Consider the following 115343-nt stretch of genomic DNA (forward strand, 5'->3'; position numbering starts at 1 on the left):
AAGATAGTTCGCTGGAAACGGCGCGTGAAAATAGGTAGTCGCCGACTTGAACAGAAAGCTCTGAGAGAAATCTCAGGGCTTTTTTGTTGCGTTTTGGGGCAGAAAATAGTATCATAAAGAAAAAACTTATACTTTCTACAGATTTTCCTGCTACACTGAACGTATAGAGAAAGGAGATTCCGTATGGATAAACTGACGAAAAAAGGGCTGGACGGTACCCAGCTCAAGACCATTGCACTGGTGCTGATGGTGCTGGACCACATTCATTATTTCTTCGAGTTCACCGGCTGCATCCCGACGGTGTTCAGTATGCTGGGGCGGCTCAGTGCGCCGCTGTTTCTGTTCTGCACGGTGGAGGGCTTTGCCCACACCCATGACCGCAAGAGGTATTTTATCCGCATCTGGGCCATTTGCACTGCCATGGCGGCCCTGGAATTCTTTATGATCTACGCCAAAGCCTTCCGGCGCGGGGATGGCTTCTACCCGCTGAACGCGATTTTTCAGGATCTGATGCTGCTGTGCATCGTCTGGCAGGGCATCGACTGGCTGCGGGAGAAAAAGCTTGCAAAAGGCATTGCTGCCATTGCCGCCGTTTTGTGCTGGCCGTATGTGGTGGTAGTATTTCTGCTGCTCTTCCCCGGGGTACAGGAGATGCCCATTGCTTCAACGATCGTGGCCTTTGTCATTACAAGCCCGCTGCCCATGTGGACAACCATCACGGACGGCGGCTGGAGCTTTTTGCTGGGAGGTGTGCTGCTGTATGCCCTGCGGGGGCATCGCCGCGTACAGCTGACGGCATGGGCCGTGCTCATTTTCCTATGTGATTTTGTGCTGACCTTTGGGATGGCTTGCCGACAGGATGGCTTTGTCTGGACGCAGATGTTCACCGACTACTACGAGTGGTTCGGGGTGGCGGCGGTGCTGCTGATGCTGCTGTACAACGGGCAGCGCGGCAGCGGGCACAAGCAGTGGTTCTATTGGTTCTACCCAGCCCATGTGTATCTGCTTTACGGCGCTTCCTGCCTGCTTTATAACGTGTTGAGGTGATCTTGTGGCAAATATTCTGACGCTGGATGACAATCTGGAGCTCTGCAAGCTGATCCGCACCGCCTTGGAGCGGGACGGACACCGGGTAGAAACGCGGCAGGCAGGCGGGGAACTGACCGAGGCGCTTTGCCGCTGGGCAGACTGCATCCTGCTGGACGTGATGATGCCCGGAGAGGATGGCTTTGCGGTGTGCCGTCGCATCCGCAGCCTGACCGAAGTGCCCATCCTCTTTCTGAGTGCCCGCACCGACGAGGCGGCTGTGCTGGAAGGCTTGGGCATCGGGGCAGACGACTTTTTGTCCAAGCCCTTCCGGGTGGCAGAGCTGCGGGCGCGGGTAGCGGCACATCTTCGGCGGCAGAGCCGCACCCCGGCGCACCGGATGGTGCGCAGCGGCGTAGCCTTTGACCTGACCGCCCGGAGCGCGGCAGTGGAGGGCACAGTGCTGCCGCTGACCCGCTCGGAGTATGCCATCTGCGAGTATCTGGCGCTGCACGCCGGGCAGACCTTTACCAAGGAGCAAATTTACGAAGCGGTTTTTGGCATTGACGGCACGGCGGACGACACTGCCGTGACACAGCACATCAAAAATATCCGGGCAAAGCTGCGGGCGGCGGGCGTGCCGGAGCCGGAAAAGCTGCTCAATACCGTATGGGGCGTGGGGTACCGATGGAAAAGCGAAGACTGACCTCTCTGCGCAGCGTGCTGCTGCAATATCTGGTGCGCACGGCGCTGGCCTGCCTGCTGGTCGCGGTGGGGTGGCTGCTGGTGCTGCTGCTGTGGATCCAGAACAGCGGATTGTTCCTGCCCGCGAATCAGGCCGCGCAGGCCTGCCAGAAGGCCGCACAGGACGTTTTGCCAGGCATGACCGCCGAAACCTTTGACGAAACGCAGCTGGACTCCTTGTGCCGGTACGCCCTGTTTGCCGCGCCGGACAGCAGCGAGGTGCTGGCCACCAACATGGATGCCGGGCACTTGCAGCGGGCAATGGAGAACCAGCAGGGGAAAACCCGCTGGCATTTTGGCTACACACAGTATTATATGACGTCGAAATTGCAGGACGGAACGGTTTGCCTGCTGCAATTTGACTATGCCGTGCCCTACGCCGACCCTGCGCTGCGGGGCGTGCTGCCGGATATGCAGACCGTGCACTGCATTCTGGGCATTCTGCTGCTGATAGGGGCAGTGGTGTGGAGCACCCACAGGACAGGGCGCTTCCTGACCCGGGAGACCGAAAAGCTGACCGCCGCCGCGCAGGCGGTGGCACGGAAGGAACTGGACAGCGCGGTGTTTTCCGGCGCGAAGGTGCGGGAGTACGAGAGCGCTTTGCAGGCATTGCAGACCATGGGCGATGAATTGACCGGCAGCCTGCAGAAGCAGTGGGACATGGAGCAGCGGCAGCGGGAGCAGATCATTCAGCTGTCCCACAAGCTGAAAACGCCGCTGACCATCATCGAGGGCAACGCGGAGCTGCTGGCGGAGGATGACCTGACTGAGGAACAGCGGGCGCAGGTGGAAGCGATTCTGCAGGGTGCAGAGCAGACCCGCACCTATCTGGGAAAGATCCGTGCCGAGGTGCAGACACCACTGAAATACAAAACGAAAAAGAATGACAAAACATGCCGAATCGTAGAAAACTGAACGGCAAACGGCAGCCCCGCCCGGAGAATGTTCCGGGCGGGGCTGCTTCGGGATTGCACGATGAGGCAGAATCTGGTATGATGGAAAAAAGCGGAAGAACCGCACGAAAAGGACGTCCCAAATCGTATTCCGAGTGAGGTGAGGAAGATGAAACTGCTTTTTAGACAGCGTGCATTCAGCTGGTTTGACAGCTACGACATCTACGACGAAAACGAAAACACCGTGTATGTGGTCAAGGGGCAGCTGTCCTGGGGGCACTGCCTGAAGATCTACGACCCGGAAGAACAGCAGGAGCTGGGCACCGTCAAGGAAGAGATCCTGACCTGGCTGCCCAAGTTTGAGCTGTACGAGGGCGAGACCTGCATCGGTACCCTGAAAAAGGAGCTGACCTTCTTCAAGCCGAAGTACAACATCGACTTCAACGGCTGGCATGTGGAGGGCGATGTATTCGAGTGGGACTATACCATCACCGGCCCGGACGGCGGCACGGTGGCTGCCGTGTCCAAGGAACCGTTCCACTGGATGGACACCTACGTTCTGGACATCACCGACCCGAAGGATGCGCTTTATGTGCTGATGTTCGTGTTGGCCATCGACGCGGAAAAGTGCTCGCGGAACTGACCCGGATCAACGAAAAAAAGAGGAACGACAGCTGTCGTTCCTCTTTTTGTATAGCAGATTCTTTACTGGTTGTCGGCCACCATCATCTTGCTGGCCTTGTAGATGTCGCCGCAGCCGAGGGTGATGACCAGATCGCCCTCCCGGGCGTTCTGCTTGACCCACTCGGCGGCCTCCTCCAGACTGTTCACCAGAACAGAGCCGGGGATCTGAGCGGCCAGTTTTGCACTGGTAATGGTGGGATCGTTGGGCTCACGGCTGCCCATGATCGGGGTCAGCACGGTGATATCGGGGATCTTGAGCACATCCACAAAGTCGTTGAACAGCATCTTGGTGCGGCTGTATGTAAACGGCTGGTGGACGGCGATCAGACGCTTGTAGCCCATCTCCTTGGCAGTGGTCAGGGTAGCGCGCAGCTCGGTGGGATGATGTGCATAATCGTCCACGACCAAAGCGCCGTTACACTCGCCGTAAACCTCAAAGCGGCGGCCGGCACCCTTGAAGTTCAGGGCGGCATCGGCGCACTGCTCCACGGTCAGACCGACGAAGCGGCAGACGGCACACATGGCAAGCGCATTGTAAATGTTGTGGTAGCCGGGCACAGCCAGACGGATATGGCCGGTGACCTTGTTCCACTCCTTCAGGTCGAACTCAAAGAAGCCAGGCTTGTATTCGTTCACGTTCAATGCCTGATAATCGCCGTCGTTCTGGATGCCAAAGGTGCGCACGCGGCGGTCCAGCGTGTACATGACATCCATGGTGTTCTTGTCGTCCGCATTGGCAAAGATCATGAACTTGGTCATCAGGGCAAAGCGCTTGAAGGCAAACTTCAGTTCGCCCATGCTGCCGTAGTAATCCAGATGGTCATTGTCGATGTTCAGCACAACGGACAGGTACGGGGTCAGTTTCAGGAAGGTCTCGGCAAATTCACAGGACTCAATTACGATATCGTCGCCCTTGCCAGCCTTGCCGTAGCCATTGATCAGCGGAAGCTTGCCGCCGATGACGGCAGACGGGTCGCGGCCTGCCAACTCCAGCGCAGTGGTGATCATGGAAGTGGTGGTGGTTTTTCCGTGAGTGCCGGAGACGCAGATGCTCTGTTTGTACAGGCGGCTCACGTAACCCAGCAGAACGCTGCGCTCGATGGTGGGGATGCCGTAGGAGGCAGCGGCATTCAGCTCCACGTTATCTTTGGAAATGGCGGCAGAGTAGACCACCATGTCGGTGCCGATCACATTATCGGCGCTGTGACCCAGGCTGACCTTGACACCCATCTCACGCTCGTAGCGGATGATGCTGCCATCCAGCACATCGCTGCCGGAGATCTCGTAGCCTTTTGCGGCAAGGATCTGGATGAGCGGATACATGCCGCTGCCGCCGCAGCCGATGAAGTGGATCTTTTTTACATTGTCCAGCAGGTGCTGGTTGTAATCGGTGTACATGAACATATAAGGCAACCTCCAAATAAATAACGGCCGCAGAGCAGACCGATTCAATCCATTCTATTAGGATACATCTTATTATATAATTTTTGGCGGACAAAATAAACAGGTAAACCCGAATTTTCGGAAAGAACCATAAATCCAATTCGGAATTTGTGATAAGTGTACAAGAAAACCGAAACCGGGAACTTCTTCATAAAAGATTTACATTTGCCTTTACAAAATACTTAACAACTTTGAATCATCTGTGGTAAAATAGAAAAGGACAATTTTTTAAGGGATCGTCGGTGCGACCGACAGAGGATGCAGAACGGTTTTATAAAAGGAGAAATAATGTGAGAATCAAGATCACAGCGGACAGCACCTGCGACCTGTCCGAAGAGCTTTTGGCACAGTGGGACATTGCCCTGATGCCCATGCACATTCTGATGGGTGAGGATAGCTATCTGGACGGCGTAACGATCCACCCGGCAGATGTGTTTGCCTATGTGAATGCGGGCGGCAAAATGCCCAAATCCGCCGCCGCAAATCTGGTGGAATATACCGAATTTTTTGAGCCGTTTGCCAAAGAGTGCGATGCGGTGATCCATATTTCGGTCAGCAGCAAGCTTTCGTCCTGCTTCCAGAATGCGAAGCTGGCGGCAGGCGAATTCGAGAATGTCTATGTGGTGGACAGCCAGAATATCTGTACCGGGCAGGGCTATCTGGTGCTGAAAGCGGCCAAGTGGGCTGCAGATGGCCTGCCTCCCCGCAACATTACGATGCGGCTGCAGAGCCTTGCCAAACGGGTAGAGCTGAGCTTTGTACTGGACAGGCTGGACTTTATGGCCAAGAGCGGCCGCTGCTCCGGTGTGCTGGCCTTCGGGGCAAACTTGCTGGGCATCAAGCCCGCACTGGAAGTGATCGACGGCGAGCTGAAGGTAGTCAAAAAATACCGCGGCAGCCTGCCCATCTGCGTGGGCAAGTACATCACCGACCGTCTGGTGGAACGCGACGACATCGAGGATAGCCTTGTGTTCATCTCCTCCTGCCAGCCGAAGCCCGGCTGCATGGATGCAGTGAAGGCGGGGCTGAAGAAATACGGCAGTTTCAAGGAATGCCACGAGACAGACATCGGCACCACCATCGGCGGCTATTCCGGCCCGGGTACCATTGGCATCGTGTTTGCACGGAAGGAAAAATAAAAAAGTGGCTGTTGCACATGCGACAGCCACTTTTTCTCACTGGGAGCGGCGTTTTAAAATTTCATCCAGAATGGCATCGGCCACATCGGCCTTGCTCATCAGCGGCAGCTCACGGGTGCCGTCCGGGGTAATGAGGGTGACTACATTGGTGTCCACACCAAAACCGGCACCGGCCACTTTCAGGTTGTTGGCAACCACCATGTCCAGATTCTTTTTGGTCAGCTTTGCGGAGGAGTTTTCCACAAGATCGCGGGTCTCCATGGAAAAACCGCACAGGAACTGGTGGGTCTTTTTGGGGCCGATGGTGCCCAGAATATCCGGCGTGCGTTCCAGAGGGATGGACATGTCGCCGTCCTTTTTTTTGATCTTGTCGTTTGCCACGGCAGCGGGGCGGTAGTCGGCCACGGCAGCGGCCATAATGAGCACATCCGTAGCCTCAAAGCGGCTGGTGACGGCTTCGTACATCTGCTGAGCAGTGGTCACGGGCACATCGGTGGTAAACTTGACCGGCTGCAGGGCAGTCTCGCCGTGGATAAGGGTGACATCCGCGCCGCGCATGGCGGCGGCACGGGCAAGGGCATAGCCCATCTTGCCGGTGGAATGGTTGGTGAGGTAGCGCACCGGGTCCAGCGGCTCCTGCGTGGGGCCGGCGGTGACGGCAATGCGCAGACCGGCAAGATCTTTGGGCCGGGCAATGGCATGCAGGATATACTCGATCAGCACATCTTCCTTAGGCAGACGGCCGCTGCCAACATCCTTGCAGGCCAGCACGCCGCTCTCGGAGGGGATCACCGTGAAGCCGTAGCGTTCCAGCGTGGCGATATTATCCTGCGTGATGGGGTTTTCCAGCATTCCGGTATTCATGGCCGGAGAAACGAGCTTGGGGCACTTTGCAGCCAACACTGTGGTGGTGAGCATATCATCGGCGATGCCGTGGGCCATCTTGGCGATGACGTTGGCAGTGGCCGGGGCGACAAGGATCACATCGGCTTTTTTTGCCAGCGAGATGTGGGTGACTTCAAACTTGAAATCCCGGTCAAAGGTATCCACCATGCACTTGTGGCCGGTAAGCGTTTCAAATGTAACAGGGGTGATGAACTGGGTCGCATTTTTGGTCATGATGACCTCCACATCGGCTCCCAGCTTGCGCAGTGCGCTGGCCACGTTGGCCATTTTATAGGCGGCAATGCCGCCGCTTACGCCCAGAAGGACGCATTTTCCGTTCAGATCCATTGGTAAAACCTCCTGCAAAAACGTACTGTTTCCACATATTTTCCTTTAGTATAATGCAAAAGTTCCGCCAGCACAACAAAATCTTTGTACAGGCTTGTAACTGGGAACAAAATGCGGTAAAATACAGCTTGACAAAGAATAGACAGACTGCGGTGATGGGCAGGCCATCGGGGAGCTTTCTCCGCCGTCCTGCCGGATACTGCCGCGTTATAAAGGGAAAACAGAATTATGATCTTAGCCATTGATATAGGCAACACCACCGTCGCCCTTGGGGGCATTCGGGACGGACGTGTATGCTTTGTGGCGCGCATGGACACGGTGCGCACCCGCACGGCTGCAGAATATCGTGTCGAAATGGATAAAATTTTTGCGCACCGCCGCCATCCTGAGCGCCCCATGCGCTTTGAGGGCGCTGTGCTCACCAGCGTGGTGCCCCAGATCACGGGGGCGCTGGCGGAGTGCGCCCGTCATTACACCGGCAGGAAGCCGGTCATCGTCTCGCCGGAGATCCGAACCGGACTGACCATGGGCGTGGATGAACCCCACGCTGTGGGCAAGGATCGCCTTGTGGATGCGGCTTATGCGGCGGCAAATTTTCCGCTGCCGGTGGTCACGGTGGACCTTGGAACTGCCACGACCTTTAATGTGGTGGACGAGAACCGCGTGTTCCGGGGCGGTGTCATCTGCCCGGGGCTTTCCACCGGGTTGCGGGCACTGGGCGACCGCTGTGCCCAGCTGCCGCAGGTGCATCTTGGCTCGCCCAAAAGTGCCATTGGCACCAACACCGAAAAATGCATGCTGTCCGGCTCCGTGATGGGCACGGCTGTGCTCATTGACGGCATGGTGCAGCGCATTGAGGAAGAGCTTGGCCGTCCGGCCACTCTGGTGGTAACAGGAGGGCTGGCAAAGTATGTGACACCGCTGTGCCGCCACCCGCTGACCTACGACCCGGAGCTGCTGATGAAGGGACTTGCCCTTTTGTACCAGCTCAATGCGTCCCAGCCGCAGCACCACAGTGCGGGCGGCGGCAGGCACTATGGCCGACAGAACCAGCACGGCCATGCAAAACAGCGCACCTACCCCAAAAAGCGCACCCGCCGCGAGCCGGAAGCGCTGGTAGGCTGACCAACGACAGGATGGGGAGAAAAATCAGATGAAATTAGGCATTCTTGGCACGGGCAAGATCGTGCGGGAATTTTTGCCATGGCTTGCAGAGCACACGCCTTTTACGGTGCAGGCCATCTGCAGCACCGAGCGCAGCGCCGAGCTGGCTCAGAGCCTTTGCGGCCAGTACGGCGTGCCGCAGCACACCACCAATTTTCTGGAACTGCTGCAGTGGGTGGATGTGGTGTACATTGCAGTGCCGAACCTGCAGCATGTGCGCTATGCCCGCGTGGCGCTGGAAGCAGGCAAACATGTTATTGTGGAAAAGCCGCTGGCACCCACGGCGGCCCAGACGGAAGAACTGGTAAATCTGGCACGGCACAAAAAGGTGTTCCTGTTTGAAGCCATCACCACCCAGTACCTTGAAAACTACGCAAAGATCCGGGAGCTGCTGCCCCGCATTGGCACCGTGAAGCTGGTACAGTGCAATTTCAGCCAGTATTCCAGCCGGTACGATGCCTTCTGTGCAGGCGATGTACAGCCTGCCTTTGACCCGGCCTGTGCCGGCGGTGCCCTGATGGATCTTGGCGTATATAATGTAAGCTACATCGTGGGCCTGTTCGGGGAGCCGAATCAGGCCAAATATACCGCCAACATGGAGCGCGGCATCGACACCAGCGGCATCCTGACCATGGATTACAGCGGCTTCAAGGCCGTGAGCATCGCCGCCAAGGACTGCGCGGCCCCGGCCCGGTACATCATTCAGGGCACGAAGGGCTATATCCTGCAGAAGTCCACCGCCAACTGCTGCGGCGGCATCACCTTCCACCCTAACGAGGGCAAGGAAGAGCACTATAACCTGAATGGCGGCAGGCCCCGGCAGGCGGCAGAGTTTGAAGCCTTTGCCCGTGCGCTGGAGAGCGGAGATCAGGAGCTGTGCGGCCGGATGCAGGATACCACCATCGCGGTGAGCCGTGTGCTCACGGTGGCCCGCCGCAATGCGGGCATCCGCTTCCCGTGCGACCACTGACCCCCAAAACAGCCATTTCCATTGGAACACGCCCTGACAAAACGCGCTCCAAATTATTTGAATATTTACTTTAAAACCCGCATAGAGCGGGCAGGTTTGCGCCGTATCCGACGTATAGGGCGGAACGGCAGCAGGAGGAAAACTGAATATGAAAAATACGAAAACTCTTACCCGTGTGGCGCTGCTGGTTGCCATTGAGCTGGTCATGAAGATGGTGGGTCTGGGCAGTGTGCCTGTGGGCCCGCTGTACATGAGCTTCCTGACCCTTCCCATTGCAGTGGGTGCCATCACCATGGGCCCCGCTGTGGGCGCATTGCTGGGCGGTGTGTTCGGCGCAGTGAGCTTCTACGATGCCATCACCGGTGCTTCCGCTATGACGGGTGCGCTGTTTCAGGTAAGCCCTGTGAACACCTTTATCCTGTGCGTGGGTATGCGCGTGCTGATGGGCCTGTGCTGCGGCCTGATCTTCAGCAGCCTGAAGCGCTTTGACAAGCCCGGCACCTGGAGCTACATCGTCAGCGCCATGAGCGCCCCGTTCCTGAACACGGTGTTCTTCATGGGCTGGATCGTGCTGGCCTTCTACGGCTGTGACTACGTGCAGAACCTCGTGTCCGTCAAGGGTGCTGCGAACCCCTTCATGTTCGTGGTGCTGCTGGTCGGCGTGCAGGGCGTGGCCGAGTTCCTTGTCTCCGGCATTCTGGGCGGCATCGTAGCCCGTGCTGTGGCAAAGTTCGTAAAATAAAAGATGTGCCGGATGTCAGGGCGGCGCATTCTATAATCGTGATAAAAAACTCCTCCGGCGAAAGCTGGAGGAGTTTTTTCACAACAAATATTTCTCCTGCATAGGATGGCCCACGAGCAGGCAAAGGGGGATGCGGCATGGAAGCGAAAAAGCTGTTTGCGGTGGTGGGCACCGATGCCCGGCAGGCGGCGGCAGGCCGGGTGCTGGAACGGGCAGGTTATGCGGTGGGCGGAGCCGAGCAGGTTGCACTGGCAGATTATATCCTGCTGCCTCTGCCGCTGGATGCGGCCCGCACCCCGCTGGCAGAGCTGCTGCGGGCCGCAAAGCCCGGTGCGGTGGCACTGGGCGGCAGGCTCTCAGTTCAGGCAAAGACCATCGCACAGGAAGCTGGCGTGGAGCTGGTGGATTACTTTGCCCGACCGGAGCTGACGGTGTACAATGCCATCCCTACGGCGGAGGGCTGCATTGGCATCCTGCTGGCCGAGCGCACCCGTACCCTGTGGGGCACAAACCTTCTGCTGCTGGGCTTTGGCCCGGTGGGGCAGGCGCTGGGGGCGCGGCTGGCGGCACTGGGGGCAAATGTGACTGTCTGTGCCCGGCGCGCCGAACAGCGTGCGCTGGCCGAGAGCCTTGGTCTGCGGGGTGCAGAGCTTGCCCGGCTGGCCGCGCTGGCTCCGGCCTTTGATACGGTGGTGAACACCATCCCGGCCCCGGTGCTGACCGAGCCGGTGCTGACGGCTCTGCGGCCCGGCAGCCTGATCGTAGATCTGGCATCAAAGCCCGGCGGCACCGACTTTGCGACGGCGCAGCGGCTGGGCTGCAAGGCCATCCATGCGCTCAGCCTGCCCGCCGCCTGTGCGCCGGACACGGCCGGGGAAGCGGTGGCGCGCACCGTGCTGACCATTTTGCGGGAGCGGGAGGAACACACATGAGAACGCAGAAAAAAGGACGCATTGCATTTGCGGTGTGCGGCAGCTTCTGCACACTGGAAGCGGCGCTTGCGGCAGCGCAGCAGCTGACAGAACAGGGCTGGGAGCTGCTGCCCATCATGAGCTTTGCCGCAAAGCAGGATACCCGCTTTGGCACCGGGCAGTTCTGGCAGGAACGGCTGGAAGCCCTTACCGGCCATGCAGTGCTGGACACGTTGCAGGCCGTGGAGCCGCTTGGCCCTAAAAAGCTGGTCAGTGCACTGGTGATCGCGCCCTGCACCGGGGCCACGCTGGCAAGGCTGGCGGCGGGGCTTTCCGATACGCCGGTGACGCTGGCGGCAAAAAGCCTTTTGCGGGTGGGGTGCCCGGTGGTGGTGGGCATTTCCACCAACGATGGGCTGGGAGCGTCGGGGGAGAACATCGCTCGACTTTTCCAACGCAAGCATTACTATTTTGTGCCCTACGGGCAGGATGACCCCACCCACAAGCCCAACAGCCTGAAGGCGGACTTTGCCCATCTGCCCGCTGCACTGGACGCTGCGCTGGCCGGGCGGCAGCTGCAGCCCGTTCTGCTGCAAAACAACGTCTGAATGGCTTTTCAGCCGGGGTAAAGTGTGGTATACTATTATCTGATGCTTTGCCGGTGCAGTACGACGGGCAGAAAAACGCTCAATGGAGAAAAACCAGATGAAAAAACTGACAGCGGCGCTGTGCGTTGTGCTGCTTATGATCTGCGTGTTCGTGCCGGGGGCAGCGGCGGCTGGCCCTGCCCTTGGTGCCACCCGCGCTTACTGCATCATCGATGCAGACACCGGCCTTGTGCTGGCACAGCAGAATATGAACGAAGAGCTGCACCCGGCATCCATCACCAAGGTGATGACGCTGGGCCTTGCCTGCGAAAAGGCGCAGGGGAACTGGGATGATATAAAGCTCACCGTGACCCACGAGGATGTTTACTCGCTGGCGGGCACCGATTCCAGTCACATTGCCCTGCGCGAGGGCGAAGAAGTCCCCCTGACGGATGCGCTGTATGCCACCCAGATGGCCAGCGCCAACGACGGCGCGAACCTGTTGGCCGAATATGTGGGAGAGGGCACCATCGCGGACGGCGTGGAGAAGATGAACGCAAAGGTGAAGGAACTGGGCCTTGCGCACACCCACTTTGCAAACCCTCACGGCATCAGCGACGAGGACCACTACACCAGCTGCTACGATATGGCGCAGATCCTGCGCTGGGCACTGGAGCAGCCGGGCTTTGAGCAGGTGTTCACCCGCAATGAGATGTACACCATGGACCCCACCAACATCCAGCCCGTGACCCGCTACTTTTCCCAGCAGGACAAAATGCGCATTGGCTCCAGCCGGTACTACATCTCGTCCATTCTGGGTTCCAAGCTCGGTTATACCAACACGGCCCGCTACAGCTACGCCTGTCTGGCGGAGCAGAACGGCGTCCGGCTCATCTGCGTGACCATGCAGAGTGAGCTGAGCACCGATAAATACAACGATATGCGCACCCTGCTGGATTATGCGTTCAGCACCTTTACCGGCTACACCGACCTGCCCGCGCAGGGCATCACAGCACCGCTGAGCGTGGTGGGCGGCGGCGGGAGCCTTGGCACCGTGACCGTCTCCGACCCCGGCGTGCGGCTGCTGCTGGCCAACGGCCTGACTGCCGACGATGTGGAGGTGACGCTGGAACTGCCGGAAAGCTATGTCCTTGGCTCCGACCCGGAGGTGTACGCTGTGTACACCGTCCACGGCGGCGAAAAGCAGGAGAGCACCAGCGTGCGTGTGGATGCGGAAATTTCCGGCCTGCCTGAACTGCTGGAGAACAGCACCGGTCAGGAGCTGGAAGCGGCCAAGGCGGTAAAGCCCCAAAGCCATGCATTCTGGCTGCTGGGCATCTCGCTGGGGTCCACCGCAGCGGCAGCGCTGGTAACCTTTCTGGTGGTGCGGTTCATCACTTGGCGGAAGAAACGCCGCAGAACGCGCACGGAACAGGGACAGACCCGCCGCGGCAAATAAGCGCAAAAGCCTGCGTCGAACAGACTTTTCCAGATAAAACAAACATGCTTCACAAAAAGAGAGGTACAAAATATGGGCAAGTTTACGTTTACTCAGACCGAGATCCCCGGTGTTGTGGTCATTGAGCCGCAGGTGTTCGGCGACGACCGCGGTTATTTTATGGAGACCTATCAGAAGGATCAGTTTGCCGAAGCCGGCATCGATAAGGAATTCGTGCAGGACAACCAGAGCCGCTCCACCCGCGGCGTGCTGCGCGGCCTGCACTTCCAGAAGGAGCACACGCAGGGCAAGCTGGTGCGCGTGACCAAGGGCGAGGTGTTCGATGTGGCCGTGGACTGCCGCCCGCATAGCGCCACCTTCGGTAAGTGGGTGGGCGTGACCCTTTCCGAGGAGAACAAGAAGATGTTCTACATCCCGGAGGGCTTTGCACACGGTTTTCTGGTGCTGAGCGATGTGGCAGAGTTCTGCTACAAGTGCACCGATGTGTACGATCCCACCAGCGAGGGCGGCATCCCCTACGATGACCCCACCGTGAACGTGCAGTGGCCGGACTGCGGCTGCGAGCACAAGACCAGCGCAAAGGACAAGCTGCACGAGCCCTTTGCTGCACAGAAGTTTGAATATTTTGAAAAGTGGTGATCGCCTGTGGCAAAATTCAAAGCAATGTGGAACGGCTTCTGGTGCTACCGCTATCTGCTGTGGAACCTCGTCAGCCGTGACTTCAAGCTCAAATACCGCCGCAGCGTGCTGGGCGTGGTGTGGAGCGTTCTGAACCCGCTGCTCATGTGCCTTGTGTACTGGGCCGTGTTCAGCAGTCTGATGGACATGCGCGGCAGCGGCATCGACAACTTTGCCGTGTTCCTGATGTGCGGCCAGCTGCTGTTCAACTTCTTCAACGAGGCCACCTCCACCGGCATGAGCAGTGTGCTGGGCGCTGCGCCCCTGCTCAAAAAGGTGTATATCCCCAAGTATATCTTCCCGCTGGAAAAGTGCTGCTTTGCCATGGTGAACTGCGTGTTCAGCTTTGTGGCGCTGCTGCTGGTCATGATCTTCACCGGTGCACCCTTCCACCTGACCCTCATCGAGGCGGTCTACCCGCTGGTGACGCTGTTCTTCTTCAGTCTGGGCGTGGGCCTGCTTCTGGCAGCGGCTACCGTGTTCTTCCGGGATATCATGCACATCTGGAGCGTGTTCATCACTGCATTGCTGTATTTTTCCGCCATCTTCTACGACCCCACCCAGATGACCTTTTCCATTGGCGGGTTCAACATGCAGCAGATCATCAAGCTGAACCCCATGTACTGGTACATCACAGGCTTCCGCCGTACCGTGATGTGGGGCATCCCGCTGGATTTCAACATGTTCGCGGTGTGCGGCTGCTGCGCCGTGCTCTCCATGCTGGTGGGCGTGTGGGTATTCCGCAAAACGCAGGACCGCTTTGTGCTGCATATTTAAGGAGGAAGAACAATGGAACCGATCATCAAAGTGGACAATGTTTCCATGTGCTTCAACCTCTCCAAGGAAAAGCATGAGAGTCTGAAAGAGTATTTTCTGGCCATGGTGCAGGGCCGCCTGCAGTACGATGAATTTTACGCCCTGAAGGACGTGAGTCTGGACATCATGCCCGGTGATTTCTACGGCCTTGTGGGTCTGAACGGCTCGGGCAAGTCCACCCTGCTCAAGACCATTGCGGGCGTGTACAAGCCCAGCAAGGGCAAGGTGACGGTCCGCGGCTCCATCGCCCCACTCATCGAGCTGGGCGCGGGCTTTGATATGGACCTGACTGCCCGCGAGAACATCTATCTGAACGGCACGGTGCTGGGCTTCTCGCCCAAGTATCTGGACGAAAAGTTTGACGAGATCGTGGAGTTCAGCGAGCTGCAGAACTTTCTGGATGTGCCGCTCAAGAACTACTCCTCCGGCATGGTGGCCCGCATCGGCTTTGCCATTGCCACCATCACCAAGCCCGATATCCTCATTGCGGACGAGGTGCTTTCGGTGGGCGATTTCCTGTTCCAGCAGAAGTGCGAAAAGCGGATGCAGGAGCTGATGGCGGGCGGCACCACGGTCATTCTGGTGTCTCACTCCATTGAGCAGATCGAGCGCATGTGCAGCAAGGTGGCATGGCTGAGCCACGGTCACCTGAAAATGAATGGCGATACGGCAACGGTCTGCGCGGCCTACAAGGCAACGCAGCGCGGCGAGGCCTGATATGAATGTACGACTGAAACGTGCCAGAGAACTGGCAGGCTATGCGGTGCAACTGACGAAGGACGAGGGCCTGCCCACCATGCTCAAACGGGGCGCGGGCTTTGTCAGGCGCCGCTGCTTTGGCAAGCGTGCCCGCTATCTGCCCGCCAAAAAGGTGCTGGAAGCCCAGCGGGCCGAAATGGCCGGCAAAACGGCGGCAGACTGCGGCCTGCCCACCATCAGCATCCTGACCCCGCTGTATAATACACCGGAAAAATACCTGCGGGAATTTCTGGATTCCTTTGTGAACCAGACGGCCCCCAACGGCCAGCTCTGCCTTGCGGATGCTTCCGATGCAGAACATGCCGATGTGAAGCGCATCGTGGAGGAATATCAGACAAAGAATCAACGCATCGTATACAAAAAGATCGAAAACAAAGGCATTGCGGCCAACACCAATGCTGCGGCAGAGCTTGCCACAGGGGAATATCTGGCCCTTGCCGACCACGATGATATCCTTGCGCCCCACGCCCTGTACACCATGGGCAAAGCCATTCTGCAGCTGCGGGCGCAGGGCGAGCCGGACGGCTTCCTCTACAGCGATGAAGCACTCTTTTCCAAGAGCATCCAGCGGCCCATGGTGGCCCACTTCAAGCCGGATTACGCCCCGGACTACCTGCTGTGCTGCAACTACATCTGTCACTTGGCGGTGTTCCAAAAGGCGCTGTGGGATGAGATCGGCGGGGAGCGGCCGGAGTGCGACGGCAGTCAGGACCACGATTTGTTCCTGCGCCTTGTGGAAAAGACCGGCGGTGCGGCCCATGTACCGCAGGTGCTGTACTACTGGCGGGTGCACACAGGCTCCACCTCTGGCGGCACCGATGCCAAGCCCTATGTGGCGGCAGCAGCCAAAAAGGCGCTGGCCGACCATCTGGCCCGCACCGGACGCACCGGCACCGTGGAGGATGGCCTGTTCCCCAGTACCTACCGGGTGAAGTGGGATATCGTGGGCGATCCGAAGGTGAGCATCCTCATCCCCAATAAGGACCACACCGGGGACTTGGAAAAGTGCCTGCACAGCATCTGGACCAAAACCAGCTGGGAGAACTTTGAGGTTATCGTCATCGAGAACAACTCCACCGACCCGGCGACCTTCACCTATTATAAGGAAGCCCGGCAGCGCTACGACGGCCTGCAGGTGGTCAACTACCCGCAGAAGGGCTTCAACTTCTCCGGCATCAACAACTTTGGCCGGCAGTACGCCAGCGGGGATTACCTGCTGCTGCTGAACAACGACGTGGAGGTGCGCAATGCGGATTGGCTCACGGAGCTTTTGCGGCAGTGTGCTCACCCCGGCGGCGCGGCCATCTGCGGCGCGGAGCTTTTTTACCCGGACGAGACGTTGCAGCATGCAGGCGTTGTGACCGGCCTTGGCGGCTACGCGGGCCACAGCCACAAATACCGCAAGGCGGGCGGCAGCGGCTACATGTTCCGCTCTGCAACGGTGCAGGACTTTTCCGCCGTCACCGGTGCCTGCCTGCTGGTAAAGACCAGCGTGTGGGACGAAGTGGGCGGTCTGGACGAAGCCTTTGCGGTGGCCTTCAACGATGTGGATTTCTGCCTGCGGGTGCGGGATGCAGGCTGCCGCATTGCGTGGACGCCCTACGCCCGGCTGACCCATTACGAGAGCAAGAGCCGCGGCGGCGACGAAAAAGACCCGGTGAAGGCCCGGCGCTTTGCCGCCGAGCAGCAGCGGCTGTATGCCGTGCACGGCAAGGCGAACATTCTGCACGACCCCTACTACAACCCCAACCTGACCATGGACCGGGAGGATTTTTCCGAAAGCAATGATCTGCGCGGGCTGAAAGAGGGACGTATCACGGTGCAGTGGAGGAAATAACAGCATGAACATCAAGGGCCATTTTGAGACCATCACCCGGCACAAGCTGCTGGTGATGAAATATTGCTTTGCCTGCGGGCTCTATGAGCAGGGCCTTGCCCACGACCTGAGCAAGTACAGCCCTACCGAGTTCATTCCGGGCTGCATCTATTATCAGGGTGACCACAGCCCCAACGAAGCGGAACGTCTGGCGCGGGGCTATTCCTCCGCGTGGCTGCACCACAAGGGCCGCAACAAGCACCATCTGGAATACTGGATCGACTACAGCACCCGGAAGGTGGGCCTTGCCGGCATGAAGATGCCCCTGCGCTATGTGTGCGAAATGGTGTGCGACCGCGTGGCCGCAAGCCAGATCTATCTGGGCGACAAGTACACCGATGCTTCCCCGTGGGAATACTACGAGCGCAGCAAGACCCACTACCTGCTCCACCCGGAGACCCGTGCCCTGCTGGAAGAGCTGCTGAAAATGGTGCGCGACCTTGGGCATGACCGCACCTTTGAGCACATGAAATACCTGCTGGGCTGCGAAAAAGATTACTAAAAGGAATATTTTGCCTGAAAACACCGCTGAGGGAGACCCGGCGGTGCTTTTTGTATGTCATAAAACAACACATCCCCCAGCCCGTGCGGCGCTGCCGTTCAGGCTGGGGGATGCTTTTTGTGCAAGACGGGTGTTACTGCTCGTTCTCGTAGATCTGGATATAACGGGGTGCGTTCTTATCCTGAATGAACAGCAGCGCGGCGGTCAGGGCCACCGCCAGAGCAGTGAGGACGGCGAGCAGTGCTTTGAGAACCTTCATCGTTTCAAGCCTCCTTGGTAAGTCTGGCGCGGAGCGGGGGACGTTCCGCAGTTTTTGCTTGCCCTTAGTATAGCATAATCCGCATGCAAAGGCAAACACCGGATGCAGGAAGAAAAATACGGTGGTTAGTTGTATATAACCACGAAAAAATGAAAAGAAAGTTCAGGAAAACACATCATTTTTGTGCCATTGTCGTTGACTTCCCACGCCAAAATGATACAATAAACATGTTAAGCAGCTGCTGTCCCTGTACCAGTGCGCCTGCATGGGCGTGGGGGCGGCAATTCAAGCAGAATGGGGGATTTGAATTCCATGTTGAACAAGCTGAAACGTGCGGCGCTTGGCGCGCATACGCCGCATGACAAGGCAACTGCTGCAAGCAAACCGATCCCGATGCCTCTGCCCGCGCAGGTACGCATCCTCATGAGCCAGCATATCGGCGCTCCCGCCAAAGCTCTGGTCAAAAAGGGCGACGAGGTGTTCGTTGGCACAAAGATCGGCGAGGCTGGCGGCTTCGTCTCTGCAAACATCCACTCCAGTGTCTCCGGCACGGTTGCCGCAGTGGAGCCCTTCCGTCTGTCCAATGGCCGCATGTGCGACTCTGTCGTCATCAAGACCGATGGCAAACAGACCGTGGACCCGGCTGTCAAGGCACCGGAAGTGACCGATAAGGCCAGCTTCCTCAAGGCTGTGCGTGAGTGCGGTCTGGTCGGTCTGGGCGGCGCAGGCTTCCCGACCGACGTAAAGCTGCAGCCCAAGCAGCAGGTGGATACCCTGCTGATCAACGCTTCCGAGTGTGAAGTGTGGCTGACCAGCGATACGCAGGAGATGCTGAACTGCAGCGATGATATCATCCGCGGCATCAAGGCCGTGCTGCAGTACACCGGCATCCCGAAGTGCGTCATCGGCATTGAGAACAACAAGCCCGAGTGCATCGACTTGCTGTGCAAAAAGACCAATGGCGACAGCACCATCGAGGTCAAGCCCCTGCCCAGTGTCTACGGCACCGGCGCAGAGCTGATCCTTATTGAAAAGTGTCTGGGCCGCGAAGTGCCCCACGGCGGTCTGCCCGCAGATGCCGGCGCTATCGTCATGAACGTGACCAGCGTCTCCACCCTTGGCAAGTATCTGGCTACCGGTATGCCGGTGGTCGAGCGCACCATCACCGTGGACGGCGATGCCTGCGCAAAGCCCCAGAACATCGTTGTCCCCGTGGGCACTGCCTATCAGGACATCATTGATTTTGCGGGTGTCAAGGGCGAGCTGGGCAAAGTGGTTGCCGGCGGTGCCATGATGGGCCCCGCTGTGGAGAACCTGAGCTACCCCACCACCAAGACCACCTCCGGCCTGATCTTCCTGAGCAAGGCCGCTGCAGAGCCTGCACCGGTGAATCCCTGCATCCGCTGCGGCCGCTGCGTGGAGTACTGCCCCATGGGTCTGGAGCCTGTGGAGGTCAATCAGGCATACGCTGCACGCGATGTGCAGGAGCTGGGCAAGCTGCATGCAGACTACTGCTTCAACTGCGGCAGCTGCTCGTTCGTCTGCCCGGCAAAGCGCCCTGTTACCCAGATGATGAGTCTGGCAAAGGCGTTCTACCTTGGTGAAATCAAAAAAGGAGGCAATAAGTAATGGATACGAAGCTTATTGTTTCGGCTTCCCCGCATGTGCGCAGCGAAGAGACCACCCAGAGCCTGATGGCCAACGTGATCGTCGCCCTGTGCCCCTGCGTGGTGGCCTCTGCCATCATTTTTGGTATGCGTGCACTGCTGGTAACAGCCGTGTCCGTGGTGGCCTGTGTGGCTTTTGAGTGGCTGTACTGCAAGCTGCTCAAGAAGCCCAACCCCATCAGCGACCTGTCCGCCGTCGTCACCGGCATCATTCTGGCCATGAACGTGCCCGTGGGCATGCCCATCGGCCAGCTCATCATCGGTGATCTGGTGGCCATCGTCATCGTCAAGCAGCTGTTCGGCGGCATCGGCATGAACTTTGCCAACCCCGCTCTGGTGGGCCGTATCGTGCTGTTCATCAGCTTTGCCGGTTCCATGAACAAGTGGGTGTTCCCGGATGCAGCGGTGGATCAGCTGTCCAGCGCTACCCCGCTGGCTGTGGCCGATAAGTCCAAGCTGAGCCTGCTGGATCTGTTCATGGGCATCCACGGCGGTGTGCTGGGCGAGACCTGCGCACTGGCCATCGTGCTGGGCCTGATTTATCTGGTGGCCACCAAGACCATCAGCATCGCCATCCCGGCTTCTTACGTCGGCAGCATGTTCGTGTTCTACCTCATTGCTACCCACAGCGTGCACGAGGCTCTGGTTGCCGTGCTGAGCGGCGGCCTGCTGTTCGGTGCCGTGTTCATGGCTACCGACTACGTTACCAGCCCCTTCACCCTGAAGGGCAAGCTGGTGTACGGCGTGGCACTGGGCATCGTCACCTTTGCCATCCGTTACTGGGGCAGCTACACCGAGGGCGTGTCCTTCGCACTGCTGTTCATGAACCTGTGGGTCCCCTACATCAACGATCTGACCCGTCAGACCCCGTATGGCTACATTAAGCCTGCAAAGAAAGCAAAGGAGGGTGCTGGCAAATGAGTAAGTCTTCCAACTGGGAGAGCACCATCAAGCCCATTGTTGTGCTGAGCGTTATCTCCCTGATCGCCAGCCTGCTGCTGGCACTGGTGAACGGTATGACCGCCCCGGTCATTGCCGAGAACACCAAGCGCACCACTCTGGCCGCTTATGTCGGCGTGCTGCCCTCCGTTTCGGATGCCAGCGAGCTGGAAGAAGTGACCGATTACACCACCGCCGGCATCACCGGCGTGGTCAAAGCTCCGGACGGCAGCACTGCCATCAAGGCCGAGGAAAAGGGCTTTGACGGCGGCATCCTGACCGTCATCATGGGCTTTGATGCCAATGGTGCCGAGACCGGCATGTGGGTAGACGCTTCCACCCAGACCAAGGGCATCGGCTCCAACGTGAGCAGTGACGACTTCCTGGCGCAGTTCGACGGCATGGACGGCACCCAGAACATTGTGATGAATCAGGATTACGACGCCTACAGCGGCGCAACCATCTCCTCCACCGCACTGTTTGCTGCCATCAATGACTGTGTCAACTGCTACAACGAGCTGGCGTAAAGGAGGTTGGTAAGAAATGGCACAAGAAAATAAGTCCAAGGTAAGCATCCTTACCAACGGCATTATCAAAGAAAACCCCGTTCTGCGTCTGGTTCTGGGTACCTGCTCCATTCTGGCAGTTACCACTGCAGTTTCCAGCGCTCTGGGCATGGGTGCCGCCTTCACCTTCGTGCTGGTGTGCTCCAATATCATGATCTCCCTGCTGCGCAAGGTGATCCCCGGCAAGGTGCATCTGCCCTGCTACATCGTCATTATCGCAAGCTTCGTGACCATCGTTCAGATGTTCATGCAGGCTTACATGGAAAGCCTGTACAACGCTCTGGGCGTGTTCCTGCCCCTGATCGTTGTCAACTGTATCATTCTGGGCCGTGCCGAGATGTTCGCCTGCAAGAACAGCATCGTGGACTCCGCACTGGACGGCGTGGGCATGGGCGTTGGCTACACCCTCACCGCTACCCTGATGGCATCCATCCGTGAGATCTTGGGCAGCGGCACATGGCTGGGCTTCCAGGTGATCCCGGAAAGCGTTGCCAAGGTCTCCATCATGACGCAGGCTCCCGGCGCATTCTTCTGCTTTGGCCTGTTGATGGCCGGCTGTGTGTGGCTGGAAGGCAAGCTGGATGCCCGCATCGAGCGCAAGAGCTGCTGCGACCTTGATAACCTGAAGAAGGAGGCAGAATAAGATGTTAGTAAAACTCGCTGCGATCTTCTTCAGCATGATCCTGGTCAACAACTACGTGCTGGTGAAGTTCTACGGTATCTGCCCGTTCCTGGGCGTTTCCAAAAAGCTGGATTCTGCGGTTGGTATGTCCGGCGCCGTCATCTTCGTCATGTTCATGGCAACGGCCGTTACCTTCCCCATCCAGATCTTCATTCTGGACCCGGCTGGTCTGAGCTACCTGCAGACCATCGTGTTCATTCTGGTCATTGCTGTTCTGGTGCAGTTCATCGAGATCTTCCTCAAGAAGTACGTGGTTGCACTGTATAACTCTCTGGGCGTTTATCTGCCCCTGATCACCACCAACTGCTGTGTTCTGGCTGTCACCATTCTGGTCGTGGGCGACTACGGCGCAGATGTGGCTGCTATGGGCTTCGGTGTTGCTTACATTGAGGCTCTGGTGTGTGCCATCGGCGCAGGCTGCGGCTTCATGCTGGCCATGGTCATGTTCAGCGGCGTGCGCAAGCGCGTGGAAGCCTGCGATCCCCCGGCACCCTTCAAGGGCCTGCCCATCACCCTGATCGCAGCAGCAATCACCAGCCTGTCCTTCATGGGCTTCGGCGGCATCGTCGAAAACCTGTTCAATGTCACGCTGTAAGGGAGGAACAGGATTATGAATATTGTATCTGCTGTTATCCTGTGTACCATCGTGGGCGCAGTCGGCGCGATCGTTCTGGTCGCAGCGTCCAAGTTCATGGCGGTGGAGGAAGACCCCCGCATTGAAGAAGTTACCAACTGCCTTGCCGGTGCAAACTGCGGCGGCTGCGGCTACGCAGGCTGTGCGGACTACGCAAAGGCTGTGGTCATGGACGGCGTGCCCTGCGACAAGTGCGCACCCGGCGGCCCCAAGGCTGCCGCTGCCATTGCCAAGATCATGGGCGGCACGGCCAGCGCTGTGGAAAAGAAGGCGGTTGTCCAGTGCCAGGGCAATTCCGAGCACTGCAAGCCTGCTTATGATTACAAGGGCATCCAGACCTGTGCAGCCGCTGCTGCACTGTACGGCGGCCCCAAGACCTGCTCCTTTGCCTGCGTTGGTCTGGGCGACTGCACCAAGGTGTGTAAGTTCGATGCCATCCACATTGTGGACGGTGTTGCCAAGGTGGACAAGGACAAGTGCACCGGCTGCGGTGCCTGCGCAAACATCTGCCCCAAGCAGGTCATCATGATCGACGTGGGCGGCCCGCGCAAGCCGGTGGTCATGTGCTCCAACAAGGACAAGGGTCCTGTGGCCATGAAGGCCTGCACCACCTCCTGCATTGCCTGCGGTATGTGCGAGCGCACCTGTAAGTTTGACGCTATCCACGTGGTGGATGGCGTGGCCCGCATCGACTATGACAAGTGCAAGGGCTGCGGCATGTGTGCCCAGAAGTGCCCCAAGCACATCATCCTCTTCCCGCTGAAGGATGACCCCAATCCCCCGAAGCCCGTGGTGAAGCCCGCCGCTCCCGCTACTGCCCCCGCAGCAAAGCCGGAAGCCAAGGCTGAGGCAAAGCCCGAGACCAAGGCAGAGTAAACTGTAAACCAAAGCCCGCCGTGCAGCGATGCCCGGCGGGCTTTTTGCATAGAAAATGATTGGGAATGCCCTCCGCGTTGCTCTGGGCATAATTCAAGGAAATATTCTTCTGAATTTCGGTAGAACGGAACGCCTGCGGGCGTTCCGTTCTACCATTTTCACAAGAAAGGTCGCAGAGATGAGATGCATTTTCCCGTCACAGCTCCTCTCGTGAAAAAGCGTTTGGAGCGCTCCGCAGAGCTTGTCGGGGCAACGCCCCTCCATCTGCTTACGCAGACCGCTCTGCCGCTTGAAAGCCCCACTGGGGCTTTCATTGCTGTGCAAATGCGGTCGCTCCAAACGCGAAATTAAAAATGATTTTTCCGCTGAAGATGCCCAGAGCGCAAGCGGAGGGCATTTTAAATCGTCCATGCCCCGGCGGGCTTTTTGCAACTTTTTGTAAGAAAATCCGGTTGCAATGATGCGGAATTATGGTTAAATAGAAGGAGGATATTTTCACAGAAAGAGGACGATTATGGAACAACAGTCTGCACGCCTGCGGAATACAGGCTTTCTTACTTTCTTCTTCAGTGGCATCTGTGCCATCAGTGCGGGCGTGGTGGTCAGCCTGCTGCAGGAGCGCTACGGCTTTGCCTACGGCATGACCGGCACTCTGCTCTCACTTATGAGTGTGGGTAATCTGCTGGCAGGCCTGCTCATTGGTATGCTGCCCAGTGTACTGGGCATGAAGCCCAGTGTGCTGCTGCTCACCATCGGCTATGCGGTGGGCTACGGCATCATGGGCCTGACGGGTGCCGTGGCGGTGCTGGCGCTGGCGTTTTTTCTGGTGGGCATTGCCAAGGGCAGCGTCATGAACACCTGCACCATTCTGGTCAGCGATAACTCGGCCAACCGCACCCGCGGCATGAACCTGATGCACAGCTGCTACGCCTGCGGTGCGCTGCTGTGCCCCTTCCTCATTGCGGCAGCGGCGAAGGTGAGCACTGAGCTGGCGGTGTTCCTGCTGGCGGCACTGGGACTTGTACTGTGGCTGGTATATGCCTTTACCCCGCTGGGCGGCGGCAAGGCCAAGAATGCCAAGGAAAAGCAGGCCATTGACTGGAGCTTTCTGCGTTCGGCACGGTTCTGGATGCTGACCGGCCTTTTGTTCTTCCAGAACGCTGCAGAGCAGAGCGTCAACGGCTGGATGGTCACTTACTTCAAGGGCAGCGGCATCATTGCGGGTACACTGGCGGCTTACACCGTCACGGTCATGTGGGGTGCCACGCTGGTGGCCCGTCTGCTGATCGCATTCGTGTTCCCGTTCAAGAGCCCGCGCAAGGCCATGGTGGGCATGAGCGTGCTGTGTACGATCTTTTATGTGCTGCTGGTCATGGCCCACACGCAGGCCATGGCCATCGTGCTGCTGTTTGCGTTTGCGTTCTCCATGGCGGGCCTGAACCCCACCGCTGTGGCCAGCGCGGGCCGCATGACCAGCGTGACCAGCATGGGCATCATGCTGCCGGTGGCATCCAGCGGTGCCATCCTCATGCCGTGGATCATTGGCATCGTAGCCGAAAAGGCCGGCCTTGCCGCCGGTATGGCTTCCAACATCGTGCCCTGCGTGGGGCTGATTATTTTCACCCTGCTGGTAGCTAGATTGCCGGAGGAATAAACCCTCTCAGGCGCTATCGCGCCAGCTCCCCCGAAGGGGGAGCTTTATGCGCTAAAACCGTTTGGTATTCTCTTTTCAGTAAAGAAAATAACCGTTGGAAAGTAGAAAAAGCTCCCCTCTCGGGGGAGCTGGCATTGCGTAGCAATGACTGAGAGGGTTATTTCTCAATGCCACGTGCTTTCGCGCTGAACTCGCACCCGCAGTAATCCTGCCGGTACAGGCCGTATTCCTCCGAAAGCTGCAGGCTGCGCAGATAGCCGTTGTGCTTTTTGAAGTCCGAAGGCAGATGCTTTACGCCGAACTCGGCTTCCAGCTCCTGCCCGATGGCATTGATGCGCTTGGCATCTTTATGCGGGCTGATGGACAGTGTGGTGGTGAACCAGTCGAAGCCGTTCTCACTGGCGTATTGCGCCGCCCGGCGCATCCGCAGCCGGTAGCAGATCGTACACCGGCTGCCCCGCTCCGGCTCGTTTTCAAGGCCGGTGACAGCAGAGTAGAACTCCTGCGGGTCGTAGTGGTCCTCCACCACGGTCACGCCCAGAGGATGGGCTGCTACCACGAACTTCTTCAGTTCCTCGCCGCGGCGGTAGTATTCATCTGCAGGCCATGTGTTGGGGTTATAGTAAAGCACTGTGATCTCAAAATACTGGCACAGCTGTTCCAGCACAGCGCTGGAGCAGGGGCCGCAGCAGGCGTGCAGCAAAAGGCGCGGCCGGGTGCCGTCCAGCGTTTTGAGCACGGCATCCATCTGCTGTGCAAAATTCAATTGAGTTGCCATTTTTATCATCCTTTGCTATACTGATTGAGAAAATTCCTTAAAAAGCTCGCCCTTTCGGGGGAGCTGGCATTGCACAGCAATGACTGAGAGGGTTTGCTTTCTTATTATAACATATTCCGCTTGAAAATACAGGAGGCACCATGACACAGGAAAAGATCGCCCGCATCAACGAGCTGGCAAAAAAGAGCAAGACCACTGGCCTGACCGAGGCCGAAAAGGCAGAGCAGCAGGCCCTGCGCCGCGAATACATCGACGACATGAAGGCCAGCCTGCGCGCACAGCTGGCCAACACCTCCATTCAGGAGCCGGACGGCACTATCCACAAGGTGATCCGCCGTGCCGACCTTGAGAACCCCCGCAGCTGAACGCACAATTTTGCGCACACTTTTTTGGAGGAAAACGCAGCCAAAAGCTGTGTTTTCCTCTTTTTTTGCACGGCGATCTGTGCTATACTATACTTGCATTGGTATGTGCTTTGTGTATGCCTGCTGATGTGTTTTCCCAAGGTGGCGTATCCCGGGCAAGGTGCACGGAAAAGGCTGTCTTTTGAAAAAATGATAAAGAGGTCATTTATTATGCTTACTGCAATTACGGGTATCAACTGGGGCGATGAAGGCAAGGGCCGCATGGTCGACCTCATCAGCCAGGAGTATGACATCGTTGCACGTTATCAGGGCGGCAACAACGCCGGTCACACGGTTAAGAACGAGCGCGGCAAGTTCGTGCTGAATCTGCTGCCCTCCGGCATCCTGCGTCCGAACGTGGTCTGCGTTATGGGCAACGGCATGGTCATCGACCCGCATCATCTGGACGGCGAGATCAACAAGCTGCGGGAGCAGGGTGTTGAGATCAGCCCGGCAAACCTGAAGATCTCCGACCGTGCAACCATCACCATGCCCTACCATGTGGAGCAGGACGGTCTGGAAGAAGCACGTCTGTCCAAAACCGGCGCACAGTTCGGCTCCACCAAGCGCGGCATTGCCTACGCTTACGGCGACAAGTACATGAAGAAGACCCTGCGCATGGGCGACCTGCTGCATCTGGACGACGCTGTGAAGAAGCGCCTCGTCACCATGGTGGATTCCAAGAATCTGGTCATGGAGGGCAGCTACAACGCCGCTCCCATCAGCGTGGATGAGATGTGGGCATGGCTCGAAAAGTATGCCGCCATCTTCAAGGATTACATCTGCGATGTGGGCCAGTATCTGGCCGATGCAGACGCTGCAGGCAAGAAGGTCCTGTTCGAGGCTCAGCTGGGCGCTCTGCGCGACATCGATTTCGGCATTTACCCCTATACCACCTCTTCCAACGTCATCGGTGCTTACGCCCCCATCGGCGCAGGCATCCCGGGCCACAAGCTGCACAACTCCATCGGCGTGATGAAGGCTTACTCCTCCTGCGTGGGTGACGGCCCCTTCACTGCCGAGCTGGCTATGACCGAAGAGGAAAAGCACGACCTGCGTGAGGCTGGCCACGAGTACGGTGCAGCCACCGGCCGTCCCCGCCGCGTTGGCCCCATCGATCTGGTGGCAAGCCGCTACGGCGTGTTCTGCCAGGGCTGCGATGAAGTTGCTCTGACCCTGCTGGACGTGCTGGACTACATGGAAAAGATCCCCATGGTCACTGCCTACAAGCTGACCGATGGCAGCACCACCACCCGCTTCCCCATGGGCGAAGCTCTGGACACCGCACAGCCCGTGGTGGAGTACCTGCCCGGCTGGCACTGTGATATCACCGCAGCCCGCAAGTGGGAAGACCTGCCCAAGGAAGCACGCGATTACGTGGAATATCTGGAAAAGGCTGTCGGCTGCAAGATCACCTACATCTCTGTGGGTGCCGAGCGTGAGGCTTATATCCACCACGTATGATCCCCTGCAAAGCTCCTGAATGATTCAGAAAAGGAAGCGTCACAGATGTTTGATATCATTACCGACAGCGCATGCGACCTGACGCTGGACACTGCCAAACAGCTCCAAATCGAGGTCGTGCCCTTCTATGTCTCGCTGGACGGCGAGCACTACCGCAAAGAAGGCAAGGAAATCGCCGTGCGGGACTTCTACCAGTTCATGGTGGACAACCCTTCGGCCTACCCCAAAACCAGCCTTGCTTCCATTGAGGACTTTGAGCAGGCATTCCGTGCCCATGCTGCTGCTGGCCGGGATGTGCTGTGTCTGGTGTTCACCAGCAAGATGAGCGGCTGTGTGGGCAGCGCCCGCAATGCCCGGGATCTGGTGCTGGAAGATTTCCCCGATGCCCGCATTGAGGTCATTGACAGCGCGGCGGCTACCGTTACCGAGTCCACCATGGTGGAAAACGCCGTGGCCATGCGGGACGCAGGCTGCACGCTGGACGAGACCGTGACATGGCTGGAAGCAGAGAAAGCTACCAACCAGATCTTCTTCACGGTAGGCAATCTGGACTATCTCATCAAGGGCGGCCGCATTGGCAAGGTGACGGGCCGTGCAGCCAACATGTTGGGCATCAAGCCGATGATCCTGTTCAAGGATGGCGAGATCTTCTCCGGCGGTGTGGCACGCGGCCGACAGAAGAGCTTTGAAAAAGCGCTGGAACAGCTGATGAACTATCTGGATGCCCACGGCGGCACCCCGGACGACTACCGTATCACCGTAGGCTACGGCTACGACGAAGAGGAAGGCAAGCGCCTGTGGATGCAGACCCGCGCGGCCCTGCGTGCAAAGTACCCCGGCGCTCAGTGCGAAGTGGGCCTGCTGCAGATCGGCTGCACCATTGCCGTGCACACCGGCCCCTATGCGCTGGGCATGGGCGTGATGCGCCGCTGGAAAAAGCAGGGCTGAGATCACATTATATGAATTTTTGAACTCCAGAAAATCTATGGATTTTTTGGGGTTCTTTTTTTAGAGCAATGCTTCCCATACAGAGCGTATTCGAGTGGAACAGATTTCTTGACTTTTATGCAATTCTTCTCCACCGGATAAGTTCTCTTTTGCGTGCCAAAAGAGAACCAGAAAGGACGGCGGTGCCCGCAGGGCATGAAAGCCCCAGTGGGGCTTTTAAGCCGCAGCCCGGTTTGCAAAGCAAATGCCGCGTGTTCAGCGCGGCAAGGTCTCCGCTACTTTCGAGGCGCGGGAGGCGGCGGGTTGCGGCTCCCTGCGTCTGCTTCGTGCCTTGCGCGGCACTCGCATCCTGCAGGCCGCTGCCCCAACAGCTCCTCCCTGTTTCGGCCGCCGGCCGCGGTCGTCGCCGTTGCAAACTAAGGGCTGCTCGCCCTTAATAATCCCAAAGCAGATGGGCTCCATACAAAAAATCCAAGTCGCTGCGCTAGAGGATTTTTTGTGTTGCGCCGATTTTAAGTCGCTTACGCGACGAACGGTATGGCAAGGCTGCGTGTTTTTTCTAGCAAAAACTGTGATTTGCAAACTTTTTATGAACCCTATTGACAAAGTGGGAAAACAGGAGTATAGTTTTAGCAGTCGAACAGATAGAGTGCTAAAACAAGTAAAACCAGTTCGGCAGGAGGTGCTTGAAACCGTGAAACAACTGAAGAATAGCCGCTGCTTCCCGTTCGGCAGCATCTCTGCACCGAACTTTTAGCAGATGACTATCGCGTCCGCTAAAATGAACCTTCCGGTATGAATGGAGGCTTGACTTTATGAATACCAATCAATATACACAGAAAACGCTGGAGGCTCTGCAGGCAGCGCAGCAGCTGGCTGTGGAGTACCAGCACAATCAATTGGAACCTGAACATCTGCTGCACGCCCTCGCTTCGCAGGAACAGGGCCTGATCCCGCAGCTGCTGCAGAAGCTGAATGTTGATCCCGGCAGCTTTTCTGCCGCCGTGGCCGAAAAGCTTTCGGCTCTGCCCCGGGTCTCCGGCTCCGGCCGTGACCCCGACAAGGTCTATATCTCGCAGGCTGCCGATAAGGTGCTCAGCGCCGCCGCCCGAGAAGCCAAGGCCATGAAGGACGACTATATCAGCGTGGAGCATGTGTTCCTGGGTCTGCTGGACGAGCAGACCCAGAACACCACCGAGTTGTTCCGTGCGTTCAGCATCACGAAAGATAAGTTCCTGCAGCAGCTCACAGCAGTGCGCGGCAACCAGCGCGTCACCAACGACAATCCCGAGGAGACCTACAACGCCCTGCAGAAGTATGGTCAGGATCTGGTAGACCTTGCCCGCAAGCAGAAGTTGGACCCCGTCATCGGCCGTGATCAGGAGATCCGCAACGTGATCCGCATCCTGTCCCGTAAGACCAAGAACAACCCCTGCCTGATCGGTGAACCCGGCGTTGGCAAAACCGCCATTGCAGAGGGCCTTGCACAGCGGATCGTGCGCGGCGATGTGCCCGAAAACCTGAAGGACCGCATCGTGTTCAGTCTGGACATGGGCGCTCTGGTGGCCGGTGCAAAATACCGCGGCGAGTTCGAGGAGCGCTTGAAGAGCGTGCTGAACGAGGTGAAGAAGAGCGAGGGCAAGATCATCCTCTTCATCGATGAGCTGCACACCATCGTGGGTGCCGGCAAGACCGATGGTGCCATGGACGCAGGCAACCTGCTCAAGCCCATGCTGGCCCGGGGCGAGCTGCACTGCATCGGTGCCACCACGCTGGACGAGTACCGCCAGTATATCGAGAAAGACCCCGCTCTGGAGCGCCGCTTCCAGCCGGTACAGGTGGATGAGCCCACCGTGGAGGACACGATCTCCATCCTGCGCGGCCTGAAGGAACGCTACGAGGTGTTCCACGGCGTGAAGATCAACGACAGCGCCCTGATCGCCGCTGCCACCCTTTCCGACCGCTATATCACGGATCGTTTCCTGCCGGATAAGGCCATCGACCTTGTGGATGAAGCCTGCGCCATGATCAAGACCGAGATGGACAGCATGCCCAGCGAGATGGACGATCTGGCCCACCGCATCACCCAGCTGCAGATCGAGCAGGTGAGCCTGAAAAAGGAGACCGATGCCCTGAGCCAGAGCCGCCTGAAGGATCTGGAAAAGGAGCTGGCCGAGCTGCAGGACAAGTTCCGCAGCATGAAGGCAAAGTGGGAGAACGAGAAGAACGCCATCGGCAAGGTGCAATCCCTGCGTGAGCAGATCGAGCAGACCAATGCCGACATTGAAAAGGCTCAGCGCGAGTACGACCTGAACAAGGCTGCTGAGCTGAAATACGGCAAGCTGCCCCAGCTGCAGAAACAGCTGGAAGAGGAAGAGAAGATCGCCGCCGCCAAGAAGGAGGACAGCCTGCTGCGTGACCGAGTGACCGATGAGGAGATCGCCCGCATCGTGGCCCGCTGGACCGGCATCCCGGTGGAGAAACTGGTGGAGGGTGAGCGCGAGAAGCTGCTGCATCTGGACGATGTGCTGCACCAGCGGGTCATCGGTCAGGACGAGGCTGTGACCAAGGTGAGCGAGGCCATCCTGCGCAGCCGCGCCGGTATCGCCAACCCCAACCGCCCTATCGGCAGCTTCCTGTTCCTCGGCCCCACCGGCGTTGGCAAGACTGAGCTGGCCAAGGCACTGGCACAGGCCCTGTTTGACGACGAGCGCAACATGGTGCGAATCGATATGACCGAGTATATGGAGAAGTTCAGCGTCAGCCGTCTGATCGGCGCGCCTCCGGGATACGTCGGTTACGAAGAGGGCGGCCAGCTGACCGAGGCTGTGCGCCGCAAGCCCTACAGCGTGGTGCTGTTCGATGAGGTGGAAAAAGCCCACCCCGATGTGTTCAACATCCTGCTGCAGGTGCTGGACGATGGCCGCATCACCGACAGTCAGGGCCGCACCGTGGACTTCAAGAACACGGTCATCATCCTCACCTCCAATCTGGGCAGCGACATCATCCTGAACGATCTGGAGCAGCGCCGTGCCAACGGCTCCAACGAGCTGAGCGAGGAAGCAAAGCACCAGATCGACCAGCTGCTGAAGAGCAAGTTCCGCCCCGAATTTCTGAACCGTCTGGATGAGATCGTCTACTACAAGAGCCTGACCAAGGACGAGATGCGCAGGATCGTGGATCTGCAGTTGCAGGATCTGCGCAAGCGCATGGACGAGGGCAAGCACCTCAAGCTGGAGGTCACCACCGCCGCCAAGGACTTCATCATCGATTCTGCCTACGACAGTGTCTATGGTGCACGTCCCATCAAGCGGTTCATCCAGAGCCGTGTGGAGACCCTGATCGCCAAGGCCATCATTCAGGGCAGCTATACCGAGGGCAACACCCTGACGGTGGACTGTGAGAATGGCGCTTTGACCCTGCGATAATGTAAATTTTACCTGTTCAGTACGGACTTTGCGGCAAGAAAGCTTGCACCACCGTACAGAATATGGTATGATTACAAATAACATTGATGTGCTTTTCATCGCGGAACAGCAACGATGGGGAGCACATTTTTGTATACGGAAAGAACTCCTTCCGTCATCGCGCGGCAAGGCTCCCTCTTTGAGGGAGCTGGTTGCGAAGCAGACTGAGGGAGTCTGTTCTTTAATAAAAACAGAAAGTTGAGTGTGATTTCCCTTTTTATGGACGATGGCAGTATTACGCTTTTGGCGGCACTGATCATTCTGGTGGCATTTTCCGCCTTTTTCTCCGCCTCTGAGACCGCATTTTCTTCCCTGAACCAGATCCGCCTGAAAAGCCGCGCCGAGGACGGCGATTCGGCAGCAGCCCGCGTGCTGGCTATGTCGGAAAAGTACGACAAGCTGCTCTCCACCATCCTCATCGGCAACAATATCGTCAACATTGCCGCAGCATCCATTGGCACAGTGCTGTTCACCCGCCTGCTGGACCCGGAGCGGGGCGCGACGGTGTCCACCTTCGTGCTGACCATTGTGGTTCTGATCTTTGGCGAGGTGACCCCCAAGAGCCTTGCAAAGGAGATGCCGGAGACGGTTGCCACGGCGGTTTCGCCCTTTTTGAACCTGCTCATGATCCTGTTCACCCCGCTGACCTGGCTGTTCAGCCAGTGGAAGCGCCTGCTGGGGCATTTCATCCGCAGCACCGAGGAGGACACCATCACTGAGGGTGAGCTGATGACCATGGTCAGCGAGGCCGAGAACGACGGCGAGCTGACCGACCGGGAAAGCCAGCTCATCCGCAGCGCCATTGAGTTTGACGATGTGGAGGTGGAGGAGATCCTCACACCCCGCGTGGATGTGATCGCGGTGGAGGACGATCTCTCGCTGGATGAGGTGGCCGATACCTTTGCGGAATCGGGATATTCCCGTCTGCCCGTTTACCACGGCACCATTGATAACATCATCGGTGTGGTACATGAAAAGGACTTTTACCTTGGCCGTCTGCGCAAGGATACCACGCTGGAAGACCTTGTGAAGCCCACCCTTTATACCACTGGCTCCACCCAGATCTCCCAGCTGCTGCGCACCCTGCGTGAGCAGCACCATCACATGGCGGTGGTGGTGGACGAGTACGGCGGTACCGAGGGCATCATCACGCTGGAAGACATTCTGGAAGAGCTGGTGGGCGAGATCTGGGACGAGCACGACGAAGCGACCGAGGACTTCCGCAGGCAGTCGGATGGCAGCTGGATCGTGCTGGGCAGTGCCGGTGTGGACGACCTGTATGAGAGGCTGGGCCTGCCGGAGGATGAGGACATCGATTCCAATACGGTGAACGGTCTGGTGCAGGAAAAAACCTGCCATCTGCCCAAGGTGGGCGACCGGTTCACGCTGGGCGAGTACGACGGTGTCGTTACCCGCACGGCCAAGCGCCGCGTGACCGAGGTGCGCCTGACCCCGGCGGAAAAGCCGGAACCGAAGAAGGAAGAAGACGAAAAGCCGCACTTCAACCGGCTGACCAATAAGTAAATCTAAGGGAGGATGCCGTTTTCCAATACGGCTCTATCCTGTGAAAAAGCAAACTCCGGCAGACCGCAGTCTGCCGGAGTTTGCTTTGTAAAAATAATTGTTCCGCTGAATATGGCTAGAGCGAAGCGGAAGCCATTAAATGGTTTTGCTTTCCGCCTGCAGATAGGTATACAATGCTCCCACCTGATTGGCTTCACTGCTGAAATGGCAGGGCACGATCTCGCAGCGGGGCAGACCGATCATGTAAGGTGATTCCCCACGGGAAGCAAACAGCCCGGCATATACCCGGCGCAGATCGTCCAGCAGCAGCGGCTGCTTGCTGATGCCGCCGCCGATGGCTACCTTTTCCACATCCAGCAATACGGTCAGGTTGTAGATCTGCACGGCCACCATCTTGCAGAACCGTTCCAGCACTTCCAGCGCTTCCGGCTCGGCGGCATTGGCGGCATCAAAAAAGAGTTTACCGTTCATGGGGGCATCGGCGGGCAGGCCTTTGCGGGCACGATACCACTTGAGCAGGTATTTGGTGCTGCACTGGCAGGCCATGGTTTTTTCGGTATTCTCCCACTCGTCGGCGTTGGTGTTCACAAAGCTGTACTCTCCGGCGGTAAAGTGCACGCCGCGCACCAGCTGGCCATTGGCAATGATGCCGCCGCCCACGCCGGTGCCGATAATAAACACTGCCGCATTGCAGCAGCCCTGCAAGGCACCGGCCCGCAGCTCTGCAATGGCTGCAGCCTTGCCGTCGTTTTCCAGCGTGACACGGCAGCCGCATCTTTCGCGCACCAGCTGCCCCACCTGCGTGCCGGTGTTGTACAGAAGTGCCCCGCCGTTGGAGACATAGCCGGTGTTGGCATCCACAAAGCCGGGCAGCGCCATGGCGATACCGTCCACTTCATCCTTATGCGGTGCATACAGAGCGTATATTGTGTCGAGAAAATGCTCCTGCGTATCCTGCGGCGTGGGCACGGAACCGGCATCGAAACGGTTCATCTGCTCGTCCATGACCGAATATTTGATCTCGGTGCCTCCTACGTCAAAAACCATGACCTTCATTGCTGTTCCCTCCGCAAAGCTGATCTTCTTCCTTATTATGGCAAATGCGTGCAAAAAAGTAAAGCCATCCGCAACATGCCGCGAATAGCTTTACTTTAATTTAGAGCTTGCTCAGCTGCGGGCCCTGTGCGGTATCCTTGACCGCCCAGCCCAGTTCGGTCAGCTGTGCACGGATGGCATCGGCAGTGGCCCAGTCCTTGGCCTTCTTGGCGGCGGCACGCTTCTCTACCAGCTCGGTCACCTCGGCGGGCACCTCGTCCTTCTTGCGGTTGTACAGCAGGCCCAGTACGCCGGTGATCTCGTCGAACGCAGCGGCGGCGGTCTGCAGGGCATCCTTGGAGGAAACAGCCGACAGCGTGTTGATCTCCTTGACCAGATCGAACACGGCAGCCAGTGCATCCGGGGTGTTCAGGTCATCGTCCATGGCAGTGCAGAACTTGGTGCGGGCCTCGGCAGCCTTTTCCTTCAGAGTCTCGTCGGTGCCAAAGGCATCCTTGGTCAGGGCAAAGTCCAGATTTTCACGGCAGGTGTACAGGCGCTCGAGACTGTTCTTGCAGCTCTCGATGAGGTCCACGGTGTAGTTCAGCGGCATCCGGTAGCCTGCGGTCAGCATGAAATAACGGATGGGTTCGTAGCCGTAGACATCCGCCACGTCCCGCACGGTGAAGAAGTTGTGCAGGCTCTTGGACATCTTCTGATTGTCCACGTTGATGAAGCCGTTGTGCATCCAGTAGCGGGCAAAGGTGCAGCCGTTGGCGCACTCGCTCTGTGCGATCTCATTCTCGTGGTGGGGGAAGATCAGATCCTGACCGCCGCAGTGCAGATCAATGGTCTTGCCCAGATGGGTGCGGCTCATGGCGCTGCACTCGATATGCCAGCCCGGACGGCCCATGCCGTAGGGGCTTTCCCATGCAGGTTCACAGGGCTTTGCGGCCTTCCACACGGCAAAGTCTGCGGGGTCCTCCTTCAGGTCGTCGTCCATCTGGCTGCGCAGCTCACGGTTGCCGCTCTCCAGATCGTCCAGCTTCAGGTGGCTCAGCTTGCCGTACTCGGGGTCGCTCTTCACCCGGAAGTACACATCGCCGTTCTTGGCAACATAAGCGTGGCCGGAGTCGATCAGATCCTTCACGATATCCAGGATCTGCTGGATGTGCTCGGTAGCCCGGGGCTGGACGGTGGGCTTTTTGCAGTTGAGGCCGGCGGCATCCTTGAGGTACTCGGCCTCAAAGCGCTGAGCAACCTCCTTCATGGAGGTGCCCTCTTCCTGTCCCTTCTTAATGAGCTTGTCGTCGATATCGGTGATGTTGGAAACATAGAACACCTTGTTGCCACGGTACTCAAGGTAGCGGCGCAGGGTATCGAACACGATCAGCGGGCGGGCGTTGCCGATGTGGATATAGTTATAAACGGTAGGGCCGCAGACATAGATGCGGTATTCACCGGGCACCTGCGGCACGAATTCTTCTTTCTGGCGGGTCAGCGTATTGAAAATCTGCATGGCTGTTTCTCCTTTTTTACTTTTTTCATTATAACGGTGTACAGAAGGGAAGTCAAGAAAAAACGACCGCTCCCGGCGCATTCTGCACACCGGAAACGGTCGTTTTTCAAATCAGGAGCTTAGCCGGGATACCTGCTCACTTCCAGCAGTTCTTCTGCACGCTTCACCTGCTCCGCGGTGGGCGGCACGGCGTCCGGCAGTGGATAAGGGATGCCCAGCTTCTGCCACTTGAACAGGCCCAGCGTGTGGTAGGGCAGTACCTCCACCCGCTGCACCGTTTTCAGGCTGCGGATAAAGTCTGCGGTCCTGCGCAGGCCCTCCTCGTCGTCGGTCAGGCCGGGTACCAGCACATGCCGGATCCACAGCGGGATGCCGAGGTCAGAAATATGCCGCGCCATCGCAAGGATGTTGGCATTGTCTTTGCCGGTGAGCTGCCGGTGGCGTTCCGGGTCGATCTCCTTCAGGTCGAGAATGACCAGACTGGTGGACTTCATCAGCCGGTCGAAACCGGCCAGATAATCCGGGTCATCGGGCCGGAAGGGCTGCCCGGCGGTATCCAGAGCCGTGTGCACGCCTTTGGAGCGGGCCAGCTCGAAGAATGCCGTCAGGAACTCCATCTGGCGCAGCGGTTCACCGCCGCTGACCGTGATGCCGCCCTTCTTGCCCCAGTAGTTGCGGTAGCGGTAGACCCGCTGGAACAGCTTTTCTGCCGTCCATTCCTCGCCGCCCTCCGCAGCCCACGTTTCCGGGTTGTGGCAGTATTTGCACCGCAGGGCACACCCCTGCAAAAACACCACAAAGCGCACACCGGGGCCGTCCACAGAGCCGAAGGATTCCAGCGAGTGGACATAGCCGATGGGGTTACAGGGCTGCATGGCAGGTGCGGGAGATAACGTCCATCTGCTGCTCGCGGGTCAGGTCGATGAACTTGACAGCGTAGCCGGAGACGCGGATGGTGAAGTTGGCGTACTCCTCCTTCTCGGGGTGCTCCATGGCATCCAGCAGCTTCTCCTTGCCAAAGACGTTCACGTTCAGGTGGTGTGCGCCCTGATCGAAGTAGCCGTCCATGACCTGTACCAGATTCTCCACACGCTCGCCTTCGCTGTGGCCCAGAGCGTCCGGGTTGATGGTCTGGGTGTTGGAGATGCCGTCCAGTGCCCAGTGGTAGGGCAGCTTTGCCACCGAGTTCAGGGAAGCCAGCAGGCCGTTCTGCTCTGCGCCGTAGCTGGGGTTTGCACCGGGAGCAAACGGGGTGAATGCGGCACGGCCATCGGGCAGCGCGCCGGTGTACTTGCCGTACACCACGTTGGAGGTGATGGTCAGGATAGAGGTGGTAGCCTCAGAGTTGCGGTAGGTGTGGCGCTTCTTGATCATCTCCAGGAAGGTGCGCAGCAGCCACACGCCGATCTCGTCGGCGCGGTCATCATCGTTGCCGTACTTGGGGAAGTCGCCCTCGGTTTCAAAGCCGGTGGCAAGGCCGCTCTCGTCACGCACTACCTTCACCTTGGCGTACTTGATGGCGCTCAGGGAGTCGATGACGTGGGAGAAGCCTGCAATGCCGGTGGCAAAGGTGCGGCGCACGTCGGTGTCGATGAGGGCCATCTCGGCTTCCTCGTAGTAGTATTTGTCGTGCATATACTGGATCAGGTTCAGCACATTGACGTACAGGCCAGCCAGCCAGTCCAGCATCTGGACATACTTGGGCAGCACCTCGTCGTAGTTCAGGTACTCGCTGGTGATGGGGGCATAGTTGGGGCCGCACTGCTCGTGGCTCTTCTCGTCCACACCGCCGTTGATGGCGTACAGCAGGCACTTGGCAAGGTTGGCGCGGGCACCGAAGAACTGCATCTCCTTGCCGGTCTGGGTGGCAGACACGCAGCAGCAGATGGAGTAATCATCGCCCCACACGGGCTTCATCACGTCGTCGTTCTCGTACTGGACAGAGCTGGTATCGATGGACACCTTGGCGGCATATTTCTTGAAGCTCTCCGGCAGGGCGGAGGAGTACAGAACGGTCAGGTTCGGCTCCGGTGCGGGGCCCATGTTTTCCAGCGTGTGCAGGAAGCGGTAGCAGTTCTTGGTGACCATGCTGCGGCCATCCATGCCGATGCCGCCCACTTCCAGCGTTGCCCACACGGGGTCGCCGGAGAACAGCTGGTTGTAGCTGGGGATGCGGGCAAACTTGACCATGCGGAACTTCATGACCATGTGGTCGATCAGCTCCTGTGCCTGGGTCTCGGTCAGGGTGCCGTTGTCCAGATCGCGCTGGATATAGATATCCAGGAAGGTGGAGATGCGGCCCACGCTCATGGCAGCGCCGTTCTGGGTCTTGATGGCGGCAAGATACCCGAAATACAGCCACTGGCAGGCCTCCTTAGCGTTCTTTGCAGGCTGAGAGATATCATAGCCGTAGGCCTCGGCCATCTTCTTCATGCCCTTCAGAGCACTGATCTGGCGGGCGATCTCCTCGCGCAGGCGGATCACGTCGTCGGTCATGGTGCCGTCGCCGCAGTTGGCAAAGTCCTCCTGCTTGAACTTGATCAGTGCATCGATGCCGTACAGGGCCACGCGGCGGTAGTCGCCCACGATGCGGCCGCGGCCGTAGGTGTCCGGCAGGCCGGTGATGATGTGGGTGTGGCGGGCCGCCTTCATCTCAGGGGTGTAGGCATCAAACACAGCCTGATTGTGGGTGCGGGTATAATCGGTAAAGATCTTGTGCAGCTCCTCGCTGGGCTGGTAGCCGTAGGTGGTGCAGGCCTGCTCTGCCATCTTGATGCCGCCGTAGGGCATGAAGGCGCGCTTGAGGGGCTTGTCGGTCTGCAGACCCACGATCTGCTCCAGATCCTTCAGGCTTTCGTCGATATAGCCGGGGCCGTAAGCAGTCAGGCTGCTGACCACTTCGGTCTCCATATCCAGCACGCCGCCCTTGGCGCGCTCGGCCTTCTGCAGCTTCTGCAGGGCACCCCACAGCTTGTCGGTAGCCTCGGTGGGGCCGGCCAGAAAGCTTTCGTCGCCGTCATACGGGGTGTAGTTCTTCTGGATGAAGTCGCGCACATTGACTTCTTCTTTCCAGATGCGGCCCTCAAAGCCTTCCCACTGTTCAAAATTGATCATTGGAACCTCCTTGCTCCATTACGCAGTTAGCGCTTTCTAACTAATGAGCCTTTGAAAAACCGCTCTGTATGGCGGCTTTCTGGGGGCAAAACGGTCTTGAACTGCCGATTGCGGCAGCCCCAACTACAAGGTGTAGACAAAAATGAAAACCTGCCCACAAAATCTTGCGTTATTATAATAGCAAGAACCCCTTTAAAAAGCAATAGATAACAAGTGGGTTTTCTTCCAAAGCAAAGGGCTTTCTTTGGGCAGAATGTAGAAAAAGCGCTGAAATCCCGGCGGTGCACCTATTTTGCGAAAAAAATCGAAAAATAAGGGTTGACAAGACTAACCGGCTGTGGTATTCTGTTCTCGCAACGAGGTTAGACGAATCTAACCACGTTGCACCAGAAAAGCAGATGCTTCTGCAAAAGCGTCTGTGAAAAACCGGTTTGTGTAATGTGCACAGACCCCAAGTTTGTCGCGGCGGGGCCGCTCCATCTTGCTTACGCAAGACCGCTTTGTGGCTTAAAAGCCCCACTGGGGCTTTCATTGCTGCGCAAACGCCAATTCCTCCATTCCATTCTCTTTTTTCAAGTGAGCTGTGGTTTTAGTTTGCTCCCACGGCTCGATGCGCGGCATTCGGTGTGATTGGTACCGCACCAAGTGCAAAAGAAAAACAAAAACGGGACATGCAGCTTGACCACCTGCGTGCCCCGATTTTTGTTTTTAACTCCTTCAGTCATGGCTGACACCATGCCAGCTCCCTCAAAGAGGGAGCCCTTGGCAGTGCGAAAAACTTTACAGTTTTGCCAAAGCCTCTCTCATTGAGGGAGGTGGATGCGAGTGCAGCGAGCAGACGGAAGGAGTTTTACTTCACGATCTCCGCCAGCTTTTGATACACTTCCTCCGCGCCGCCTTTGGGCGCTTTGACCTTTACGAACTGGCTGTTCACGATGGCGGTGCCATCGGAGTAGACGGTGAACAGGAGATTATTGTTCTCGGCATCATCGTAGTAGCTCACAGTGACGGAATCCACCGGGTATTCGTGGCTGTAGGAGGAATACTGCTGGTTGAACCGCTTGACACAGGTAAGGCCGGAAAGCACGTTTGCGATCTGCTGATAGGCAGGGTCGTCGGCAGAAAGCAGCTGAACATCCATCTCTGCGGAGCGGGCAAAGTTCTGAATGTGTTCCACCCGGACACTGGCCTGTGTGCTGGCCTTGATCCCGGATGCAAGATCGATCTTTGCGGAAGGAAAGATCAGCACCAGTGCAAGCAGCACTAAAATGACAATGCCGAACCGGGACAGGATGCGCTTATCTTTCATGGCGGGTCAATCCTCCTTTGGCGGCTCCAGATCGGTCAGATGCCGCTGGGCAAAGAAGAAGCCCACGGCGCTGGCGGCGAACACCACATAATAGCTGGCGATGCGGTAGAGCATCATCACGCTCATCACCTCGCCGCGCTCCAGAAAGCTGCCGAACACCAGCAGGAATGCCGTCTCGATGGAGCCCATGCCGGCCACATTGGGCAGGGCGTTGGACAAAAACAGCATCAAGCTGGTGAGCAGCTGCACCTGCAAAAAGCTCAGAGGGGAAAGCCCCATGAACCGGATGCACAGGTAGGGCAGGCAGAACAGCCCGAACAGCTTGACTGCCTGCAATGCCAGAATTTCAGCGCAGCGGGGCTTATCCGCCAGCAGACGGCGGCTCTCCTCGCCCAGAACATCCAGCTGCTGCTGCCAGTCGGCGCGGCGCTGCTGCCATTTTTCCGTTTTGGGCAGCAGACGCATCAGCCAGCGGGCAAGGTTCTGCACCAGCGGCGATACGCACACCAGCACCAGCACCACAATGATGGCCGCCACTACAGCGTATGCCATGGGCAGATAATTCATCACACCGGTGGTGTTGGCGGCAAGCCATCTGTGCTGAAACAGCAGCATCACCGTGGCATACAGCAGCACGGTGGTTTTGTGGAACACGTACTGCAGGGTCATCAGGCCCACGCCCGGGCCAACCGGCAGGCCGCAGCGGTGCAGATACCATGTCTGCACCGGCACTGCACCTGCGCCCAGCGTGACCACATTGCCAAAGGTGCCGCACCACGCGGTATCGATGCCCTGCCAGAGCCTGAAGCCCGGGATGCGGCTGCGCACGATGCCCCACGCCACGCACCCCTCCAGCAGCGGATAGCTGAGGCCGATGGCCAGCACCACCAGCACCTGCCATGCGGACAGCTGCGAAAGCGCTTCGGTGATCTCGGCCCAGTTGTCCTTGAACAGCAGCACGATGATGCCGGTAAGTGCGGCGAGCACCAGCAGCGAGATCACTGTCTTTTTGCGGGAAGGTGCGGCAGAGGCGGGTTGGCTCATAGAGAGAACAGGCTCCTTTCAGGCGGAATGATTTGATAAAAGTATAACACACGCGGCCTGTGTCTTTGTGAACGGAACTGGAATTTTCTTGTGCAATTTTGATGGAATGATAAAAAGGCAAGGGCAGATGTACGCATCGACCCTTGCCTTTATCTTGTTTTTAGTCTGTTGATTCGTTCACCAGCCGTGTCAGGGTGGCAACATAGGCTTCGTTGGAATAATATTTCTCGTACATTTTCCGGCAGTCAGCTTTCATGGCGGCCAGCTGTTCCGGATGCAGGATAGCATACTCCAGCACCTTTGCCAGCTGATCCGGGTCGTCGTCTTTGTACACAAAGCCGTCCACGCCCTCGGTGATCAGCCCGGCGGTGCCGGTGTGCTCCGACACGATGGAGGGCTTGCCGAAGATCAGGCCCTCGGTGACGAAGGTTGGCATGGGATCATCGCGGGAAGCGCATACCACGCAGGTGCACTGATCCATCAGGGATTTGATCTCGGGCCGTTCCAGACGCTTGCGGTAGAAAACGGTGTCCGGGTAGTCCTCCACCAGTGCATCCACGGCGTTCTTCAGGCTCTTGTCCGCCGCCTTACCCACGAACAGGAAAGCAGCCTTCTGGCGCACCTCGGGCTTTAGCAGGCGGATGGCGTTGCAGAAAATATCCTGACCCTTGCGCGGCTCAAAGGAACCTACGGTCACGAACAGCGGCCTGCCGCCGGCATAGCTGATATCGTAGGGCGGGAAGCTTTCCTGCGCATAGTCCGGCAGACCGTAGATCAGCTGTTCAATGCTGAAGTCCGGCCGCACCGAGTGCATGGCGGCAGTGGCGTGGGATCCTACGGCGCACACATGCACGTTGGAGTCCAGTGTTTTGGGAATCTTGTGCGCAATGAATGGGTAGCCTGCAAAGGCATCGTGCAGCCACCACAGCACCGGCACGAAAGAGCCGTTCAGGGTGCTCACGGCGGCAGCCTCTACCACGGTGTTGGCCAGCACAAAATCGGCACTGGTGGCAAGGCCCCACAGCGACGAGTTCATCACGCAGTCGCTGCGGGTCACTACGGCGGCACCGGCATCCAGAAACAGCGGCAGCGAGCCGTCGTCCGCAGGGCCAAGCACCACCACTTCAAAGCCCATGCTGCGCAGCACCGGCACGGCACTTGTCAGCACGATGGGCGCACCGGTCATGGTCAGCTCGTGGCTCAGGATCAAAGCACGCTTTCCGTCTGCAGAGAACACATCGTCGGCACACAGTTCCCGCCGGAAGTGCAGCAAAGACTGCGGGATGCGGTGGCAGTTTTCCGCCATGGCGGTGGCAAGGCGCAGCAGCTCGGTCACGCTGTCCCTGCCGCGCGCAGCGGCGCGCACCCGGTCCAGAAGCTTCCGCGATACCATGGCGCAGCGGCTGCACGGGATGTGCTGGGTGCTCAGATAAAGGGCGGTGGAGCCATCGAAGCCAAAGGCGGCATCACACACCACAAAATCGGCACCGGTGCGCAGGGCGGCGGCAAAATAGGTCAGGGCGGTGGAGGTGCACTCCAGATCTTCGCTGACCAGCAGCACGCCCTCCACCGAGTCGGTCAGGGCGGGGGCCAGCTCCGTCACCAGCCGGAACTTGCGGTGCAGCTGGTTTTCCAGTGCGTGCTCCAGCGCCTGATGACGGCCCGGTGCATACACCAGCAGATAGGTGCTCTGGGTATCGGTATAAACCTGCTTCGTCAGCTGCTTACGCTGCAGGGTGCTGTAACTGCTGTACATGTTAACAACTCCTTTAGCGATCCGATTCAGCCGCGCAGCAGGCGGCGCAAAGCACGCAGCGGTGCGGTAAGCCGCCAGCTGCTGCTCTCGTACAGGTTTTCCAGCGAATCTTCATAGGCAGCACGGCTGTTCTGCAGTTCCGTCAGCTGATTGTTCAGCCGGGTGTTCTCGGCAAGGGCGGCCTGCAGCTGTTCCAGAACATCGTTCTTTTCGGCTTCAGCATGCAGCTTGATGGTATTCAACGCGCTGAGCAGGGCCTTGCCGGGCTGCTCGTGCTGGAAGCGGCCCAGCGGATAGTAATGATAGGTCACGGCAAACTTCATCCCGGCCGCAAAGGGCACGGTGCTGCACACGGTCAGGTTGGGGTCCACATCCAAAAACAGCAGGCAGTCTTCCTGCAGCTGGATGCCGTTCATGGCGCGGCATTCCAGCCGCTCGTCCGAGATGCTCAGGTCAGTCACGCAGCAGGCCAGCTCACCAGGGTCCAGCCGCAGCGCACGGGCATCCGTGGGCAGGGTGAACACCGCAGAGACCTCGTGGGTCAGTTCGTCGTAGGCATCCTCGGCAACGGTCAGGCATTCCCGCGGGGAATAGCCGGAGCCGGAATCGTAGAACAGCTGCGGCAGGGTCAGGGCGGCAGGCTCGTTGTCGCTGCCGTGCCTTGCCAGTGCGGCCTGATAGTTCAGCACCTGTTGTTCCAGCTCCAGACACCGCTGTGCCAGCCGGGATACACCTTCGTCAGAGAGCTTGAGCTGCTGTTCCAAGTCAGCAGCGCGGCTGCGGGCCGCAGCAAGGGTCTCGGGGACATCGTTGTTCATAACCGGATTCTCCTCTTACTTTTATGATGGCTGCACCGCAGCAGCCGGAAAAACATGTCAGTGCCGGGAGGTATAGTGCACGGCGGGCGTTCTGCGCTGTGCAGGGAAAAATCGGATGATGAGTGCGCGGCGTACACGCAGCAGCTCACACACCAGCCAGATAGAGCCCAGAGAGATGGCATATTGCAGCCACATGCCCAGCACCGGCTGCGCAGAGAACTTTGCTACCATCAGATACCACGGAATAGCGATGATCTCCACGGTATGTACGCAGAAAATGTTCAGCGAACGGCGGCCCACCGCTTCCAGAAAGTGCACGATGGGGCCATGGCCGCGGCTGAGCCGCATGAACAGCCGGATGAAAAGCAGGCCTGCAGCACCGTCCAGAAAGATGCTCAGCGGCCCCAGCGACCACTTGGCCAGCGAGATGCAGTCGGTGGTGCGGGTAGCAAGAGCGCCTACGGCAATGAGTGCTGTGGCGGCCAGCAGCCCGGCAAAGACTTTGGGCGGCAGGGGCTCGTCCAGCAGATGCTTCTTTTTGGCAAGGAAGCCGATATAGAGGTAGGGCACTACCACGGCACCCTGGATCAGGCAGAAGGGCAGTTCCCACACAAGGCTCGCGCCCCAGCCCAGCAGGACGCAGCCTGCCACAGCCCATGGAACATAGCGCTCCGGGAAGATGTTCAGGATCACATCCAGCAGCACCCAGCCTACCATCAGCGCCAGCAGATACCACATCGGCCCGCAGGAGAAGAACTCCTGCCCGAAATACTTGGCCGTGTGGGGCAGGCCCAGCAGAAAGCCGCCGGTGACCTTGATAGACTCGCCGATGGTGCCGGGCAGGTACTGGAACGTCTTATAATGAATGATAAAGTGCAGCACGCAGGTGAACAGCGCCGTGTAAGCATAGGGTTTGAGCAGGCTTTTGAGCTGCTGGTGGATGCACTTGTGGATAGAGCGCTTGCGGAAGCCGTAGCCGCTGGCAATAAAAAAGGCGGCCATCAGCGCTTCGCGGTAGATGAACGGGAAAAACGCGGTCAGGGACAGGCCGCTGACCGCCTGCATGGGATAAAGCTCGGCGGTATGCGCAAAAACGATGGTCAGCATACCGGCACCCTTGAGCATGTCGAACATGCCGATGGAGCTGGCGGTGCGGGGCTTGGTTCCTTCCATGGAGGTTCCTTCCTTGCGCGGGACATTCCATCAGAGCCGGACGCCGCACAATGCGTAGATTTTGAATGAAAAAGATAAAATTTTGTATGGATATGAACCCAGTATAATGCTTTTTGCACAGACTGTCAATTTTGAATTGCGGTCCGGCGGGCGGGGACACATTGAAGCCTGTAATAAAAGCATAGCACAGGCAGGGCGGCTTCGCAACGAAAGGCAGAATTTACATCTGGAAACAGCATGATATGCAAGATTTTATTGTCAATGTTTGGAATTAAATGTTGCAAAACTCTTGCATTGACACAGGCCTTATTGTATACTGGGCACAGTTGGAAATGACTGGAAGGATCTGTGTTGGCCTACACAGGAGCGCCGGATCGGATGGTAAAAATGGAGGAAGAAAATGATTACATCGCTGTATCAGTCACTTTGCAATATGGAAACCAACATTGCAGACCGTGTGGCTCTGCGCTGGTATGATGAAGAAAAGCAGGGCGTGGCCGAGGTGCACTACGCACAGTATGCCCAGGATCTGCGCCGGTTCGTGGCGTTCCTGCGTGCAGAGTATGGCGACGTGCGCGGCAAGCGTGTGGCGATCCTGGCCCGCAACAGCTACCAGTATGTCATCTGCATGTACGGCACGGTCATTGCCGGAGCCGTGGCTGTGCCGCTGAACCTTGGCAAGGACTGGGATGCCATCTCCTACGAGCTGGGCCTCACCGAGCCGGTGTGCATCCTGCAGGATGGCGAGTTCGCGGAGCGGGAGCCTGCCCTCGCTGAGACCTACGGCAGCATCCTGAAGCCCATGGATGTCTTTGCGGCCTATGAGCCTGCCGAGGACGTGACCGAGGTGGAGGACCTCTCTGCTCTGGCCTTTATCATGTTCACCTCCGGCACCACCGGCCGCAGCAAGGGCGTTATGCTGAGCCAGAAGAACCTGTTCAGCGCCATGCCGGCCTTTCTGGATCCTTTTGACGATGTGAAGAAGTACACGGGCTGGAACACCGACGAGTTCTCGTCTCTGTCCGCCCTGCCCATGTTCCACATCTCCGCCATGACCAGCCTTGTTTCGTGGAGCATCACCGGCCACTCCATCAACCTGTGCAACAACCTGAAGTATTTCTACCGTGATCTGGGCGCCATGCACAGCGAGGTGATGGCGGTGGTGCCGGTGCTGCTGAAGAGCATCTACAGCGATGTGATGAAGGGCCGCCGCGACCGCCTGAACGGCCTGTGCGTGCTGACCTGCGGCGCTGCCATGTTCGACCCCAAGATTCTGAGTGATATGATGGAGAAGGGCTTCTTTGTGGCCCAGATGTACGGCCTGACCGAGACCTGCGGCGACGGTGCATGGAACTCCTCGCAGGAGGCAAAGTACCTGACCAGCGTGGGCCATGTGGACCTCAGCTGTGAATACAAGCTGGACGACGGCGAGCTGTGCATGCGGGGCGACCCCATCATGCTGGGCTACTACAAGGACCCGGAAGGCACTGCAGAAGTCATCGATGCAGACGGCTGGTTTCATACCGGCGACATTGCCCGGGTGGAAGAGGACGGCTACATGTACCTGACCGGCCGCAAGAAGAACGTGATCATTCTGGACAGCGGCGAGAACGTGAACCCTGAGGAGCTGGAAAAGCTGCTGGTGCCCTGTGCGGACATTCAGGAGTGCATCGTGAAGGAAAAGGACAAAAAGATCTGTGCCCTCATCTACTGTGACCCTGCAAAGCAGGAAACTGTGAAGGAGTTCGTCACTGGGGTCAACCGCGGCCTGCCGCTGTACAAGCGCATGGTGACGGAGTTCAGCGCACAGCCGCTGCCCCGCAACGCCATGGGAAAACTGCTGCGCTGAACACGGGAGGAAACAGAACAATGCGTAAGATCAGAGTGCTGGATAATGTCTACGACCTTATCACCATCAACATGGAAGACCGCTTCAAGGATAATGTGGCCTTCCGCTTCTACGACACTGCAAACGATGCCGTGACCACCATCCTCTATAAGGATTATGTGCAGGATATCCGCAAGGCGGTGAATTACTTCCAGTCCACCATCCCGGAGATCAAGGGCAAAAAGATCTGCCTGCTCACCAAGAACAGCTACGAGTATGCCGTGAACACCTTTGGCGTGGTGGCGGCCGGTGCGGTGCTGGTGCTGCTGAACCAGCGCAAGAGCTGGGATGAGCTGAGCTATGAGCTGGGCCTTGTGGAGCCGGACGCCATCCTGACCGACGGCGATGACTACGGCTTCAACGACCAGCTCAAGGCGGCCTACGGCGATATCCTCCGCCCCATGGACGGCTTCCGCAGCTATGAGCCTGCGCGGCTGACCCGCTGCATCGACCACGAAGCCCTGATGGTTCTGATGTTCACCTCCGGTACCACGGGCCGCAGCAAGGGCGTCATGCTGAGCGAGAAGAATTTCTTCTCGGTGATGCGTGCCCACACCCAGATCGGTGAGCACATGATGGCGTATAAGCACGAACCGGACCTCGTCATGAGCCAGTACACCGTGCTGCCCATGTTCCATCTGGGCGCGTTCATCTGCCTGTTCTCCTGGGCCCATGCAGGCTGGGCGCTGAACGTCAGCAGCGACATCCGCAACTTCTACAAAGAGGTAAAGCGGATGCCCAGTCAGGCCATGGCGGTGGTGCCGGTCATCATGAACTCACTCCACCATGATGTGATGCGCGGCCGCAAGAATCGTCTGGGGGAGCTGTGGGTGCCCATCTGCTCCTCTGCCATGTTCGACCCGCAGGTGATGCTGGATATGGCGGAGCACGGCATGTTCGTGGTGCAGACCTACGGCAGCACCGAGACCTGCGGCGACGGCATCATCAATTACGCACAGGACGCAAAGCACATCGGCGCTGTGGGTCAGGGCAATGATTATCTGGACTACAAGATCGCCGAGGACGGCGAGCTGTGCATGCGCGGCGACAGCATCATGCTGGGCTACTACAAGGACCCGGAGGCCACCGCCGAGGTCATTGACGCGGACGGCTGGTTCCACACTGGCGATCTGGCCCGCAAGGACGAGGACGGCTACTATTTCCTGATCGGCCGCAAGAAGAACCTCATCATTCTGGACAGCGGCGAGAACATCAACCCCGAAGAGCTGGAAGGCATCGTGGGCAAGTGCGAAGTCGTGAAGGAATGTGTTGTAAAAGAAATGGGCAAGAAGATCGGCGTGGTGGTCTATTGCGACGAGGACAAACAGCAGCAGGTGCGGGACTTTATCACCGAGGCAAACCGCACCCTGCCGCTGTACAAGCGCATGAGCGCAGTGGAGTTCAGCACCGAGCCGCTGCCGCGCAACGGTGCAGGCAAGCTGCTGCGCCAGTGATACAGATGCGATCGAATGCCCGGATGCATAAATGGGCCGGCAGACCGGCAGACTGAAAACAGGAGTTCCGACAAAAAACAAAGCTTTGTTGCCGGAACCCTTGCGCACAGGAGAGAATCAGGGTATTATTATGGAAAGGCATAGGAGATTGTGCCTATTATCCGTCACGGAAAGGAAGAAAATTTCTATGGAACGAGCAGAGATCATTTCCCAGATCCTGGCCATCCTGGAGGATGTTGCCGAGGTCTCTCCCGAAGATGTGAATGAGAACAGCGTCCTGATGGACGATCTGGATCTGTCCTCAATGGAGATCCTGACCATTGTGGCAGACCTCGAGGAGACCTTCGGCCTGCGCATCCCTGAAAAGGAGCTGCGCAACTTTGTGACCATAGGGGATCTGGTGGATTATCTGGCGGCAAACGCGGGGTAACAGTTCATGAATGAGTCGCAGCGCTCGACGGAGTACATCTTTCAGGGAACGATGTACTTCTTCCGTCGGGAGAAGATCCTGTGTCGGTACCAGTTTGCGCTGCAGGATACGGTGGAACCCGCTCTTTTGCAGCGCGCACTGGAGGCGGCGCTTTCGGCCGCACCGTACTATCGGGTACAGCTGGTGCAGGAAAAGCGGAGCTTTTTTCTGGAGCCGAACCCGAACCCCTGCCTTGTGTATCAGGGCAGTGCACAGCGCGATATCCCGGAGGAAACGAACGGCTATCTTTTCAGCGTGAGCTGTGAGGGGGACACCATCTATTTTGACTGGTATCATTTCCTCATGGACGGCCACGGGGTGTCGCCCTTCCTCACCCGCATTCTGGAACAGTACTGCAACCTGCGCTATGGCACGGCGTTTGCAAACACGCCCATCGTGTGCAGCCCGGCCTATGACATCGAGGCCATGATGGAAAAATATCCACCCCTCACAGCCACCGAGAGCACGATGCAGAGGGATGTGGTGCAGACATGGGAGGGCAGGATGCGCCGCACCCGGGTGCGGCTGACCAAGCAGAGCCTTGTGGACCGGGCAGTGGAGAACGGCGTCAAGCCCTTTACAGCGCTGGCCGGTCTGCTGAGCCTTGCGCTGCGCAATTATTTGGGCAAAGACGAGATCCAGTATTCCTACTCGGCAGATACCCGCAGGGAAGCGGGCGTGCCGGATGCCCTTTACAACTGCGTGTGCTCCTTCCAGAGCGGCGTGAAGCTGAACGATGACACCCGCCTTGCGGACATCGTGCCGGAAATGGATGCCGAGGTGCTCCGCACCCTGCAGCCGGAGGCAAAGCTGCGCCAGATGACCCAGCAGATGAGCTGGGTATACAAGGTAGACCAGCAGAAAGCGCCCCTGCGCATCAAGCAGAGGGTGTTCCAGATGGGCGAGTACATCAGCGGTGTCCCGGCGGATTTCTGGCTCAGCTATCTGGGCAATCCGCTGCTGCCGGCTACGCCGGAGCTTGAGCAGTACACCAAAGACTTCAACGTCTGGGTCCCGCCGGATGGCGGCTCCATGGGTGTGGAAGCCTCCAGCCTGAATGGCATCATCACCCTGTGCATCGAGAACAAGGCCGAAATGCCCGGCCTTGCCAGGATGATCCGCACCGCCTTTGAAAAAGAGGACATCACGGTGCTGGAAGCCGTGGATCTGGATACATAAGTGCAGAACATAAAAAGCACTCTTTCCGGGCAGGAAAGGGTGCTTTTTTGCGTCTTATTCGGTCCGTGCAGGCCGGGTGGTCACCTCGCCGCAGCGCAGAGCCTCCTGTCGGCCGTTCTCCCGCTGAATGACCAGCCGCCCTTCCTCGTCGATGGCAAGGGCCTTTGCGGCGTAGGTCTCGGTCTCGGCACACACCGTCACCCAGTGGCCGGGCACAAAGCACCGGGCGCGGTACTCATCCAGACAGTCAAACGCCGGGCAGAGGGCCAGCAGCTCCCGGGCAATGGCCCCGGCCAGTGCGGCCCGGCTCACCGGGGCAGGCCCGCCGGGGTACAGGCTCCCGGCCTTGCGGGCCAGCTCCTCCGGCCAGTCGGCAGTGGTGGAGGTAAGGTTCAGCCCGATGCCGACCACCAGCCATTCCAGCTGTCCGCTCTCGAGGTCGGTCCCCGCTTCGGTCAGGATGCCGCAGACCTTTCTGCCCTGATAGTACAGGTCGTTGACCCACTTGACGGCAAGCTCCAGCCCGCAGAGCTTTTTCACGGCACGGCAGACCGCCACCGCTGCGCTGATGGTAGCGGTCTGGGCATTGGCGGCGGGCATTTCCGGGCGCAGCAGCACCGAGCAGTAAACGCCCTTGCCTGCCGGGCTTTCAAATCTCCGGCCCAGCCTGCCGCGTCCGGCGCTCTGGTGGGCGGTGAGCACCAGCGTGCCATGGGGTGCACCATCCAGCGCCAGCAGCTTTGCCGTGCGGTTGGAGCTTTCCAGCGTGTCATATAAATAGATGGGTGCAGGGTAGTCCCCGATGGCTTCGGCGCAGAACGGGTCGCCGCCTGCCAGCCGGTAGCCCCGGCGGGGCGCAGCTTCCAGCGCGTACCCTTGGGCCGTGAGGGCCGCAGCGGCCTTGTGCACGGCAGCGCGGCTCACGCCGAGGGTCTCGGCCAGCTGCTGGCCGGAAACGTAGCTGCCCCCGGCAGCGGAAAGTGCCTGCAAAAGTGCCTGACGGGTACTGACAGCCATGGCCGAATGCCTCCTTTTGTGCTATACTACTTCTATTGTATCATAAAAATAAAAGTTTTTGCAGGATTTTGAACGGCTGTTTCGTATGAATGTGCAGAAGGGCAGCGCAGAGGCTGCACTTCGTCGGACCGGGACGAAACTGAAAGGAGGTGGGCAGGCCGTTGACGACCTTGGAATTCAGCGCGATGGTGCAGAAATACCAGTCGCTCGTGTATACGGTCTGCCACCAGCTGGTGCCGGATGCCGGCGATGCGCAGGACCTGACGCAGGAGACCTTTCTGGCGGCATGGCGGGCCATTGACCGCTGCCCGTCCGGGTTTGAAAAACAGTGGCTGGCACGCATCGCTGCCAACAAGGCAAAGGACTATCTGCGCAGCGCATGGGTGCGCAGGGTGAACATTCCCGGCGACGATGTGCTGGCGCTGGAAGGCGCGCCGCCCGGCACCCAGCCGGAACAGCAGGTGCTGGATGCTCTGGGCGAGGAAGAGCTCACCGCCATGATCCTGGATCTGCGGGAGCCCTACAGAACGCCTTGCCGTCTGGTGCTGCTGGAACAGCACACCATGGCCGAGGCGGCACAGCTGTGCGGCCGCCCGCCCAAGACGGTGGAAGCACAGATCTACCGGGCAAAAAAGATGCTGGCACAGCAGATACTACAGCGTGAAAACGATGGAAAGGAGTGCGTACATGGAACTGTTTGACAAAAACGGCTGCCTGACCGACGAAGGCCTACAGGCCCTGCAGGCAGGCGGGCTGGATGAGCTGGGCCGGCTGGAGACCGCCGAGCATTTATCCTACTGCGATAAATGCATGGACCGCTACACCGCTCTGCTGACGGCAGATGCGCTGGAAACGCCGCCGCACTCCGCGCACAAGGCGGTGATGGCCGCTATCTGGGTGCGGCTGATGCAGAACACATGGGGCCGTGCCGCAGTGGCCGGTGTGGCGGCGGTGCTGGCCTTTACCATGTGGCGCTCCGGCACTATAGACCAGCTGCTGAATTTCCGGCAGGAGCTGCACACATGGACACCGGAGACCAGCCAGAGCCAGACCGAAGAAGCCTTGCAGCTGGGCAAGCCGGTGGAAAATGACCGACCGTCCGCCCAGCCGGAAATACTGGGAAAGCCAATGGACGACGACAAGCCGAAGCAGCAGGCTTCGCTGGCAAAAGCACTCAATGACCTGCTGTTCGGAGCCGGCGGCCCTGCAGCAGAAAAATACAAAAATTCGCCACTTGCAGATCAAACGAAATAAGGAGATCGATTATGATGAAAAACGGAATCCTGACCTTCCTCTTCGCCTTTTGCCCGGGCGCAGGCCAGATGTATCAGGGCTACATGAAGCGCGGCCTTTCGCTCATTACGATGTTCTGCGTGGCCTTTGGTGCGGGCACTCTGCTGGAAGTTTTGTATGTAGCCATGCCCATTGTGTGGATGTACAGCTTCTTTGACACCTTCAATCTCCGGGCGCAGATCGGCGCAGGCACCGCCCCGCAGGACGATTATCTGGTGCACATCAACTGGCACGACCAGCGCATGGAACAGTTCATGCTGGACAGCCACAAGCTGCTAGGCTGGGGCCTGATCGCGCTGGGCGCGCTGGTGGCCTACCAGAACATCCTTATGAACACGCTGGGGGATATCGTGTGGCGCTGGGGCCAGAGCAGCCCTTTCTTCCGTGCACTTTACCTGATGATGGATCAGCTGCCAGAGGTGGTGGTGTGCGTGGCCCTGATCATCTGCGGTGCGTGGCTGGTGCGCGGCCCCAAGGGCAGAAAACAGAAGCCGCAGAACGATGCCGAAGATGCAGATTTTACCGAGTATACTGCACAGGATGCGCAGGCAGAGCCGGAAGCAAAGGGCTTTGCCATGCCCAAGCTCTCGGCTCTGCTGGGCAAGTCCGTGACCCCGGACGATGAGACGGAGGATGCCGACGATGGACGAGATGAGAAATGATGCGCCGCTGACCGGTGAAGCACCGCAGACTGCAAAACCGCAGCCGCTGCGCCGGGTGGGCAGCTTTACGCTGGGCGTATGCCTGATCGCAGCGGGCATCTTCTTTCTGCTTGCCTATTTTGTGCCGGGCGTTGACTGGAAGCTGATGCTCAAGATCGCCCCGGCGGCAGGGCTGATCCTGCTGGGCGGCGAGGTGCTCTTTTTTGCCGCCCGCCCGGGGCGCTGGAAGTACGATTTCTGGTCGGTGCTGATCTGCCTTGTGCTCATGGCCGGGTGCTTTGGCCTTTCGCTGCTGCCGGTGGTGTGGGATGAACTCGGCCCGGAGCGGAATCAGGCAAGCATGAAGCTGGGGCAGGAATATACGACAGAAGCCTATGACAAGATCAAACAAACAGCCCCGGATATCCGTGTGAAGAATATCAGCGGAAACGCCTACCTGTACAGCAGTGAGGCGAAAACGCTGCGGGATGTGAATGCCGGAAACGGCTATCTGAGCCTGACTGTGGAGCTGTTTGGCGGCTATGACAGCGTACAGGCCTTTGCGCAGGACTGCCGCAGCGTGACCGATGCCGTGCAGCAGTGCAGCGCACAGCCGGATGAGCTGCGCATTACATGGTCGCCGGAGAACGACCCGGGCCAGAGTCTTGCCTCCGGCAGCCTGCAGAATGTGGAGCAGTACACGCTGGAACTGGAAGGCATCGCACAGCTGGACTGGACGGCTGACCAGATGGCAAAGCAGACCGAGGTGCAGTATCTGCTGGACGAAGAAAACGAAGAAACGGCAGAGTCCGAAGCTTTTTCCGAGGAAAGCGCGGAGCTGAGTAAGTGAAAAAATGCTTCCGTGCGGCGCACGGAAGCATTTTTTTGTTGAAATCAGCCGAAAACTATGTTATGCTATCTCTGCTGCTGAAAGGCGGCGGGGCACTGCAAACAACGGCAGGCGGTTCGGCCCTCACTTCCGAAAGGAGGTGAGTACATGCCAATTACTTTGACATTCCACTTGTTTGGATTGACATTCACCATTCGCGTGAAAAAGTAAGAACCGCCACCCGGCACGGTGACGGTTCTCAAAAACTGTAAACCTTGAACTGGGGCCAACCGCTTGTCGCAGTGCCCTTTCTATAGACATTATAGCGAATCCCGGCAGAGCTGTCAAGCATCTGCCGGGATTCGTTTTATCGTAAAATTTACAGTTTTTTGCCGGTGAGCAGCTCGTAGGCCTCCAGATACTTGGCAATGGTCTTGTCAATCACGTCCTGCGGCAGGTCGTAGTTGCTGTCGGGGTTGGCCTTGAGCCAGTCGCGCACGAACTGCTTATCGAAGGAAGGCTGGCTGTGGCCCGGCTCGTAGCCTTCCAGCGGCCAGAAGCGGGAGGAATCCGGGGTGAGCATCTCGTCGCCCAGCACCACGTTGCCGTTCTCATCCAGACCAAACTCAAACTTGGTGTCGGCAATGATGATGCCGCGGGAGAGCGCATACTCAGCACACTTCTTGTACAGGGCAATGGTGTAGTCGCGCAGCTTGGTGGCATACTCCTCGCCGTGGCCGGGGAACTGCTTTTCCAGCACCTCGATGCTCTTTTCGTAGGAGATGTTCTCGTCGTGGTCGCCGATCTCGGCCTTGGTGGAGGGAGTGTAGATAGGCTCGGGCAGCTTGTCGGACTCCTTCAGGCCTTCCGGCAGCTGGATGCCGCACACCTTGCCGGTCTTCTGGTAGCTGGCCCAGCCGCTGCCGGTGATGTAGCCGCGCACGATGCACTCAATGGGCAGCATGGTCAGCTTACGGCACATCATGCTGTTGCCGTCGAACTGGGGCTGCTGGAAGAACTCCGGCATATCCTTCACGTCCACGCTCAGCATATGGTTGGGCAGCAGATCGCGGGTGTAATCGAACCAGAACTTGCTCATCTGGGTCAGAACGGTGCCCTTTTTGGTGACCTTGTTTTTCAGGATGACATCAAACGCGGAAATGCGGTCGGTAGCAACCATGATGAGGCTGTCACCGTTATCATAGATCTCACGAACCTTGCCTTCTTTAATGGGCTTGAACTCAGTCATAATCAAACACTCCATTTTCCAATGCCGAAAAAGCGGCGGTGTATCTTACCTGATTATTGTACCATGTCTGCGGACAGTTTGAAAGAAACAGAATGAAAGGAAAATCAGGCCGTTTTTGCATTTTTCTCGTGAAAAATGTACGAAAAATAGAATCAAAATTCGGCGATTTGACGATAAAAGTCGTACTTTCACAACAATGAAGCACCTTTTTGTAAAATGTAGGCATGGACATTCCGGCGATTGTGCGGTATCTTATAATCAACAAATTAAAATAGGGAGGGTTTACATATGGGCAGTTTTCCCAAAGATTTTCTGTGGGGCGGTGCCACCGCTGCCAACCAGTGCGAGGGCGCATGGCAGGCAGGCGGCAAGGGCCTTGCCACCGTGGATGTGACCCCGTTTGGCCCGGACCGCTTCCCGGTGGCGCTGGGTCGGCTGGAAATGCTGGAGTGCGACGACAAGCACTATTATCCCAGCCATGAAGCCATTGACCTGTATCACCATTATAAAGAGGACATCGCCCTCTTTGCCGAGATGGGTTTCAAGTGCTTCCGGCTGTCCATCGCATGGACCCGCATCCTGCCGAACGGCGACGATGCCAAGCCCAATGAAGAGGGCTTGAAGTTCTATGAGGATGTGTTTGATGAGTGCCACAAATACGGCATTGAACCGCTTGTGACCATCTGCCACTTCGATACCCCCATTGCCCTCATAAAAAAGTATGGCGGCTGGAAAGACCGCCGCATGGTGGATGCCTATGTGCACTACTGTGAAGTGCTGTTTGACCGCTACAAGGGGAAGGTGAAATACTGGCTCACCTTCAACGAGATCAACATGCTGCTGCATCTGCCCTTTACCGGCGCGGGGCTAGTGTTCTATCCGGGCGAGAATGTGCAGCAGGTGGAGTATCAGGCGGCACATCATGAACTGGTGGCCAGCGCAAAGGCGGTCAAGCTGGCCCATGAAAAGATGCCCGGTGCCATGGTGGGCTGTATGCTGGCGGCAGGCCAGTATTACCCGCGCACCTGTGCACCGGAGGATATCCGTGCCGCGCAGGAAGCGGACCGCGACAACTACTTCTTTACCGATGTGCAGGCCCGGGGAGCCTACCCGGTGTGGGCAAAAAAGCGGATGGAGAAGGCCGGCATCACCCTACACACCGAGCCGGGCGATGAGCGGGTTCTGAAAGAAGGCACCGTGGATTTTGTCTCCTTCAGCTACTATTCCAGCCGCTGCATCACCACGGATCAGGAAATCCTGGCAGAAGAAAAGGCCGACGGCAATGCGGTGCTGGAAGCTGTGAAGAACCCGTACCTCAAGGCCAGCGAGTGGGGCTGGGCCATCGACCCGGTGGGCCTGCGCGTGACCCTGAACACCATCTACGACCGGTACGAAAAGCCTATGTTCATTGTGGAGAACGGCCTTGGCGCGGTGGATACCGTGGAAGCGGACGGCTCCATCCACGACAGCTACCGCATCGATTATCTGCGCGCCCACATCGAGCAGATGGAAAAGGCCGTCAACGAGGACGGCCTGCCGCTGATGGGCTACACCACATGGGGCCCTATCGACCTTGTGAGCGCATCCACCGGTGAGATGAAAAAGCGCTACGGCTTTATCTATGTGGATAAGGACAACGACGGCAACGGCACACTGGCCCGCAGCCGCAAGGACAGCTTCTACTGGTACAAAAAGGTCATTGCTTCAAACGGCACCGACCTTGCCTGAAATTTGCGAAAAAATAAATTTGTGAGAAAGAATTGGAATTTATGACACCTGAGATCATTGCACACCGCGGCGCGTCCTATCTTGCGCCGGAAAATACCCTTTCTGCGTTCCGCAAGGCGATGGAGATCGGCGCGGACGGCGTGGAAATGGACGTACAGCAGACCAGCGATAAAAAGCTGGTGATCCACCACGATTTTGTCATTGACTGGCACACCGATATGCGTGGCCAGATCTACGACATGACCGAGGGCGAGCTGAAGGCGCTGGACTTTGGCAGCTGGAAGGATGTGAACTATCGGAACGAGAGGATCGCTACCCTGCAGGAGGCACTGGCTCTGTGCAGGGAAATGGAAGGTACCATCGTTCAGCTGGAAATGAAGGCCACCATCGATGACGACCCGGATTTTGTCCCCCGCGTGATCGAGGAGGTGCGTGCAGCAAACATTACCGACCGGCTGGTGGTGATCTCGTTCAACCACGACCTGCTGCGGCAGGCAAAGCAGCTGATGCCGGAGCTGAAGGTGGGCGTGCTGGTCTACGGTGCGTTGGAGACCATGGCGCTGCCCACTAGCACATGGGAAATGCTTGGCCTGCAGAACGGGCTGGAAGAGGATGATTTTCCACAGCTGCCGCCGCTGTCGGTGGAAAATGTGGATGACGAAAACTGCAGCTGGGCCCTGCGCTGGATGGGCAACCAGATCAGTATGCTGCAGGCGAACTTTCCGGGCAAGAGTCTGGTAGAGGTAGCCCAGCGCCTGCTGGAACAGCGGGACCCGGTAAAGTATGTGCAGACGCTGGACTTCAAGCCGGACTGGGTGAGCTGTGAATATCACACCGCTTACCAGCAGCCCAGCATGGTGCAGAAGCTGCATGATCTGGGCATCAAGGCGGCATACTGGACGGTGGACGGGGAACAGGCCGTGAAAGACCTTTGGCCCCTGCAGCCGGATGCCATCGTCACAAACCGCCCGGACCGCGTGCGGGAATGGATCTCTGAACTGGAAATGACAGAATAAAGGGCAGAAGCTGCATCCCTTCGGCGCGGCCTGATTCCCCAAGCAACATCTGAAAAGCAAACAGCGGACAGCCTGCAGGCCGTCCGCTGTTGTGCTATGCAAAAGATGTTATAAAATATATCCGAGGCTCCGCAGCACGAACAGCCAGAAGGTCAGGCTGAATGCGCTGAACAGGGTGGTGGTAACGCACACGCTGCCGGTAAGCACACCTTCGTGGCCCATCTGCTTTGCCATAACGTAGCACGCCGGGGTGGTGATGCTGCCCAGCATCACCAGCAGGGCCACCAGCTTTTCGTCGGTAAAGCCAAAGCGCACAGCCAGCGGCAGGAACAGCGCAGGCAGCACCATCAGCTTGACCACAGTAGCCACAGCGGTAGGCTTGAGGTATCCCAGAGCTTTTTTGCCCTTGAAGCCTGCACCAATGGCAAGCAGGGCCAGAGGGCTGGTCAGACCGGCCACATTGGAAAGGGCCTTATCCAGCATGGCAGGCATGGAAATGTGCAGCATGCTCCACGCAAAACCCGCTGCAATGCCCAGAAGGATGGGGTTCGTCAGGATGCCTTTCACACTCTTTTTGAGCTTTTCAGCCATATTGCCGGTCTGAGCCTGCGCAGTGGGCGCTTCCAGCATCAAAATGACCACTGCCATGATGTTATACAGCGGCACACTGCCAAGGATCATCAGGCTGGACATGCTGGCATCGCCGTAGATGCTCTGCAGAAAAGCCGAGCCGAGGATGGCAGCCGACGAGCGGTAACACACCTGAACGAACTCGCCCACAAGGCCGGTGCCCTTTAAAAACAGCTTTGCCAGCGCCCAGATCACAAGGATGCACGCCAGTGTGACCGCAAAGCAGAACAGCACATACCGGCCATCGAAGGTGGCGCGGACATCGTTTTTGCCAAGGTCGCGGAACAGCTGCACCGGCAGTGCCACATAAAACACGAACTTGTTGGCCCCGGCCACGAACGCATCGCTCAGAAAACCGGTGCGGTGCAGCACATAGCCCAGCAGCATGATAAAGAACAGCGGCATGGTGCTGTTCATGCTGAACAGAATATTTTCCAGCATGGCTCACACCCCGCCGTGGCGGCGCTGCTCTGCCGCCAGCTCCTGCTGCAGGGCAGCTTTGCGGTGGTCCAGCAGCAGGTCTTTGTTGTACTGGAAGTAGCGTTCGCAGCCGTTCTCGGTGAGGAAGGCGTGGGACACCGGGTCCACCGTCAGCTCGGTGACGAACACCACCATCTCCTGGCTTTCGGCAAAGGCCTGTTCCATAAAGTCGAAAGCGGCTTCCAGCGCGGCGCTGGCGGTCTGCTGGGCCTTTTCGCGCTCATCGGCAAGGGACTGGAACTGCCCGCGCAGCAGGTCGAAGGCTTCCTGTGTACCGGCGGCGTTGGCACGGCGCAGTTCGCCCTCCCAGCCGCGCAGCACGGCCAGCACCTGCAGGCGGGTGGTCAGAGCATCTTTGCTCAGCAGCCCGGCGGCACGCTTTTGCTGTGTTTCGGTGTCGTGATCCATGATCTGCTGGTGGAACATTTCTGCCGAGCCGTCCGGGATATCCTCCGGAACGGTGGCAAGGGCTTTTTTGGTCTCCCGCAGAAAGGCATAGCAGCTGTCGGCCACTGCATCTGCCTGACGGGAGGCCGTGAACCGGGTGCCGAGGCCTGCAAGGATCAGGCTGACCAGCGAAAGCCGCTCGTCGAAGGGGGCCTGCAGCAGCCGTGCGAACACGGCGGGCTTTGCCTGTCCGGCCAAGATCTCCTCTACGCCGTAGTCGTCGCGGTACTTATAGTAAAGGTCGAGGTAGGCGGAGAAGTCCTCTGCGATCTTCGGGTGCTGGATGTACTCGCGGATCAGGTCTTCATCAGCCTGCAGACCCAGTGTTTCGTAGGTATCCAGCAGATTGGAAAGATCCTCCCAGCCGCGGGCGGTCACGAACTGGGTGCCGTCCACATCGGCGTTGATCTGGTAGAAGTTCTGCGGGTGCAGCTCCAGATAGCTCAAAATGGCGCTGTGGATGTGGGCAGCGCGGGCATAGTCTTTCCACACGGGCAGGTCTGGCTCAATGTCCATGCGGCGCACGCGGTCCAGCGTAACGATATCAAAGTCGCGCACAGATTTATTGTACTCCGGTGGGTTGCCTGCCGCCACGATCACCCAGCCCGCAGGCACGGCCTGATTGCCAAAGGTCTTGCATTGCAAAAATTGCAGCATGGTGGGGGCCAGCGTTTCGGACACACAGTTGATCTCGTCGATGAACAGAATGCCCTCGGAGAGGCCGGTGGCCTCCATCTTGGCGTAGATGCTGGCAATGATCTCGCTCATGGTGTATTCGGTCACGGAGACATCTTTGCCGCCGTAGTTGCGCTGGCGGATGAAGGGCAGACCCACGGCGCTCTGGCGGGTGTGGTGGGTGATGGTGTAGGCCACCAGCGCCACGCCGCACTCCCGGGCTACCTGCTCCATCACCTGCGTCTTGCCAATGCCCGGAGGCCCCATGAGCAGAATGGGACGCTGCCGGATGGCCGGGATGGCGTATTCGCCCAGAGCATCCTTGGCAAGGTAGGCTTTTACGGTGTGTTCAATTTCTTCTTTGGCTCGTTTGATATTCATAACAAATTCCCTCACGAATTGTTCAGGTCACGGTACAGGTCGTCCTCTTCGGCCAGCGCGTCGGCAAGGGTGCTTTGCGGGCGGGCTGCTGCACCGGTAAATTCCTCTTCATCCAGAACCACCTTCATGGCCCACGGCGGTACATTGGCATCGTCGAACCGCTCCCCCAGAAACAGAAAAGCGGTGTCGTAGGCCGGGCGCTTGGCGGGGTAGGTGCCCATGCCGTCGGTGAAGTACAAAAGGCCCCGCAGGTTCGAGAACTTCTTCTCGGCGCACAGCTGGTTCACGTATTCAAAGGCCGGGCGGAAGTCCGTTCCTCCGCCGCCCCGCAGCTCAAAGTGGTTCATGGCGTGGATCAGCTCGTCCTCATTGTGGATCAGGATATCCTGCCGGATGGCGTTATCGGCCTGGATCAGGTGCAGGTTCATCCGGTGGAAAAAGTTCTCCTGTCCTTTCAGCAGAGTGTAGGTCTCCGCAAGGAACGCCCGCACCAGTTCACCGGAGGTGGAGTAGCTGGTGTCGATGACAAGGGCCAGCTCCTCGATCTTTTTGCTCTCCCGGCTTTCCAGAGGCTCGATGAGGGGCAGGTTTCCGTACACCGAAAGGCCGTAGGTGTAGAAGTTCAGGTCGAACTCGTCCGGGTCCAGCTTTACTTCCTCCCGCAGCACGCAGAACCGGCGCAGAAAATCCCGGTAGCTGCGGCGGCTGCGGTTGGCGGCTTTTACCTGCTGCTTCAGGGCATCGGCACCGTCCCCGGCTTCCTTATCCCGCAGGTCCAGCTCTGTCTGCATCCGCTCCCCGATCTTCTGCCACGTTTTCTGGGGCACGGGAGTGGGCATCTGCTGGGGCTGGTCAGGCGCATCCTTCGGCCACAGACGGTGGTCGTCGGTCACGAACTCCCGCTCCAGCTGGCGCAGCACACCGGGGGTCTGCCGGGTGAGCCACCGATACACCGGCGCGGCTGCCACCACGGTTTCCTCGGCGGTGATCTGCTGGTAGGCGTTCTGGCGCACATAGGTCAGCGGGCGCTTGACGCTGGTGCGGTTCAGGCTGTCGATAACGTTTTCCACTGCGATATCACAGGCAAGGCTCCACAGCTGCGGCTCCCGGCGGCCTTTCAGCCACAAATGTCGGAATACGCAGTGGAATATGGTGTGCAGATACAACCGGTTGAGATATTTGGGGTTGTCCTGATAGAGCCGCAGCAGGTGGCTGGGCTGATAAAACAGGACCTGACCGTCCGTAGCCAGCACCCGGCAGCGCTCGTCCGGGGCGGGGGACAAGGCACTGAGTGCCATATCCAGAAAGCGAAAGTCCAGATACAGCCCGCTGCGCACCACCGCCAGCACCTCGCCGCCCATGCGTGCCTGCCACTCCTCGTGGGTCTCCGGCCGCTGGGACTGGAACGGTTTGCGCGGGTCAAAAAATTTTTCTTTTTGGATCGTTTGGGGCAAAAGTGTCACCTCACTTGGAACCCTCTCAGCTTCGCTGCAAACTCCCCCAGTCATTGCTGCGCGATGCCAGCCCTCTCAGGGATGGGGCCTCTGGCGAAACCGGAAGCTTACCCTTACTGCCAAAGGCTCCCCCTTAGAGGGAGCTGGCGCACGAAGTGCGGCGGAAGGAGTTTTCTGCTGTTTAAAAATCAAAATCGTACCGCTGCTTTTTGGGCTGAGGAACATACTTTTTGTGCTCCGCATCCGCCAGCAGAGCGGCGGCAGCGGCGTTCCCGGCCTTGGCGGCAAGGGCTGAAGCTTCGGCAAAGCCGTCTTTGTCCAGCACATCCAGCGCAATGAGTGCACGCACGGCATCATTGTCCTGCGCCTTCAGCAGGCGGGCCAGCACCCGGTCGGTGTTGGCTGCCAGAAATGCCCGGTAGTGTCCGGCGGCGGCTTCGGTCAGCTGCCACGGATACCGCAGCCGGTCAAAGCAGAGCATTGCCATCACATTGGCATCGTCGGCATCGTGGCCCTGCGGGAAGATCGCGTCGTATTCTGCGGGGAGGAATTTGTTCTCTAAAAAACACTGCCGGTAATGATATCCTTGGCCGGAAAAGGTGTGCAGAAGGATGTGGGCGGGGGTTTCCTCGATATCCTCCCAGTAGGCGGGATACCAGAGCGCCGCCAGCGGCGCGGCGGCACCGGCAGGCCGGAACTCCGCCCGCACCGCTTCGGTGATGTTGTTCACAAGGGCAAACAGGCCGGTAGGTTCTTCAGGGCCTGCCTGCACCCGGATGGTCTCCAGCGCAAAGCAGTTCAAAAACACATCGCTGCCCATGGTCAGGCTGCCCGTGCCCACGGTGAGCAGACGCAGCTTGCGGCAGTTGTAGAATGCGCAGCTGCCGACGACCTGTAAGCTGTCCGGCAGGGTCAGCTCTTCGAGAAAGTTCCCACACACCGGGTGCAGGTCGTCTGCATCCGAACCGGCAGCGGGCGCGTCAAAGTCGAAGTCGTACCGGCGGCAGGTGCCGCCTACCGTCTGCCCAAAGGCCCGAATCAGCCGCGCCGTGCCGTCCGGGGCCGCCTCGTAGCGGCAGGTCTTGTCTGCCGCAGGCAGGCTGCGCGGCTTTTCGGAAAAGCAGTAGTCGCCCAGTTCGGTAACAGCAAAGCTGCCGCCCTCCGGTGCTGGCAGTGCGCCGGGCAGCGCGATACACGGCTCTGTGCCGTACACCCGCACCAGCCGGGCTGTGTCTGCCGAAAGCGGCAGGATATCCAAGGTGAGTGTGCTCTCCGAAACCACGATGCAAAACTCCTCAATTTGATAGAATCATTCAGCTTTCAGTATAAACCAACGGCAAAGCCTTGTAAAGCACAAAAAATTCCGACGTAACATGGTAGAAAAATGAATCAGAAACCTCTTGACTTTTGCATGAAAGTGCGTATAATAAGGGTAGGCAACGCGATAAGGCCGAACGTGTTTACCACGTAAAAAATCGAAGCACCCCGGTAGAACCAGTACCGGGGTGCTTCTTTTCATCAGTGCTTGCTGCCCTTGAAGAACAGGCTGTCAAGCCACTTGCATAAATAGTAGGCTACTACCTCTGCTGTGCAACGGCGACGACCGCCGCCAGCGGCGGAAACAGGGAGGAGCTGTTGGGGCCGCGGCCTGTAGGATGCGAGTGCCGCTCAAGGCACGAAGCAGACGCAGGGAGCCGCAACCCGTACAGGATGGACAGAAGGGCCGCAGAGCCAGTATAACACAAAAAGCGGCAGCGCGCAATTTGATGCACGCTGTCGCTTTTTCATTGAGGAGGTAGAAAAACGCTTAGTTTTCGGCAAGGTTGCCGGTGTACAGCTGGTAATACTTGCCCTTCTTGGCGATCAGCTCGTCGTGGCTGCCGCGCTCGATGATGCGGCCCTGCTCCAGCACCACGATGCAGTCTGCATTGCGGACGGTGGACAGGCGGTGCGCAATGACAAAGCTGGTGCGGCCGTACATCAGGCCGTCCATGCCGCGCTGCACCAGCGCTTCGGTGCGGGTATCGATGGAGGAGGTGGCCTCGTCCAGGATCAGCACCGGGGGATCTGCCACGGCGGCGCGGGCGATGGCCAGCAGCTGGCGCTGGCCCTGCGAGAGGTTGGCACCATCGCCGGTGAGCATGGTGTTGTAGCCTTCCGGCAGGCGCTTGATGAAGCCATCCGCGTTGGCAAGGCGGGCGGCGGCGATGCACTCTTCATCGGTGGCATCCAGCCGGCCGTAGCGGATGTTCTCCATCACCGTGCCGGTGAACAGATGGGTGTCCTGCAGCACGATGCCCAGAGAACGGCGCAGATCGGCCTTTTTGATCTTGTGGATGTTGATGCCGTCGTAGCGGATCTTGCCGTCCTGAATGTCGTAGAACCGGTTGATGAGGTTGGTGATGGTGGTCTTACCGGCACCGGTAGAGCCGACAAAGGCGATCTTCTGGCCCGGACGGCCATACAGGTTGATATCGTGCAGGACGGTTTTTTCCGGCACATAGCCAAAGTCTACATCGGTAAAGGTGATGCTGCCTTCCAGCTTGTGGTAGGTGGTAGTGCCGTCGTGGTGCGGGTGCTTCCATGCCCACAGGCCGGTGCGCTCGTCCGTCTCCACCAGCTGGTCGTTGCGGTCGTACTTTGCGTTGACAAGGGTCACATAGCCCTCGTCGGTCTCGCTCTCTTCGTCCATCATCTTGAAGATACGCTCGGCACCGGCCAGAGCCATGATGATGCTGTTGGCCTGCATGGACACCTGACTGATGGGCATGTTGAAGCCCTTGTTCAGGCTCAGGAAAGCCACCACCGTGCCAAGGGTCGTGCCGCCCATGCCGCTCACGGCCATGGCTGCGCCTGCCAGCGCGCAGACGGCATAGCTGATGTTGCCCAGCTGGGCGTTGACCGGCATCATGATGTTGGCAAAGCTGTTGGCTTTGTTGGCGCTGTCCTTCAGCTGGTCGTTCAGCTGGCGGAAACCGTCCAGCGCCTTCTGTTCGTGGGTGAACACCTTGACGACCTTCTGGCCCTCCATCATCTCTTCGATGTAGCCGTTCAACTTGCCCAGATCCCGCTGCTGCTGGATGAAGTATTTGCCGGACTGCTGGGTGATCTTTTTGGAGAAGAACATCATCAGCGCCACCATCAGCATGGTAACGATCGTCAGCTGCCAGCTGAGCATGCACATGCTGAAGAACACCGAAACAATGGTAATGGCGCTGGACACTAGCTGCGGGATGCTCTGGCTGAGCATCTGGCGCAGGGTATCCACATCGTTGGTGTACACGGACATGATGTCGCCATGGGGATGCTGGTCAAAATACTTGATGGGCAGGCTCTCCATGTGGGTGAACAGCTGGGTGCGCAGGTTGCGCAGGGTGCCCTGCGTCACGTTGACCATAATGCGGGCGTTGCCCCACGCTGCCAGAATGCCAATGACGTAGATAATGCCTACCCGCAGCAGAGCCGCAGCCAGCGGGGCAAAATCCGGATCCTGCTGCTGGGTCATGGGCACGATGTAATCGTCCATCAGGGTCTTTAAGAACAGACTGGCCTGTACGTTTGCCAGCGCGCTGACCACGATGCAGACAAGTACAAGGATGCAATGGGGCAGATAGTGCCGGAATACCTCATCCATGATGCGCTTCAGCAGCTTGCCCGGGTTTTCCACTTTGGGCCGGGGGCCGCCCATGCGGGGGCCGGGGCCGCGAACTTCTTTTGCCTGAGCCATTACTGTTCACCTCCCTGTTTGTCAAAGTCGCCGCTGCCCTGGGTCTGGCTGTTGTAAACTTCCTGATAGATGGCGTTGGTTTTGAGCAGCTCTTCGTGGGTGCCCAGACCATCGATCTTACCGTTATCCAGCACAAGGATGCGGTCGGCGTCCTGCACCGAGGAAATGCGCTGTGCAATGATGATCTTGGTGGTGCCGGGGATCTCCTCCCGGAATGCCTTGCGGATCTTGGCATCGGTAGCGGTATCCACGGCGCTGGTGGAGTCGTCCAAAATCAGCACCTTGGGCTTGCGCAGCAGGGCGCGGGCGATGGTCAGGCGCTGCTTCTGGCCGCCGGACACATTGGAGCCGCCCTGCTCGATCCATGTATTGTATTTGTCCGGGAAGCGCTCGATGAACTCATCGGCGCAGGCAAGCTTTGCCACACGGATGCACTCTTCCTCGCTGGCGTTCTCGTCGCCCCAGCGCAGGTTATCGAGAATGGTGCCACTGAACAGCACGTTCTTCTGCAGCACCATGGACACCTCGCGGCGCAGCACGTCGAGGTTGTAGTCGCGCACATCCACGCCGCCCACGCGCACGGTGCCGCTCTCGGCATCATACAGGCGGGGGATCAGCTGCACAAGGCTGGATTTTGCGCTGCCAGTGCCGCCGATGATACCTAAGGTCTCACCGGGCTTGATGCTGAAGGTGATATCATTCAGCACCGGCTGGCCGCTGCCGTGCTTATACTTGAAGGTGACATGCTCGAACTCGATGCCGCCGTCCTTCACCTGCTGCACCGGCTGCTTTGCGGGGGGCAGGTCGGTGGTCTCGTCCAGCACTTCCACAATACGCTTTGCGGAAGCGGCAGACATGGAGATCATGACAAAGGCCATGCTCAGCATCATCAGGGCCATGAGGATGTTCATGATGTAGCCGAACAGAGCGTTCAGCTGGCCGGTGGTGATGGCACCATGCAGAACGTACTTGGCACCCAGCCAGCTCAGGGCGATGTTGCAGCCGTAAACGGCGGTGAGCATGGCAGGGTTATTGAAGCTCAGGCGGCTCTCAGCGTTCACAAACTGGTCGTACAGGCTCTGGCAGGCTTTGGTGTACTTCTCGTTTTCAAAGCCCTCGCGCACGAAGCTCTTCACTACGCGGATGGCGGAGACGTTTTCCTGCACGGAAGCGTTCAGGGCATCGTAGTTTTTGAACACCCGGTCAAAGATGTGGAAGGTGGGCACCATGATGCCTGCCAGCACCGCCACCAGAAAGACCACAGCCACCACGAAGATCAGTGACAGCGGGCCGCCGATCATCACGGCCATGAACAGGGCGAACACCAGATGCACCGGGGCGCGCACGCACATGCGCTCGATCATCTGGAATGCGTTCTGTACGTTGGTCACGTCGGTGGTCATACGGGTGACAAGGCCTGCGGTGGAGAATTTATCAATGTTGGAAAAAGAATAATGCTGGATGTTCTCATACATGGCATCGCGCAGATTTCCGGCAAAGCCGGTGGATGCCTCGGCGGCGTATTTGCCGGCCAGAACGCCCAGCGCCAGCGCGACCACAGCCACCAGAAAGGTGAGCAGGCCGTACTTGAGGATGGCGTTCATATCGCCCTTTTCAATGCCCTGATCGATGATAAAGGCCATGATGGTGGGCAAAAGCACATCCATCACGGCTTCCAGAGCGGCAAAGAGCGGTGTCAGGACTGCGGCGCGTTTATACTCGCCCAGATGTGACACTAACTTTTTGATCATCTGAGTTACCTCCTGTTGCTTTTTATTTGTTTGGTACAGAACAATTTTATACAAAACATTTTAATTGTCAAGACGTTTCAAAAAATGTTCATAATTACTAATTTAACGAACACTTTTTCGGCAGGTTGCATCACTGCAGTGCATCCCGCAGCTTGTTTAAAAGCCGCAGCAGCTCGGTATTTTCCTCCGCTGTCAGCAGCCCGGCCACATAGTCGTCGGTCTGGTGGAAGCAGAGCATCGTCTTTTCGTGGAAGCAGATGCCCTCTTCGGTGAGCACCAGCTGCTTGAGCCGGGCGTCCTGCGGAACACTGCGCCGCTCGATATAGCCCTTGCGCTCCATCAACTGCAGGATGTTGGTCACGGTGGAGCGGGTGATAGAGAACTCCCGCTCAATGTCCCGCTGGAACACGGGGGTGTCCCGGTGGCGGTAGAGATACCCAATGATCCACCCGTGCATGGGGGTGGCCTGCTCCACGTCATTTTCGCGGGCAAACTGGTTGATCTTGCGGAAGATCAGGTTGTCCACCCGGCGGATCTGCGCCGGGATGACCTGTGGGCCTTCCCAAGGGGGATCGGCGTGATTGCAGCACTCGTTTTTGGTTTCGTCACACATCATGGTTTTGTCCTTCATGGTTGTTTTGGCATTGAACAGTTTCAAATAAAACTGTTTGATAGCATACATATTATACAGCAGTCAAAGTGAATGTCAAGGGGAAGGAAACGATTTTAAATGCCCTCCGCTTTGCTCTGGGCATAAAATAATGAAATATTATTTTTTATATTGCAAACCAGCCAAGCCTGCGGGCTTGGCTGGTTTGCTTTTTCACGGAAGGGGCCGTAGTTGCAAGCGGCATATTTTCCGGTTGCGCGGTCATTTCCGAAGGAAATAAGCGCAACAGATGGAGTTTACCTTTTGGGCCATTACTGTGAAAATGCAACAGCAGACAGCCCGCAGGCTGTCTGCTGTTGCCCTATTATAAAAATATTTTTCCGCTAAATATGCCCAGAGCGAAGCGGAGGGCATTCTAAATTATTATTCCAGATTGTGTTTTTTGCAGAACTGTTTGCTCACCCAGTACATCCCGCCCCACAGCAGAACGGCCAGCACCAGATACAACGGGTTTTTCATGGAACTGACCAGCGACTGCCCAAACACTGCCATCATGGCAATCATCACGCCCTTGCCCAGTAGCATGGTAATGAGATAGCGCTTTTCGTCAAAGTCCGAGATGCCAAAGGCCAGATGCATAAAGGAGCTTGGCGCGAAGGGCAGCAGCGCGAGCATGAACAGCGACGAAGTGTCAAAGCGGTTCACCCACTGCTGAGCCTTTTCCAGCTTGGGCGAGCGGGAGGCAAACTTCCAGAAGAAGCACTTGACCACCCGCCGCCAGAACAGGAACATGATGCTGCCGCCCAGCGCCACACCGGCCCAGCTGTACAGAAAACCCAGAATGCCGCCGTGAGCCGCTACATTCAGCGCCACAATGGCAATGAGCGGAAGCGGCGGAAAAAACGACTCCACCATGGCCAGCATGATGGGGGCAATGGGGCCAAGGTTGCCAAAACTGTCCAGCAGAGTTTCCCAGAACTCCAGCGTTCCCAGCTGGCGCAGACAAAAGTTCATTGTGCACATCCATCCCTTCCGCCTGCGCTTTCCCATCCGCAGGTTCCTCTATCCGTAGTATATCCATATTGTATGACACAAGCATGAACACAAAGCGACATTTTTTTTGCCCTGTGCACAGCTTCCTTGGGATACTACGAAGCTGCCGGTGCTGTTTTACTCCGCAGCCTGCTTTTCTGCGCGGGCCTTCATACGCTCCAGCTGGGCGGTGCGCTGCTTTTCCCACCGGGCAAGAGAAGCATCGTCCGGGATCTGCAGGCAGCGGGCGTAGCTCCAGTGCAGGCCGTCGCGGCGGGCCAGCTTGTAGCGCTGGAACACACCCTTGCCTGCGGCATTGCTGCTGCCGGCGCAGTGGGGGCACTGGCTCAGGGTGTACCAGCTGTTGCTGCCCTTTTTCAGCCACACATCGTCCGGAGTCAGTGGTGCGCCGCACTCCGGGCAGCTCATGATGTAAATTTTGGGGTCGGTGCGCCAGGTGTACTGCTCCACATAGCCGTGGAAGACCTCAAAATCCCGGTAGTCGCCGGGGGCAGGGCACAGGCTGGCCCGCAGGGATTCCTCCTCAGTGGGGTAGGCCGCAAGACCGGCCCGCAGGTCGAGCATCCGGCAGACATCGGCGGTGTACAGCGTGTCGGAAAGGGCATCGTGGAACTGCCGCTCCATGGGCAGCCCTAAGCGGGTGACGACGCTTTCCAGCGTCATGCCCTCGCCCTCTTTGCGGGGATGCTCCCGCAGGAACACCTGCTGCAGGTCGTACCAGACGGTGGGCTTTGATTCGTCGATGTTGCACAGGTACAGGTTCTGCTTGAGCACCGGTACGTCATCCATGCCCCACTCGGCAAATTCGGCATCCGGGCCGCACCACTGCATAAAGCGGCGCAGGCCCTGCACGATGGGCTCACCCTTGTCCAGATCGGCCTGCGTCAGGCCGGTGACTTTAGCAATGTGATGCTGCAGCTTACGGAAGATGCGGGGCCGCAGATGGATGGAAAAGGTGTCCAGCACGTTGGCATCCTCGTCGATCTTCACGGCACCGATCTCCACGATCTCGCCCCGGAAGGTCTGCTGCACGCCATGGTAATTAAAGGTATACGGCTGGTAGCCGATATTCCATTCCAGATCAAATAAAACCAGATTGCGCGGCATTTTGTTTGTCCTCTCTTTTGAATCAAACCCTCTCAGTCACGGCTTACGCCGTGCCAGCTCCCCCAAAGGGGGAGCTTTTATCATACGTTACGATTAGATGGATAAAACCTCGCCCTTCGGGAGAGGTGGATTTGCGAAGCAAAGACAGAGAGGGTTATAAAATAAACTTCTCCACAGCCTCGGCCACACCGTCGTGGTCGTTGTCGGCGGCAGTCACATAGTCGGCCACGGCCTTTACCGGCTCTTCGGCGTTCTGCATGGCCACGCCCACACCGGCGTACTCGATCATGGAGCGGTCATTCAGGCCGTCGCCGCAGGCCATCAGGTTTTCGCGGCCAAGGCCCATGTGTTCCAAAAGGGCGGCAAGGCTGCCGTCCTTGGCAACGCCCAGCGGCACGGCTTCAATAAAGAATGGGCTGGAGGGGTACAGGTCGATGCGGCCGTCAAACTGCTTTTTGCCGGCGGCCCACACCTCGTCCCGGCGGGCGGGGTCCAGCGTGATGAGCATTTTGCAGATGGGGTAATCCACATACTTTGCCAGATCGTCCACGCCGGTCATGGGCAGCTTGCAGGTAAAGCACTCGCGCAGTGCCCACTTGTCGTCCGGGTGCTCGGTGACAACGCCCTCTTTATTATAGGTGATAATGGTCACGTTCTGTGCGGCGGCAAAGGCGCACAGCTCGGGTACGTACTGGGCATCCAGCTGTTTCTGGTACAAAGTCTCGCCGGTGCGGCAGTCGATGATCTTGCCGCCGTTGTAAGAAAGGATGCAGCCGCCCTTTTTATCCAGCCCCAGTTCCTTTGCCAGCGGCAGCACGCCCGCGGTGGGACGGCCGGATGCCAGCACGATGGTGACACCCTTTGCAATTGCGGCATCCAGTGCAGCCCGGGTGCGGGGTGTAACTTCCTTCTGGCTGTTGGTCAGGGTGCCATCCAGATCCAGTGCCAGAACTTTGATCTCTGCCATATAAAATCCTCTCAATTTATATAAAGGTAAAAAAGCACTTACTCTCTTATTGTACAATGAAATGCCATCATCTTTCAACCCTTGCAGAGACGTTTGTGGAAAAAGTGGTGGCACTTGAGCAGGATTTTACATCCCTTTCCGGCTTTTTACGTTGGCGCGGATGCAGCCGCACCGGTTTTACCAAAGCTTTGCGGCGGCATGGTTTTTCCCCGCAAGGCGGTGCGCTACAATAAAAGCGTTCCCACAAGAAGAAAAACGGGGCCTGAGGCAGGCCCGCAATGTTTGATTGAATGAAAAGAGAGGATCACGTCATGAAAGAAAACAAGATCTCCCGCCGCAGCTTTCTCAAGTTTGGCGCAGCTGCTTCTGCCGCCGGCATGATGGCTGCTGCACCCGTTGCCGCAAACGCAGCACAGCCGGATGCGGATGCCGCAGCCGACGAGGAAAACTGCCTGCTGGGCCTGTTCCAGAAACCCAAGTACATCTTCCTGTTCATCGGCGACGGCATGGGCACTGCCCAGATCCAGTCTGCCCGCTTCTACAAGGGCACCGTGGACAACAACGGCGCTGTGACCGAGGCCGACCTGAGCTTCACCGGCTTCCCCACCGTGGGCAGTGTGACTACCTACGACAGCACTTCTTTCTGCCCGGACTCCGCTTCCACCGCAACCTCCATCGCCACTGGCCACAAGACCGAGAGCGGTGTCATCAATATGTGCCCGTGGACCCGCGATGTGCCCTATGAGACCATTGCCGAAAAGCTGCACGCCCAGAAGGGCTACAAGGTGGGCATCATCTCCTCGGTCAATATCGACCACGCCACTCCCGCCGCCTTCTACGCTCATCAGAAGACCCGCAAGAACTACTACCAGATCGGTGTAGAGCTGGCAAACTCCAGCTTTGAATACTTTGCCGGCGGCGAGTTCCAGAAGGTGAACGGCGACGGCACCGGCCCCAACAACCACGAGGTGGCTGCTCAGGCCGGATACAATGTCGTCACCACGCAGGCGGGTGCTGCTGCACTGACCGCAGGTGCAGGCAAGACCCTGATCATTGCCGAAAATCTGGCAGACGGCAAGGCCATGAACTACGCCATGGATGCCGCCGCAGGCGAGTGGCAGCTGACCGACTACGTCAAGAAGGGCATCGAGCTGCTGGATAACCCCAAGGGTTTCTTCCTGATGACCGAGAGCGGTAAGATCGACTGGGCCTGCCATGCAAACGATGCCGCTGCTTCCATCCATGATGTGCTGGAAATGAGCAACGCCGTGCAGGCTGCCGTGGAGTTCCAGCAGAAGCACCCCAACGAGACCCTGATCCTCGTTACCGCCGACCACGAGACCGGCGGTATGGCCATCGGCTACAAGACCACCAACTACGACACCTTCCTGACGAACCTGACCCACCAGAAGATGTCCTACGCAAAGTTTGATTCCACCTATGTGCAGAACTACATCGCTAACAAGACCCCCTTTGAGGTTGCCATGCAAGATGTGAAGGCAAACTTCGGTCTGACCCTGCCCAGCGACCCGGATGCTGCCAACGCTGGCAAGCTGCTGCTGACCGACTACGAGGTGCAGAACCTGCGCACCGCCTACGAGCGCACCCTGAAGGTCGGCTCTGCCAGCCAGAAGGACATGTCCCAGCAGGACTACGAGCTGTACGGCACCTACATCCCCTTCAGCATGGCCATCTGCCACACCATCAACCATAAATCCGGTATGGACCACACCACCTACGCCCACACCGGTGCCATGGTGAACGTCTACGCCAACGGCGTGGGTGCGGAGAAGTTCGGCGGCGTGTTTGACAACACCGAGATCTTCCACAAGCTGGCCGACCTGACCAAGGTCAAGTAAAGCTTCACCAGACTGATTTTCCATATTTTTCCCAGATAAAATAAAACCTCCCTGCTCTGGAACCGCAGCGACTGCGGCCGGGCAGGGAGGTTTTACGTTGATTATGCTGTTTGCCTTTGCGGCTCCGCGGGTGAAAAAACAAATCGGGAAAGTCCGCAGACTTTCCCGATTTGTAATTTAGAAAATGATTCCGCTGAATATGGCCAGAGCAAAGCGGAGGCCATTCAAAATTTAATTGTTGATCTCCGGGAAGCCCTCCAGCTTGCTGGTGCAGTGGGGGCAGCGCACCGCCTTGATAGAGATCTCGCTCTGGCAGTAGGGGCATACCTTGGTGGCGGGCTCTGCGGGAGCTTCCGGCTCAGCAGGCTTCTTGTGCAGGGCGTTGATGGTCTTGATGACCACGAACAGCACGAATGCTACGATGAGGAAGTTAATGATGGCATTGATGAAGGAACCAATGCCGATCATCACATCGCCCACATGGATGCCGACATCCGAGAAATCGGCGTTGAAAAACAGGCCGATGGCAGGGTTGATGATGTCGTTCACCAGTGAGTTGACGATCGAGGTGAAGGCACCACCGACGACCACGCCGACTGCCATATCCAGCACATTGCCACGCATGGCAAAGGCCTTGAATTCTTCAAAAAACTTTTTGATGCCCTTGATCTCTTTTTCTGCCATAAGAAAATCCACTCCTTTACTCCCTTTATGCCGCAAGGGAACGTATTTGCGTCTATGATAGCGGATTTTTGGCGTGATTGCAAGGGAAAATGACAGCCTCAGCCCTCTTTTGGCAAAAAATAAAACGGGAAAGCCCGCAGACTTTCCCGTTTTGCAAGGATGAAACAGTTTTTACTTTTCCGGTGCAGTAAAAGCGATGGGGGTAGCACCTGCAGCGGCATCCACACTCAGCAGGGAGATGGGAGCGACCTCGTAGTGCAGGGTCTCAAAGCTCTGGGTCTGGCCGTCCTCGGTGGTGAACTCCAGAATGTAGGTCACGTCGGACTGCTTGTCGGCCTCCACATCGCGGGTGATGACGATGTTCTCACTGTCAGCCAGACCGTTCTCACCGGCCAGATTGTCGCCCTTCTCGTCGCTGCCTGCGTCGTACAGATACAGGTCGGTGACGGTAGAACCGGTGGTGTTGTACACGGTGTACTCAGCGGTGGTGGGCTCAGCTGCTTCGCTGGCTGCAGCCTCAGAGCTTGCAGCCTCGGAAGAAGCGGCAGCAGAAGAAGCCACAGAAGAGGAAGCGGCGGTGGAGGATGCAGAAGAACCGCAGGCGGTCATGCCAACAGCCAGTGCTGCAGCGGCAGCAACGATCGCAATGTTCTTGAGTTTCATGTGAAATATACTCCTTTGAAATTTCTTCGTATTCAGATCAACCAACAGGGTGTGATGGATGATGAAGACGATTATACGGGAATTTCGACAAAAAATCAAGACGCCTATGTGCATTTTGAACGATGAAACAGGAACTGTTACCAATTTGACATGAAATTGGAACATTTTAACATGAGCTCACATGAAGCAAAGTTTTGTAGGAAAGGCTGCTTGCTGCTTCGTAAAAAGACAGCCCCATGCAGATCTTGGTCTGCACAGAGCTGTCTGGTCGGAAGGTTAAAGAAGACGCAGGGCCCAAATGGCTTTACTTGGGCTGGCGGCCGATGTAAGCCAGAATGCCGCCGTCGGCGTACAGGATCTGACCGTTCACAAAGTCGGAAGCGTGGCTTGCAAGAAACACGCAGGGGCCAACCATGTCATCCGGCTCACCCCAGCGGCCTGCGGGGGTCTTGGCGGTGATGAACTGGTCGAAGGGGTGGCGGCTGCCGTCCGGCTGCACCTCCCGCAGAGGTGCGGTCTGGGCGGTGGCAATGTAGCCGGGGCCCATGCCGTTGCACTGGATGTTGTACTCGCCGTACTCGGAAGCGATGTTCTTGGTGAGCATCTTCAGTGCACCCTTGGCGGCAGCGTAGGCGGAGACGGTCTCGCGGCCCAGCTCGCTCATCATGGAGCAGATGTTGATGATCTTGCCCTCGCGCTTTTCCATCATGTCCGGCAGAACGGCCTTGGAGCAGTTGAAGGCACCGCCTACATGCACATCGATGACCCGCATAAAGTCGGCGTGGCTCATCTCGATCATGGGCACCCGCTTCATCAGACCGGCGTTGTTTACCAGAATGTCCACAGGGCCGACCTCGGCCTTGATCTTTGCAACCATGGCGTTCACAGCGTCCTCATCGGACACGTCGGCCACATAGCCGTGTGCGTCGATGCCGGCTGCCTTGTATGCTGCAAGGCCCTTTTCAAGGCTTGCTTCGGAAGAGCAGTTGAAGCAGATGGCGGCACCGCACTTGGCCATGCCTTCGGCGATGGAAAAACCGATGCCGTGGGCACCGCCGGTGATCAGAGCCACCTTGCCCTGCAGGTTGAAAGCGGAAAGATCCATGATTTTCTCCTTCTCAAGTTAAATTTTTAGCAAAAAGCCCCGTACCGGTGGACCCGGTACGGGGCTTGTGTATGGTGCTTTTTAGCGCAGGTCAGTGGTAGCGATGTTGTCCATGTCGTCAAACTCCATGTTCTCGCCGCCCATTGCCCAGATAAACGTATAGTTCGAGGTGCCTACGCCGCTGTGAATGCTCCAAGAAGGGCTGATGACAGCATCCTCGTTGTGCATCACGATGTGGCGGGTCTGGGTAGGCTCGCCGCACATGTGGAACACCACCTGCCCCTCGGGCAGTTCAAAGTAGGTATAAATTTCCATGCGCCGCTCGTGGGTGTGGCTGGGCATCGTGTTCCAGTTGGAACCGGATTCCAGTTCGGTCATACCCATGCTGAGCTGGCAGGTCTTCAGCACATCCGGGTGGATGAACTGATTGATGGTGCGCTTATTGCAGGTCTCGACGCTGCCCAGAGGACGATGGTTTGCATCGGCCATCTTGATCAGGCGGGTCTCGTAAGAGCAATGTGCGGGAGCGGATACCATGTAGAACTTGGCGGGATGCTCCGGGTCGGCGGAAGCAAAGGTGACTTCCTTGGTGCCCTTGGTGATGTACAGGCAGTCCTTGTAGCCCAGCTCGTACTTCACGCCGTCAGCCACCACGATACCGGTGGAATCCTTGCCGATGTTGAACATGCCGATCTCGCGGCGCTCCAGAAAGTAGTGGGTGCCGAAGTTTGCCCACACATCGATGCCCTTGTCGATGGACACGGTCTCGTGCACCGGCATGCAGCCCAGCGTGACCATACGGTCCACATGGCTGTACACAGCAACGACCTCATCGGCCTTATACAGGCCGGTGATGAGCATTTCGTCCCGCATTTCCTCAGTGGTATAGCGCTTGAAATCCTTCTGGTTGCAGGAGTAGCGGATATCCATTCTGGACTCCTTCCTGCAATTAGCGCTGGATACGGCCGGAACCGTCGCCGCCAGCCAGCTTCTCGACCTCGGACACGGTCATCATGTTGTAGTCGCCCTCGATGGTGTGCTTCAAAGCAGAAGCAGCAACAGCGAACTCAACAGCATCCTGAGTGCTCTTGCCGTTCAGCAGAGCGTAGATCAGGCCGCCGCCGAAGGAGTCACCACCGCCAACGCGGTCGATGATCTTCAGCTCGTACTTCTTGGAGAAGCAGTACTCATTGGAAGCAACATCGTACAGCATTGCGCTCCAGCCGTTCTCGGAAGCGTTGTGGCTCTCACGCAGGGTGATAGCGACCTTCTCGAAGTGGAACTTGTCAGCCAGCTGCTTTGCAACGCTCTTGTAGCCCTCAGCATTCAGCTTGCCACCGTAGATATCGGTAGCCTCGGCCTCGATGCCGAACACGTCCTTTGCGTCCTCCTCGTTGGAGATGCACACGTCAACATACTGGCACAGATCGGTCATGGCAGCGCGGGCCTGCTCACGGGTCCACAGCTTGCCGCGGTAGTTCAGGTCGCAGCTGATCTTCACGCCGTGAGCCTTAGCAGCCTTGCAGGCCTCGCGGCAGATCTCGACGACATTCTCGCCCAGAGCCGGGGTGATGCCGGTGAAGTGGAACCAGTCCACGCCCTCGAAGATCTTATCCCAATCAAAGTCGGAGGGCTGAGCCAGCTGGATGGCGCTGTTGGCACGGTCGTAGATGCAGACGGAACCACGCTGAGAAGCACCCTTCTCGTTGTAGTAGATGCCAACGCGATCGCCGCCGCGGGTGATCATGCTGGTGTCAACGCCGTAACGGCGCAGGCTGTTGACAGCGGCCTGACCGATTGCGTGTGCGGGGAGCTTAGTGACGAAAGCTGCGTCCAGACCGTAGTTGGCCAGAGAAACAGCAACGTTTGCCTCGCCGCCGCCGAAGGTGAACTCCAGGCTGTTAGCCTGAACGAAACGCTCGTAGTTGAACGGCTGCAGACGGACCATCAGTTCGCCAAAAGTAACGACTTTCATTGGTTATTCTCCTTTTATTTACAGGTGTTTATGACCTTCTGCTGCGGGGCATCCCCGGCGCAGCAGGGCTTTTACGGATAGGGGAGCCGGAGCTCAGGCCTGAACCAGGTGGAATGCGAAGCCGCCGATCTCGTCTGCAAAGTAGCAGGCGATGGTCTTGCCGTTCTTCACGTTCTTGCTGTCCAGATCGAACTTCACGCCGCGCTGAGACAGGTGGTAGATGGCACGATCCACGTTGTTGCAGCCGATGGCGATGTGGCCATTGGTGCCGCGGCCGGGCTTCTTCATGATCTCAAACTCCTTGTTGCCCACAAAGATGCTGGAATTGCCGGGAGCGACCTTCATGTTCAGCAGGCTGCCGATGAGGTTTGCCATCTTCATGGCTTCTTCCTCGTTCTCGGTGTTGATGCCGACGTGCATCAGCTTCAGGCCCAGCATGGTGTCAACAGCTTCCTTGCTCTGAGCGGTGATCTTAGCCCAGTCGTGAGCCTTGATCACGTCACTCTTGCACATCCAGGTGCCGCCCACAGCGAAGATCTGGTCATAGCCCAGATAATCGTTGACGTTCTTTGCGTTGACACCGCCGGTGCACATCCAGCGTGCGCTCTTCAGGGCAGCGCCGATGTTCTTCAGCATGCCGACACCGCCGTTTGCCTCAGCGGGGAAGAACTTCAGGGCCTCGCAGCCCATGTTCATAGCCTGCTGCATCTCGCCTGCAGAGCAGGTGCCGGGCATCATGATGCCGCCCTTGTCGATAACGTGCTTGCAGACCTCGGGGTCAAAGCCGGGAGCAACGATGAAGGAAGCACCAGCTGCCATTGCACGGTCAGCCTGCTCGGTGGTCAGGACAGTGCCTGCGCCCAGCAGCATCTCGGGCATCTCCTCGTGGATCTTGCGGATGCACTCCTCAGCGCATGCGGTGCGGAAGGTGACCTCAGCTGCGGGCAGACCGCCGTCAGCCAGAGCCTTGCACAGGGGCAGGGCTTCATCAACGCTGTTAAAAGCGATAACAGGGATAATGCCGATCTGATAGACCTTTTCTACGATGGGATTCATAAATGCATTTCTCCTTTTAGTTTGAACTCTCTTGGTGCGCGTGGGCTGCCGTTTGGGCATGGTACACCCATCGTGCGCTTGTAATATTAGTATAAACGACGGAAACAAGTTTGGTAATGCTCAACAAGCACAATGTTTTGCATAAGAGCTTGTATACATTGCACAAAAATGACGAATGACCTGAAAAGCAGGGCCGTTTTGCCCCGGTTTGTTCAGATGCCGAGCCTGCCGAACAGCTCTGCAACGCCGTCGTGGTCGCAGTCGGCTTCGCTCACAATGCTGCCAATGGCCTTGATCTGGGGCATTCCGTTGGCCATAACAGCGGCGATCCCTGCCTTTTCCAGCATGGCGCGGTCGTTCTCGCTGTCGCCCACGGCAAGGGTGTTCTCGTGGGGGATGCCCAGCAGGTCGGCCAGAGCCAGCAGGGCACTGCCCTTATCCACACCGGCAGCGGTCACTTCAATGTTATCCGGCGAACCCTGCACCACGGCCACGCCCGGGATAGCCTGAAACTTTGGCAGGGCAGCGGCGGTCTTTTCGGTGCTGTCGAAGAACATGCACAGTTTTTCGATCTCGTGCGCATGGCGGGACATCCAGCTCTCGATGCCGGGAATGACGGTAAAGCGGCCGTCGGTCAGGTTCTGCCGCGCCTCGGAGGAGAGAAAGCGGGCGGTGCGGGAGGTGAGCTTTGCAATGCCCTCCGGAGTCTTGATGGCAAGGCCGTCGCTGAATACGCTCAGCTCGCCATCGTACTGCTGGAACAGGTCAAAAGCTTCCCGTGCCACTTCTGTCGGCATCAGGCGGTGCAGCAGGCAGGCGGGTTCGCTGGTGTAGCGCTGGGCAGCGTTGGCATAGCGGCTGTGCACAGCACCCATGGGGTCATCGCCAAGGTCCCACACGGCGGCACCGTTGGAGGTGATGGCATACCGGATGCCGGGCAGCTTTGCCACAACAGGCGGCAGGCTGGCCAGCGGGCGGCCTGTGGCGGGCACCACCACCACGCCATGCTCTACAGCGCGGGCAATGGCTTGACGGGTGGCAAGGGTGACCTCGTTGTTCCGGTTCAGCAGGGTGCCGTCCAGATCCAGCGCGGCAAGGCGGACAAGGGGAAAGCTTTGCAACATAATGGCTCCTTTTATAATAGGTACGCTCAAAAACAGAGCGCAAGTTTACAACACTCTTTTTATTTTATCGCACCGGAAAGGTTTGCGCAAGATGGCGTGATGTGGTATAATCATATCTTATCACATTGAAAATATAGGAGAAATACCATGAATCCCAAACAATTGTGGAGCCGGCGCCGTCCGCACCTGTGGTTCCAGCTGTACTGGGTGGTGTATCTGATCTGGTTCTTCTGGCTGGATCTGACCATCAAAGATCCCAAATATATCATCCACGCCCCGCTTGATGACCGGATCCCCTTCAATGAGTGGTTCATCTTTCCGTATTGCAGCTGGTTTGTGCTGCTGGCTGGTGTGACGGCCCTGCTGTGGTGGTGCGACACCCAAAGCTACGATAAGCTCTGCCTGACCATGTTTTCCGGCATGACCTTCTGCCTGATCCTGTACATGCTGCTGCCCAACGGTCTGGATATCCGCCCCACAGTGGATGCGGTGGGCCGCAGCAACATTGCAATGAGCATCATGCAGCTGATCTGGAGGGCGGACGCCTCGGTCAATGTGTGCCCGTCCATCCATTGCCAAAGCTCGGCCTGCATGGCACTGGCGTTCAGCCACAGCAAGCTGGCAAAGGAGCGCCCGGCCCTGAAAATTCTGGCCTGGGTGTGGGCTGCACTGATCTGTGCGTCCACCGTGTTCACCAAGCAGCACTCCATCATTGATGTGGTGTGCGGTCTGGCCGTGGCCTTTGTGTGGGTGCCGGTGGTGTACCGTTCCGCTAAAAAGTAAACGCAGCAAAAGCCCTTCACCCGGAGGGCTTTTGTGCTGCCATGGGGCCTGTCTTGACAAAACAGAGAAAAATGTTGGCGATTTTTAGTTGCAGCCACACTTGACAGCCGCCCTGTGGTTGGGTAATATGGTCTTGATAACTTCAATACTAGTATATCAATTTTTGCTTTACACCGGAGGTTGAAGGGAGAGAGACCACATGCCATTACTGAGTGCGCGCGAAACGGCATACCAGACGATCCGCAGCCGGATCATTACGATGGAGCTGAAGCCCGGTGATCCGCTGAATGACCGGGAGCTGGCCGAAGAGCTGGGCATCAGCCGTACGCCCATGCGGGAGGCTTTGCTGATGCTCAATCTGGCCCGCATGGTGGACATCAAACCGCAGAGCGGCACCCATGTGGCACCCATCAACCTGAAGTTGATGGAGATGGAGCAGTTTGCCCGCTATACACTGGAAAAAGAGATCCTGAACCGGCTGCGCGGCCATGTGACACCCCGGCAGGAGGAAGAATACCGCAGCAACATTGAGACATACCGTGTGCTGGAAGCGGATATGAGCCAGCCGGACCGCACTGCCCGTATGCTGGAGCTGGATAATGCATTCCACCGCAAATCCTTTGAGTTGTGCGGCATGGAAGCTCACTACGACCACATGCTGGCCAGCCTGCAGCATGTGGAGCGCATCCGCAAGTTCAGCCTGCAGACCGAGGAAAACAAGTCGGTCTGCTCCTCGCACACGGCAATTCTGGAAGCACTGCTGCACGGCAGCGCGGACGACGTGAGCGAAGCGCTGGAAAGCCACCTGAGCCGGTATAAGCAGTCGGTGGCGCAGGCCCGCAGCGTCCACCCGGAATATTTTATTGATGAATGAACTTGAGGGAGAAACCGCTGGAAGAGGGCAGGTTCCTCTTTTTTGCATAAAATATAAAAAAATTGAATTACTTGAATCACGTTATTGACCAAAACAGCGTTTTGCGGTAAAATCGAGGTACAACAGGCATGGTATCATGCCGGTTCCCGACGCAGTGTGCCGTGGGGCGCGGCTGTGCGATCCCTTTACAGAATAAGGAGGTCTTAAGCAATGAAGGCCAAACGATTGATAGCTCTTGCACTGGCAGCAGTGTTCATGCTCAGCGCGGCAGCAACGCCGGTGTTTGCCGCAGCAGCTCTGCCGCAGGAAAATGCAGCGCTGGAGCAGCAGAATGATATGGTTTCCATCCGGCTCAAAGCCACGGGCGACCTTGTTTATGGCTCCAACTACAAGCTGGAGGTGCAGACCAACCCTGCCGATACCCAGTATATCGGTGTTGTGGTGGGCGTTGGCGGCGAAGCGAATGGCTATGTGACGCTGGTGCTGTCGGATAAGATCCGCACGCTGCTCAAGATGATCCCGCTGCCCAAGAAGATGTCCAAGACACCGGATCAGGCAGAGGAGTTCAATGTGTACAGCTACCTCAAGCAGCTGATCGACGGTAACGATGTCAGCGTGCTGCTGCGGGTGGCCGATGAGGCCGTCTCGGTGATGGATGTACTGCACTTCTATGTGCCTACCATCGATCAGGTGTCCAACGGCCTGCGCCTTGCGCTGAACCTAATCCGCAAGTATCTGCCGGAGGGCGCGTTCAGCCGCATTTATCTGGACGAGCAGCCGGTGGATGCTGGCAACTATGTGGCCGGTGCACTGGCGCTGGAAAGCAGCGATATGAACACCGCAGGCTTTGCCATGTTCAAGATCAAGCCCAAGACAAACGGCGTGCGCATGTACTGGGCACAGCAGGCCGAAAAGCCCATGACCGCCGAAGAGCTGCAGAGCTTCAATGAAGCGGCTGTGCTGGAAGTGGATGGTCAGGTGGTGCCCACCGATAAGATCCGCTACAACTACAAGAAGTCCGGCTGGGGCTGTGATGCCACCAGCGAGCTGCCCACAGAGCCGGGCACCTATGTGCAGACGGCAGAGATCGGCGGCAATTACTCCTGCAGCAAGATCAGCCGCAACATCACCGTAAAGTGATGTCGTAAAGCAAAAACAAGACCCCGCACCAGAAGGTGCGGGGTCTTGCTGTATCTTATGAGAAAAACGGGATCACATGCGGAAATGGAAGCCCCAGCCGCCGCAGCAGCAGTTGCAAAGCAGGTTCAGCAGGATCATGCTCCAGCACCACTGCATCAGGCCGCCGGGGCTGGTGTAGGTGGCCTGTGTGGTGCGGTAGGTCTGGCCGGGGTTCTGCATCCGGCGCAGGTGCATCTGGTACTCGGTGTTGCCCGGGTCCAGCTGCACGGCACGGCGGGCATCCTGCAGCGCATCGATGCGGTTGCCCAAGCCCTGATTTGCGAGGGAGGAAAGATAATACCACCGGGCATTGCGGCCGGTCATGCCGTCCAGCACGCGGCGGGCCTCCGCATAGCGGCCATTGGCCACAAAGTTGCGGGCGGCCTGCATCTCCGGGCTGTCGGAGCCGGAATAGCTTGCGCCCTGCTGGCCGTAACCCTGCTGGTAGCCGCCAAAGCCAAACCCGAAACCGAACGGGTCAAAGCCATCGAATCCGTCAAAACCGCCGTAACCGTTCTGATAACCCTGCTGCTGGCCGTAACCTTGTTGTTGGTAGCTGCCGTAGGGATTTCCGCCCATCTGGGGGCCGGTCTCGCCCTTGGTAATGGCATCGTAAGCCGCCTGCACTTCCTTGAAGTGCTCCTCGGCGGTAGGATCGTTGGGGTTCAGGTCCGGGTGCCAGCGCTTGCACTTGGCGCGGTATGCTTTTTTGATCTCGTCATCGCTTGCGCCGCGCGAAACGCCCAGCACCTCATAGGGGTCTCTCATGGATATACTTCCTCACGTCTCATTTCGCGCAGCCACAGTGCCGCGCAATGTTTATAGTCTACCGTATTGCCGTGGAAAAATCAAGACAAAGCCGCCATTCAGCCACGGCTGCGGGCCTGCTTGGCTGTTTTGCAGTTGTATTTGAGCCATACGCCGGAGTAAAGGATGTTGCGCAGCAGGTCTGCGTCCTCCACGCAGGGCAGGCGTTCAAAGCTCTGGGCACACTGCGCCAGCAGCAGCTCAAAGATCTCTTTCATCTCTTCCTCATAGCCGGGCTGCTGACTGAGTGCTTTCAGCGGATTGTAGGCCCCCTTGCGCTGGTCGTGCTCCAGATCGTCATAGGCATCCAGCAGGTAGATGAACTTGCCCAGATGGAAGCCGATGCTGCGCAACTCCGGCGACCAGTGATCCTGCCGGTAGTCGAACAGTTCTGCCATCAGCTCGCCAAAGCAGCCGGACACGGCATCCAGATCTTCGCTCCCGGCAGCTTCATATTCTGCCAGCCTGTCCAGACAGGTGCGGATGGCGCTGCACTGACGGGGCCAGCGGCTCTCGGCAGCCTGCTTACAGCCGGTAAGCAGCTTTTCATATCCAAGGCCCAGCAGGCTGCGGTCGTCCTTCCACTTATCCTCGGCGTTGTAGTAGTGCAAGGCTACACTCAGATCTGCACAGTAATCGGTGGGGGAGGCTGCCCGCCATTCCACACCGCCCAAGGGGTGGATGGGGCACCGGTCGTGGCCGGAAGAAGCTTCGGTCTCGCCCTCGTACAGGCTGCACAGCAGCAGGTTCAGGAAGGTGAGGTCATAGCTCAGCGTAAAGCGGCCCCGCAGGCCGTGCAGTGCGTCGATGCGGCGGCACAGCCCGCAGTAGGCGGTGCGGTAGCGCTTTTGTGCTTCGTCCGAAAGCGCAGCCTGATTGGGCACAACATAACCAAACATGGCCGCTCAGCTCTTTTTGATGAACTGGGTGCCGCAGCGCGGGCAGGAGATCTGGATGCGGCCGCGGCCACGGGGCACACGCAGCTTCTGGCGGCACTTGGGGCAGCGGTAGTAGTGGTAGAGCTTGCGGTTGGCCCACTGATCCTTCAGACCGCGGAACTTACGGTCTACGCGGTCCTTCAGGGCATAGTACTGGTAGTTCTCCTCCGTGCGCTTGGAAATGTTGCGGCTGAGCGAGCGGTAGTAGCACAGCACCAGCAGCACCAGACCCAGCCATGTGAACAGGCTGAAGCGGGTGAGCAGCGAGATCAGCAGCAGCACGATGGACGCGATGCTCAAAAACTGGTTCAGGCCATCGGTACCGTAGCGGCCGATCATAAACTGACGGAATTTTTCTCTCATAACTCCTGCATCCTTTGTTTTGGAATCAAAGCGGGCGCGCCCGCCGTTATTTTACAGTTCTTAGGATACCAGTCAACCATGATGAAATTTTGAACAGAGTGCAAATCTATCATGAAGGGACGGAAATTAAGCTTCCCGGCAACGGATGGTCACCACGGCATCGGTATCCAGCGCACCTTCCATGCGGCAGTGCAGCACGGCGCGGCCCGCTTCGCCGGTGGTAGCAAGGTAGGTGCCCGCCATGCCGCCGCGCAGCGGCACCACGCTGGGACCAATGATCTTCAGCGGGCCGTCCACGCTCAGCTGAACGGCTTCGCCGCAGTAGGGCAGCAGGCTGCCGTTCTGGTCGATGGCGCGCAGGCTGACAGCGGCGCAGTCCCAGGTGGGGCCGTCGGTGAGGATGGGATTGTGCACGGTGCATTCCAGCCGGACGCTCTGCACCGGTTCCCGCACCACGGTGCGCACGGTGCGGCCATGCCACACGGCTTCAAAACGGTAGGCTGCGCACGGTGTGCCCAGCACGCCGATGTATTTGTAATACATGCGGGCTACCTCGTTCCAGCTCAGCCGCAGCGAAAGCATCCGCGCCTTGGAAAGCGGTGAAAGCTCCATGGCATCCCGGCGCATCTCGTTCAGGATAGCGGCTGTCATCTGGGCGGAGGCCGGGTCCATGCCCTCGTACTTTTCCAACAGAGAACCTACAAAATCGTTGATCTCAATGGGCGGATGCGTCATGGCGGCAAAACGGCCGTGCCGGTCAGGCGTGAACTCGGCAATGTAGTCGTTGCCGCGGTACAGCCGCACGCTTTCGGCGTTGGTGAACACCCAGCAGGCTGTGGGAACGCCGCCGGGCAGGTCGCCCAGTGCCATGCCGGAAGAGACTTCCAGCACGATGTCCGAGGGGGAACGCGGCGTTTTCTGGCTTGCATATACCGCCGCCGAAAGCTTCGGGTTGCGGAACATATCCATCACACCGTGGTAGCAGATGCGGTCGCCGCTGCCAAATTCCCGGTGGGTGTTGTAATCGGCCATGCACCAGCCAAAGCTGCCGGCCACACCCTGCTGCGCAATGGAATCGTTGATCCCGGCGGCATAGCGCAGAGCCTGCACCAGCCGGTGGGTCTCGTCGTCAAAGGGCTTGGTGGGCAGCTGCTGCCCGCCGAACTCGCTGATGAGGTAGCCCTTGCGGGGATCGGAAGTCACCGCGGCGCGGGCTTCACAGGCGGCACCGCGCCCACGGTAAGAGTAATCGTTGTAGGCGTAAACATCCTCCAGCAGCTGGCTCTTGCGGTGGTTCCGCGCGCCTGCCGTGGGACGGGTGGGGTCCAGCCGGTGGATGGCCTCGTTGGTGCGCTTATAAAACGCTTCGTCGTCGGCGCTGCCGTTCACACGGGCACCCCACAAAAAGATGCTGGGGTGGTTGCGGCACTGGCATACCATTTCGCGGCAGTTCTGCAAGGCCTGCGCCTTCCAGCTCTCGTCGCCGATGTACCGCCAGCCGGGCATCTCGGTGAACACCAGCAGGCCCAGCTCATCGCAGGCATCCAGAAACGCAGGGCTCTGGGGGGAATGGCTGGTGCGCACCGCGTTGCAGCCAAGGTCTTTTTTCAGGATCTGAGCATCCAGCCGCTGGATGCTGTCCGGCATGGCATAGCCCTGATAGGCGTAGCTCTGGTGGCGGTTCAGGCCCCGCAACTCCACGCGCTGACCGTTCAGGTACAGCCCGCCTGCCACGAACTGCACGGTGCGGAAGCCGAAGCGGATGGTCTTTTCGTCCAGCACACGGTCCGGCAGACCGGCAGAGCCGGGGCGGATCAGCTGTACGGTGAGGGTGTACAGGGTGGGATGCTCGATGCTCCACGGGTGCACACCGTTCAGCACGCCGGTGATGGGCAGGGAAAGCTCGCCGCTGTAGGCGGCGCGGCTGCCGGAAGGGCTGCGGATCTCGGCCTGCAGTGTGCAGCCCACCGTCTCACCCACGGTGGAGGTATAGATGCGGAAATCGCCCTCGGCCTTTGCCTCGATGAACACATCCCGCAGGTAAGCGGGCTCCTTGATGTCCAGACTGACGGCACGGTAGATGCCGCCGTAGGTCAGGTGATCGATCTGCCCGCCAAAGGGAGGAATGTTCAGATCCTCGCGGCTGTCGCAGCGCACAGCCACCACGTTTTTCTGACCCAGATGCAAAGCGCTGGTCAGATCTACCGTGAAGGCGGTGTAGCCGCAGGCGTGGTGGAACAGCCGCCGCCCGTTGCAGAACACGGTCGCGTCATGGGCAACGGCACCAAAGGTGAGCAGAACAGTGCGGCCTGCCCACTCTCTGGGTGCAAAAAACTCCCGCCGGTAGCCGCACAGGTACTGGTATTCATTTTCGTTGCAGTAATTGTAGGGCAGCACCCGCACAGTGTGGGGGATGCGCACCGGTTCCAGTTCCAGTCCGCACTCCGGCCGCACCAGTGCCGGGTCGAACCGGGGCGTGAACAGCCAGCCTTCGTTCCAATCGTAGTGTTCCATACAAGGGTCTCCATCCTGCTAAAATCACTTTACATCTTATAGTAACACAAACTTATGAACGAAAAAAGAAGCGGAAGGCGCTTTGAAAAAGGTTTTTTGCTGTTTTTGGCACGAAATGGCGTGGACTGCAAAGAAAAAGAGGCTCAGAGCAGCTTACGGACTGTTCTGAGCCTCTGGATCAGAAATTGATTTTCCGATCAGCGGATAAAATTGGTCATGGGGCGCTTGGGGTTCTGGGGGTGCTCAATACCGGCGGCTTTTCCGGCTTCGATGCAGTGCAGCAGCCATGCCATGTTGCGGCCCAGCTCCTGCATTACGGCGCAGCCCTCGGCATCCTGCAGCACCTGCTCGGCGTTGGAGCCGTGCACCATGGCCCAGTAGGAGCCGTTCACCAGCGGCATGTGGAAGAACTGCGGGTACTTTACCAGCTGGTCCAGCGTGGTGGTGGTGCCTGCACGGCGGGCCGAGCAGCAGATGGCGGCGGGCTTGTAGGCCAGATATCTGCCGCCCGCGTAGGCAAGGCGGTCCATGAAGCTGGTCATGTTGCCGGATGCGGATGCATAGTGCACCGGGCTGCCGAACACGAAGCCATCGGCGGTTTTGGCCTTCTCGATGGCCTCGTTGACCACGCCGCCAAACACGCAGCCGTTGCCTGCGGCACAGCCGCCGCAGCCGATGCAGCCGCCCACGGGTTTGCCGCCGACATGCAGGATCTCGGTGTCCACACCGGCATCGTTCAGTTCCTTTGCAATGAGCGAAAGGGCGGTATAGGTGCAGCCTTTTTCGTGCGGGCTGCCGTTGATGAGCAGAACTTTCATGGGAATACTCTCCTTTTATGCCAGAATGCGCCGCAAAAGCCCGGCGCTGCCGGTTTTATTGTAGCACAAACCGCCAGACGGCGCAACGCGCGGCCCTTGACAAGAATATGCAGTTGGGTGATAATAAAGTGATACAAAAAACGTGTTTGCAGCCACATCTTCCGGCTGCAAGGAGGAGGAAAGAGAACATGCGCGTGATCGCAGGAGAAGCCCGGGGCCGCAGTCTGGAGGCCCTGCCGGGGACCGACGTGACCCGGCCCACCCTTTCGCAGGTAAAGGAGGCGATGTTCAGCATCGTCCAGTTCGACCTGCCCGGCGCACGGGTGCTGGACCTGTATGCGGGCAGCGGCCAGCTTGGCATTGAAGCACTGAGCCGCGGCGCGGCGCGCTGCGTGTTTCTGGACGAGAACCGCGAGGCGGTGAACATCATCATGCGCAACTGCAAGGCCTGCGGCGTGTTCGACCGCAGCCGCGTCAATATCGGTGAGGCTGCGCGGTATCTTTCCGCCTGCCGCGAGCAGTTCGACATCGTACTGCTGGACCCGCCCTTCCGCAATGGTACACTGGAAAAGATCCTGCCTGCGGTGGATAAATGCACCGCGCCCGGCGGCATCGTGCTGTGCGAGAGCGAGACCGGCATCGTGCTGCCGGCCGAGGCTGGCGGCCTGACCCTGAAAAAACAGTACAAGTACGGCAGGGTGCTGCTGTGGAAATACACAAAGCCCATGCAGAACACAGACCCTGCCGAGAACGAACCGAAGGGAGAAGCACTATGAACGTGAACGAACTTTTGGATACCATTGAGGATGCTCTGGAGGAAGGTGCCAATGTGCCCCTTTCCGGCGGCAAAAAGATCGTGGATGTGGAGCAGATCCGGGATTATCTGGACGAGATCCGCGCAAACCTGCCCGGCGAGCTGCGGCAGGCCCAGCAGATCGTGAACGACCGCGCTCAGATCGTGGAGACGGCCAACGCACAGGCGCAGGCCATTGTGAAAAAGGCTGAGGAGCGGGCGCGCATTCTGGTGAGTGAAGCCGAGATCGTGAAGGCTGCACAGCAGCGCGCCGGGGAAATCACCACTGCAGCCCAGAACGAGGCCCGCACCCTGCGCCAGACCGTGACCGACTATTGCGACAACATGCTCAAGAACACCGAGGAAACAATGGTGGAAAATGCGGCACAGGTAAAGAATGTGCGCGCAAATCTGCGCCAGAACGCCAAGAAAAACGGCTGAAGACAGCCTTTTTCACACACAAATTACACATACGGCAAAAACCAAAGTTCCTGCGGGCAGAAATGACGGCCGACAGGGACTTTTTTTGTTGCATTTTGCGGCAAAAACGGGAGCACAAACCCTTGCAATCAGGGGCCTGATTTGTTAAAATAAAACTGTGTTATCGGGTAAAAGTGTGCGCTGTGTGCACAGTGCCCGGAACACGGAAAGCTTATGAACTGAGAAAGGAGGCCGCAGCGATGGAACTTGAAACACAAGCAGCCTTTGACCCGGCCTCGTTTGAGCATATCCCCGTTCTGCTGAACGAGTGTCTGGAGGGTCTTTCCATTGATCCGGCCGGCACCTACCTTGACGGCACCGCAGGCGGCGCGGGACATTCCCGCCAGATCGCCTTGCGGCTGGATGCAGAAAAGGGCGGCAGGCTGATCTCGCTGGATCAGGACCCGGACGCGGTGCAGACCGCGCGTGCCCGCCTTGCGGGCCTGCCTGCCACGGTGGTGCAGATCAACTTCCGCTATGCCGGACAAGCTCTGGAAAGCCTTGGCATCGACAAGGTCAACGGCGCGCTGCTGGATCTGGGCGTTTCCAGCCATCAGCTGGACGATGCGGCCCGCGGCTTTTCCTACCGTGCGGATGCACCGCTGGACATGCGGATGAGCCAGCAGGGCGAAACGGCAGCGGACCTTGTGAACACCGAGAGCCGCGAAGAGCTGGCACGCATTCTGCGGGATTACGGCGAAGAACCTTTCGCATGGCAGATCGCGGGCAGGATCGTGGAGGCAAGGGAGAATTCTCCCATCGAAACGACCCTGCAGCTGGCAGATATCGTGGCCAGCGCCATGCCCCCGGCGGAACGCCGCAAAAACAAGAACCCTTCCCGCCGCACCTTTCAGGCGCTGCGCATTGCAGTGAACCATGAACTGGATGCGCTGGAAGAAGGCTTGGATACCATTTTTGATCACCTTGCGCCGGGCGGCCGGCTGTGCGTGATCACCTTCCACTCGCTGGAGGACCGGCTGGTGAAGAACAAATTTCGCCGCTGGTCCACCGCGTGCACCTGCCCGCCGGAGTTTCCGGTGTGCGTATGCGGCGGCAAAGCCAAAGCGAAGCTGATCACCCGCAAACCCATTGAAGCAAACAGTCAGGAATTGGAAGAGAACCGGCGCAGCCGGTCCGCCCACCTGAGAGTTTTGGAAAAATGCTGAACGGCAGAAGTCGTTTTGTGAGGAGGAGAGCAAACCATGGGTCAGGCAGCATATGATTATAACGCGGTACGCCGCAGAAAAGCCCCGCAGACACAGCGCAAGGCAGATCTGCGGGTAGCAAAGGGCGGCAAGCGTCGGCTTTCGCCGCTGCAGGCAGCGGTGCACAACGCCATGCATCTGGTAGCAGCAGCACTGCTGGTGGGGTTTGCCATCAGCCTGCTGTGGAGCGAGTCCAAGCTGGTGGAGCTGAACGACCAGATTCAGGACGCAAAGGCTCAGCTGGTCAGTGAGCAGAGCCAGTATACTTACTATAACAGCACCCTGAACAGCAAGACCAACATCACCAGCGTGGAAGAGACGGCCGGCAGGCTGGGCCTGATGAAAATTGATCAGAGCCAGATCACCTACATCCGTTTGGGCGAGAGCGACACGCTGGAGCGCACCCAGTCCGCTGTGCGGCAGTGGACCGACTTTATCTACAACGGTGCCGTGAACATTCTTGGCACTGTAAAGTGAACCAAATATGGGAAAGCGTGCGGCAGCGCACGCTTTTTCGGTTTATACACCCTGTTTGCAGGGCAGTTCCAAATTTGACAAAAGCGCGGCAGAAGGCAGCAAATGCCCGCTGCCGCAGGAGCATACCATGTCGAAATTCTTCCGAAAATTCATCAAAAAAATAAAAGGCCCCTGGCCGGAAACCAGCACCGGTGCCCGCATGAACCCCAGAACCAGTCTGATCTGCGGCGGTCTGGCCCTTGTGGTCATGGGCCTTGCTGCGGCCCGTGTGACCTACAGCCTGTATGATATCCAGATCAAAAACGGTGACACCTACCGCCAGCTGGCCGCAAAGCAGCAGCTGCTGGATACCACCATCAAGGCCACCCGCGGCGAGATCTACGATACCTCCGGCATTACGCTGGCCTCCACCAGCGTGGTGTGGACCATCTGGGCCGACCCGGACAACAGCAAAATCTTATATACCACCACCGGCAAGGATGAGGAGACGGTGCGCACGCTGGACACGGCCATGTGCGCCGAGGTCAGCCAGGAACTGACCCTGCGCCTGCTTTCCGGCGACGGCGAAAGTCTGGACGCGGTGGACACTTCCTCGGAAGCGTACCAGACCCAGTACCAGAAGGTTTACGATGCACTTTCCAAGATGGACACCAAGTATCAGGTGCTGGCCACCAAGGTGAACAACGCTGTCAAGCTGTCCATTGAATCCTACGTTTCCCAGTTCAACAAGGCACACAAGCGTGCCACTGAGACCTCCCGCAAGGGCAACATCTCGGTCGGCAGCGAGAAGAGCTTCCAGCGCAATTACCCCTACGGAGCGTTTGCAGCGGCAGTGCTGGGCTTTACCGATGCGGACGGCATTGGTACTTACGGTCTGGAAAAATCCTATCAGTCCACGCTGGCCGGTGTGGATGGCCGCACCATTACCCAGCGCAATGCCTACGGCAACGCCATTGCGGACGAGAATGCCACCACCTTTGCAGCCAAGGATGGCTCCAATCTGGTACTTTCGCTGGATGTGAATGTGCAGGAGATCGTGGAACGGTATCTGAACGAAGCCATTGCAGCCAACACGGTGGAGAACCGCGGCTGCGCCATCGTGATGAACGTCAAGACCGGTGCCATCCTTGCCATGGCTTCCAAGCCGGATTTTGACCCCAACGACCCGCTGGACTACAGCGCAAATCTGGATTACCTCAACGAGCTGGTGCGCGCTGAGCCGGAGCTGTACGGCATCTACAAAAAGGATGAGAACGGCAACGAGCTGAAGGATGCAAACGGCAACCGCATTCTGGACGAGGAGGGCGATTACTCCGGCTACTTCCGCGATATCCAGTGGAAAAACAAGGCCATCACCGAGTTGTACTACCCCGGCAGTGTGTTCAAGGTGATCACCTCGGCCATGGGCGTGGACTCCGGCCTTGCAAACATCAACACCACCTTTACCTGCGCCGGTGCTTACGGCGTGGCAAAGGAGACCTACCACTGCGCAGGCCACAAAGCCCACGGCACCATCACACTGGCCGAAGCTCTGCGCCAGAGCTGCAATATCTACTATATCCAGCTGGGTCAGCGCGTTGGCTCCCAGACCTTCTATAACTACTTCGATGCCTTTGGCTTTACCAGCCGCACCGGCGTGGACCTGCCCAGTGAGACGGGCTTCATGCAGTATTATAAGGCCAACCAGCTGGGCGAAGTGCAGCTGGCTTCCTCGGCCTTTGGTCAGGCAATGGCCATCACCCCGCTGCAGATGTGCACCGCTGTGGCCGCAGCCGTCAACGGCGGCTATCTGGTCACGCCCCATGTGGTGGATAAGATCACCGATGCAAATGGCAACGTGATCGAGGAGATCGGTGCCAATGTGCGCCGTCAGGTCATCAGCGAGAGTACCAGCAATGTGATCCGCCAGATCATGGAATATGAGGTGGGCAACGGCACCGGCGGCGGCAAGTATGCCTATGTGTCCGGCTACCGTATCGGCGGCAAGTCCGGCACTTCCGAACAGTTGAACATGGACCGCCGTGCCGACGGCGACTACAAGAAGGTGGCATCCTTTGCCGCTGTCCTGCCTGCCGACGACCCGGAGATCATCGTCTATGTGATGCTGGATGACCCCAACAACGCCAGAACGGACTACTCGTCCCTGCTGGCAGCGCCCGTTGTGGGCAACATCATCAGCGAGATCGCACCTTACCTTGGCATTGCCGCCGACGGCGAGGATCGCAGCCAGACTGTGGTCACTGTGCCGAATCTGGTGGGCACCGAGTGGAGCAGTGCGCAGGTGCAGCTGAACATCAAGGGCCTCAGGCATCAGCTGGCCGAAAGCACCACCAGTCAGGCGGCAGCAGCTGTCACCTACCAGTATCCGCACGCGGGTGCAAAGGTGGCCTACGGCACCACCGTGTACCTGTATACCGATACCTATGAGGGCAGCCATACCGATGTGCCGGATGTGACCGGCAAGAGCGCGGACTTTGCCCGCCAGATGCTGTCTGCCGCCGGATTGAACTGTGTGGTGGAGGGCAATGCGAACGGCACTGTGCAGGCCCAGAGTGCAGACCCCGGTTCCAGTGTGCAGCGCGGCACCGTCGTGACCATTACCTGTGGATAAGAGAGAGTATCCTGTGATCCTGAATAAACAGAGAGGGGACATGAACAATGGAAAAAATTTCTGCAAGCAAGCTTCTGGCAGGGCTGGTGCCCGCAGACTTCATCCGGGAAGAGGTGCAGGTGGAACTGGTGACCACCGACAGCCGCGAGGTGCGGCCCGGCTGCATTTTTGTAGCGTTCCCGGGTGAAAAATTTGACGGCCACGATTTTGCGGCCAAAGCACTGGAGAACGGTGCTGTTTATGTGGTGGTGAACCACCCGGTGGAGGGCGTGCCTGCGGAAAAGGCCATCCTCTGCCCGGACAGCTACCACGCCATGATGGTGATGGGCGCGAACTACCGCAGCCAGTATCACCCCAAGATGGTGGGTGTGACCGGCAGCGTGGGCAAGACCACCACCAAGCAGATGACCTACGCCGCCCTTGCAGGCTTTGGCGAGACCATCAAGACCGAGGGCAACCAGAACAATGAACTGGGCATGCCCCGCACCTTGATGCGGCTGGAAAGCAGCACTGAGTATGCCGTGATCGAGATGGGCATGAGCCATGCGGACGAGATCGACCGTCTGGCCCGGGCCGCACGCCCGGATGTGGGCATCATTACCTGCATCGGTGTGTCCCACATCGGCAATCTGGGTAGTCAGGAGAACATCTGCAAGGCAAAGCTGGAGATCTGCAACGGCCTGCCGGAGGGTGCACCGCTGGTGCTGAACTATGATGATAAGTTCCTGCGCGCCGCAAAGCTGCCCGCCCACGTGAAGCCGGTATGGTTCAGTCTGGCAGATGAGAACGCTGATGTGTGTGCACTGTCCATCCGGCAGGAAGAGGACGGCATGAGCTTTGTGCTGGAAGATCAGGAAGAGGGCACCTTTGTGGTCAAGATCCCGGCCATGGGCAAGCACAATGTGGCAAACGCTCTGGCTGCCTACTGCGCCGCCACCCGCTTGGGCTGCGACCCGCGCGGTGTCATCAAGGGGCTTTCCAATTTTGAGCAGACCGGCCGCCGCCAGAAGGTGGTGCACAGCAAGGGCGTTACCGTCATTGAGGATTGCTACAATGCAAACCCCGACAGCATGAAGGCCGCGCTTGCCATGTTCAAGGAATTCCCCTGCAAGCGCCGCTTTGCCCTGCTGGGCGATATGCTGGAGCTGGGCGAGCTGTCCCGCGAAGCCCACGAGGAGCTGGGCCGTCTGGCTGCGGAGAGTGATCTGTACTGCCTTGTGACCTACGGCGAAAACGCAAAGCGCACGGCTGTGGTGGCTGCGGCCAAGGGGGTCAAGACCCTCCATGCCAACAACTACCGCGAGGCAGCGGATGCTCTGCTGAACCGGATAGAGCCGGGCGATGCCCTGCTGGTGAAGGCAAGCCGCGGCATGGCGCTGGAAAAAGTGCTGGAAATTTTCTACGCAGAGCAGAAAGATGCCGAAGAATAACCCTTTGGCATGAATTTGGAGATTGAAAAATGATTCGTTTCGCCTTGGTCGTCGCGTCGGTGCTGGGTTTTGTGCTGACTGCGGCGCTCGGCAATATGATGGTGCCGCTGCTGCGGGGGCTGCAGCGTGCGGCACGCGGTACACAGCCGGACAGCGATGCCCCGGACAGCCCGGTGCCTACCATGGGCGGGCTGTGCCTGATGGTGGGCACCCTTGCCGCTGTGGGCGTGGGCTGGCTGGCCGCATGTGCTGCACAGCCTTCCCTGCTTGGCAGCGACCGGCAGATGACCTCCCGCCTGCTCATTGCACTGCTGGGGTCGCTGGCCTTTGGCGCAGTGGGGCTGGCCGATGATCTGGCCCGCATCCGCGGCCGCTACCCGAACGGTTTGGGCCTTGGCCTGCGCCGCACACAGCGCCTTGCACTGGAATGCATCGCTGCAGCGCTGGTGCTGGGCCTGCTGGCACTGAACGGGTGCCTGCCCACAGGGCTGATCCTGCCGGGAGCAGGCTATGTGGAATGTGCGCTGGCACCGCTGCTGTGGGCTGTGCTGCTGGTGGCGATGGCCGAGGCGGCCCGCGTGGCCGACGGTGCCGACGGCACGGTGTGCGGCGCGGCCTTTGCGGCCATGCTGGGCCTGATGATGCTGGAAACACAGCTGGGCTGGTTTCCGCTGGCAGTATTCCCGGCGGCACTGGCCGGTGCACTGATGGCCTTTCTGCTGTGGGATTTTCCACCGGCAAAGCTGCACCCCGGCCGGTGCGGCTGCTTGTATGCAGCGGGAGCCATTGGCTGCATTCCGCTGTGCATTGGCTACGCAGAGCTGAGCATCCCGCTGGCACTGCCCTTCTGGGTGGAGGGCGGCATGGTGGTGCTGCAGGTCCTGTTCTGCCGCTGGAAGGGCAGGCCGCTGTTTGCGGCGGCACCGCTGCACTGCTGGCTGGAAAAGCGCGGCATGAGTGCAGTGAATATTTTTTACAGCCTGTGCGCACTGAGCGTGTGCGGGCTGGCGCTGGCCGTGCGTCTGGCACGCTGGGCCTGAGCGCCTGATTCTGAAAATAAGGGGGCGTGGCAATGGCAGCCACCCGCAGACAACATAAAAACCAAAAAGAACGTGCATGGGTGCCGCCGCTGCAGCGGGACCCGGGACCATGGAACCGGCTGCTGCTCAACTGGCTGGCAACGCTGGCCATTATCATGGTGTTCGGCCTTGTAATGCTGTACAGCGCAAGCTACACCACCGGCTACCTGCGCATGGGCGACAGCCTGCACTACATCAAGCAGCAGGCTATCTGCACGGCCATTGGCATTGGCTGTATGGTAGTCATGAGCTATGTGGATCACCGCTTCCTGCGCTGGGCGAGCAAGCCGCTGTACTGGGTGGTGCTGGCTATGCTGGCCGTCACGCTGACCTTTGCACCGCTGAACGGCTGCCGCCGCTGGATCCGTCTGGGCGGCTTGACTCTGCAAACCTCTGAGGTGGCAAAGTTTGAGATGATCCTGCTCTCGTCCCATCTGGCGGCAAGTGCGCCGCAGATCGGCCGGTTCAGCCCGTCGCTGAGAGAAAAGATCAAGCCAAAGGATTGGCTGTTCATCCGCATCGTAAGGCAGCTGATCGTGCCGGTGCTGCCGCTGGTGCCGGTGGTGTTGCTGCTGTTTTTAGAGCCGCACATGTCCGGCATCCTGCTGACCACCGCCATCGTGGGCACCATCCTCATGCTGACCGGCTGCGGCGGTGTATTGACATGGTGCGGGGCCGCAGCGGCGGCTCTGCTGCTGAAACCGGCCCTGACGCTGGTGGAATCCATTGGCTATCTGCAGGACCGCCTGAACACATGGTCCGATGATCTGGAAGCGCTGAACGACCAGACCAAGCAGAGCTTGTACGCCATCGGCTCCGGCGGACTGAAGGGCCTTGGCCTTGGCAACAGCGTGGAAAAGCAGCTCTGGCTGCCGGAAAGCACCAACGACTTCATCTTCAGTGTGGTGTGCGAAGAATTGGGCTTCATCGGCGCGGTGCTCATCATCGTGCTGTTCATACTGCTCATAGCGCAGGGCCTGATGATCGCCTATAAGGCCGAGAACCAGTTCTGCACCATGGTGGGGATTGGCATTATGGCGCAGATCGCCTGGCAGGTGTTCTGCAACATCGCTGTGGTCACCAACACCATCCCGAATACCGGCATCAGCCTGCCGTTTTTCTCGTCCGGCGGCACCAGTCTGATCTTGCTGCTGGCAGAAATGGGCGTGATGGTGAACATTGGGCGCAACGGAGAGCGGGCGGCGCAGCAGAGGGCAGCGGCCCACGCACAGCGGCAGGCTGCAAAGGCTCAGCGTGATGCGGAGCTGAAGGACCGTACCATCAATCTGGACGATGCCCGCCGTGCGCGCAATGAACTGTAACGACTGTTTTGAGGGCGCAGGCCAGTGGGGAGCTCCCCGATGGCCTGACCAGATGCACTAATAATAGAGGAGGAATCGTCATGCGAGTTCTGATCGCTGCCGGCGGCACTGCCGGCCATATCAACCCGGCACTTGCCATTGCAGGTGCTATCAAAAAGGCAGACCCTTCTGCCGAGATCCACTTTGCCGGCCGCAAGGAGGGCATGGAGTACCGCCTGGTAGGACAGGCGGGCTATCCCTTCCACCATATCGAGATCACCGGTTTCCAGCGCAGGCTGTCGCTGAACAACATCAAGCGCAACATCGTTACGCTGTGGAATCTGGCCCTCTCTGGCCCCAAGGCAAAGGCCATTATGAAGGAGGTCAAACCCGATCTTGTGATCGGCTGCGGCGGCTATGTGTCCGGCCCGGTGGTGCGCTGTGCCGCCAAAATGGGCATCCACACCGCCATTCATGAGCAGAACGCCTTCCCCGGCGTGACCAACAAGCTGCTGGCACCGGATGTGGATCTCGTGTTTGCCGCCGTGCCTGCTGCTGTGGAAAAGCTGGGCGCACCTGATAAGACCATCGTGGTGGGCAATCCGGTGCGCCCGGAGGTGTTCACCAAGGCAAAGGACCGCGATGCCATCCGCGCTGAGCTGGGCGCGGGCGACCGCACGGTGATCCTTTCCTTCGGCGGCAGCCTTGGCGCACGCCGCGTCAACGAAGTGGTGGCCGACCTGTGTGCATGGGAACAGCACGAGAAGAAGCCGGTGCTGCATCTCCACGCTACCGGCCAGTACGGTGTGCAGCTGTTCAAGGATCTGGAAAAGGAAAAGAACTTCGCGGAGGGCGACGGCCTTGTGGTGAAGGAATACATCAACAATATGCCGGAACTGCTGGCTGCGGCAGACCTTGTCATCAGCCGCGCCGGTGCGCTGACGCTGGCCGAGCTGGAAGCTGTTGGCCGTGCAGCCGTGCTCATCCCCAGCCCCAATGTGGCTGAGAACCACCAGTACTTCAATGCCATGGAACTGCAGAAGGCCGATGCCGCTGTGGTGATCGAGGAAAAAGACCTGACCGGCGAAAAGCTGGTGAGCACGGTGTCCGACATGTTGGCACAGCCCGGCAAGCTGGCTGAGATGGGCAAAAATGCCCGCAGCCTGTCGGTGGATGACAGCCTTGACCGTATTGCAGACGCTCTGATGAAACTGGTGCAGAAGTAAAACAAAACCTAAACCGGAAAGGAGGTGTGCGCCATGCAGCAATACCGCAATAACAGAAACAACGGTAATATCTACGACCTGCGGAAAGACCTGCAGCATACTCCGCCGCCTTCACAACAAAAAGGATCTTCCGGCAGTGCGGACGGGCGCTATGGCTTCAACGGGGAACCGCTGAGCTTTGCGCCGGACCGCACCGCCAATGGTACGGTGCGCCGCACCCGTACCGATAACAGTATCGAGTTCCCTTCGCAGCCGCGCCGCACCGAACAGAGCGGCACCCGGCGCACCAGCGGCCAGAACCGGAACCGTACCGCGCAGCGAAGCCGCACGGCCCAGCCGGAACAGCGTGCATCCGGCACGGCCCGCAAGCCGCAGCAGCGCCGTTCACAGGGGCAGAAGCCGCGCAAGACAGCGGCTCAGGCAGCGCAGCAGCGCTACAAAAACCAGCGTCTGCGCCCGGCACACCAGCAGCCACGCGACCCGGTACAGCGGGAAAAACGCAAGAAGCGCCGCCTGACCCGCGCCGCGCTGAAGCGGCGGCGGATGCTGCGGCGACTGATGGCCTTTGTGACCCTGCTGGCCGTGATTGCCGCCGGTGTTTACCTGACCATGACCATGCTGTTTAAGATCGGCACCATTCAGGTGCAGACGGCGGACGGCACCGTGGTGCAGGAGGTGGGCGGCTATTCCAGCAGCCAGATTCTGCAGGCACTGGGTGTGCAGACCGAAGAGAACATTTTCAGCTTTGACCCCGCCGCCAAGGAAGCGGAACTGGAAAAGCAGTTCCCGCTGCTGGAATCCATCAGGGTGGTTCGGGATTATCCCAACACGGTGGTGGTGCAGGTGACCGAGGCGGTGCCTACCTATGCCATGCAGACGAAGAGCGGCTGGCTGACCCTCTCGGATCAGTTCAAGATCCTGGCCTGCGAGTCTGCCCAGCCGGAAGAACTCAAGACCCTATACGGCGGCGAGCCGGTGTCGGTGACACCCGGCGACCAGCTGGCCTTTGCAGCGCAGGCAGACCCGGCGGCATCGGATGCATCCGGTTCGGCAGCAGCTTCGGCAGCAGCTTCGGCAGCAGCTTCGGCAGCGGTGCAGACGGACGACCGTCTGGATGCACTGAATGAGCTGCAGGCAAAGCTGGAAGAGTATGGGATGCTGGACGATGTGACCCGCATGGAATTTGCGGACACCGACCAGATGGCATTTTTGTATCAGGATCGTGTCAGTGTGCTTCTGGGTACACGGAACGATCTGGATTATAAGCTGGACCGCGCACGCTATGTGCTGACCAATGCCGACGGCAAGGGTTGTGCCCCTACCGACACCGGCAGACTGGATTTCAGCCATGTCAGCGCGGGCAGCACCCGTAAAATTTACTTTGCACAGGGCCAGCCGACCCTGCCCTCCGGTTATGTTGTGCCGGAAAAGACCGTGCCGGAAGAGCCTGACACCTCTGCTGCCGAGGATACTGCGGCAGACGGTGCAGAGGATGCCGCTGCGGCTCAGCCTGCGGACGATACGGCGGCAGCTGCGGAAGAAACACCGCTGACCGACCCCGCCCGCATGACCGCAAATAACGAAGAAAACCCCATTTGACAAAATGTTTTGAGGAGCGTGTGCAGTATGAAACTGGAACAGTTACTGGAAGGCGTGCCCTTTACCCTTGCGCAGGGCAGTCTGGACACCGAGATCTCGGATATCATCTACGACAGCCGCAAGGCGGCACCGGGCCTTTTGTTCGTGTGCATCGTGGGCACCCAGCGTGACAGCCATGAGTTTGCCGCCGACTGCGCGGCAAAGGGTGTCAGCGCACTGGTCATCCAGCACGACATCGACCTTTCCGCCCTGCCGGGCGTGACCGTGGTCAAGGTGGAAAGCAGCCGCTATGCCATGGCCCTGATGAGCGCGAACCTTTTTGGCAACCCGTCCCGCAAGATGACCATGATCGGTGTGACCGGCACCAAGGGCAAGACCACTACCACCCACATGATCAAGAGCGTGCTGGAAGCTGCAGGCCGCAAGGTGGGCATGATCGGCACCAACGGCATTTATTATATGGGCCGCCACAAGGAAACTGCCAACACCACCCCAGAAAGCTACGAACTGCAAAAGACCTTTCGGGAGTTTCTGGACGCAGGCTGCGACACCGCGCTGATGGAGGTTTCCAGCCAGGGCCTGATGATGGACCGCGTGGCCGGTGTGCACTACAATGTGGGCGTGTTCACCAACCTTTCGCCGGATCACATCGGCCCCGGCGAGCACAAGACCTTTGAGGAGTACCGCAGCTGGAAGGGCCAGCTGTTCAAGCGCTGCGATGTGGGCGTGGTGAACATTGACGATGAGAATACCGAAGCACTTCTGGAAGGCCACACCTGCCGCCTTGTCACCTATGGCCGCGCTGAGCAGGCGGACTACCGCGAGACCGGCTTTGAACTGCTGCGCACCCACGATTTTCTGGGCGTGAAGTTCCATGTGACCGGCAAGGACGAGATGGATGTGAAGGTGAATATGCCCGGTGAGTTCAGCGTGTACAACGCGCTGGCAGCTCTGGCGGTGGGCAAGGTGCTGGGCCTGCCGGATCAGGCCATTCACGACGGCCTTGGCAAGTGCGTGGTCAAGGGCCGCGTGGAGCTGGTGCCCATCAGCAAGAAGTTCACCATCCTGCTGGACTACGCCCACAACGAGGTGTCCACCGAAAGCCTGCTCACCACTCTGCGGGCCTACAAGCCCCACCGTCTGGTGGTGGTGTTCGGCTGCGGCGGCAACCGCTCCAAGCTGCGCCGCTACGGCATGGGCGAGATCTGCGCCAAAATGGCCGATTTCTCCATCCTTACCGAGGACAACAACCGCTTTGAAAAGGTGGAGGACATCCTTGCTGATATCCGCGTGGGCATGAACAAGGGCAACCCGGACGCAAAGTTCGTGGAGATCCCCGACCGTCTGGATGCGCTGCACTACGCAGTGGATCACGCGCAGGAGGGCGACCTGATTGCCGTCATTGGCAAGGGCCACGAGACCTACCGTGACCGCGAGGGTGTCAAGACCCCGTTCCTAGAGCGGGAGCTGCTGGAAGAGTATGCACAGCAGATCGGGCTGGAATAACAGATAAAAAAATAACGCCGTGTCGAATGTTCAGACACGGCGTTATTTTTTGCGGTAATTATGCTTTCAGCTGCGGAGCCTTGTTCTCCGGCAGGAGATTGGTCATGCTCTTCAGGCTGATGCCGATGGTGGAGAGATTGTGCAGCATGGCAGAGGAGGCCGGCTGCAGGATGCCCAGAGCACCCAGCGCGATGAGGGCCGAGTTGAAGGTGAGCACGAAGCGGTAGTTTGCGTGCACGCGCTTTTGCAGAGAGTTGGCGATGGCCTTGAGGGCCACCAGCTCCTCCAGACTGTCGGCTTTGATGGTCACGTCTGCGATCTCGCGGGCGATGGCAGCGCCGGAGTTGATGGCAATGCCAATGTCGGCAGCGGACAGGGCGGGGGAGTCGTTGATGCCGTCACCGATCATCACCACGGTGTGGCCCTCGGCCTTGGCCTGCTGGACGAAGTTTGCCTTGTCCTCGGGCAGCACCTCGGCAAAGAAGCGGTCCACGCCCACCTGCTTTGCAATGGCGGCAGCGGTGCGCTCGCTGTCGCCGGTCATCATGACGGTGTTCCGGATGCCCAGCGCACGCAGGCCGTTCAGCACAGCGGCGGCTTCCGGGCGCAGCGGGTCGGAGATGCAGATGACGCCCACCAGCTGCCCGCTGGCTGCCATGTACAGGTGCGAATACGCGGGCTTGAGGGCATCGAACTTCTGCTGCTCGGCTGTGGGGATGGTGCACTTTTCATCCTCAAAGACGAAGTGGTAGCTGCCGATGACCACCCGTTCGCCACCTACGCGGCTTGCAATGCCGTGGGCCACGATGTACTCCACCTCGGAGTGCATCTCCTCATGGGAAATGCCGCGCTCTTTGGCGGCACGCACCACGGCGTTGGCCATGGAATGGGGGAAGTGCTCTTCCAGACATGCGGCCAGCTGCAGAACTTCGCGCTCGTTGCAGCCGGAGAAGGGCACGACCTCCACTACCTGCGGGGTGGCACGGGTGAGGGTGCCGGTCTTGTCGAACACGATAGTGTCGGCCTGAGACAGCGCTTCCAGATACTTGCCGCCCTTGACGGTGATGTGATAGCTGCCGCACTCGCGCATGGCGGAGAGGACGGCCAGCGGCATGGAGAGCTTGAGCGCGCAGGAGAAGTCCACCATCAGGCAGGAGATGGCGCGGGTGGCGTTGCGGGTGAGCAGATAGGTGACCACCGTTGCGCCCAGACACCATGGCACCAGCTTGTCGGCCAGCACCAGCGCACGGTTCTCGGTGCTGGACTTGAGCTTTTCGGATTCCTCGATCATGGCCACGATCTTGTCGTAGCGGTTGGAACCGCCCTCGGCCTTGGCGATAAAGACGCACTCGCCCTCCTCCACAACGGTGCCGGCATAGAGGGTGGACCCCTCTGCCTTGCGCACCGGCATAGCTTCGCCGGTCAGGGCAGCCTGATTCACCATGGCTTCGCCTTCCAGCACGGTGCCGTCCAGCGGGATCATGTTGCCGCTGCGCACGACCACCTCATCGCCGGAGCGTACTTTGGTCAGAGGCACCAGCACTTCGGTGCCTTGGCTGCGCACCCACACCTTGTCCACGTTCAGGGCCATGCTGCGGGCCAGATCGTCCAGACTCTTCTTGCGGGTCCACTCTTCCAGCAGAGAGCCCAGATTCAGCAGGAACATGACAGAACCGGCGGTGCCAAAGTCGCCGCGCAGCAGCGAGACGCCGATGGACAAAGCGTCCAGCACCTCCACTTCCAGCCTGCGGCTCAGCACGCAGCGCACACCCTTCCAGAGAAAGCGGATGGAGCGGAAGGCGGTGTAGGCAGCGTCAAGGGGTGCGGGCAGGAACAGCTTGCGCAGGCAGCGGCCTGCCACCAGATCGAACATTTTATCCTGATATTCCCGGTTCAGCCTGCGGCTGTCGGCGGAGGTGACCAGAGCGTCATACTCGGCCACATCGAACTTGTAGCCTGCCAGAATGGCAATGGCGGCGGTGCGCTTGCCGGTATAGGTAATGACCACATCGCCCGTGCGCTCGTAAACGGCGGCATGGACGATGGCATCTTTGTGGTTCAGATATGCTTCCAGCACATCGGCACGGTGCAAAGTCATGCGGACGTTTTCCACATGCACGCGCATCCGGCCCTTGCCTTCATGCAGAATGGTACATTTCATATATCAAATATCCTTCTCTATCTTTTTGCCGCAGCGTCAGGCTGCTATACCCTGCACGCCTGCGGCCCCACTCTCACAAAAAAGAGCCGCCCGAAGGCGGCTCGAAAGCCACGTTGGGGCTTTCAGTGCTTTACGAACCGAAAATTACTCAGCGGTCTCTTCGGTGGTCTCCTCGGCGGCATCCTCGATCACAGCAGCCTCGGCTTCAACAGCACGAGCCTCGTTGATGGCCTTTGCATCGGCCAGAATGTCACCGGCCTGCTCCTGGACCTTACTGACGGTCTCCATGGTGGAGTCCTTCATGCGCAGCACGGCAGCAGTGGTCTGGGTGTAGACCTTCTTGGCGTCCTTGCTGGACAGCAGCTTGAAACCGGCAGAACCGAACAGAGTGCCGGCGGCGAACAGTGCGATCTTCTTGATATCCATAGTAACTTCCCTACCTTTTCTATTTCCTGTCAGAGGCCCTGTACCGCAGGACCTGTAAGATGAATATACCGGCCCAAAAGCCGGAGAACAGGGTGGACATTTCCCTTCTGTCGAGCCTATTGTAGCACAGAATTTACCATTTTCAAGCTTTTTCTTGAATGTTAATACATGTAAACTTTTTACGATGTGTAGTTAGAAAAAGCTATCTCTAACGCGTTTTTTAAGACAAACTACAGTTTGTAAATGGAAACTAACCGGCAGATGGGACGAGAAAGAATTTCCAGTTTGTAAAAAATCCTGGTTTGGAAATGCAGGTTGCCGCCACGGCCCTTCTCTGTGAAAAAGCAACCCGGAAAAATCCGCAGACTTTTCCGGGTTGCTAAAATAAAAATCGTTTTCCGCTGAAGATGCCAAGAGCGACGCGGCGGGCATTTTAAACCGTTTTGCTTTACAGGATGCGCACCCGGATCACGGCGGGGATGGCGGCCAGCTTTTCGGCCAGCTTCTTGTCCACAGCACCGGTAGCATCCAGCATGGTGTAGGCCATGTTCTTTTTGCTCTTGTTCACCATATTCTCGATGTTCAGGCCGGCTTCGGTGGTCAGGGCGGTGATCTGGCTGATCATGCCGGGCTCGTTTTTGTGGATGATGCAGATGCGCTTGCCGCCGGCTCTGGGCTGGTTGACCTCCGGCATGTTCACCGAGTGGATGATGTTGCCGTTCTTCAGGTAGTCGCTCAGCTCCTTTGCAGCCATCACGGCGCAGTTGTCCTCGGCTTCCGGGGTGGAAGCGCCCAGATGCGGGGTGCACACGATGCCGGGCTTGCCCAGAATGGCCTCAGACGGGAAGTCGGTCATATAGCCGGACACCTTGCCGGTCTCCATGGCTTCCAGCAGGGCTTCGGTGTTGACCAGTTCGCCGCGGGCATAGTTCAGGATCTTCACGCCGTCCTTGCACAGGGCAAGGGTCTGGACGTTGATGGTGTCCTTGGTGGTGGGCAGGTAGGGCACATGGATGGTGATGTAGTCGCACAGGGGCAGCATGTCGTTCAGGTTCACGCAGTGGCGTACCTGACTGCTCAGGTTCCATGCGGCATCAATGGAGATGTAGGGGTCGTAGCCGTAGACCTCCATGCCCAGCTCAATGGCGCAGTTGGCCACGCGGGAGCCGATGGCACCCAGACCGATGACACCCAGCGTCTTGCCCTTGATCTCGTTGCCCACGAACTGCTTCTTGCCCTTTTCCACGGTCTTTGCCATGGCGGGGTCGCCGACAAGGCCCTGACACCACTGGGCAGCAACAGCCACATTGCGGCTTCCGGCGATCAGCATGCCGATCACCAGCTCGGCTACAGCGTTGGCGTTGGCACCGGGGGTGTTGAACACCACGATGCCCTGCTCACTGCAGCGGTCCAGCGGGATGTTGTTCACGCCGGCACCGGCGCGGGCGATGGCCAGAAGATTGTCGTTGAAGGCGGTATTCAGCATGTCGGCGCTGCGAACGAGGATGCCGTCCGGGGCATCGGTGTCCACAGCCACGTCAAACTGCTTGTTGTTCAGCTTTGCCAGACCCACCGGGCTGATGGCGTTCAAAGTTTTGATGGTGTACATAGTCCAGATTTCCCTTCTATTATACAGGAACCCTCTCAGTCACGGCTTGCGCCGTGCCAGCTCTCCCGAAGGGCGAGCTTAGAAAGCGGGTTCGATCAAGTTGTCCCTCTGATAAAAAGCTCCCCCCTCGGGGGAGCTGCCGAACGAAGTGAGGCTGAGAGGGTTTTATGCGTTCTCCTTGCGGAACTTCTCCATGAAGTCCACCAGCTTGTCCACGCCCTCGGCGGGCATTGCGTTGTAAATGGAAGCGCGCATACCACCTACCAGACGGTGGCCCTTCAGGTTCACGAAGCCTGCTTCTGCAGCTTCGGCGCAGAATTTCTTGTCCAGATCTGCATTGGGGCTGGTGAAGGTGACATTCATGGTGCTGCGGTAGCGGTGCTCCACAGGATTCGTGAAGAAGCCCTGACCGTCCAGATAGTCGTACAGCACTTTGGCCTTGGCTTCGTTGATCTTCTGCATGTTGGCAAGACCGCCGATGTCGTTTTCCAGATACTTGAGCACCAGACCGGTCATATAAATGCACCAGCAGGGGGGCGTGTTGTACATGCTGTCCTTGTTCAGCAGAGTGGTGTAGTTCATCATGGTGGGCACGTTGTCGGCGGCATGGCCCAGCAGGTCGTCGCGGACGATGGCAATTGCCATGCCGGCGGGAGCTACATTCTTCTGCACGCCGAAGTAGATGCAGCCGTACTTGGTCACATCCACGGGCTTGGAGAGGATCATGGAGCTCATGTCGGCTACCAGAGGCACACCCTCCACCTGCGGCACCTCGACAAACTGAGTGCCGAAGATGGTGTTGTTCTGGCAGATGTGGATGTAGCTGGCATCCTTATTGTAAGGGATGGCGTTCACATCCGGGATGTAGGTGAAGTTCTTGTCCTTGCTGGAGGCCACGATGTTGGCCTCGCCGAACTTGGCGGCTTCCTTGGCGGCCAGGTTGGAGAAGTTGCCGGTGACGATGTAGTCCGCCTTGCCGGTGGTCATAAAGTTCAGCGGCACCATGGCAAACTGCTGGGTCGCACCGCCCTGAAAGAAACCGACCTTGTAGTTGTCGGGGATGTTCATCACGCGGCGCAGGGTGGCCTCGGTGTCCTTGATGATGGCATCGAACCACTTGCTGCGGTGGCTCATCTCCATCACGCTCTGACCGCTGTCGCCATACTCGAGCAGCTCTGCCTGTGCCTGCTTGAGCACCTTCTCGGGCAGCATGCTGGGGCCTGCGCTGAAGTTGTAAACTCGTGCCATAATGAACTCTCCCTTTCCTGTATCGCACAGCACCGCGGTTTTCTGCGGTGCGTTCTGTTGATTGCTGTAGCCGTAGTATACCGGTTTTGCAGGGATGAAAACAAGAGCATCTTTGCACAAAGATACGGCGCAAAAGCCCCTGCGCGGGCACAAAGCACACAAATGTCCTTGATAGAAAAACAAAAACAAAGACAAACGTAAAATAGAGCCGGAAAAGCCTGATTTCATCGGCGTTTCCGGCTCTTGCGCTTTGGCACAGAAATTGGTATAATAATAAAACAAAGACAAACGTAAAAGAGAAAAAGATGCCAAAAGGAGGGAGAACAGCAGGATGTATGGCATCCCGGACAGTGTAAAGCCGCTTTCGGCGGCAGAGGAGCAGGTCATGCTTGCCGTGTGGGCCTGCCGTGCGCCCGTCACCCGGCGGGATATCGACGCAAAGCTGCGCGCAAAGGGCTGGGCACCGGCGACCGTGCTCAACTTTCTTTACCGGCTGGAGGAGAAAGGCTGGGTGAAAAGCGGCAAGGATGGCAACCGCAACACCTACACTCCGGCCATCACCCAGCGCGCCTACAACGTGTGGAGTATGCGCGAACGGCTGGACACCCTCTTTGGCGGCGACCTTGCGGCGGCGGTGTGCGCGCTGGTCAGCGAGAGCGGCTGCGGCCAGAGCGAGCTGGAACAGGCCATGAAGGTGCTGGAGGAAAAGCATCTGGAAGCGGAAGAATATGATCTGTATGACCCTTATGGGTAAAAAGGAGAGCAGAAGATGGATTGCAAACTGCGTGCCAAAAACTGCGGCGGCTGCCCGATGCTGGGCATGGACTACGCCGCACAGCTGAAACAGAAAGAAGAGACCGTGAAAAAGCTGCTGGGCAGATTCGGCCCGGTGGAGCACATCCGGGGCATGGAAACGCCGTACCACTATCGGAACAAGGTGATCTCCACCTTTACCACCGGCTGGGGTGGAAAACTTACCTCCGGCATCTACGCGGCAAACAGCCACAAGGTGCTGCCGGTGGAAAGCTGCCTTTTGCAGGACGAAGTGCTGGACAAGACCATGCTGGCTGTGCGCGCAGCGGCGGGCGCCTGCCATTACCAGCCTTTTAATGAGGATAAGGGCACCGGCCTTCTGCGTCACTGCCTGCTGCGGCGCGGCGTTATGACCGGGCAGGTGATGGTGGTGCTGGTGACAGCTCAGCCGGTGCTGCCGGGTGCCAAGAACTTTGTCAAAGCCCTGCTGACCGAAGCCGGAAAGCAGGGCGTGGCCATCACCACCATCGTCCAGAACGTGAACGACCGCAAAACCAGCGTGGTGCTGGGCGATATGGAAAAGGTGCTGTACGGCAAGGGCTTCATTCTGGATACCCTCTGCGGCAAGACCTATGCGCTCAGCCCACGCAGCTTTTATCAGATCAATCATACCCAAACCGAAGTGCTGTACGGCCTTGCAGTGGACGCGGCGCATCTCACCGGCAAAGAAGTGGTGCTGGATGCCTACTGCGGCATCGGAACCATCGGCCTGACCGCCGCCGACCATGCAAAGCAGGTAGTGGGCGTGGAGGTGAACCGCGAAGCGGTGCACGATGCCATAGGCAATGCAAAGCACAATGGCGTGAAGAACGCCCGCTTCTTTGCCGCAGATGCCACCCGGTGGATCGGCGAAGCCGCTGCGGCTGGTGAACGCGCAGACGTGATCTTTATGGACCCGCCGCGAGAGGGCTCTACGCCGCAGTTTATCGAAAGCGTGGCCCGCATGGCCCCGAAACGTGTGGTCTACGTGAGCTGCAACCCGGTCACGCTGGCCCGGGATCTGGAGCTGCTGACCCGGAAGGGATACAAAGTGGAGAGCAGCACGCCGGTGGATATGTTCCCTCACAGTGAGCATATCGAGACGGTATGTTTATTGTCCAAACTTAATGCAAAGCAACATATCGAGGTAGACATCCACATGGACGAACTTGATCTCACCGATGCAGAGAAGAAAGCCACCTATTCGGAAATCAAGGAATATGTGCTGGAGCATACCGGACTCAAGGTCAGCAGCTTGTATATCGCTCAGGTGAAGCAGAAATGCGGTATCATCGAGCGAGAAAATTACAACAAACCGAAGTCCGATGATGCAAAACAGCCCCAATGCCCGCCCGATAAGGAAAAAGCAATCAAGGAGGCGCTCAAGCACTTCGGCATGATCTAAGGAGGGCAAAATGAAGCGTTTACTTTCTTGTGAGTTCAATATGGATACTGCCTGTGTGGAGCTGAAATTTGCAAATGGCAGCATGATTGCCATTGATACGATTGCGGTAGAGAATGAGGTTGCCGATAATATATATCAGCGGTCAGAGCTGGACTGGCTGATTTACAACGATCCGGCAGCCTATGCAGATTTAGTTCTCAACGGCGACCCGGAAACATACCTGAAAACTGTTACAGAATATAAACCTTTGGACTGATTACCAGAGATAAAGCAAGCCGCCTGTGCGGGCATATCAAATGCTCATACAGGCGGCTTTTCCTTTTTGTACTGTGACTTTATCAGTTCTCCGAAATGGACCGCTTAAACAATATCCATGTACTTATGAAGTAGCATATCAGCAGTAAGAAAAGAATACCAATGATAATCCCTACTTGTACCATCAAGGCTCCGCAGCCAATATAAGCTGAGATTTCAGCAGAAACACTTTGAAGAAAATAGCCAATCACAATAATTGCTACAACGATTGCCGCTGTGATCGGCATCCCAAACCAAACACCAAGCTGTTTTAGAACCAAAGTATGCAGGTCCTTCTCTTCCACTCCCATTTTTCGCAGAACCGAAAATCTGTAGTTGTTTTTTTCTGCATCCAGGAGCTGCTGAAGAGCCAGCACGGTAAGACACATCACCATCAGAACAATTGCACCATAGATCAAGGACGCTTTTAGGATAAAGTTAAGGGCGATTATACGGTTCACTTCCGTAGTATGGACAGTTGTACTGTATCCTGCCAGATTGTCTTTATCAGGATCTTCTGGATAAGAACGCCCAAGAAGCTGTTCCAGCATTTCTGCCGTTTTGAAGGGAAGCGGATATTGGGTCATCACAAATCGGTTGCGCTGTACCGGAAGCAAGACTTGCGCTATTTCGTCAGGTATGATATACACCACATCTGTATAAAGATTATAGATGGATTCCCCCACAGGCTCCTGAAACACGGCGTTCTCACTGAGTTTCAGGGTGCCTGCGTCAGTTTCCAATAAGGTATGCTCAGCAATGTAGTTTTCAATATCCTTGTCCTCTGCTGCACGATGCCAGTGGGTAGCAAATTCATCCGTTTGTAAGATAATAGGTTCATATCCCAACATTTTCCGAACAGCGTTATAATCCTTCAGTGCGATCGCCAAGGGAGGAAAATTGTACTTTACTCGCTGGTAAAAGTCGCTTTGCTTGGGAAGATATTCCGAAAAAGTCAAATCGTCCTTTATCGCTATTTTGTTTTGTTCTATGAACGCAGTAATTTCTCCATAGTCTGTATCCGGAAGATTTTCCACTTCATAAACATCGTTGTAGCGGCTTGAAATTTGAATATCATAGACAGCCCGACTGTCCAAATAGCCCAGACTCCATCCCGTTAAAACCGGCGCAATGACAAACAAGCAGATAGAAAAAGTCAGGGTCACACAAATGATCGTCATCGTTTTCGTATTGGTAGCCAGCTTAGAGGAAAGCTGTCCAAACAGAAATAAACTCGTATTATGATATTTGCGGGACACTTTAGACTCCTTCCAGTATAGGAGCGCCGCATTCGATAAATACATGACTGCGGAAATGATAAACAAAATATCCGCAACCCCAAACAGCAAATATTGATTCAGAGTTGGAGCGTCAAATCCAAGGAAGTAGGCTTTTTCCAGTTCTGCGATGGAAAAAATCGGGATAGCGGTCAATACAGCACCAGCCAGAAGTCCGCAAAGATATCGGGAAAACCCTATTTTTCTGTGTAAAACAGCACCTGCGATTGCCCAAAGCAGCGTCAGTGCAGGGAAAAGGACATTCCCCCAATACATGAGCTTTACAGGAAGCGGATGTCTGGAATCGAAGTAAAAATGATATTTTACAGTACCTACCTCCAGCATCCACAGCAGCAGAATGCCATAGAAAATACAGATCATCGGCATCCATCTGCTTTTATGAAGCGGTTTTTCATTCTGACGGTTTGCCGTCATAAGCTCAATAATCCTGCTTTTGTTGAGAATTCTGACATTCCCGACTCCAACCAGAATCTGGCAAACAACAAAGAAGCCCACGGTCAACAGCACAGTATCCGGGAAAAACGACCAAGAAAAAGCGTAGGGTTCCCCAAAAGAAGCAAGCAGCATAGCCGTAATGACCTGAGAAACGACCATCCCCAGAAGGATTCCCACCGACACAGAGAATATGAGCAGGAAAAAAGTCTCTCCAAAAAAGAGCAGGCCTATGGTTTTTTGCTCCATTCCCAAGGTTGCCTCAACGGCAAACTCCTTTTGCTTTTTTCTCAGCATGAAACGATTGACATAGTGGATCAGAAACAACAAAAGCAAACTAATCCCGCAAATTGCCAGTTTCATACCTCCAGCCAGCAGGGAAATATTATATTCCGCACCAATGGTCGGATGATAATGGGTGCTGCTGATAGACAAAAACGCATAGAACAGGGTGACACAGAGTGTCATGGTCACAATATAAATCAAATAGTCCTTCACAGACCGCTTTGCATTTTTGAAAATAAGTTTAGCGTACATCGCTCGTGCCCCCTCCCATCATGGTAAGGACATCCAGGATTTTTTCAAAGAAAGTCCTGCGGGAATCACCCCCCTTACGGATTTCCGTAAAGATTGCCCCGTCCCTCATAAAGAGAATACGATTGGCATAGCTTGCCGAGAAAGCATCGTGTGTCACCATCAGAATCGTGGCTCCGAGATCTTCATTGATACTCTGGATCGTCGAGAGCAGCATCTGGGACGAGTGACTGTCTAACGCACCGGTGGGTTCATCCGCCAAAATCAGCTTAGGCTGATTGATAATGGCTCTGGCACAGGCGCACCGCTGCTTCTGGCCGCCGGACACCTGATAGGGGTATTTGTCCAGAATATCCGTGATATTCAGCTTTCCGGCCATTTCCCGCACCCGCCCATCAATCTCGCCTGCTGGAACCTTGTTGATGGTCAGCGCCAGGGCTATGTTTTCCGAAATGGTCAGCGTGTCCAGCAGGTTAAAATCCTGAAATACAAATCCAAGATTCTCCCGACGAAACCGGGCAATCTGTTTTTCGTTGATTTCCGTCACATCGGTTCCGTCCAGATAGATATGTCCTGCACTGACGGTATCAATGGTGGAAATACAGTTGAGCAGGGTAGTCTTGCCGGAGCCAGATGCTCCCATGATTCCTACAAATTCTCCCTCTTGAACGGAAAAGCTGATGTCCTGAATTGCTTTTGTAACATTTCCGCCATTTCCGTAATATTTTTGGATATGATCCAGTTTCAAAATTTCTTTCATTGTTATCACCTCTGATCTCTATTGTAAAATAAGAGTGGCTTCGTTTGTATCAAGTTTTCTTACAAAGTTCTAACAAAAATGTAAGAAGTGCAGAACGCTTTTCAGTTCTGCACTTCATGAATCAGACAGTTAATGTGAAAAGAAAGGGAAATGGCTGTGCCATGTTCCGACGACTCCGCCGTAATGCCAATGCCCAGCTTTTCACAGAGCCGTTTGCACAGATACAGACCAATGCCCGTGGACTGCTGAATCAGACGACCATTCTGACCGGTAAATCCCTTTTCAAAGATACGGGGCAGATCGGACGCAGCAATCCCGATTCCATTGTCCTCCACGACAAGGACAACCTGATCCTGCCGTTTATGAGTAGAAATGCGGAGAACCGGCTGCTTCGTACGATACTTGACCGCATTGACAATCAGTTGATTTAGGATAAAACGCACCCACTTTTCATCTGAATAAACCGTATCCTGCATTTCCTCCACTTCCAGGCGCATACCACTTTGGAGCAGCAGATATTTGTTATCTGCAATCGCCTGATGCACCACTTGGGACAGTGCCATTTCCCGGACAGAATAATCTTTCTCTGTATGCTCACTGCGGGCATAATAAAGAGCCTGTTCCGTAAAGCGGTTGGTCTTTTCCAGTTCCAGCAGAAGTTCTTTTGTCCAGTTCGTCCGATGGTTTTCACATAGGAGTTTCATGGCAGTAATGGGCGTTTTGATTTCGTGAATCCATTGTTCAATGTATTCCTTGTACTCCAGGCGTTCCCGCTCGACCTCCCCAATCTGCTCCAACATGGATTTTCCAGCCATTTTCAAAATCTGATAGTAAACCTGATCCTCGGCCTGTTCCGGCAGTTCCATCACTTCAGAAATAAGGTATCTCTCGGAGAGCTGCTTCGCCATATCCAGAAGTTTTTTCATCTGCCGCTTTCGTTTCCAGTAAGTGAGGACAAGTCCCATCAGCAAAATCAATGCCCATACGATCAGGATCAATACTACTGCGGAAGCCGAATTGCCGCACACCAGCAAAAATACAGTGAGCGCAGCCATGCAAACAAGGTTCGTCAGCAGAAATGGAAGCCTGTTTTTCCAATACCGTTTGCTGTTCATATCGTGTACCCCTGGCGATGCTTTGTCTTGATAAAATTCGTCAGGCCAATGCCCGCCAGTTTTTCCCGGATGCGGTTGATATTGACGCTCAAAGCATTGTCATCCACATATAGCTGATTGTCCCATAGATAATCTACAATATCATTACGGGAACAAATCTTTCCTGCGTGTTTGAAAAGATAATATAATATTTTCAATTCATTCTTTGTCAGTTCTGCTTGGTTACCGTCATATTCAATCGTGCTACTTTCTAAGTGAAGAATCGCTCCTTGCCAATTCAGACGCTCAATTTGTTCTATCGGGTAAGCTCGTTTCATCAAGGATGAAATCTTTGCCAGCAGAATTGCTGTGTTATAAGGCTTGGTGATAAAAGCATCTCCACCCAGCAAAATACTGTTCAATTCATCCATGTCCGTATTGCAGCTTGTTACAAAGATAATCGGTACATTGGAAAAACTGCGGATTTGAGAACAGATTGAGTAGCCGCTTTCTTGTGGCAGCTTTATGTCCAGCAAAATCAAATAGGGATGAGTATTTTTGACCGCTTGCATAACTGATGTAAAGTCAGTAACTGCGGATGCCTCATATCCGTTTCCGTTTAACAGAACTTGTAATTCAGTTTGAATGATTGGGTCATCTTCGATGATGAGTATTTTATATTTTTCCATGATTACATGTCCCTTTCTTTGAATATTTAGTACCACCAAGGCAGTTCCAGCCAGAAGTTATCCAGAGCCAATTTCTCCGTGGACTTTGCTCTGCTCTCTGACAGATGGAAGTGCTTCGCCGTTTCGCTCAGAGGATGGAGGACATCGTCCTCAAAGCCAAAGCGATACCAGAGATAGGCTTTCTCTCGCTCATCAATCATTTCCAGAGCCGTATGGATTTCTTCGTGGGTTTCCTTTGCAATGAAAATCTGCTCTGGGTTCTGTACTCTGGAATCTGCTATAAATTCATGTTGTCCCTTATTCTCGCCCTTTTTGACCTCATCCAGACGAATGATACAGTCCAGATTTTTGGCTTCAAAGGTAGGATTCAGCCTGCGGATGTAGTCCAGCATGGCATTATGAATAGCCGGGGCAGCATAGGTCAAAAACTTGTTCCCGTAGTCGGGTTGAAAGCTGCTTATGCAGCCCAGAAGCCCCAATGAACCCTCCTGCACCAAATCGTTCAGTTCAATGCCGAGGGCAACGTTCAGCTCCCGCTGTGCGCTCCATATCTCGTATGCCGTCTTTCGGATAAACCGCAGATTGTTCTCTACAAGGGCGTTTTCTGCCCATTTGTCACCGCTCTGCGCCGCAATACAGAGCTGCTCGTTAGTTATCTTGTCCATCATCTTCCGGCAGCACCATCGTCTGCATCAGCCCCAGCAAGGCTTTGTTAAAGTTGTCCAGAGCTTCCTGATTGACTCCATCGACACCGGAAATGCTGCCTGTAATAGCATCAACAACTGCTTCCGGCGTGATGGTCGGATTCTGCATATCCTGCCCCTTGGTCAGCTCGGCAAACATCTTTTCGG

General features: G+C 57.7%; 104 protein-coding genes (1 of these 104 running past the window's edge). 57 read left to right on the top strand and 47 right to left on the bottom strand.

What is annotated here, in order from left to right; genetic code table 11:
* Positions 1-183: 183 nt before the first annotated feature.
* From DWY76_RS06505 to DWY76_RS06520, 4 genes are all read left to right on the top strand, one after another.
* A complete protein-coding gene (locus DWY76_RS06505; RefSeq protein ID WP_120080503.1) occupies positions 184-1047 on the top strand; it encodes a TraX family protein in 864 nt (287 codons plus the stop codon).
* A 4-nt stretch (positions 1048-1051) separates the two neighbouring features.
* A complete protein-coding gene (locus tag DWY76_RS06510) occupies positions 1052-1732 on the top strand; it encodes a response regulator transcription factor (protein ID WP_005943833.1) in 681 nt (226 codons plus the stop codon).
* On the top strand, positions 1714-2685 hold the full coding sequence (locus DWY76_RS06515) for a histidine kinase dimerization/phospho-acceptor domain-containing protein (RefSeq protein WP_120080505.1): 972 nt from the start codon (positions 1714-1716) through the stop codon (positions 2683-2685). Before DWY76_RS06510 ends, DWY76_RS06515 begins: the two co-directional genes overlap by 19 nt.
* A 147-nt stretch (positions 2686-2832) precedes the next feature.
* Positions 2833-3306: an LURP-one-related family protein gene (locus tag DWY76_RS06520; RefSeq protein ID WP_120080507.1), complete on the top strand. Its 474-nt coding sequence runs from the start codon at positions 2833-2835 to the stop codon at positions 3304-3306.
* A 62-nt stretch (positions 3307-3368) separates the two neighbouring features.
* Here DWY76_RS06520 and murC read toward each other — a convergent pair whose 3' ends face one another.
* Complete coding sequence (murC, locus tag DWY76_RS06525) at positions 3369-4751, bottom strand: UDP-N-acetylmuramate--L-alanine ligase (RefSeq protein ID WP_005943842.1); 1383 nt, start codon at positions 4749-4751, stop codon at positions 3369-3371.
* A 329-nt stretch (positions 4752-5080) separates the two neighbouring features.
* Between murC and DWY76_RS06530 the strand changes: the two genes are divergently transcribed.
* On the top strand, positions 5081-5929 hold the full coding sequence (locus DWY76_RS06530; protein WP_120080509.1) for a DegV family protein: 849 nt from the start codon (positions 5081-5083) through the stop codon (positions 5927-5929).
* Positions 5930-5965: 36 nt separating this feature from the next.
* Here the strand turns inward: DWY76_RS06530 and coaBC are convergent, their stop codons facing one another.
* A complete protein-coding gene (coaBC, locus tag DWY76_RS06535) occupies positions 5966-7162 on the bottom strand; it encodes a bifunctional phosphopantothenoylcysteine decarboxylase/phosphopantothenate--cysteine ligase CoaBC (RefSeq protein ID WP_120080511.1) in 1197 nt (398 codons plus the stop codon).
* Between the two features lie 228 nt (positions 7163-7390).
* Here coaBC and DWY76_RS06540 point away from each other — a divergent pair, with 228 nt between their 5' ends.
* From DWY76_RS06540 to DWY76_RS06590, 11 genes are all read left to right on the top strand, one after another.
* Positions 7391-8287: a type III pantothenate kinase gene (locus DWY76_RS06540; RefSeq protein ID WP_120080513.1), complete on the top strand. Its 897-nt coding sequence runs from the start codon at positions 7391-7393 to the stop codon at positions 8285-8287.
* Positions 8288-8315: 28 nt separating this feature from the next.
* A complete protein-coding gene (locus DWY76_RS06545; protein ID WP_005943855.1) occupies positions 8316-9296 on the top strand; it encodes a Gfo/Idh/MocA family oxidoreductase in 981 nt (326 codons plus the stop codon).
* Positions 9297-9444: 148 nt separating this feature from the next.
* Positions 9445-10038: an ECF transporter S component gene (locus tag DWY76_RS06550; protein ID WP_242961829.1), complete on the top strand. Its 594-nt coding sequence runs from the start codon at positions 9445-9447 to the stop codon at positions 10036-10038.
* A 137-nt stretch (positions 10039-10175) separates the two neighbouring features.
* Complete coding sequence (locus DWY76_RS06555; RefSeq protein WP_120080515.1) at positions 10176-10970, top strand: NAD(P)-dependent oxidoreductase; 795 nt, start codon at positions 10176-10178, stop codon at positions 10968-10970.
* Positions 10967-11557 carry a dipicolinate synthase subunit B gene (locus tag DWY76_RS06560; RefSeq protein WP_120080517.1) on the top strand — a complete coding sequence of 197 codons (591 nt, stop codon included), beginning with the start codon at positions 10967-10969 and terminating at the stop codon, positions 11555-11557. Before DWY76_RS06555 ends, DWY76_RS06560 begins: the two co-directional genes overlap by 4 nt.
* Positions 11558-11654: 97 nt before the next feature.
* Complete coding sequence (locus DWY76_RS06565; protein ID WP_120080519.1) at positions 11655-12995, top strand: serine hydrolase; 1341 nt, start codon at positions 11655-11657, stop codon at positions 12993-12995.
* Between the two features lie 72 nt (positions 12996-13067).
* Positions 13068-13634 (top strand): dTDP-4-dehydrorhamnose 3,5-epimerase, encoded by a 567-nt coding sequence (gene rfbC, locus DWY76_RS06570; RefSeq protein ID WP_097777386.1) that lies wholly within the window; start codon positions 13068-13070, stop codon positions 13632-13634.
* 6 nt (positions 13635-13640) lie between these two features.
* Entirely contained in the window at positions 13641-14450 is an 810-nt protein-coding gene (locus DWY76_RS06575; protein WP_223388262.1) for an ABC transporter permease, read from the top strand.
* 12 nt (positions 14451-14462) lie between these two features.
* Positions 14463-15206, top strand: a complete 744-nt coding sequence (locus tag DWY76_RS06580; protein WP_005943870.1) for an ABC transporter ATP-binding protein — start codon at positions 14463-14465, stop codon at positions 15204-15206.
* 1 nt (position 15207) lies between these two features.
* The gene (locus DWY76_RS06585) at positions 15208-17085 is read left to right on the top strand and encodes a glycosyltransferase family 2 protein (protein ID WP_120080521.1); all 1878 of its coding nucleotides are present in this window, start codon (positions 15208-15210) and stop codon (positions 17083-17085) included.
* A gap of 4 nt (positions 17086-17089) precedes the next feature.
* Positions 17090-17626 (top strand): DUF5662 family protein, encoded by a 537-nt coding sequence (locus DWY76_RS06590; protein WP_120080524.1) that lies wholly within the window; start codon positions 17090-17092, stop codon positions 17624-17626.
* A gap of 133 nt (positions 17627-17759) precedes the next feature.
* Here DWY76_RS06590 and DWY76_RS14505 read toward each other — a convergent pair whose 3' ends face one another.
* The gene (locus DWY76_RS14505) at positions 17760-17885 is read right to left on the bottom strand and encodes a hypothetical protein (protein WP_005943878.1); all 126 of its coding nucleotides are present in this window, start codon (positions 17883-17885) and stop codon (positions 17760-17762) included.
* Positions 17886-18197: 312 nt separating this feature from the next.
* Between DWY76_RS14505 and rsxC the strand changes: the two genes are divergently transcribed.
* The 7 genes from rsxC to DWY76_RS06630 all read left to right on the top strand — a co-directional run bounded on the left by rsxC (position 18198) and on the right by DWY76_RS06630 (position 24903).
* Positions 18198-19514, top strand: coding sequence for an electron transport complex subunit RsxC (rsxC, locus tag DWY76_RS06595; protein WP_242959231.1), 1317 nt, complete (start codon positions 18198-18200; stop codon positions 19512-19514).
* On the top strand, positions 19514-20473 hold the full coding sequence (locus DWY76_RS06600; protein WP_097774296.1) for an RnfABCDGE type electron transport complex subunit D: 960 nt from the start codon (positions 19514-19516) through the stop codon (positions 20471-20473). The genes rsxC and DWY76_RS06600 overlap by 1 nt, the downstream gene beginning before the upstream one ends.
* Positions 20470-21018 carry an FMN-binding protein gene (locus tag DWY76_RS06605; RefSeq protein WP_005943884.1) on the top strand — a complete coding sequence of 183 codons (549 nt, stop codon included), beginning with the start codon at positions 20470-20472 and terminating at the stop codon, positions 21016-21018. Before DWY76_RS06600 ends, DWY76_RS06605 begins: the two co-directional genes overlap by 4 nt.
* Positions 21019-21034: 16 nt before the next feature.
* Entirely contained in the window at positions 21035-21700 is a 666-nt protein-coding gene (locus tag DWY76_RS06610; protein ID WP_005943886.1) for an electron transport complex subunit E, read from the top strand.
* Between the two features lies 1 nt (position 21701).
* Positions 21702-22334 (top strand): Rnf-Nqr domain containing protein, encoded by a 633-nt coding sequence (locus DWY76_RS06615; RefSeq protein WP_005943888.1) that lies wholly within the window; start codon positions 21702-21704, stop codon positions 22332-22334.
* 15 nt (positions 22335-22349) lie between these two features.
* Positions 22350-23249 carry an RnfABCDGE type electron transport complex subunit B gene (locus DWY76_RS06620; protein WP_120080526.1) on the top strand — a complete coding sequence of 300 codons (900 nt, stop codon included), beginning with the start codon at positions 22350-22352 and terminating at the stop codon, positions 23247-23249.
* Between the two features lie 514 nt (positions 23250-23763).
* The gene (locus DWY76_RS06630; protein ID WP_120080528.1) at positions 23764-24903 is read left to right on the top strand and encodes an MFS transporter; all 1140 of its coding nucleotides are present in this window, start codon (positions 23764-23766) and stop codon (positions 24901-24903) included.
* 157 nt (positions 24904-25060) lie between these two features.
* On the opposite strand, the gene DWY76_RS06635 is transcribed toward DWY76_RS06630, so the two are convergent.
* The gene (locus DWY76_RS06635; protein ID WP_120080530.1) at positions 25061-25690 is read right to left on the bottom strand and encodes an epoxyqueuosine reductase QueH; all 630 of its coding nucleotides are present in this window, start codon (positions 25688-25690) and stop codon (positions 25061-25063) included.
* A gap of 131 nt (positions 25691-25821) precedes the next feature.
* Between DWY76_RS06635 and DWY76_RS06640 the strand changes: the two genes are divergently transcribed.
* The 5 genes from DWY76_RS06640 to DWY76_RS06665 all read left to right on the top strand — a co-directional run bounded on the left by DWY76_RS06640 (position 25822) and on the right by DWY76_RS06665 (position 33488).
* A complete protein-coding gene (locus DWY76_RS06640) occupies positions 25822-26046 on the top strand; it encodes a DUF896 domain-containing protein (RefSeq protein ID WP_120080532.1) in 225 nt (74 codons plus the stop codon).
* Between the two features lie 210 nt (positions 26047-26256).
* A complete protein-coding gene (locus DWY76_RS06645) occupies positions 26257-27549 on the top strand; it encodes an adenylosuccinate synthase (protein WP_044953951.1) in 1293 nt (430 codons plus the stop codon).
* A gap of 45 nt (positions 27550-27594) precedes the next feature.
* A complete protein-coding gene (locus DWY76_RS06650; protein WP_005943906.1) occupies positions 27595-28497 on the top strand; it encodes a DegV family protein in 903 nt (300 codons plus the stop codon).
* A gap of 815 nt (positions 28498-29312) precedes the next feature.
* Positions 29313-31925, top strand: a complete 2613-nt coding sequence (gene clpB, locus DWY76_RS06660; protein ID WP_005943912.1) for an ATP-dependent chaperone ClpB — start codon at positions 29313-29315, stop codon at positions 31923-31925.
* A 258-nt stretch (positions 31926-32183) separates the two neighbouring features.
* Complete coding sequence (locus tag DWY76_RS06665) at positions 32184-33488, top strand: hemolysin family protein (RefSeq protein WP_005943918.1); 1305 nt, start codon at positions 32184-32186, stop codon at positions 33486-33488.
* 135 nt (positions 33489-33623) lie between these two features.
* On the opposite strand, the gene DWY76_RS06670 is transcribed toward DWY76_RS06665, so the two are convergent.
* The 9 genes from DWY76_RS06670 to DWY76_RS06710 all read right to left on the bottom strand — a co-directional run bounded on the left by DWY76_RS06670 (position 33624) and on the right by DWY76_RS06710 (position 45256).
* Positions 33624-34544 (bottom strand): ROK family protein, encoded by a 921-nt coding sequence (locus DWY76_RS06670; protein ID WP_044953953.1) that lies wholly within the window; start codon positions 34542-34544, stop codon positions 33624-33626.
* Positions 34545-34644: 100 nt separating this feature from the next.
* Positions 34645-36042 carry a cysteine--tRNA ligase gene (gene cysS / locus DWY76_RS06675; RefSeq protein ID WP_120080536.1) on the bottom strand — a complete coding sequence of 466 codons (1398 nt, stop codon included), beginning with the start codon at positions 36040-36042 and terminating at the stop codon, positions 34645-34647.
* A gap of 119 nt (positions 36043-36161) precedes the next feature.
* A complete protein-coding gene (gene pflA, locus DWY76_RS06680; RefSeq protein WP_005943928.1) occupies positions 36162-36917 on the bottom strand; it encodes a pyruvate formate-lyase-activating protein in 756 nt (251 codons plus the stop codon).
* Positions 36904-39156 (bottom strand): formate C-acetyltransferase, encoded by a 2253-nt coding sequence (pflB, locus tag DWY76_RS06685; protein ID WP_120080538.1) that lies wholly within the window; start codon positions 39154-39156, stop codon positions 36904-36906. The genes pflA and pflB overlap by 14 nt, the downstream gene beginning before the upstream one ends.
* An 850-nt stretch (positions 39157-40006) precedes the next feature.
* Positions 40007-40465, bottom strand: coding sequence for a hypothetical protein (locus tag DWY76_RS06690; protein ID WP_097781327.1), 459 nt, complete (start codon positions 40463-40465; stop codon positions 40007-40009).
* A 6-nt stretch (positions 40466-40471) separates the two neighbouring features.
* Complete coding sequence (locus DWY76_RS06695; protein ID WP_120080540.1) at positions 40472-41509, bottom strand: lysylphosphatidylglycerol synthase transmembrane domain-containing protein; 1038 nt, start codon at positions 41507-41509, stop codon at positions 40472-40474.
* Positions 41510-41669: 160 nt separating this feature from the next.
* Positions 41670-43265, bottom strand: coding sequence for a glycosyltransferase family 4 protein (locus DWY76_RS06700; RefSeq protein ID WP_120080542.1), 1596 nt, complete (start codon positions 43263-43265; stop codon positions 41670-41672).
* 26 nt (positions 43266-43291) lie between these two features.
* A complete protein-coding gene (locus DWY76_RS06705; RefSeq protein ID WP_097774308.1) occupies positions 43292-44083 on the bottom strand; it encodes a hypothetical protein in 792 nt (263 codons plus the stop codon).
* Between the two features lie 57 nt (positions 44084-44140).
* Entirely contained in the window at positions 44141-45256 is a 1116-nt protein-coding gene (locus tag DWY76_RS06710) for an acyltransferase (protein WP_120080544.1), read from the bottom strand.
* Between the two features lie 433 nt (positions 45257-45689).
* Between DWY76_RS06710 and DWY76_RS06715 the strand changes: the two genes are divergently transcribed.
* The 4 genes from DWY76_RS06715 to DWY76_RS06730 all read left to right on the top strand — a co-directional run bounded on the left by DWY76_RS06715 (position 45690) and on the right by DWY76_RS06730 (position 50246).
* Positions 45690-47105 carry a class I adenylate-forming enzyme family protein gene (locus DWY76_RS06715; protein WP_120080641.1) on the top strand — a complete coding sequence of 472 codons (1416 nt, stop codon included), beginning with the start codon at positions 45690-45692 and terminating at the stop codon, positions 47103-47105.
* Between the two features lie 20 nt (positions 47106-47125).
* Positions 47126-48598, top strand: a complete 1473-nt coding sequence (locus DWY76_RS06720) for a class I adenylate-forming enzyme family protein (protein ID WP_120080546.1) — start codon at positions 47126-47128, stop codon at positions 48596-48598.
* Between the two features lie 187 nt (positions 48599-48785).
* The gene (locus tag DWY76_RS06725) at positions 48786-49028 is read left to right on the top strand and encodes an acyl carrier protein (protein ID WP_044953961.1); all 243 of its coding nucleotides are present in this window, start codon (positions 48786-48788) and stop codon (positions 49026-49028) included.
* 6 nt (positions 49029-49034) lie between these two features.
* A complete protein-coding gene (locus tag DWY76_RS06730; RefSeq protein ID WP_120080548.1) occupies positions 49035-50246 on the top strand; it encodes a hypothetical protein in 1212 nt (403 codons plus the stop codon).
* A gap of 54 nt (positions 50247-50300) precedes the next feature.
* Here the strand turns inward: DWY76_RS06730 and DWY76_RS06735 are convergent, their stop codons facing one another.
* Positions 50301-51263: a biotin--[acetyl-CoA-carboxylase] ligase gene (locus DWY76_RS06735; protein WP_120080550.1), complete on the bottom strand. Its 963-nt coding sequence runs from the start codon at positions 51261-51263 to the stop codon at positions 50301-50303.
* A gap of 161 nt (positions 51264-51424) precedes the next feature.
* On the opposite strand from DWY76_RS06735, the gene DWY76_RS06740 reads away from it, so the two are divergent.
* The 4 genes from DWY76_RS06740 to DWY76_RS06755 are packed head-to-tail and all read left to right on the top strand — an operon-like array spanning position 51425 to position 54047.
* Positions 51425-51964: an RNA polymerase sigma factor gene (locus DWY76_RS06740; RefSeq protein ID WP_223388239.1), complete on the top strand. Its 540-nt coding sequence runs from the start codon at positions 51425-51427 to the stop codon at positions 51962-51964.
* Positions 51951-52517, top strand: a complete 567-nt coding sequence (locus DWY76_RS06745) for a hypothetical protein (RefSeq protein ID WP_120080552.1) — start codon at positions 51951-51953, stop codon at positions 52515-52517. Before DWY76_RS06740 ends, DWY76_RS06745 begins: the two co-directional genes overlap by 14 nt.
* Positions 52518-52528: 11 nt before the next feature.
* Positions 52529-53218, top strand: a complete 690-nt coding sequence (locus DWY76_RS06750; RefSeq protein WP_120080554.1) for a hypothetical protein — start codon at positions 52529-52531, stop codon at positions 53216-53218.
* Positions 53199-54047: a hypothetical protein gene (locus DWY76_RS06755; protein WP_120080556.1), complete on the top strand. Its 849-nt coding sequence runs from the start codon at positions 53199-53201 to the stop codon at positions 54045-54047. Before DWY76_RS06750 ends, DWY76_RS06755 begins: the two co-directional genes overlap by 20 nt.
* 358 nt (positions 54048-54405) lie before the next feature.
* On the opposite strand, the gene DWY76_RS06760 is transcribed toward DWY76_RS06755, so the two are convergent.
* Positions 54406-55275 carry a phosphoribosylaminoimidazolesuccinocarboxamide synthase gene (locus DWY76_RS06760; protein WP_044953963.1) on the bottom strand — a complete coding sequence of 290 codons (870 nt, stop codon included), beginning with the start codon at positions 55273-55275 and terminating at the stop codon, positions 54406-54408.
* 288 nt (positions 55276-55563) lie between these two features.
* On the opposite strand from DWY76_RS06760, the gene DWY76_RS06765 reads away from it, so the two are divergent.
* A complete protein-coding gene (locus DWY76_RS06765) occupies positions 55564-57003 on the top strand; it encodes a 6-phospho-beta-glucosidase (RefSeq protein ID WP_120080558.1) in 1440 nt (479 codons plus the stop codon).
* A gap of 41 nt (positions 57004-57044) precedes the next feature.
* Positions 57045-58019 (top strand): glycerophosphodiester phosphodiesterase family protein, encoded by a 975-nt coding sequence (locus DWY76_RS06770; protein ID WP_005943990.1) that lies wholly within the window; start codon positions 57045-57047, stop codon positions 58017-58019.
* Between the two features lie 108 nt (positions 58020-58127).
* Here DWY76_RS06770 and DWY76_RS06775 read toward each other — a convergent pair whose 3' ends face one another.
* The 10 genes from DWY76_RS06775 to DWY76_RS06825 all read right to left on the bottom strand — a co-directional run bounded on the left by DWY76_RS06775 (position 58128) and on the right by DWY76_RS06825 (position 71301).
* Positions 58128-59090, bottom strand: coding sequence for an AEC family transporter (locus tag DWY76_RS06775; RefSeq protein ID WP_120080560.1), 963 nt, complete (start codon positions 59088-59090; stop codon positions 58128-58130).
* Positions 59091-59093: 3 nt separating this feature from the next.
* On the bottom strand, positions 59094-60632 hold the full coding sequence (locus tag DWY76_RS06780; RefSeq protein WP_120080562.1) for an AAA family ATPase: 1539 nt from the start codon (positions 60630-60632) through the stop codon (positions 59094-59096).
* A gap of 11 nt (positions 60633-60643) precedes the next feature.
* Complete coding sequence (locus DWY76_RS06785) at positions 60644-62095, bottom strand: VWA-like domain-containing protein (protein ID WP_347562236.1); 1452 nt, start codon at positions 62093-62095, stop codon at positions 60644-60646.
* Positions 62096-62267: 172 nt separating this feature from the next.
* On the bottom strand, positions 62268-63368 hold the full coding sequence (locus DWY76_RS06790) for a leucine-rich repeat protein (RefSeq protein ID WP_120080566.1): 1101 nt from the start codon (positions 63366-63368) through the stop codon (positions 62268-62270).
* 525 nt (positions 63369-63893) lie between these two features.
* Positions 63894-65813: an ABC transporter ATP-binding protein gene (locus DWY76_RS06800; RefSeq protein ID WP_120080570.1), complete on the bottom strand. Its 1920-nt coding sequence runs from the start codon at positions 65811-65813 to the stop codon at positions 63894-63896.
* The gene (locus tag DWY76_RS06805; RefSeq protein ID WP_120080572.1) at positions 65813-67564 is read right to left on the bottom strand and encodes an ABC transporter ATP-binding protein; all 1752 of its coding nucleotides are present in this window, start codon (positions 67562-67564) and stop codon (positions 65813-65815) included. The genes DWY76_RS06800 and DWY76_RS06805 overlap by 1 nt, the downstream gene beginning before the upstream one ends.
* A 130-nt stretch (positions 67565-67694) precedes the next feature.
* The gene (locus DWY76_RS06810) at positions 67695-68180 is read right to left on the bottom strand and encodes a MarR family transcriptional regulator (protein WP_223388226.1); all 486 of its coding nucleotides are present in this window, start codon (positions 68178-68180) and stop codon (positions 67695-67697) included.
* A gap of 417 nt (positions 68181-68597) precedes the next feature.
* Entirely contained in the window at positions 68598-69188 is a 591-nt protein-coding gene (locus DWY76_RS06815) for a VTT domain-containing protein (RefSeq protein ID WP_223388225.1), read from the bottom strand.
* Positions 69189-69344: 156 nt separating this feature from the next.
* On the bottom strand, positions 69345-70334 hold the full coding sequence (locus DWY76_RS06820; protein WP_120080574.1) for a 3'-5' exonuclease: 990 nt from the start codon (positions 70332-70334) through the stop codon (positions 69345-69347).
* A gap of 154 nt (positions 70335-70488) precedes the next feature.
* Entirely contained in the window at positions 70489-71301 is an 813-nt protein-coding gene (locus DWY76_RS06825) for a Cof-type HAD-IIB family hydrolase (RefSeq protein WP_120080576.1), read from the bottom strand.
* 56 nt (positions 71302-71357) lie between these two features.
* On the opposite strand from DWY76_RS06825, the gene DWY76_RS13980 reads away from it, so the two are divergent.
* Together DWY76_RS13980 and DWY76_RS06830 are read left to right on the top strand one after the other, a co-directional pair.
* Positions 71358-71534 (top strand): hypothetical protein, encoded by a 177-nt coding sequence (locus DWY76_RS13980; protein WP_165852584.1) that lies wholly within the window; start codon positions 71358-71360, stop codon positions 71532-71534.
* 78 nt (positions 71535-71612) lie between these two features.
* Positions 71613-73160, top strand: a complete 1548-nt coding sequence (locus DWY76_RS06830; protein ID WP_243111961.1) for an alkaline phosphatase — start codon at positions 71613-71615, stop codon at positions 73158-73160.
* Between the two features lie 231 nt (positions 73161-73391).
* Here the strand turns inward: DWY76_RS06830 and mscL are convergent, their stop codons facing one another.
* From mscL to DWY76_RS06865, 7 genes are all read right to left on the bottom strand, one after another.
* A complete protein-coding gene (mscL, locus tag DWY76_RS06835) occupies positions 73392-73844 on the bottom strand; it encodes a large conductance mechanosensitive channel protein MscL (protein WP_120080580.1) in 453 nt (150 codons plus the stop codon).
* A 171-nt stretch (positions 73845-74015) separates the two neighbouring features.
* Positions 74016-74507, bottom strand: a complete 492-nt coding sequence (locus tag DWY76_RS06840; RefSeq protein ID WP_120080582.1) for a cytochrome C — start codon at positions 74505-74507, stop codon at positions 74016-74018.
* Between the two features lie 304 nt (positions 74508-74811).
* Complete coding sequence (locus DWY76_RS06845) at positions 74812-75612, bottom strand: gluconate 5-dehydrogenase (protein WP_097774328.1); 801 nt, start codon at positions 75610-75612, stop codon at positions 74812-74814.
* A gap of 81 nt (positions 75613-75693) precedes the next feature.
* Complete coding sequence (kduI, locus tag DWY76_RS06850) at positions 75694-76542, bottom strand: 5-dehydro-4-deoxy-D-glucuronate isomerase (RefSeq protein ID WP_005944042.1); 849 nt, start codon at positions 76540-76542, stop codon at positions 75694-75696.
* A gap of 19 nt (positions 76543-76561) precedes the next feature.
* Positions 76562-77587: a sugar kinase gene (locus DWY76_RS06855; protein WP_120080584.1), complete on the bottom strand. Its 1026-nt coding sequence runs from the start codon at positions 77585-77587 to the stop codon at positions 76562-76564.
* Positions 77588-77680: 93 nt separating this feature from the next.
* Entirely contained in the window at positions 77681-78643 is a 963-nt protein-coding gene (eda, locus tag DWY76_RS06860; protein WP_120080586.1) for a bifunctional 4-hydroxy-2-oxoglutarate aldolase/2-dehydro-3-deoxy-phosphogluconate aldolase, read from the bottom strand.
* A gap of 212 nt (positions 78644-78855) precedes the next feature.
* A complete protein-coding gene (locus DWY76_RS06865) occupies positions 78856-79767 on the bottom strand; it encodes an HAD-IIB family hydrolase (RefSeq protein ID WP_120080588.1) in 912 nt (303 codons plus the stop codon).
* A gap of 147 nt (positions 79768-79914) precedes the next feature.
* Between DWY76_RS06865 and DWY76_RS06870 the strand changes: the two genes are divergently transcribed.
* The 3 genes from DWY76_RS06870 to DWY76_RS06880 all read left to right on the top strand — a co-directional run bounded on the left by DWY76_RS06870 (position 79915) and on the right by DWY76_RS06880 (position 82564).
* A complete protein-coding gene (locus DWY76_RS06870) occupies positions 79915-80550 on the top strand; it encodes a phosphatase PAP2 family protein (protein WP_005944050.1) in 636 nt (211 codons plus the stop codon).
* A 199-nt stretch (positions 80551-80749) separates the two neighbouring features.
* Positions 80750-81424: a GntR family transcriptional regulator gene (locus DWY76_RS06875; protein ID WP_120080590.1), complete on the top strand. Its 675-nt coding sequence runs from the start codon at positions 80750-80752 to the stop codon at positions 81422-81424.
* Positions 81425-81634: 210 nt separating this feature from the next.
* Complete coding sequence (locus DWY76_RS06880) at positions 81635-82564, top strand: hypothetical protein (RefSeq protein ID WP_120080592.1); 930 nt, start codon at positions 81635-81637, stop codon at positions 82562-82564.
* Between the two features lie 72 nt (positions 82565-82636).
* Here the strand turns inward: DWY76_RS06880 and DWY76_RS06885 are convergent, their stop codons facing one another.
* From DWY76_RS06885 to DWY76_RS06905, 5 genes are all read right to left on the bottom strand, one after another.
* Positions 82637-83371, bottom strand: coding sequence for a J domain-containing protein (locus DWY76_RS06885; protein WP_097774334.1), 735 nt, complete (start codon positions 83369-83371; stop codon positions 82637-82639).
* Between the two features lie 98 nt (positions 83372-83469).
* Entirely contained in the window at positions 83470-84309 is an 840-nt protein-coding gene (locus tag DWY76_RS06890; RefSeq protein WP_097777430.1) for a DUF5685 family protein, read from the bottom strand.
* Positions 84310-84315: 6 nt separating this feature from the next.
* Positions 84316-84711 (bottom strand): hypothetical protein, encoded by a 396-nt coding sequence (locus tag DWY76_RS06895; protein ID WP_005944061.1) that lies wholly within the window; start codon positions 84709-84711, stop codon positions 84316-84318.
* Positions 84712-84837: 126 nt separating this feature from the next.
* A complete protein-coding gene (locus DWY76_RS06900) occupies positions 84838-87225 on the bottom strand; it encodes a glycoside hydrolase family 2 TIM barrel-domain containing protein (RefSeq protein ID WP_120080594.1) in 2388 nt (795 codons plus the stop codon).
* 197 nt (positions 87226-87422) lie between these two features.
* Positions 87423-88043, bottom strand: coding sequence for a flavodoxin family protein (locus tag DWY76_RS06905; RefSeq protein WP_120080595.1), 621 nt, complete (start codon positions 88041-88043; stop codon positions 87423-87425).
* A gap of 188 nt (positions 88044-88231) precedes the next feature.
* On the opposite strand from DWY76_RS06905, the gene rsmD reads away from it, so the two are divergent.
* The 11 genes from rsmD (at position 88232) to DWY76_RS06960 (ending at position 101750) form a co-directional block, all read left to right on the top strand.
* On the top strand, positions 88232-88819 hold the full coding sequence (rsmD, locus tag DWY76_RS06910; protein WP_044953972.1) for a 16S rRNA (guanine(966)-N(2))-methyltransferase RsmD: 588 nt from the start codon (positions 88232-88234) through the stop codon (positions 88817-88819).
* Positions 88816-89277, top strand: coding sequence for a hypothetical protein (locus tag DWY76_RS06915; protein WP_005944071.1), 462 nt, complete (start codon positions 88816-88818; stop codon positions 89275-89277). The genes rsmD and DWY76_RS06915 overlap by 4 nt, the downstream gene beginning before the upstream one ends.
* Before the next feature lie 239 nt (positions 89278-89516).
* The gene (gene rsmH, locus DWY76_RS06920; RefSeq protein ID WP_005944076.1) at positions 89517-90482 is read left to right on the top strand and encodes a 16S rRNA (cytosine(1402)-N(4))-methyltransferase RsmH; all 966 of its coding nucleotides are present in this window, start codon (positions 89517-89519) and stop codon (positions 90480-90482) included.
* A gap of 36 nt (positions 90483-90518) precedes the next feature.
* Positions 90519-90998, top strand: a complete 480-nt coding sequence (locus DWY76_RS06925; RefSeq protein WP_005944079.1) for a hypothetical protein — start codon at positions 90519-90521, stop codon at positions 90996-90998.
* 127 nt (positions 90999-91125) lie between these two features.
* The gene (locus DWY76_RS06930; RefSeq protein WP_120080643.1) at positions 91126-93609 is read left to right on the top strand and encodes a penicillin-binding protein 2; all 2484 of its coding nucleotides are present in this window, start codon (positions 91126-91128) and stop codon (positions 93607-93609) included.
* Between the two features lie 47 nt (positions 93610-93656).
* Positions 93657-95039 (top strand): UDP-N-acetylmuramoyl-tripeptide--D-alanyl-D-alanine ligase, encoded by a 1383-nt coding sequence (gene murF / locus DWY76_RS06935; RefSeq protein ID WP_120080596.1) that lies wholly within the window; start codon positions 93657-93659, stop codon positions 95037-95039.
* A 29-nt stretch (positions 95040-95068) separates the two neighbouring features.
* Positions 95069-96079 (top strand): glycosyl transferase family 4, encoded by a 1011-nt coding sequence (locus DWY76_RS06940; RefSeq protein WP_120080597.1) that lies wholly within the window; start codon positions 95069-95071, stop codon positions 96077-96079.
* Between the two features lie 32 nt (positions 96080-96111).
* Positions 96112-97440 (top strand): FtsW/RodA/SpoVE family cell cycle protein, encoded by a 1329-nt coding sequence (locus DWY76_RS06945; RefSeq protein WP_120080598.1) that lies wholly within the window; start codon positions 96112-96114, stop codon positions 97438-97440.
* A gap of 80 nt (positions 97441-97520) precedes the next feature.
* Positions 97521-98645 (top strand): undecaprenyldiphospho-muramoylpentapeptide beta-N-acetylglucosaminyltransferase, encoded by a 1125-nt coding sequence (gene murG, locus DWY76_RS06950; protein ID WP_097774340.1) that lies wholly within the window; start codon positions 97521-97523, stop codon positions 98643-98645.
* A 33-nt stretch (positions 98646-98678) separates the two neighbouring features.
* Complete coding sequence (locus DWY76_RS06955) at positions 98679-100244, top strand: FtsQ-type POTRA domain-containing protein (RefSeq protein ID WP_120080599.1); 1566 nt, start codon at positions 98679-98681, stop codon at positions 100242-100244.
* A gap of 27 nt (positions 100245-100271) precedes the next feature.
* Positions 100272-101750, top strand: a complete 1479-nt coding sequence (locus DWY76_RS06960) for a UDP-N-acetylmuramoyl-L-alanyl-D-glutamate--2,6-diaminopimelate ligase (RefSeq protein ID WP_120080600.1) — start codon at positions 100272-100274, stop codon at positions 101748-101750.
* 58 nt (positions 101751-101808) lie between these two features.
* Here DWY76_RS06960 and DWY76_RS06965 read toward each other — a convergent pair whose 3' ends face one another.
* The 4 genes from DWY76_RS06965 to serC all read right to left on the bottom strand — a co-directional run bounded on the left by DWY76_RS06965 (position 101809) and on the right by serC (position 107194).
* Positions 101809-103911, bottom strand: a complete 2103-nt coding sequence (locus DWY76_RS06965) for a heavy metal translocating P-type ATPase (RefSeq protein WP_207665834.1) — start codon at positions 103909-103911, stop codon at positions 101809-101811.
* A gap of 144 nt (positions 103912-104055) precedes the next feature.
* Positions 104056-104337 carry a DUF6110 family protein gene (locus DWY76_RS06970; protein ID WP_005944105.1) on the bottom strand — a complete coding sequence of 94 codons (282 nt, stop codon included), beginning with the start codon at positions 104335-104337 and terminating at the stop codon, positions 104056-104058.
* Positions 104338-104785: 448 nt separating this feature from the next.
* Positions 104786-105946: a phosphoglycerate dehydrogenase gene (locus DWY76_RS06975; protein ID WP_120080601.1), complete on the bottom strand. Its 1161-nt coding sequence runs from the start codon at positions 105944-105946 to the stop codon at positions 104786-104788.
* 165 nt (positions 105947-106111) lie between these two features.
* Positions 106112-107194 (bottom strand): 3-phosphoserine/phosphohydroxythreonine transaminase, encoded by a 1083-nt coding sequence (gene serC / locus DWY76_RS06980; RefSeq protein ID WP_120080647.1) that lies wholly within the window; start codon positions 107192-107194, stop codon positions 106112-106114.
* 331 nt (positions 107195-107525) lie between these two features.
* Here serC and DWY76_RS06985 point away from each other — a divergent pair, with 331 nt between their 5' ends.
* From DWY76_RS06985 to DWY76_RS06995, 3 genes are read left to right on the top strand one after another with little or no spacing between them, the layout of a single operon-like run.
* Positions 107526-107948, top strand: coding sequence for a BlaI/MecI/CopY family transcriptional regulator (locus DWY76_RS06985; RefSeq protein ID WP_120080602.1), 423 nt, complete (start codon positions 107526-107528; stop codon positions 107946-107948).
* A 15-nt stretch (positions 107949-107963) separates the two neighbouring features.
* Positions 107964-109391 carry a 23S rRNA (uracil(1939)-C(5))-methyltransferase RlmD gene (gene rlmD / locus DWY76_RS06990; RefSeq protein WP_120080603.1) on the top strand — a complete coding sequence of 476 codons (1428 nt, stop codon included), beginning with the start codon at positions 107964-107966 and terminating at the stop codon, positions 109389-109391.
* A gap of 10 nt (positions 109392-109401) precedes the next feature.
* Positions 109402-109647, top strand: a complete 246-nt coding sequence (locus DWY76_RS06995; protein WP_015538088.1) for a DUF6061 family protein — start codon at positions 109402-109404, stop codon at positions 109645-109647.
* Between the two features lie 82 nt (positions 109648-109729).
* On the opposite strand, the gene DWY76_RS07000 is transcribed toward DWY76_RS06995, so the two are convergent.
* The 6 genes from DWY76_RS07000 to DWY76_RS07025 all read right to left on the bottom strand — a co-directional run.
* The gene (locus DWY76_RS07000; protein WP_118412327.1) at positions 109730-111952 is read right to left on the bottom strand and encodes an ABC transporter permease; all 2223 of its coding nucleotides are present in this window, start codon (positions 111950-111952) and stop codon (positions 109730-109732) included.
* Positions 111942-112709 carry an ABC transporter ATP-binding protein gene (locus DWY76_RS07005; protein ID WP_102287017.1) on the bottom strand — a complete coding sequence of 256 codons (768 nt, stop codon included), beginning with the start codon at positions 112707-112709 and terminating at the stop codon, positions 111942-111944. The genes DWY76_RS07000 and DWY76_RS07005 overlap by 11 nt, the downstream gene beginning before the upstream one ends.
* Before the next feature lie 101 nt (positions 112710-112810).
* Complete coding sequence (locus tag DWY76_RS07010; protein WP_102287016.1) at positions 112811-113824, bottom strand: sensor histidine kinase; 1014 nt, start codon at positions 113822-113824, stop codon at positions 112811-112813.
* Entirely contained in the window at positions 113821-114492 is a 672-nt protein-coding gene (locus DWY76_RS07015; protein ID WP_120080604.1) for a response regulator transcription factor, read from the bottom strand. The genes DWY76_RS07010 and DWY76_RS07015 overlap by 4 nt, the downstream gene beginning before the upstream one ends.
* Before the next feature lie 26 nt (positions 114493-114518).
* A complete protein-coding gene (locus DWY76_RS07020) occupies positions 114519-115160 on the bottom strand; it encodes a sigma-70 family RNA polymerase sigma factor (protein WP_082419129.1) in 642 nt (213 codons plus the stop codon).
* On the bottom strand, positions 115141-115343 hold the 3' end of the coding sequence (locus tag DWY76_RS07025; protein ID WP_055149782.1) for a helix-turn-helix transcriptional regulator. It continues 625 nt past the right edge of the window; only the last 203 of its 828 coding nucleotides appear in the window; the start codon falls outside the window, past its right edge; its stop codon occupies positions 115141-115143. Before DWY76_RS07025 ends, DWY76_RS07020 begins: the two co-directional genes overlap by 20 nt.

Origin of the sequence: Faecalibacterium sp. AF27-11BH, from assembly GCF_003603005.1 — a bacterium.
In the GTDB taxonomy this organism is placed as follows: domain Bacteria; phylum Bacillota; class Clostridia; order Oscillospirales; family Ruminococcaceae; genus Faecalibacterium; species Faecalibacterium taiwanense.

Bases quoted from the DNA above. Each gene is read 5' to 3' on its own strand.
- DWY76_RS06955 (WP_120080599.1), top strand. From the start codon at position 98,679: ATGCAGCAATACCGCAATAACAGAAACAACGGTAATATCTACGACCTG.
- DWY76_RS06565 (WP_120080519.1), top strand. From the start codon at position 11,655: ATGAAAAAACTGACAGCGGCGCTGTGCGTTGTGCTGCTTATGATCTGC.
- DWY76_RS06885 (WP_097774334.1), bottom strand. From the start codon at position 83,371: ATGAGAGACCCCTATGAGGTGCTGGGCGTTTCGCGCGGCGCAAGCGAT.
- DWY76_RS06545 (WP_005943855.1), top strand. From the start codon at position 8,316: ATGAAATTAGGCATTCTTGGCACGGGCAAGATCGTGCGGGAATTTTTG.
- DWY76_RS06735 (WP_120080550.1), bottom strand. From the start codon at position 51,263: ATGGCTGTCAGTACCCGTCAGGCACTTTTGCAGGCACTTTCCGCTGCC.
- DWY76_RS06750 (WP_120080554.1), top strand. From the start codon at position 52,529: ATGATGAAAAACGGAATCCTGACCTTCCTCTTCGCCTTTTGCCCGGGC.
- DWY76_RS06900 (WP_120080594.1), bottom strand. From the start codon at position 87,225: ATGGAACACTACGATTGGAACGAAGGCTGGCTGTTCACGCCCCGGTTC.
- DWY76_RS06965 (WP_207665834.1), bottom strand. From the start codon at position 103,911: ATGAAATGTACCATTCTGCATGAAGGCAAGGGCCGGATGCGCGTGCAT.
- DWY76_RS06580 (WP_005943870.1), top strand. From the start codon at position 14,463: ATGGAACCGATCATCAAAGTGGACAATGTTTCCATGTGCTTCAACCTC.
- DWY76_RS06915 (WP_005944071.1), top strand. From the start codon at position 88,816: ATGAACGTGAACGAACTTTTGGATACCATTGAGGATGCTCTGGAGGAA.
- rsxC (WP_242959231.1), top strand. From the start codon at position 18,198: ATGTTGAACAAGCTGAAACGTGCGGCGCTTGGCGCGCATACGCCGCAT.
- DWY76_RS06550 (WP_242961829.1), top strand. From the start codon at position 9,445: ATGAAAAATACGAAAACTCTTACCCGTGTGGCGCTGCTGGTTGCCATT.
- DWY76_RS06505 (WP_120080503.1), top strand. From the start codon at position 184: ATGGATAAACTGACGAAAAAAGGGCTGGACGGTACCCAGCTCAAGACC.
- DWY76_RS07020 (WP_082419129.1), bottom strand. From the start codon at position 115,160: ATGATGGACAAGATAACTAACGAGCAGCTCTGTATTGCGGCGCAGAGC.
- murG (WP_097774340.1), top strand. From the start codon at position 97,521: ATGCGAGTTCTGATCGCTGCCGGCGGCACTGCCGGCCATATCAACCCG.
- DWY76_RS06635 (WP_120080530.1), bottom strand. From the start codon at position 25,690: ATGATAAAAATGGCAACTCAATTGAATTTTGCACAGCAGATGGATGCC.
- cysS (WP_120080536.1), bottom strand. From the start codon at position 36,042: ATGCAGATTTTCAATACGCTGACCCGCCAGAAAGAAGAATTCGTGCCG.
- DWY76_RS06775 (WP_120080560.1), bottom strand. From the start codon at position 59,090: ATGCTGGAAAATATTCTGTTCAGCATGAACAGCACCATGCCGCTGTTC.
- DWY76_RS06890 (WP_097777430.1), bottom strand. From the start codon at position 84,309: ATGTTTGGTTATGTTGTGCCCAATCAGGCTGCGCTTTCGGACGAAGCA.
- DWY76_RS06720 (WP_120080546.1), top strand. From the start codon at position 47,126: ATGCGTAAGATCAGAGTGCTGGATAATGTCTACGACCTTATCACCATC.
- pflB (WP_120080538.1), bottom strand. From the start codon at position 39,156: ATGATCAATTTTGAACAGTGGGAAGGCTTTGAGGGCCGCATCTGGAAA.
- DWY76_RS06665 (WP_005943918.1), top strand. From the start codon at position 32,184: ATGGACGATGGCAGTATTACGCTTTTGGCGGCACTGATCATTCTGGTG.
- DWY76_RS06875 (WP_120080590.1), top strand. From the start codon at position 80,750: ATGCCATTACTGAGTGCGCGCGAAACGGCATACCAGACGATCCGCAGC.
- DWY76_RS06540 (WP_120080513.1), top strand. From the start codon at position 7,391: ATGATCTTAGCCATTGATATAGGCAACACCACCGTCGCCCTTGGGGGC.
- DWY76_RS06755 (WP_120080556.1), top strand. From the start codon at position 53,199: ATGGACGAGATGAGAAATGATGCGCCGCTGACCGGTGAAGCACCGCAG.
- DWY76_RS06825 (WP_120080576.1), bottom strand. From the start codon at position 71,301: ATGGCAGAGATCAAAGTTCTGGCACTGGATCTGGATGGCACCCTGACC.
- DWY76_RS06905 (WP_120080595.1), bottom strand. From the start codon at position 88,043: ATGAAAGTTCTGCTCATCAACGGCAGCCCGCACGAAAAAGGCTGCACC.
- DWY76_RS06985 (WP_120080602.1), top strand. From the start codon at position 107,526: ATGTATGGCATCCCGGACAGTGTAAAGCCGCTTTCGGCGGCAGAGGAG.
- DWY76_RS14505 (WP_005943878.1), bottom strand. From the start codon at position 17,885: ATGAAGGTTCTCAAAGCACTGCTCGCCGTCCTCACTGCTCTGGCGGTG.
- DWY76_RS06590 (WP_120080524.1), top strand. From the start codon at position 17,090: ATGAACATCAAGGGCCATTTTGAGACCATCACCCGGCACAAGCTGCTG.
- DWY76_RS06815 (WP_223388225.1), bottom strand. From the start codon at position 69,188: ATGAACTTTTGTCTGCGCCAGCTGGGAACGCTGGAGTTCTGGGAAACT.
- kduI (WP_005944042.1), bottom strand. From the start codon at position 76,542: ATGGATATCCGCTACTCCTGCAACCAGAAGGATTTCAAGCGCTATACC.
- DWY76_RS06945 (WP_120080598.1), top strand. From the start codon at position 96,112: ATGGCAGCCACCCGCAGACAACATAAAAACCAAAAAGAACGTGCATGG.
- DWY76_RS07005 (WP_102287017.1), bottom strand. From the start codon at position 112,709: ATGAAAGAAATTTTGAAACTGGATCATATCCAAAAATATTACGGAAAT.
- DWY76_RS06615 (WP_005943888.1), top strand. From the start codon at position 21,702: ATGTTAGTAAAACTCGCTGCGATCTTCTTCAGCATGATCCTGGTCAAC.
- rlmD (WP_120080603.1), top strand. From the start codon at position 107,964: ATGGATTGCAAACTGCGTGCCAAAAACTGCGGCGGCTGCCCGATGCTG.
- DWY76_RS06520 (WP_120080507.1), top strand. From the start codon at position 2,833: ATGAAACTGCTTTTTAGACAGCGTGCATTCAGCTGGTTTGACAGCTAC.
- DWY76_RS06725 (WP_044953961.1), top strand. From the start codon at position 48,786: ATGGAACGAGCAGAGATCATTTCCCAGATCCTGGCCATCCTGGAGGAT.
- DWY76_RS06820 (WP_120080574.1), bottom strand. From the start codon at position 70,334: ATGCCGCGCAATCTGGTTTTATTTGATCTGGAATGGAATATCGGCTAC.
- DWY76_RS06605 (WP_005943884.1), top strand. From the start codon at position 20,470: ATGAGTAAGTCTTCCAACTGGGAGAGCACCATCAAGCCCATTGTTGTG.
- DWY76_RS06925 (WP_005944079.1), top strand. From the start codon at position 90,519: ATGGGTCAGGCAGCATATGATTATAACGCGGTACGCCGCAGAAAAGCC.
- DWY76_RS06705 (WP_097774308.1), bottom strand. From the start codon at position 44,083: ATGAACAACGATGTCCCCGAGACCCTTGCTGCGGCCCGCAGCCGCGCT.
- DWY76_RS06865 (WP_120080588.1), bottom strand. From the start codon at position 79,767: ATGTTGCAAAGCTTTCCCCTTGTCCGCCTTGCCGCGCTGGATCTGGAC.
- DWY76_RS06670 (WP_044953953.1), bottom strand. From the start codon at position 34,544: ATGAAGGTCATGGTTTTTGACGTAGGAGGCACCGAGATCAAATATTCG.
- rsmH (WP_005944076.1), top strand. From the start codon at position 89,517: ATGGAACTTGAAACACAAGCAGCCTTTGACCCGGCCTCGTTTGAGCAT.
- DWY76_RS06640 (WP_120080532.1), top strand. From the start codon at position 25,822: ATGACACAGGAAAAGATCGCCCGCATCAACGAGCTGGCAAAAAAGAGC.
- murC (WP_005943842.1), bottom strand. From the start codon at position 4,751: ATGTTCATGTACACCGATTACAACCAGCACCTGCTGGACAATGTAAAA.
- DWY76_RS06695 (WP_120080540.1), bottom strand. From the start codon at position 41,509: ATGAGCCAACCCGCCTCTGCCGCACCTTCCCGCAAAAAGACAGTGATC.
- DWY76_RS06770 (WP_005943990.1), top strand. From the start codon at position 57,045: ATGACACCTGAGATCATTGCACACCGCGGCGCGTCCTATCTTGCGCCG.
- DWY76_RS06895 (WP_005944061.1), bottom strand. From the start codon at position 84,711: ATGAGAGAAAAATTCCGTCAGTTTATGATCGGCCGCTACGGTACCGAT.
- eda (WP_120080586.1), bottom strand. From the start codon at position 78,643: ATGAATCCCATCGTAGAAAAGGTCTATCAGATCGGCATTATCCCTGTT.
- DWY76_RS06960 (WP_120080600.1), top strand. From the start codon at position 100,272: ATGAAACTGGAACAGTTACTGGAAGGCGTGCCCTTTACCCTTGCGCAG.
- serC (WP_120080647.1), bottom strand. From the start codon at position 107,194: ATGGCACGAGTTTACAACTTCAGCGCAGGCCCCAGCATGCTGCCCGAG.
- DWY76_RS06930 (WP_120080643.1), top strand. From the start codon at position 91,126: ATGTCGAAATTCTTCCGAAAATTCATCAAAAAAATAAAAGGCCCCTGG.
- mscL (WP_120080580.1), bottom strand. From the start codon at position 73,844: ATGGCAGAAAAAGAGATCAAGGGCATCAAAAAGTTTTTTGAAGAATTC.
- DWY76_RS06645 (WP_044953951.1), top strand. From the start codon at position 26,257: ATGCTTACTGCAATTACGGGTATCAACTGGGGCGATGAAGGCAAGGGC.
- DWY76_RS06780 (WP_120080562.1), bottom strand. From the start codon at position 60,632: ATGAATATCAAACGAGCCAAAGAAGAAATTGAACACACCGTAAAAGCC.
- DWY76_RS06880 (WP_120080592.1), top strand. From the start codon at position 81,635: ATGAAGGCCAAACGATTGATAGCTCTTGCACTGGCAGCAGTGTTCATG.
- murF (WP_120080596.1), top strand. From the start codon at position 93,657: ATGGAAAAAATTTCTGCAAGCAAGCTTCTGGCAGGGCTGGTGCCCGCA.
- DWY76_RS06515 (WP_120080505.1), top strand. From the start codon at position 1,714: ATGGAAAAGCGAAGACTGACCTCTCTGCGCAGCGTGCTGCTGCAATAT.
- DWY76_RS06870 (WP_005944050.1), top strand. From the start codon at position 79,915: ATGAATCCCAAACAATTGTGGAGCCGGCGCCGTCCGCACCTGTGGTTC.
- DWY76_RS06630 (WP_120080528.1), top strand. From the start codon at position 23,764: ATGGAACAACAGTCTGCACGCCTGCGGAATACAGGCTTTCTTACTTTC.
- DWY76_RS06810 (WP_223388226.1), bottom strand. From the start codon at position 68,180: ATGATGTGTGACGAAACCAAAAACGAGTGCTGCAATCACGCCGATCCC.
- DWY76_RS06995 (WP_015538088.1), top strand. From the start codon at position 109,402: ATGAAGCGTTTACTTTCTTGTGAGTTCAATATGGATACTGCCTGTGTG.
- clpB (WP_005943912.1), top strand. From the start codon at position 29,313: ATGAATACCAATCAATATACACAGAAAACGCTGGAGGCTCTGCAGGCA.
- DWY76_RS06585 (WP_120080521.1), top strand. From the start codon at position 15,208: ATGAATGTACGACTGAAACGTGCCAGAGAACTGGCAGGCTATGCGGTG.
- DWY76_RS06940 (WP_120080597.1), top strand. From the start codon at position 95,069: ATGATTCGTTTCGCCTTGGTCGTCGCGTCGGTGCTGGGTTTTGTGCTG.
- rfbC (WP_097777386.1), top strand. From the start codon at position 13,068: ATGGGCAAGTTTACGTTTACTCAGACCGAGATCCCCGGTGTTGTGGTC.
- DWY76_RS06700 (WP_120080542.1), bottom strand. From the start codon at position 43,265: ATGTACAGCAGTTACAGCACCCTGCAGCGTAAGCAGCTGACGAAGCAG.
- coaBC (WP_120080511.1), bottom strand. From the start codon at position 7,162: ATGGATCTGAACGGAAAATGCGTCCTTCTGGGCGTAAGCGGCGGCATT.
- DWY76_RS06650 (WP_005943906.1), top strand. From the start codon at position 27,595: ATGTTTGATATCATTACCGACAGCGCATGCGACCTGACGCTGGACACT.
- DWY76_RS06620 (WP_120080526.1), top strand. From the start codon at position 22,350: ATGAATATTGTATCTGCTGTTATCCTGTGTACCATCGTGGGCGCAGTC.
- DWY76_RS07010 (WP_102287016.1), bottom strand. From the start codon at position 113,824: ATGAACAGCAAACGGTATTGGAAAAACAGGCTTCCATTTCTGCTGACG.
- DWY76_RS13980 (WP_165852584.1), top strand. From the start codon at position 71,358: ATGAAATGCCATCATCTTTCAACCCTTGCAGAGACGTTTGTGGAAAAA.
- DWY76_RS06840 (WP_120080582.1), bottom strand. From the start codon at position 74,507: ATGAAACTCAAGAACATTGCGATCGTTGCTGCCGCTGCAGCACTGGCT.
- DWY76_RS06760 (WP_044953963.1), bottom strand. From the start codon at position 55,275: ATGACTGAGTTCAAGCCCATTAAAGAAGGCAAGGTTCGTGAGATCTAT.
- rsmD (WP_044953972.1), top strand. From the start codon at position 88,232: ATGCGCGTGATCGCAGGAGAAGCCCGGGGCCGCAGTCTGGAGGCCCTG.
- DWY76_RS06745 (WP_120080552.1), top strand. From the start codon at position 51,951: ATGGAACTGTTTGACAAAAACGGCTGCCTGACCGACGAAGGCCTACAG.
- DWY76_RS06730 (WP_120080548.1), top strand. From the start codon at position 49,035: ATGAATGAGTCGCAGCGCTCGACGGAGTACATCTTTCAGGGAACGATG.
- DWY76_RS06830 (WP_243111961.1), top strand. From the start codon at position 71,613: ATGAAAGAAAACAAGATCTCCCGCCGCAGCTTTCTCAAGTTTGGCGCA.
- DWY76_RS06710 (WP_120080544.1), bottom strand. From the start codon at position 45,256: ATGGAAGGAACCAAGCCCCGCACCGCCAGCTCCATCGGCATGTTCGAC.
- DWY76_RS06600 (WP_097774296.1), top strand. From the start codon at position 19,514: ATGGATACGAAGCTTATTGTTTCGGCTTCCCCGCATGTGCGCAGCGAA.
- DWY76_RS06610 (WP_005943886.1), top strand. From the start codon at position 21,035: ATGGCACAAGAAAATAAGTCCAAGGTAAGCATCCTTACCAACGGCATT.
- DWY76_RS06975 (WP_120080601.1), bottom strand. From the start codon at position 105,946: ATGTACACCATCAAAACTTTGAACGCCATCAGCCCGGTGGGTCTGGCA.
- DWY76_RS06855 (WP_120080584.1), bottom strand. From the start codon at position 77,587: ATGAAAGTCGTTACTTTTGGCGAACTGATGGTCCGTCTGCAGCCGTTC.
- DWY76_RS06765 (WP_120080558.1), top strand. From the start codon at position 55,564: ATGGGCAGTTTTCCCAAAGATTTTCTGTGGGGCGGTGCCACCGCTGCC.
- pflA (WP_005943928.1), bottom strand. From the start codon at position 36,917: ATGCAGCCCTGTAACCCCATCGGCTATGTCCACTCGCTGGAATCCTTC.
- DWY76_RS07000 (WP_118412327.1), bottom strand. From the start codon at position 111,952: ATGTACGCTAAACTTATTTTCAAAAATGCAAAGCGGTCTGTGAAGGAC.
- DWY76_RS07015 (WP_120080604.1), bottom strand. From the start codon at position 114,492: ATGGAAAAATATAAAATACTCATCATCGAAGATGACCCAATCATTCAA.
- DWY76_RS06555 (WP_120080515.1), top strand. From the start codon at position 10,176: ATGGAAGCGAAAAAGCTGTTTGCGGTGGTGGGCACCGATGCCCGGCAG.
- DWY76_RS06845 (WP_097774328.1), bottom strand. From the start codon at position 75,612: ATGGATCTTTCCGCTTTCAACCTGCAGGGCAAGGTGGCTCTGATCACC.
- DWY76_RS06715 (WP_120080641.1), top strand. From the start codon at position 45,690: ATGGAAACCAACATTGCAGACCGTGTGGCTCTGCGCTGGTATGATGAA.
- DWY76_RS06800 (WP_120080570.1), bottom strand. From the start codon at position 65,813: ATGGCTCAGGCAAAAGAAGTTCGCGGCCCCGGCCCCCGCATGGGCGGC.
- DWY76_RS06560 (WP_120080517.1), top strand. From the start codon at position 10,967: ATGAGAACGCAGAAAAAAGGACGCATTGCATTTGCGGTGTGCGGCAGC.
- DWY76_RS06970 (WP_005944105.1), bottom strand. From the start codon at position 104,337: ATGGATATCAAGAAGATCGCACTGTTCGCCGCCGGCACTCTGTTCGGT.
- DWY76_RS06805 (WP_120080572.1), bottom strand. From the start codon at position 67,564: ATGATCAAAAAGTTAGTGTCACATCTGGGCGAGTATAAACGCGCCGCA.
- DWY76_RS06690 (WP_097781327.1), bottom strand. From the start codon at position 40,465: ATGAAAGATAAGCGCATCCTGTCCCGGTTCGGCATTGTCATTTTAGTG.